This is a genomic window from Paraburkholderia sp. J12 (assembly GCF_905220215.1).
In the GTDB taxonomy this organism is placed as follows: Bacteria; Pseudomonadota; Gammaproteobacteria; order Burkholderiales; family Burkholderiaceae; genus Paraburkholderia.
In genome coordinates this window covers 115344-230686 of sequence record NZ_CAJMZC010000007.1, presented here as the reverse complement: position 1 = coordinate 230686, position 115343 = coordinate 115344, and the positions used below count along the sequence as shown (strand labels likewise).

Here is a 115343-nt window from a genome sequence, read left to right as displayed (position 1 = left end):
TAAGAGAGGAGTGTCAGGCCATCGCCGTACTCGCCGCCGGGCATTGCGTAGTCGGTAATCAGGACATCGCAAGGCTGGCTTCCCAGTATTTTGACTAGCTGACCGGAGTCGGCTGCTTCACCTATGACTTCCAGCGTCGGCACGACAGCCAGATCGTGCTTGATGCCTGAAAGCAACGCCGGATGATCGTCGGCAAGCACAAGACGGATCTTCATTCTACTCATGCCAATCTCCGCGTAGACACGATGGGGCGACGGGCAGCGTCCGACTCAATGTACCAGAAACTGACTCATCCGAATACATCCGGCAACATGACCAGACCTCGGCGGAAAGTCGATGGTTTGCGTTTGACTAGTCTTATATGTGGTGGATTTTTAGCCATATATGTTTGATTTTCAGGGCCTGCTGACCTGGGACCGCCCATGCGTCGCGATAATTGATTCGGTTCGGTGCGCCCACGCAAGCGAGATGCATAAGCGCGTCGTCGATCCATGAAAATCAATCGGTGTCGCCATGTCTTCCAGTACGCAGAATGAGGTCTTGCGCCAGTTACATCGTTACAAGCGATGGCTAATCTTTGGCGGCGGCGTGGTGACCACGCTCATGATGCTCTTCGCGTTTGCGGTCGTGGCATGGTCGACGTTCGTCGAGCACCTGGCCGACGAGCGGCAGGCTTTCCTCGTCGGCCGCAACCTCGTCATGGACGAAATCAATTCGAGCGAACAGCTCTTCCGCTCTGCGCTTGTCGCGGGCCAGCTGGCGTGTCGCGATGAGGATCACGTCGACCCGGCGTTCATCGAACGGTTTGGCAGGAAGGGATACGCGTTCGTGCCTCAGTCGTCGTCCATGTCCGTGCAGCCTTTGTTGTTAGGAATGCATGGCAATCCACCCGCAGACAACCTGCTGCGTCGTTACGTTGGCCTCGCCGCACGCCTGGGAAGTGTAAGCGCGGTCAACACGTTGCTGCGCGGGAAGGCGGCAAACCGCTATTTCATCGGCACGGGGCACGATCTTGCGGGAATCCTGTCTGCGCCGCAGTCCAGTCGCGAGCTGACGACCGGTCCACGTGCCGGGCGTGAGCGCCTGATTGCGACCTTGGGGAGCGGGCTCGACAATCTGAGGGTGCTTTATCCGGGTGAGCGGGCTGACCGGCGCCCACCTGTCACATGGATTCAGCCAACCATGAGTCCACTGACGGGAAAGCCGGCGATTCGCCTCGCCGCGCCGGTCCTGTGTGACGGAGCGCAGGTCGCAACGCTCGTCACCGAATATGCCCCGGAGGTCTTGACCTCGCCTCTGAGCGTCGACAGATTTGACGGCACCTATATGGTCATAACGGGAACAGGAGAAATTGTCGCGAGTACGGCCGGCCAGGCCGTCGATCCCGCGCTCGCGGAACGCATGCAGGTGGCGGCGATAGCGGCGGCAATCAGCAGCCAGCACAGGGTAATCGCGCATGACGGCGCATTCACGATCTCCGATCGGCTTGGCGATACGGGCTGGATCCTTGTCTATGCCATCACGTGGCGCGATGTCATCTCGAGCATCGGTTTTCAGGTGGGCGTTGGCGCGGCGATGACAATCGTGACGGCGACCGTGATGTGGATCTTTCTGATTTACTTCAGGCTACGCATATTCCGCCCCGTGCTTGAGCGATCGCGACGGGTGTTCGAAAGCGAACACCTGAGCCGCACGCTGATCGAGACGGCGCCTGTCGGGCTCGCACTCATCGCTGTGGAGAGCGGCAAGCCGCTGTTACGCAGTCCTGCAATGGTCGATGCGACGACGCGCGTGGACATGTCTGTCCGAACGCTGGCGGAGGAACTGGTGCGTCGCTATCGGCAGCGTCAGGGCACACCGGGCGCAAGCAGCCTCGCGCATGAGGACTGGTCGTTACCCACCCCCGACGGCGGATCGATGGACTTCTCGGTGAGCGTCGTGCCGGCGCGCTATCAGGGACAGGACGTGCTCGTGACGGCGTTCACGGACGTGACGGCGGAAAAGCAGCTCGAGCGTCGACTCCGCGAGGCGAAGCAGATGGCGGACTCGGCCAATGCGGCGAAATCGGCGTTCCTTGCGGCGATGAGCCACGAGATCCGCACGCCACTGAACGCGATCTTGGGGAACCTGGAATTGCTGTCGCATTCGCAGCTTGATGCATTGCAGCGAGACCGGCTGAAGACGGTTCAGACCGCGTCGCAAGGACTGCTTTCGACCGTCAGCGACGTGCTCGATTTTTCGAAGATCGAGGCCGGGGAGATGACGCTGGAGCACATCGCTTTCGACGCGCACGAGGTGGTCGCACGGGCGCTGACGATGTTCGGGCCGGTGGCCCGGGCGAAGGGTATCAGGTTGTCGGGGACGTTCGGGACCGCGCTGACTCAGCCGATGCAGGGCGATCCCACGCGGCTTGGACAGGTGATGAACAATCTGCTTTCGAACGCCATCAAGTTCACGGAGCACGGTGAGGTGAGGCTGCGTTTGTCGGTCGAGGCTGCGGTGTCCGCTGCGGCCGACCAACTTGTCATCGAGGTCCAGGACAGCGGGGTCGGCATGTCGCCGGAGCAGCATGCGTCGCTGTTCCGGGCATTCAGCCAGGCCGATACGACGATCAACCGTCGCTTTGGAGGCACCGGCCTCGGTTTGGCGCTGAGCGCACGGCTGATCGATGCAATGGGCGGCACGATCGCTGTAAGGAGCGCACCGGGTGAAGGGAGCGTGTTCACGGTGTGGGTGCCGCTGGGCAAGACCGCCCGCGGAGTCCGGGTGGACATGCCGCGTTTCGCGGGCGAGCGTGTGCTGCTGCTGGCCCACGCAGACGCGTGGCACGCGTACGCGGTCGCAGCACTCCAGGCATGGGGGCTGACCGTGCGGGCGTATCGACATCCGGCGCAAATCGATCTGGCGACGCTGGAGGGAGCGGACACGTTGATTCTCTGCGGCGAGCGCGATACGTGGCACGAGGATGACGAGCGCCGCCTCGTGGAAGAGGCGGCGTGGACCATCGACTGCAACAGCGAAGGTCCGGCCCGCCCCGTTGCGACGGGCGGCGAGGTGAGTGTGTCCTGCTACGGGCTGAAGGGGCTTGCGACGGCATTACGGTACACGTTGAAAGGCGAACCGCTCGAGACGGGCGAGGAGACCCGGCGAGTGTTCTTGCGCACTCTAAAGGTGCTGGTGGCAGAGGATAACGCGGTAAACCAGCGCCTTTTCAAAGAGCAGTTCAAGGTGCTGGGTTGTGAAACGCATCTGGCAGAAGATGGGCAACGTGCGCTGGAATGTCTCGAGCGCGAGCGCTTCGACGTGCTGGTGACGGATCTGGCGATGCCGCTGATGGACGGCTATGCGCTGGCCAGCGAAGCGCGCTCGCGCTGGCCGGAAATGCCGGTAGTCGCCGCGACCGCCGATGCGACGCCAGGGGAACGCGCGAGGTGCGCGGCCGCGGGCATCATGCGGGTGGTCAACAAGCCGCTGCAGCTCGCCGATCTGGTGGCGACGCTGTCGGCAGTGACCGGCGTACCCGGTGCAGCCGTGGAAACGGGCACGAGCGGGGGACGGCGTACCGGGATGCTGGGTGGCCGGGCACTGCCCGCGCATATGCTGGAGGCATTCCTGAAGTCGCGCGAAGGTTCGCTGGCGGCAATCGATGCCGCCTACGATACCGGTAACGAGGCGGAGGTGCTGGCGCAGCTGCATTCGCTGCGCGGTGCGCTGAACGTGTTCGGATACGAGGAACTGGCCGATCAGCAGGCTGAACTGGAGGCGCGAATCAAGCGGGATGGCCTCGACGCTGTCGCGAAGAGGGAGTTCGTTGCAATTGTTCACGCCGTCGAGCGAGCCGAGACATGGGGCGTCGGTTAGCAAGGGCTTCTGCCGGTAAGCGTGGCGTCGCGCTCGGTGTGTAGACTTTCACGAGCAACGGCAAGTTGATCATCAAGCCTTCGGCCCCGACCACCGCGTCAGGCACGTTTTCTGCAGGCGCGGGCGTCGCGTTTGTTTGCCAGAAAGCCGCTGCGGTTGGCGCTGCCTGCCGCGGGCAATTCCTCTTTCGCTGTTTCGTCATGCAGCGGATAATCAAGCGGCCACCTCGCATGTAAGGCACTTCAAGGACGAGGCGTCCGGTCCAAGCGTCAACGCCTCTGGAGCCTATGACCCGATCCGCGCAAGGCAATGTGCTAGACCGCTTTCGCCACTACCAACACCTGTTGATGTTTGGCGGCGGGGCAGTGATCACGATGGTCGTGCTGGCTGCGTTCGCCATCAACGTGGTGTCCATCCTGAATGCCTATTTCACCCTCCAGCACAGTGAAGTGCTGCTCAATGAGCAGGAAGTTTCAAGCCTGTACTTGCGCTACTTCACGAACATGCAGAACTCCATCCGGCTCCTCGAAATTGCGTGGCGGGCCAATGAGCAAGCCGCGCCGGCCCTTGTTCAGCGATTCAACGAAAACGGTCAGATGCTTCGTGTGCAACAGGCGCCAGATCACGTGCCCGTGATCATTGCCGGCACCTCGCCCGTGAGCCCGCCTGTAGCGATAGTCGGTCGGTACATCAGGCTTGCTGAGCTGACCAGCGATGGATTGATGGTGATGGCGGAGCGAAACGGCGGCGTTTTGAATTCATGGCTGTACAGCCCCGACTATGGTCTCGTGCTGATGGTGGCAACGTCGTCGTCTGGCGATGCGCAATTGGGCACTCTGCTTTCTGATCGCGGTCGGCTTGTCGCCACGCTGACCGGCTCCCGCGGCGATCGTCTGGTGCCGGAAGGTGCACCTTTACGTGATCCGCGTACGGGGGGGCGTGCGCTTCGCTGGTTGCCTCTCTCACAAGGCGCTTTGAGTGGCTTGCCGTCGATTCGAGTTGCAGCGACCGTGTTCGACGGCAGCAAGAAGCCGTTCGGGGTCGTCGTTTCCGAGATTCCCGTTGCCGTTGTGACATCCTCGCTAGGAAAGGTCAGCTTCGATGGCTCGCTGTTGCTTTTCGCGCGCGACGGCCAGGTGATCGCTTCGAGCGGCGAACAGGCGAACGACCCGGCGACCTTACGCGTCTCTCGCTCGCTGGGTATGGAGAACATCGCCCGGGCCACCGGGGCTGTCTATCGAGACGGCCATGTGCTATTTGGCTGGCCACTCTCCGACACGGGCGCAACGCTTGTCTTCGTCGAGTCGTGGCGCGCCGTCGCGAGAGGTATCAGTGGCTCGGTTGCCCAATCGGCAGTGACAACAGGTGCCATCATCCTGGTGGTGTGGACGCTTCTCCTGTTGTTCAATCGGCGCGTTTTCCAGCCGGTTCTGATGCGCTCGAAGCAGGTATTCGAGAGCGAGCAATTGAGCCGTACGCTGGTCGAGACGGCACCGGTCGGGCTGGAGCTGATCGCCGTGGACAGTGGCGAGGCGCTGTTGAGCAGCCCGACAATGATCGATACGGCCTCACAACTGCTCGCGCCGGCGTCGGCCTTGTCGGCGGAACTGGTTCGACGACACCAGGAAGCCGGCGGGCGGGGCGGTGCGAAAAACGTCACGCGGGAGGCGCTGACGTTGCCCACGCGTGAAGGCGGCGAGTTGAATCTCTCGGTGAGTATCGCACCGGCGCGCTACGGCGGGCAGGATGTGCTGGTGACGGCATTCACGGACGTCACGGCGGAAAAAAACCTCGCGCGTCAATTGCAGGAGGCAAAACACGCATCCGACTCGGCGAACGCGGCGAAATCGGCGTTCCTCGCGGCGATGAGCCACGAGATCCGTACGCCGCTGAACGCGATCCTGGGAAATCTGGAGTTGCTGTCGCACTCGCAGCTTGATGCATTGCAGCGTGACCGGCTGAAGACAATCCGCGGCTCGTCGGACGGGCTGCTTGCGATCGTCAGCAACGTGCTGGACTTCTCGAAGATCGAGGCCGGCGAGATGACGCTGGAGCACATCGTGTTCGACGCGCAGGAGGTAGCGTCGCAGGCACTGGCGATATTCGGGCCATTGGCCCGCGCGAAGGGCGTGATGCTGACAGGTGAGTTCGGCACCTCGGCGACGCGGCCGATACGGGGCGATCCGACGCGGCTCGATCAGGTATTGAACAACTTGCTGGCGAATGCCATCAAGTTCACGGAGCAGGGCGAGGTGATGCTGCGGCTGGCAATACAGCCGGACAAGCGCGTTCAACCTGGCCGCGACAGTCAACTGCTGGTGATCGAGGTGGAAGACAGCGGGATTGGCATGTCACCCGAGCAGCAGGTGAACCTGTTCCAGGCGTTCACTCAGGTCGATGCGACGATCAGCCGTCGTTTTGGCGGCACGGGATTGGGGCTTGCATTGTGCGCGCGGCTCGTGCATGCGATGGGCGGGACGATCACGGTGCGTAGTGAGCCTGACGCGGGTAGTGTGTTTACGGTGCTGTTGCCGCTCGGCGACTGCGAAAGCATGCCGGCGCCAGACATGCCTCAGTTCGCAGACGAATTGGTGCTGTTTGTAGCGGATGCCGACGCTTGGCACGCCTACGCGGTCGCGGCGATGGAGGCATGGGGGCTCAAGGTGGAGGCGTACCGGCATCCGGCGCAACTCGATCCGGAGAAGGTGGCGGCGGCGGACACGCTGATTCTATGCGGCGACCGAGGGACCTGGCATGCGGACGAAGAGTGCGAGCTGCTCGAAGAGTCGTCCTGGGTGATCGACTGCAGTCCAGACGGCCCAGCCAGTCCCGTCGCCACGGGACAGGTGGTGAAGGTATCGAGCTACGGCCTGAAGGGACTGGCGGCGGCGCTGCGGTACACGGTACAGGATGAACCACTGGAGGTCGGCACGCAGACGCAGAGGGTGCTGTCGCGTCGGCTGAAAGTGCTGGTTGCGGAAGACAACGCAGTGAACCGGCAGTTGTTTGAAGAGCAGTTACAGTTGCTCGGTTGCGAGCCTCATCTGGCGGAAGATGGACAGCAGGCGCTGGAATGTCTGTCGCGGGGGCGCTTCGACGTGCTCGTGACGGATCTGGCGATGCCCGTGGTGGACGGCTATGAGCTCGCGATCGCGGTGCAGGCGCGCTGGCCTGAGATGCCGATCGTCGCAGCGACGGCGAGCGCGACGCTGGAAGAGCGAGCCCGATGTGAGGCGGTGGGGATAACGCGACTGGTGACCAAACCGTTGCAGCTCGATGTGCTGTCGGCGACGCTCTCGGAGGTCACCGGGGTGCCGGGTATGCCGGTGCAGGCGGGTGGCCGCGAGGGTGAGCGTGATGGCGTGCTGGGTGGGCGGACCGTACCGGATCACGTGCGTTCGACGTTCCTGAGGTCATGTGAGGCGTCGCTGGCCGCGCTCCATGCAGCGTCCGACGCGGGCGACGCCGCCCGGATACTCGCTGAGCTACATTCCCTTCGAGGTGCGCTCAGGGTGTTCGGCTACGACGCGCTTGCAGAGCGGTGCGCCCAGATGCAGGACACGATATCGAAGGAGGGCGTCGCGGCGGCGCTGGCCGCACTCGATGGGCTCGACGATCAATTGCGCGCCCGTGTCCTCGCGGACGGGATCAATTTACGCGACATCCTCGCTCGTATCCTCGAGCTTGCAGAGCGGCCAGAACGCGCCGACGCACTCCTGAAAATCGTTCATCTTATTCGTATGGCCTTGCGGCCCATTGATCTGCACGACGCGGCGGAGGCGACTAGTGACAAGGCTTGAGTGGATAAATATAATTCGTCGAATTATATGGTATGTAGTGCGAATTGAATAAAGTGAAGTGTATCGAGTTCGATCATGCAGATACGGCTCTTAACGGTTGTATTCCTTTTCACAAACGCCATTGCGACCGCACAAACGTTGGGTGGACACCCGTTCGTTCCACCATATCAAAGCGCCGTCACCGCATCGGGATTCTGGTCTTACCGCCCACCAACAAGGAACTTCATCGCGCTCGGACGCGGCGCCCACCGGGATGAGCCGTGTTCAGATCAGAATGTTTATCCGCTGGGCGGCCTCTCCTTTGAAATGACATGCCCGCACTGGGACGCGTTGAACAGTCGGAGATGGCGAACTGGCGATGTCCGCGACATCCACGAAGCCTTTAAGGAGGAATTTCATTCGCAATGAATACGCGGACGTTTGGCTAATGGGAGCGCATCGTTCTTGCAATAAGCATCATTCAACGGTCGCGCTCCAGGTTCGCGACCGTTTCCGCAACCGCAAGAAACGTCTGCACAATACCCCGCTTACGCTGGCTATGAAGGCAAACTACCGAATCGACATTGCAGCCGCGTAGCTCCTCGACCGGGATGGCAACGGTTCGCGTGCCTGCGGGAATCTCGCGCTCAAGCACGAAGCCAATGCCGAGGCCTTGCCTGACCGCTTCCAGCACGGCCTCCCGACTACCCAGTTTCATTGCCGTCGGGAGCGAGACTTTCGCGCGCCGCAAGGCTTCGTCGACCAGCCGCTGGGTATTGGAGCCCGCCTCCCGGCGGATCACGGAATACGCGCGAAGATCGGCAACGCTCACGCTTTTGGCCGCTGCGAGCGGGTGGCGCTTCGGCACGAGCACCCGCATGTCCTGTTGCGCGACGGGAATCGCCATTACCCGGGTATCGCTTTTGACATTGCCGATGACGGCCGCGTCAACGCGATACGCCAGCAGATCGTCCCAGACCTCACGCTGACTTCCGAACGAGACCGATAGTTCGATGTCCGGATACTGCGCACGAAAAGCGGCCACCACTTGCAGGATTACCTGGGGGCCGTCAGCAGCGAGCTTGAGGCTGCCGTGCCGGAACAGAGTCGCCTGGCTCACCATGTCCTCGATCTGCTCTTCCACCGCAAACATCTGCCGGGTCAATTCAAAGAGCGGCTTCGCGGCATCGGTTAGAGAAGCGCCTTCGGCCGTGCGGACAAAGAGAGCCTGCTTGCAATCTTCTTCCAGATTGCGAATCTGCGCTGTGATGGCCGGTTGTGTCAGGCCTAGAAGACTCGCTGCCTTCGAGAAACTCCCTTCCCGGGCGACAGCGTCGAATGCCCTGAGCTGGAAATAGCGCATTGCCATCGCGAACCTCGACCCATCAATTTCAATGCGAAAATATAGCATCCATATTAATTTGACTGGCAGATCGGCTGCACGATACGCTCGGTGTTGTTGCTGCGCGGTTGGATCCGGGCGCGGCTCCCCCTAACACGCACTGTGATTCGTCATGAGCAAAGAAATCGATTACCTCAATCCTGCCCTGCCTCGGGGCCTCCGACGAGTGAGCCTGCCCGTGATCGACGCGACTCCCGGAACGCTGAGTGGCTATGGAGTGCTTGTGAACGACCCGGGCGAATGCGAGGTCGAAATCGTGCAGTGGCCAGCCGTGGGCTCAAGACCCATCGACCCGGGAACCGGTAACGAAGCGGGTACGACCGAAGGCACATTCGTCAGCGAATGGCGCGGCGACATCCTGTACGGTCGAAACGAAGCGGTAGGCGGCAACTATGTCCTCGCGTACGCCACGGAGCCAGACGACGCGCGCGAAGACAGCCTGGTCGCACCGGAGCGCATGTTGCTTTGGCATGCGAACTATCACCCGGACGGCGGTCAGCTCTTCTTCCCGCTTGATCGCCGCCCGTTCTATGTTCCGCTGGCATTGCCCGGCGACGACATTACGCCGGAAAAATTCGTCTGCTTCCGGTTCGACGGTCAACAAGGCCTCTACATTCACCCCAACATCTGGCATGAGGGTGTGTTCACCCTGGAAGGAGCCCAGCGGTTCTTCGACAAACAAGGCGCTGTCCACGCCCGCGTCTCGGTCGAATTTGCGCAGGAGTTTGGTTGCTTGCTGGAAGCCCCCATTCGCCTGTGACGCGCAGCCACGTGTTCCGTGAGCCTGCTTGCGCAGGTGCTGGGTAAGCGCGACAAAAGTGTCTTCGACCCAAGGCTCGTCAAGACCGCCTAACACCCTCATCCAAACCGGACACAATACACCGGCGGCAAATGCGCTGAGATCAGTTGCCAGCTCTCGCCACTGTCCCCGGACGTCCACAACCCGCCCGTGGTGGACCCCATCGCGAGGCGCGTGCCGGATTCGTCGATAGCGAGCCCGTGCCGGTACACGAGATCGTAGGCCGGTGCAGCCGGCAGCCCTTTCGAGAAGCGCTCGAACGTGCGGCCCCCATCGCGTGTACGCGTAACGACGAACTGGCCATCGACCGGAATACGGTACTGGTCTTTGACGGCGGGCACGAACCACGCGGTATCCGGCTCGCGCGGGTGCACGGCAACCGCGAAGCCGAAACTCGATGGCTGCGCTTCGATTCGTTGCCAACGCCCGGAGCCGTTGGTCGAGCGGAAGATTCCGCAGTGATGCTGCGCCCACAGCACCTCAGGATCGGACGGGCATTGCACGATCCGGTGCGGGTCTTGCGCGTTGGGCTCGCCGCGCTGCTCCGGCGGCATATAGTCGGCCTCCATGCCGTCGGCACTCAGGCGCCAGGTCGCGCCGCCATCCGCCGTTTGCCAGACGCCGCCGCACGACACGCCGACTGTCACGTGCCGGCTGTCGCGCGGATCGACCATCACGGAGTGGATACCCGCCGCGTCGTAGCCGCCTCCCATCCATTCGCGGCGCTCCGGACGATCCCAGAGCGCGCGGTTGAGCACCCAGGTGTCGCCGCCATCGCCGGAACGGAAGAGGCCGCCGGGAATCGTGCCGGCCCACAACACGCCCGGTTCGTCCGGGCCGCCGGTTTCGAGCGACCAGATTTGCTGAAGTGTCCACGGCGTGGGATTGGGCGTTTGCGCAGCTTCTGCGCTGTCACCGGCTGGCGGTTCGTCGGCAGGCTGCGGCGGGTAGACGGGAACCGCGCACTCTTCCCAGGCGGTCATGCCCGCGCGCCGGCGATGCAGCTTCACGCCGAAGTGACCGAGGTTGAGCGCGGCATATAGCGATCCGTCGCGCGGATCAGGCAGCACCATGCTCACCGGTTCACCCATGAAATGCGGCTCACCGAGGGTCCAGCCACCCGCGCCGTCGGCCTGCAGAACGAACAATCCCTTGCGGGTCCCAACCAGCAATCGATCGCTCATGTCGCGTGTCTCCTCGTTCGTGTCTGCGGGGGACTTTTATCCGCCCGAGAGCGCCTGGATGACGTGAACCTGGCTGTCCTCACTAAGTGCATCGGACAGATGTTGTCGGTCGCGCACCGGCCGGCCGTCGACGAACACCGCGAGATGTTTGCGCAGTGCGCCCTGATCGTCGAGGATGTAGCCGCGCAACCGGGGTTGCGCGGCAAAGACGGCTTCGAGTGCTTCGCCTAGCGTATGTGCGTCGATCTCGCGCTCGGGCGTCGCGATGTGCCGTTGAATCGAAGCAGCGAAGCGGATGCGCGGCATGGCGGGTTGTCGGGCGCGAGAGCCTTGTTAGTCGATTCTGAAGTGTAGACGATTCGTTGCGGGCTTCACGCGCCTTGCTGCGTATCATCCGACGCCACGCCCAACTCCGCCGCAAGCCGTTCCACGAGCGCGCGCAACCGCGCTACCTCGCCGGCCAGGCGCTCATGATCGCCACGCAACGCCTCGAACTCCGCGAACGACACGCTACTGCCCGCAACGGGCTCGCCACCGCCGGCTGCCACCTCGTCGGCGCTGCTCTCCACCTCGCCGCACAGCAAATGCATCCATCGATTTTCGCGCTCGCCGGGTGCGCGCGGCAGCTTCACGACGAGCGGCGGTTCGCGTTCGGCGAGCTCAGCGAGGAAGGCCTCGACCGAAGACACATCGGCAAAACCATGCAGCCGCGCCGAGTTCAACCGCAGCTCGGCTGCTGTCTGCGCGCCGCGCAGCATGATGACCGTGAGGAGTGCGACCGCCTGGGCCGGAATGCCCAGCACGCGGTTCAGGTTGTGCTCGAAACGCGGCACGCGGCTGCTGCTGCCTTCGAATACGAGACTCAGGTGCTTGAGGTCTTCGATCGCGCCGAGCACCTCGGTTTCGCTCACGTTCATTACCGGCGTGCGCGCGGTCTTCTGGTTGCAGCCCGACGTGAGCGCATTGAGCGAAAGCGGGTAAGTATCGGGCACCGTGTGCTGTTTCTCGACCAGCACGCCCAGGATGCGTGCTTCGAGTTGCGTGAGTGTGCGTAGCGTGCGCGGCGAGGCGCTATCGGCAGAAGAGTTCATGTTCAACCCGGTCGTCGTAGATCGTTCGTGGGGGGAGATCATACGCGCATTGCGTAGCCCGCCGGCGGCAATTTTCTGACCGGGTCGATCGCGTCAAACGCCTTCTCGTTCCTTGAGGCGCTTGCGGTGCGCCGCGACCTTCGCGCGGTTGCCGCACAGCGCCATGCTGCACCAGCGGCGCGCGTGGCCGCGCGTATGGTCGGCGAACAGCAAGGTGCAGCGGTGGCCTTCGCACGCCTTCACATGCGTGAAATCTTCTTCGCAGACCAGTTTGGCCATGGCCTCGGCGATGGGCAGCAGCAATGCGTCCGGCGATTGCCAGCGCCGGAGCGTACGCAGCTGCAGCCCATCGGCGGCATCCGGCGCGCCCGCGACGATGGCGTCATGGCGCGCGTCGCCTTCGAGGATGCGGTTGAGCGGTTCCAGCGCACCCAGGTCGCGTGCGGTGAGCGGCTCGCCTTTGTGCGCCCGCACGAATTCCCGGAACCATTCGCGCAGTTCGCGCGCACGTGCGGCCAACGCGTCGAGTTCGGCCTGGCTGGCCTGCTCGCGCATCTGCGCCAGCACGGCCGCCGGCACGAGATCCGCCTGCGCAAGCCACGCAAGCAATCCCTCTCCATCGCCGAGCCAATCCACAGGTTCGTCCGCGGGCGTTGCCACCGAATTGAGGAAATCGAGGCCCAGCGCGTCGGCCACGAAGATCGCGGGGTTCTGGCGGTAGTCCATTGCGGGCGCCAAATGAAGTGAAGTTGGGATAAATGTAACCGTTAAAAATGCACTTGACAAGTTACTTGCGCAGTTAGTAACCTTTAAAACGTGATTTTAGAGGTTACAAGAGGGTTGCAAGGCCAAGCGGATTTCAGGGCGCCATGCAGCTAGCCACTTTCCCAGGAGGAATCAGAGATGGCTTCGGAAAACGTAAGCGTGGTGCTGGCTCACGGCGCGTGGGCGGACGGTTCGAGCTGGAGCAAGGTGATTGGCCGTTTGCACGCGGCCGGCATCGAGGCTGTTGCGGCGCCGTTGCCGCTCACGTCGCTTGGCGACGATGTCGCGGCGGTCACAAGGGCAATCGCGCGGACGATCGAGCGCGCGCCTGGCCCCGTCGTGCTGGCGGGACATGCCTACGCAGGCGCTGTGATCGGCGCGGTGCGCCATGAGGCGGTCTGCGCGCTGGTCTATGCCGCGGCGCTGGCGCCCGACGAAGGCGAGACCGTGGCCGGCGTGTTCTACCGCGGCGAGACGCATCCGCTGGCGCCGAAGCTCGCACCCGATGACGAGGGCTGGATCTGGCTGCCGCACGAGGCGTTTGCCGCGGCTTTCGCGCAAGACGCGGCACCCGGGGAGCTCGCGGTGCTGGCCGCCGTGCAGCGCCCGATTGCAGCGGCGTGCATCGGCGAGCGGGTGGGGCGGCCGCTGTGGCGCGACTTGCCCGCGTGGTATCTGGTCGCCGGCCGGGACCGCATGATCGACCCGGCCACGCAGCACTTCATGGCGCGCCGCATGAATGCGAACGTGCGCACCTGCGACGCGGATCACACGCCTCTCGTGACGGCCTCCGACGCTGTCGCGCAAGTGATTATCGAAGCGGTGCGGTCGGCCGCTGCCCAGTGAATGAATGTCTGACTGATTCGTCTTTCAAGGAGAGAGAGCATGTCCACCGTTTCGTATCGCCAGGCCGATGTCGATGGTTTCAACGTGTTTTATCGCGAGGCCGGCCATGCCGGTGCGCCGAAGCTGTTGCTGCTGCACGGTTTCCCAAGCTCCGGTCACATGTTTCGCGATCTGATTCCGAAGCTGGCCGACCGTTTTCATATCGTCGCACCGGATCTGCCGGGATTCGGGCAATCGGATATGCCTTCGCGCGATCGTTTTGCATACACGTTCGACAACATCGCGAAGGTGATCGAGCGCTTCACCGAGGTGATCGGTTTCGACCGCTACGCGGTTTATGTGTTCGACTACGGCGCACCCACCGGTTTCCGTCTAGCCGTCAGTCATCCTGAACGTATTACGGCGATCATTTCGCAAAACGGCAACGCTTACGTAGAAGGATTGAGCGACGGTTGGAACCCGATCCGCGCGTACTGGGAAACGCCGAACGAGGCGAACCGCCAGGCGCTGCGCGCCATGCTCACGCCGGAAACGACGAAGTGGCAGTACACGCACGGCGTGCCCGATGTCACGCAAGTCCCGCCGGACGGTTATACGCTCGACGATCATTATCTTTCGCGTCCGGGTGCCGACGAAATCCAGCTCGATCTTTTCGGCGACTATCGTAACAACGTGGCACGGTATCCCGCGTTCCAGCAGTATTTCCGCACGCATCAGCCGCCGTTCCTCGCGGTGTGGGGCAAGAACGATCCGTTCTTCCTGCCCCCGGGCGCAGAGGCTTTCAAGCGCGATCTGCCCCAGGCGGTCGTGCGTTTCTTCGATACCGGCCATTTCGCGCTCGAAACACACGCTGCGGAAATTGCCGAAGCGATTGCGGCATTCCTCGCTCGCTGACCGCGCGAGGCGCGAGCCTGATTCGATTCACGACATGGAGAAAGCGATGTCCACGAAAGTTGCAATCGTCACGGGCGCGAGCCAGGGGATTGGCCGCTCCACGGCCGTCCGGCTCGCGCGCGACTTCGGCGCAATCGCGCTGGTTGCGCGCAACCGCGCGAACCTCGAAGAAACCGCCGGAGAAGTGCAGCGCGCGGGTGCCCAGGCACTCGTGATCGACCTCGATCTGGGTGACCCGGCAGCGGCCCAGCAAGTGGTGGAGCGCACACTCGCGGCGTTCGGCCGGATCGACGCGCTGCTCAACATTGCGGGCGCGGTGCCGCAGATCGACGTGTTCGAGATGAGCGACGACGAGTGGGACCGCGGGCTCGCGTTGAAGCTGCATGGCGCGCGCCGTCTCACGGTGGCCGCATGGCCTTCGCTGAAGGCGGCTTCGGGATCGGTGGTGCTGATGTCCGGCAATTCGGCGCTGTTTCCCAAGGCGCCGTATGCGGCGGTGGGCACGATCAACGCGGCGATCGTAGCGCTTGCCAAAGCGTTCTCCGATCGCGGTATTGCCGATGGCGTGCAGGTCAACAGCGTGTTGCCGGGGCCGGTGATGACAGGCCGGCGGCGCAGCTATCTCGAACACTGGGCGCCGCTGCACGACATGACGGTGGAAGAGGCCACCGCGAAGTTCCCGGCGGAAGCGGGTATTGCGCGCTACGGCACGCCGGAGGAGGTCGCCGAACTGATGGCGTTCGTGGTATCGCCCGCAGCGCACTGGATGACCGGCACCACGCTGCGCATGGATGGCGGAGAAGTGAAGTCGGTGTGAGCGACGAAGCGTGCGCCGGAAGCCCGGCGCACGCGGGTTCACCACGTATCGACGAAAGGCCGCTTTTTGCTGTTGCGTGCGGGCTGATCGGGAGGAACAGCGGGCACCGCATTCAGGCCCCGCATCAACCAGCGGCGCGTTTCGGCGGGATCGATGACCGCGTCGATTTCGAGGAAGCTCGCCATGTTGATGGCCTTGCCGTTGCGATACGCTTCGGCCACCATGCGCTCGAACAATTGCTGTCGCGCGGTCGGATTTTCTACTGCCGCAAGCTCTTTCGCATAGCCCAGCCGCACCGCGCCCTCCAGCCCCATCGCGCCGAATTCGCCGCTTGGCCAGGCGGCGGTGAAGAGCGGCGCGTGAAAGCTGCCCGCCGCCATGGCTTGCGCACCGAGCCCGTAGCCCTTGCGCAGCACCACGGTAAAGAAAGGCACGCTCAGGCTTGCTGCGGCGACGAACATGCGCGAAACATGCCGCACCGTTGCCTGCTTTTCCGATTCCGGCCCGACCATGAAGCCCGGCGTGTCGCACAGCGAAAGCAGCGGGATGTCGAATGCATCGCAGAGCTGCATGAAGCGGGCGGCCTTGTCGCCGGCCTGCGCGTCGATGGCGCCGCCCAGATGCTTGGGATTATTGGCAAGCAATCCGAACGGTTTTCCTTCTATGCGCACGAATGCCGTAATGAGACCCGGCGCGAACTGCCGCCGCAATTCGAGCACGGACCCGCTATCGGCGAGCGTTTCGATCACGCGGCGTATGTCATAGACGCGCAGGCGGTTTTCGGGAATCGCCTCGCGCAGCAGGCGCTGGTCGGCGCAGGACCAGTCGTCGAGCGGGCCCTGGAAGTAGGCGAGGTATTGCTTCGCTACGCGCACGGCCTCGGCTTCGTCTTCCACGAGCACGTCGATCACGCCGTTGGCCGACTGCACGCTCGACGGCCCCACTTCTTCGGGCGCGAACGTGCCGAGTCCGCCGCCTTCGATCATGGCCGGCCCGGCCATGCCGATGCTCGCATTGCGCGTGGCGATGATGACGTCGCAGCAGCCCAGCAACGCGGCATTGCCCGCGAAGCAGCGCCCGGACACCACGCCCACGAGCGGCACGAGCCCCGAGAGCCGCGCCATGGCCGCGAAGGTGTGGCAATCGAGGCCCGCCACGCCCACGTAGTCGGTGTCGCCGGGACGCCCGCCGCCGCCTTCGGCGAACAGCACGAGCGGCACGCGCCACTGCCCGGCGAGTTGCAGCATGCGGTCGGTCTTCTTGTGGCTCATCATGCCTTGCGTGCCAGCGAACACCGTGTAGTCGTAGGCGATTGCCATGCAGCGGGCGGCCTGCGCGCCGAAGCGCTCCGCGTTGACGGTGCCGAGGCCGGCCACGAGGCCGTCGGCCGGGCTCTGTCCGATCAGGTCTTCCAGCGGCCGGCGGCGGCGTTGCGCCGCGAGCGCCAGCGCGCCGTATTCGATGAAGCTGTCCGCGTCGAGCAGATCGTTCAGGTTTTCGCGCGCGGTGCGCTGGCCGGTCTTGCGCCGTTTCGCCACGGCGAGCGGGCGGCGTTCGTCGCGCGTGATCGCGTGACGTTCAAGCACTTCGGCGAGATCGGCGCGGATATGCGTGAGGTCGTGTTCCGCTTCGCTCTGCTCGAGCGTGCCCGTCACCTCGGCGGGTTCGACATAGAGCAACGGTGCGCCTTCGAACACGCTGTCGCCGGGCTCGACCGCCACCGTGCGCACGACTCCGCTTTGCCTTGCCTGCACCACGAATTCCATCTTCATCGCTTCGAGCACGGCCACCTGCTGGCCGGTGGCGACGGTGTCGCCGGGCTGCACGTCGAGGCTCACGAGCACGCCCTGGCTCGGCGCGTTCAGGGGCACGCAACCGGGCGGCGCGTCGGCTTCGTTGCCTTGTGTCGCTTTGTCGGGCGTCGGCGAAGCGTTGCGGAAAAACAGTGGGCGATGCGCATCGGCACTCGGTGCGAGCAGTGCATCGATGTGCGCTTCGATGTAGCGCGTGTTGACGTTGCAGGCCGCGAGATCGGGTAGCTGAAGCAGGTTCTGCAGGAAGTGGATATTGTTGGCCACGCCTTCCAGACGAAACTCGCAGAGCGCGCGCGCGGCGCGGCGCAGGGCGAGCGCGAAGTCGTCGCCGTGGGCGATCACTTTCGCGAGCAGCGAGTCGTAGCTCGGGCTCGTGGTGTAGCCCGCGTAACCGTAGCCGTCCACGCGCACGCCGACGCCGCCCGGCGGTTCGTAGGCGCGCAGCACGCCGCCGGCGGGGCGGGCGCTGCCGTCCGCCTGCATGGTTTCCAGATTCACGCGCAACTGCACGGCGTACCCGCGTGCGGCAGGAGGCTCCTGCAGTTTCAGCGCGGCGAGCGTCGCACCCTGCGCGAGCCGCAACTGCGCGGCGACGAGATCGACACCCGTGATTGCTTCGGTCACGCAGTGCTCGACCTGCACGCGCGGGTTCGCCTCCATGAACACGAAGTCGCCGCGCGCGCGATCGACGAGAAATTCGAACGTGCCGATGCCGCGATAGCCCACGGCGCGCGCCAGCGTGAGCGCCGCGTCGATCACACGCTCGCGCAGCGCGGGATCGAGCCCCGGCGCGGGCGCGATCTCGATCACTTTCTGATGGCGGCGCTGCAGGCTGCAGTCGCGTTCCCAGAGGTGGCTTACGTGCGCACCGTCGCCCACCACCTGGACTTCCACGTGCCGCGCATCGTCGATGAGGCGTTCGACATACAGCGCGCCGTCGCCGAATGCGCTGCGGGCTTCGGACTCGCAGCGCGCCCAGGCGTCGTCCAGTTCCCCCGCGTGACGCACCGCGCGCATGCCGCGTCCGCCGCCGCCCGCGAGCGCTTTCACCATGATCGCGCCGTGCTCGACGAAGAACGCATGCGCCTCGTTGCGCGTGACGGCGCGATTGCTGCCCGCCGCGAGCGGCACGCCGCAGCGCGCGGCAAGTTCGCGGGCACGTGCCTTGTCGCCGAAGGTTTCCAGCACGTCCACGGAAGGGCCGACGAAAGTGAGCCCCGCTTCCTCGCAGCGCCGCGCAAATGCCGCGCTTTCGCTGAGAAAACCGTAGCCGGGATGCACGGCGTCGCAGCCGTTGGCGAGCGCGGCTTCGATCAGCCGCTCGATGTCGAGGTAGGCCGCCGCGCCGCGGGCGCCGAGAGGGACGGCCGCATCGGCCTTGCGCACGTGCAGCGATTGCGCGTCGTCGTCGGCGAATACCGCGACGCTGCGCAGGCCCGCATCGGCGGCGGCGCGGGCAATGCGGATGGCGATCTCGCCGCGATTGGCGATCAGAAGAGTCTTGATGGGCTTCGTCACAGCAGATTTTCCAGTTCCTGTTTTCTGACCTTGCCGGTGGCGGTCATCGGCAGTGCGTCCAGCACGCGGATCTCCGGCACCTTGTAGGGCGCCATCGATTCGCGGCACCACGCCGCGAGTTCTCCGGCTGTCGCCGCGCTGCCGGGCTTGAGCACGATGAAGGCCACCGGGCGCTGGCCGCGCGCCGCATCGGGCTGGCCGATCACGGCGCTGCCGGCAATTGCCGGGTGTTGGCCGAGCAGCGCTTCGAGCTCGCTGGGAAAGACGCTCATGCCGTTCACCTTGAGCATTTCCTTGCGCCGTCCCAGATAGCGGATGAAGCCTTCCTCCGTGATGACGGCAAGATCCCCGGTGTGCAGCCAGCCCTCGCGCAGCGCTTCGGCGCTGGCCTGCGGGCGGCCCCAGTAGCCTTTGAGGAGCGACGGCGAGCGCACGCAGAGTTCGCCTTCCGCACCGGGCGGCAGCAGCGCGCCGCTCGCGAAGTCGCAGACCTTGAATTCGGTGCCGGGCACCGGCAGGCCGACGAAGGTGGGCTGGGCGCGCAGGTCGAGATCGTCGTCCTGCAGGCCGAGCGTGAAGGTGTCGCAGGTGTGCGTCTCGGTCATGCCGTAGCTGAATTCGTAAAGCGTGCAGCCCGTGAGCGCGCGCCAGCGGCGCCGGTAGTCGGGTGTGAGCTTCTTGATGAACGAGATCGCGCCTACGCGTTGCAGCGAGGTGAAATCGAAGCCGGCCGCGCGCGGATGGTCGAGCACTTCCGCCACGCTATCGACGAGCATGCCGCAATGGCTCACGCGGTAATGCTGCACGGCGCTCATCCACGCGAGCGGGTCCCAGCGCGCGAGCAGCACGAGCGCGGCGCCGGTGAATACGGGAAAAAGCAGGCCCGCGTTTTCGCCCGCAATCCAGAACTCGGGCAGGAAGTTCAGGAACACGGCGCGCTCGTCGGCGGCGAGTGCCACGGGCAGGAAGCTCGCGCAGGTGTAGAGCATGTCGCCGTGAGTGTGGATGCAGCCTTTGGGCAGGCCGGTCGTGCCGCCCGTGTAGTTGAGCGCGGCGATGTCGTCGAGCTGCGCGACGTGGGCGGGGGCCGGTGTTTCGATGGCTGCGAGCGCGGGGAGCAGGTCGATGAAGTCGTTGAAGTCGTCGCACGCGACTTTGGGCGCCTCCACCAGGTCTGGCACGGGGATGGGAGACACGGCGCCGCGCATCTCGCCGAGGTTCGTCGCGAGCACCGCGCGCAACCCGCATTCGTCGCGCACCTGGCGCACCACGGGCAGCAGCTGATCGAAGCAGACCAGCACCTGGGCGCCGCTGTCCTTGAGTTGATAGCCGAGTTCGAGTGCCTTCGAAAGCGGGCTCACGGGCGCGTGCACCGCGCCGCACTTGAGGATGCCGTAGAAGACGATGTGCATCTGCGGGCAGTTCGGCATGAAGACCGCTACCCGGTCGCCGGGCTTCACGCCCAGCGAAGCGAGCAGCGCGGCGCAGCGGTCGCTCAGCCGGTCCAGCTCGCCGTAGTTGAGCGTGCGGCCGTAGAAGTGCAGGGCGGGGCGTTCGGGCGCGCGGCAGGCCCATTCGCGCAGATAGTCGGCGATCGGCCGCTGGCCGAGCGGGTAGTGCGGCTCGCGCGGCGTGCCCACGGGCCATGCCTCGTTCCAGAGCCGGTGTAGATGGTCCAGATACTCGCGTTCGTTCATCGGGGCCTCGCGGACCTGCGGGTGACGGTCTGGCCATGTTAGAGGGGCGAACCGAGGGCTGGAACTGATGGTTTTTCATCCCGCGACATGAATAATGTTCATGATTGGCGGCCGGGCGGCTCCGGCACCCACGCGTTATTCGATGATGGTTAGCACCTCGCTGGCACAGCGCACGGACACCCCACACGCACCATGAACGATCAGCATGAATGGCCGGCCACGGGCCGCATCGACCTGAACCTGTTCCGGGTCTTCGAAGTCGTCTATCGCGAGCGCAATCTCACGCGGGCGGCGGCCATCCTGCATCTGAGCCAGTCGGCCATCAGCCATGCGCTGGCGCGGTTGCGCGAGCAACTGGGCGACCCGCTTTTCGTGCGCGAGGGCCGCGGCGTCGCGCCCACGCCCGAGGCGCGGCGGCTCGCGCCCGCCATTGCCCAGGCGCTCGGCATCCTGCAGGACAGCGTGGGGCGCCTGAAGGAGTTCGATCCGGTCCAGGACGCGCGCACCTTTACCCTGAGCATGCCCGAACAGCTCGAGCCGATCCTGCTGCCGGCGATCATCGCCGGGGTTCGCGAGCGCGCGCCCCGCGTGCGGGTGCGCAGCGGCGGGGTGCGCTGGGCCGAGCTGAAGCTGGAAATGGCGGCGGGCCAGATCGACCTCGCCATCGAGATCGCCCGTCCCGCCGACGCCGAACTGCGCCAGTGCCAGCTCATGCGCGAGCCGCTGTGCGTGGTGGCCGGGCCGCAGTTCCAGGGGGCGCTCACGGCGCAGCGTTATCTCGATGCCGAGCACATCGCGGTGACGTCGCGGCGGCGCGGCATTTCGGTGGAGGATCTCGCGCTCGACAGCGTGGGCCTCTCGCGCAACGTGGTGCACCGTTGCCAGCACTATCTGGCGGCGAGCCTCGTAGCCGCGCAAACGCCGTTTCTGCTCACGATGGCGGACCGCTATGCCCGCCTCCTCAACGCGACGCTCGGCAATCGCGTGTTGCCGATGCCGCTCGACCTGCCGCCCGTGGCGCTCAATCTCTACTGGCACGAACGCACCGGCAACGAGCCGGGCAACCGCTGGCTGCGAGAGCGCGTGATCGAGGCCTGCGGCCGGCGCGAGTAAGCTGCGGAACAGGGCGGTCCAGCACAAAAGAGGGCGGCGCGGCGGCGGGTGCGAAGCCGCACGCCGCGCAAACGTTATGCGCCCCGCTATAAAGTTCCGCCGCGCCCTGCCGTTGACATTAAACGGATGCCGAACTCCATCGGCGTTCCCGCGCGTGCCGCTGCAACACGGTCATGGCCGCCCGGACAACAGATGAAAACGCGGCGGGCGAGGGCCTGACCGCGGGAGACGGAAATGCTGAACAAGCTGTCGATACGCGCGAGCCTCACGTTGATGGTCGCGTTCTTCGGTGTCGTGCTGGTAATCGGCGCGGCGCTGGGTCTTTTCTCGATGCGCGAGAGCAACGCGTCGCTGCAGGAGATGTACACCGTCGATACGCCCGCTGTCGCCGACCTCGAAGGCAGCGCGGGCCAGTTGCTGCGTCTGCGACTTGCGCTCGCTACCTATGCGTCGCTTTCCGACCTGGGCGACACGGCGGGCGCGACCGCCGTGCTCGGCCGCTTCGACCAGTATCTGAAGAACTCGAACGACCGCCTCGATCACTACCGCTCGATCATCACGCCCGACGACGAAGATCGCCGCCTCATCCAGGACATGCTGGACAAGCGCGATGCCTTTCTGAACGACGGCGTGAACCCGGCGCTCGCGGCGCTCAAAGGTGGCGACCGCAACGGCTTTCAGGAGCTCCAGGCGCACAAGCTACCCGCGCTCTACAACGGCTACGAAAAGGCGATGCTCACGCTCGAGAAACGCCAGATCGACCACGGCGCCCAACGCTACCAGGTCGCGCGCGAACGCTTCATGGCGATCAGCATTGCCGTGGCGGCGGGCATGGTGTTCGCGCTCCTGCTCGCCACGCTGGCGCGCGTGGCGCTCATGCGCGCGATCGTCCATCCCGTCGATGCCGCGATCGCGCAGTTCCAGCGCATCGCCGGCGGCGACCTGACCGCGAAGGTCGCGGTCACAAGCCAGAACGAAATGGGCAAGCTCTCGGCGGCGCTGCAGCGCATGCAGGAGGCGCTCATCACGATGGTGAGCACGGTGCGCGACGGCATCTCCTCCATCGATACCGGCGTGAGCGAGATTGCCACGGGCAACACCGATCTGTCGCAACGCACCGAGGAGCAGGCGGCTTCGCTCGAAGAAACGGCGGCCAGCATCGAGCAGCTCACGTCGACGGTGAAGCAGACGGCAAGCAACGCTCAGGAAGCCAGTTCGCTGGCGGAGGGCGCTTCGGGGCTCGCCGCCCAGGGCGGGGACCTCGCGCGCGAGGTGGTGGGCACGATGCAGCATATCGTCGGCGACTCGCGGCGGATTGGCGATATCGTCGGCGTGATCGAGGGCATCGCGTTTCAGACCAACATTCTCGCGCTCAATGCCGCCGTGGAAGCGGCGCGCGCCGGCGAAGAGGGGCGCGGGTTTGCCGTGGTCGCGGGCGAAGTCCGCTCGCTCGCGCAGCGTAGCGCTTCGGCCGCCAAGGAGATCAAGGACCTCATCGCCACCTCCACCGCGCGCGTGGAAACGGGCGCGGGTCTCGTGGAGCGTTCGGGATCGAACATGCAGGAGATCGTGGGCGCCATTGCGCGCGTGAGCGCGATCATGGGTGAGATCGCCTCGGCCGCCTCCGAGCAGAGCACCGGCATCGACCAGGTGAATCTGGCCGTCTCGCAGATGGACCAGGTCACGCAGCAGAATGCGGCCCTGGTGGAAGAAGCCGCGGCTGCGGCGGCTTCGCTCGAGGATCAGGCACGCCGCCTCAGTTCGGCGGTTGCGGTTTTCCGCACCTGAACCGCGCGGGCAGGCGGCGCGCGCGATGCGCCGCCGCCGTGTGCGTCGTGCGCTTTATCCGCGCGCCGGAATCTCCAGCCCACGCGCGACGGCCGGACGCGCGACGAACGCGTCCAGCGCGCGCTTCACGTGCGTGAAGTCCTGGAAGCCCACCAGATCCGCCGCCTCGTAGAAGCCCACCAGGTTGCGCACCCACGGGAACGTGACGATATCGGCGATCGTATAGTGCTCGCCCATGATCCACTCGCGGCCCGCAAGCCGTTCGTCGAGCACGTTGAGCAGGCGGCGCGACTCCGCGACATAGCGGTCGCGCGGGCGCTTGTCCTCGTACTCCTTGCCCGCGAAGCGGTGGAAGAAGCCTAGCTGGCCGAACATCGGGCCAATGCCGCCCATCTGGAACATGACCCACTGGATCGTCTCGTAGCGCTCGTTGCCGGCGCTCGCGAGGAACTGACCGCATTTGTCGGCCAGATAGATCAGGATCGCACCCGACTCGAACAACGCGAGCGGACGGCCTTCGGGACCGTTGGGATCGAGGATCGCCGGGATCTTGTTGTTCGGATTCAGCGAGAGGAATTCGGGGGTCATCTGGTCGTTGGTGTCGAATCGCACCAGATGCGGCTCATAAGGCAGGCCCGTTTCCTCCAGCATGATCGAGACCTTCACGCCGTTGGGCGTGGGCAGCGAATATAGCTGGATGCGTTCGGGATGTTGCGCGGGCCACTTGCGCGTGATGGGAAAGGCGGACAGGTCGTTCATGCGGGCGTTCCTTGCGAGCCGGAAAGGGCGAGCCGCCCAGTTTAGAGGAAATGGCGATGGCGCGTTGGGGATGACCCCGGCGACTGCCGTTGCCGCTCGTGAGGTCAGTTCGACGGCATCGACTGCTGCACGAGCAGCAGATTCTGCGGCACCACGCGGATCAGGCCGCCGCGCGGGCTGTCGATATCGGCGATCAATGAAAGCGAGAGCGAGACGGTGATGGGCAGCACGAACAGCAGCACGCGCCGCCCGGTCTCGCCGCGCACGCCGTAGCCTTGCATCAGGTTGCTGAAGAAGGCGATCAGCATCATGAGCCCCCACGCCGAAACCGGAATGCGGTTCAGCCAGGCCGCCTGCGTGTAGCCCTGGGTGTTGAGCACGTCGTTCATGCCCGTTACCACGAGCGCCGTGATGGGCGTCGGTTTTGCCGCGGCTGCGTCGCGCACGCTCGCCCATAGCTGGCTCTCGAGGTCCGAGGTCTTGCGGTTGATGTCGTCGAGTTCGGCGCGATCGCGCGTCGTGTAGTACTCGACGCGCAGTTGCAGATACTGGGCGAGCAGCGCCTTGAGTTTCGCCGCGTCGCTGCCGCCGATCAGATCGGCACGCACGTACTCCGTGCCGATCGCGTTGGCTTCCTCTTCCTCGTAGTTCTTGCGCTGGTCGTAGCGGCCCACCGCCATCGATAGCGTGAAGCCGATCAGCAGCGCCAGCAGCGTGAGCGTGGCGCCTTGCACGACGGTGTAGTTTTCGCGGGCGTCCTCGTGGAGCGGCACGAAGCGGTGCAGCACGACGGCGCCGAGTGCGGCCGCGACGGAGAGCAAGACGATCAGGGTAACGAAGAGACCAGCCGGGTGGTTGACGAGTTGGCTCATTGCGGCTCCTGAGGGCTGATAGCGAAGGGCGCCAGGCGTGGCGAGCGCGGGGATGCCGGGCTTACGAGGCTTCCCAGGTGGGGCCGTCCCACCCGTCGAGATACTTGGGCAGATGGTCCTGAACATCGACCACTCGATGCCGGTAGAACAGATGCATGGACGGTGCGAACGCCGCATCGAGCGTGCCGCCGGTGGTGCGCGCAACCATGCTGTTGGGGACAACGCGCATGCCGAGGCGATTCGTGCCGAATACCACCTCGCCGCAATCGCTGCAGAAGGTCTTCGTGAGTTGCTTGTGCGGATGTTTGAAGACGTGTCCCGTCCCCTCGGTCATGCGGACTGAGTCGGCATTCCAGGCCGTGGCCGACCAGATCGAGGTGCCGTAAAAGTCGCGGCATGATGCGCAGTGGCAGTTCGCCCGCGCGACCGGCGAGCCTTGTACGTCGACCGCGAGTTTCCCGCAAAGACAGGTAATGCGAAGTGACATGGCCGTCGTTTCCGTGAAGTCCGTCGCGCATTGTATAGCGCGATCTCATTGATGGGGATTGAACTGGGCGTTGTGTGGGTTATTCATTTCATGTTGGATCGCGTTGAACAAATTCAGGTGATTGAGTTCGATGGCCACGGGCTTGATATTCGGCTCAAGGTGGTCGTGCGCGATCCGCTGGAATTCGGGCACGAATTCGGGATCGAGAGCGTATGGCTACTCGTGAGCGTCGACGTCTGTACACATGTGGTACTCGGTTATCACCTTGTGTTGGAACGCGAATATAGCTGTATCCCCCAGAACGGGGATTTGTGTCTTTGAGTTTTTATATATCTATTGCGCAACCACTCAGTTGTTGTATGCAGTCTCTCACTCTCTATTTAAACTGATAGTCGTCGCGAGGCTGTAATCGGTCGATATCGCGTTCCACTATTGAGAGTTTACTTGCGGATCGTGCGCATCATTAATGTAGTGTCCTATCTCATGACTCAATATTGCTATAAAATTTGCACTCCTAGGTGTTTAATTTGTGTCGAAGCTATACAATAAAAATGTAATTGATTCGCTATTTTATTCCAGCCAATGCCGGCCGTCTTTGGATTGGATTGAATGGGTTGAAATTTATTTTTAATTGCATCGTTATTATATTGTATGGGTTCATTGACAAGTGTTGAGATCGTGTTTATGAAGGTAATTTCATCGTGTTTCAATTGGACTTTCTTGAAAATTTCTGCATTGCAGGTGATTTTATTCATCATATTTAGTTCCTGTTGGAGTTTTGGGAAAATCCGATACCGGTAAGGCAACCGTTTTTTAAAAATTTGAAAGTTGTGGTGATCTCCGAATTGTTTGGTTTTTTGTAAATATATCCACTAGTGGTAGTGTGAGGGTTAAGATATTTATTTACCGAATGTCCAAAGACATCCATCAAGTCGACGGGCGTGATACAAATTACATCCGTATTAATCAAGAAAGAGATTTGAACTCTTGAAAAATCACGTCCGGTCGGCCTAAATAATCCATAGGAAAAGCTTTGATTTATATTCTCCCTTGGAAGCTGAGTGGGTTTTATTGTCACGGACCATCCATCGATTTTCGGTCCGGCGGCGGGAGTTGTGGAAATGGTTCTCTCGTTTTCTATAGAAAAATCGATTCTTAATATTTTTCCAATCCTTTGAAAGTCTGAAAGATCATCTGAATCAGAAACCCGTTTTATGTCCACCAGGTAATCACGAGATGTTCGGGCGAAAAATTTATTATCACCTTTATTGGCGCATGCCAATAGAAGTGGCGCGACTGAAATCGCTGCGAATATTAGTTTCGTCTTCATTTTCCCACGCTACCCTTTAAAGCAAGGGAGATTGAATTTTGCATTTCAGACAGATCCTGTTGTTGACTTTGCTTGGCGTTGCTGCATAAATCGAACGCAAAGGACGAGGTGATTCCGATGTTTTCGATCTCAGGCAATACGGACGGACTTCGGGCGAGCGAGTGCTGCCATGCGGTTGAGCCCCCCTGCACGAGCCGATAATTCGGTTGCCTGAGAACCGATCTCGCGAGCCCACAGGCAAGAGTCTTTGGGGATCTTGAGTCGGTACATCAGGGGCTCAGCCAGCGAGCGACGGTGGTAGCCACTTGCCTGCTTCCATTCACGTCTGTTTGTGCTATCGAGTCGATGGCGGCATTACGCCAGGCCGCACATGGCATGCCCTGCGGCCGCGGCGTCGCGCCGTCACGCGGCGGAATCGACGGCACAGCTCCGCGCACCGCAATTCGCGCGTGCCACGCCTTGGTGTCGTAGGCGCCGTCCCCACCGATGGTGCCAATTGCCACGTCAGCGGGAATATGGTCGAGCAAATCAGGCAACAATTCGCCATCGCCAGATGAGTGATCAGTGCAGCGCAGATCTGTTCGGTGTTCGCGTCCATCGCCAGACGCACCTTGCGCCGGGTGCGACGCTTGGACCAGCCATGCTTGCGCACCTTCCACTAGCCTTCGCGATAGACCTTCAGTCCGGTGCTGTCGAGCACGAGGTGCAACGGTTCTTTGGGACGTTGCGTCGGCAGCGCGACCCTGAGAGTCTGCGCGCGACGGCTCAACGTTGTGTAGTTCGGCACGGTCAGCCTCGGCAGTCAAGTTTGAGCAGACTCTGGGCGAAGCCTTGCAGTGCACGCAGCGGCAGACGAAAGATCTGCTTGAGTTCGAGCAGCATCTGCACGAGCGCATCCGCAGACGCATGGGCGCCCCCGGGTGCGCACCTCGAATTCCAGCGCTGCAGCGAAAAGGTCGGGGTCAATCCACATCGTTACATCCTGTCGAACGATTATCCCCGCGTTGTATTGCGCCCAGTTCTTGACGCGGCACTTGCCCTTTGGCTGGACTTTCTTGTTGGTGGTGTCTCTGCGCATCTTCCCGGAAAAAATCGAAAATGTCCGTAGGATACCGAATCGTTAACAGAGGTACGGCGCCGATGTTGCACGTATACGTCAGCACATGCACAGTGGCCCGGATTTATGCAACAACGCCTGTCCGCAGCCATGATTCATATCGCGATGGGCAGCCTTCTGCCAGGAAGAATTGCCCATCCCCGATTTTTCAAGCGGGCTCTAAGTATTTATATCTGGAATCCGACAAAACTGAATCCTGCGCTGTAGTAAAGCTGATCATTCCAGAGTGTATTGACATTGCTCATCGACCCGGTAATGCCAATCAACGTTCCGCTGGATGAATACTCCGATTGGGCTGTGGCGTGTCCCGTCGGATCATATTGCGTTGACCAGTAGCTGCCATCGGAGTTATATGAGTATTTCGTAAAGCTCGTCAAATTCCCAAGAGCGTTGAACGCATCGAACTCGGTCTCCTGCAGGATCGAGTTATAAACATACGCGTTGTAACTATTGTCAGCGTGAAATTGATAGACCGTACGACTACCGTCTGCGTTGAAGTTGATCTGCTGCGTTTCTTGGCCCGACGAGTTCCACTGGAAATCCTGGTACAGTCGCCCGCTAGAGTCGAACTTTGCCAGTTCCTGCTCAAGACCATTTGCGCCATAGAGCGTTGAGGTTTGAGAGTTGTCGGAATTTACCATGTGTACAACGATGCTTCCGTTGCTCTGGTAATCGACCTGCTTGTTAAGCGTGCCGCCCGAGAAGAACTGGTCCTGCGTCAACTTGCCATTATTGCCGAAAGACGCATACTCGATCATCTGTCCATTCGGACCGTACAGTGACACGTTTTGCGTACCATCGACATGGAAATCGTACTTGGTGGTGTTGCCACCCTGTACGTAGTCGTAGCGCGTCGTCTCCTGCCCGTTGGTGAAGAAGATGTCCTGCGTCTTGAAGCCGTTGGTGGCGAACGATGCGGTCTCCAGCATCTGGCCATTGGTCCCGTATAGCGACACGGCTTGGGTACCGTCCAGGTGGAAGTCGTACTTGGTGGTGTTACCGCCCTGTACGTAGTCGTAGCGCGTCGTTTCCTGTCCGTTGGTGAAGAAGATGTCCTGCGTCTTGAAGCCGTTGGTGGCGAACGATGCGGTCTCCAGCATCTGACCATTGGTCCCGTACAGCGATACGGCCTGAGTACCGTCCAGATGGAAATCGTACTTGGTGATGTTGCCACCCTGTACGTAATCGTAGCGTGTCGTCTCCTGCCCGTTGGTGAAGAAGATGTCCTGCGTCTTGAAGCCGTTGGTGGCGAACGATGCGGTCTCCAGCATCTGGCCATTGGTTCCGTATAGCGACACGGCCTGGGTACCGTCCAGGTGGAAGTCGTACTGGGTGGTGTTACCGCCCTGTACGTAGTCGTAGCGCGTCGTCTCCTGTCCGTTGGTGAAGAAGATGTCCTGCGTCTTGAAGCCGCTTGCGTTGAATGAAGCGAGTTCCGAAATTACGCCGTTGGGACCATACAGTGTCGAAGTTTGGGATCCGTCCAGGGCCAGGTCGTGTTCGACAATGCTGCCATCCACCCTGAAGTCATATTGCTGGCTCGTCGAACCATCGGCGCGGAAAACGTACTCGGTCGTCTTCGTACCATTTGCGTCGAAGAGGGTATTGGAGACAACTGTCCCGCTCGCATCGTACGCCGTCGCACTCTGTGTCTTGTCGGCGTTGATTGTATGTATAACCGATGTCAGGTCGTTGAAGTAATCATTTTCCTGAGTCAATTTGCCGTTGACGATAACTTTTTCAGAAACACCGTCAGTACCTACGGTGATCTGCGATGTCAGCGAACCATGTGCGTCGTAAACAGAGGTTTGCACATTGCCTGATGCGTCGAGCGACGTGACTTGCATGCCCTGGGTCGTGACGATGACTTGCTTCCCGTCACCAGAAATAATTGCACCTCCCTGGCTTGACACGATAGAAACCTGATCTATCTTCCCGCCAAAGAAAGCATCAAGCGCAGTTTTCAGCGCGAACTGATTTGCAGCCTGTTGCTCTGCCGTGCCGTCCGACGGGCCGGCTACCGGGAGGTCGGGGAATACGGCCTTTGCGATCGCATCCGATGTAGCATTGGCGAAATCCTGCTGATTGCCGATATCGCCGGAATTGATGTTGTAGTTCAACAAGGCACCGGTCGCACTATCGAGCAGCAGCTTTAGTGCCGTTCCTGCAGCTGCACCGACAGCCTGGGGCGACTCGATTCGCATTGCCCAATTGGCAATTTCCGCCACCTTCCCAAAATCGCCAGCTTCAACGTAGGTGATATTGACCTTTGCCACCGCCTCGAAGAGCGAATATGCAGCTTTGACATCACCGATGACACTGCCGTCGGACTTCAGGATTTGTTGCCACAACGTTTCACGGTCGGCATCGTTCAGCACTGAAAATGGCGTGTTCAGCGTCCATACGTCGTCGCTGAGGCCGAGGGATTCGAACACTTGATTGTGGATATCCCACGCTTGCCGGGATGTCAGATCTGTAGTCGCCATCCCATTGGCGGAGTTTGTCGCTTGCACAATCAGCGAGTTAACATATGCCTTGGCTAGATCCAGTTTGATTGTTCCCAGTTCCGCGTCGCTAACTGGGTGGCCAGTCTGCGCTCCAGATAAACCGAGGAATTCGATTGCAGTGGAGCCGCTTACGGTGTTGTCAAGGTCGACGCCTTTGGCAAGACCGGCATACGCGTAACCTTGGGATTGCAGATAGGTATAGACGCCCGCGATGTCTCCAGACGCAAGCTGATCTTTAAGGCTGGTGAGCGTAGATAGGGATATTGCATTCGGCATAAAAATATTTTCCTAAATTTAACTCTGCTTGAATGACAGAACAATTTGTTCGATGTTTTTCTGAATATTTCTCCATTCTTTTAAATTATTTCTTGCATATGTTGCATCAACTATCACACCAAGATCTGGGATAAAGAAAGTCTGATTGCAATACTTCGGGCCACCTGCGCCTGTTCCGCAGACGATATAACTTTTCGATCGGAGTGGATCAAAAAATATATCGATATTGTCAACGCTTATTTTTGAATAGTCCGGGCCAATCAATTTCTCCATGACAAGACCGTCAACCAGATCCGGTTGTTTTTCAAAATACCAGTCGTGCGCGACTCTCCATTCAATCTTCCCCTTCATCTGTCGGGTGATTAAACTGGAAAACCATTCGGCAGAATTTTTTGGAATATCATCGATAGGTTGTATGCCCACATCGGTCCACTCATTCCTCCTCGCATCAGGACCTTTCAACCCAATCCAGCTGTCGCGGTTCCCATCGTTCAGCGGAGCAAAATCTGGAAGATGAAGCAGAATCGAGAAAGAGCGGATTGGCACGTCTGGACCAGGCTGATGGCGCTTGGGCGGCCGAGCCCAGATCTCGTCACCCTCATACTCCACGCCGAAAAATTTGTATTCGGCGGGAATTACCATGCGTATGCCATGAATGGTTCCCATGCCGGGTGCGCTTGCCGTTTTGGGATCGGTCTTTGAACATGCGGTTGTCGCAAGGCAGAGCGCCGCAAGTAGTGGAAGCAGAATTCTCTTCATATGAGGGTTGGGGTAGATTGCGAATCGGTTTACCAAGGTCCGTCGTGAAAATCGTAAATGCCGGTGCATCATGCGACGCACCACACGCTCAGTCCCGCATGGATCGACGGATACCGTCCTTGATGGGCTCCAACAGATAGTCCAGCGCTGACCGCGCATAGGTCTGAATGAAGATCTCGGCGCGCAGACCCGGCCCCAGTGCAACGGTTTGCCTGGAAATGCGGTTCGCCTGCCGGAGTGCATCGGCGGACACCTCGATCCGACTCGTGTAATAGGGCTTGCGCGTGTCCTTGTCGGTCAATGCGTCGGCGGAGATGTAGACGACTCTGCCCTTGAGCGTCGGGGTGACACGCGAGTTGTAGGCGGTGAGTCGAACGTCCGCGACACTTTGCAAGGCGATCTCGCGGATGTCGTCGGGTTTGATCTTCGCTTCGATCACCAGCGCCGTATTCTTGGGCACGATATCCAGTATCGGGTCACGTGGACCGATTACCGCTCCAACGGTGTGCACGTTCAGGCCAACGACGACGCCTGCCACGGGCGCGGTAATCTGTGTGCGTGCACTCACGTCCTTCGCGGGCCGGATCTGGTCGGTTAGCTGGAAGGCCTTGCTGGTGGCCTCCTTGAGCTCATCGCTGGCGGCTTTCGAATAATCGTTCTTCAGACTCGTGATTTTCAACTCGATGTCGGTCTGCTTTTGCTTTGCTCGCATGAGTTCCGCCGAAGCCGACTGTACGCGGGAGAGCGAATCGGCTTCCGAGCGGCGCAGATCGACCACCTTCGTCTGGGCCACGAAGCCCTCCTTCTGCAGTTCCTCGTTGGTCTGCAACTGCTGCTCCGCGAGTGTATGTGCACGATCGGCCGTGCCCACCATCTGCTGGCTGAGCGCGATCTCCTGCCGGGTCTGTCCCAGTTCGGTCTGCAGCATCGACACCTGGTCGAGCAAAGCGCGGCGCCGCGCTGTAAAGAGCGTCAGTTCCCGTTGCAGCAGTTCGGCCACCCGCGGATCGTCGCGCCGGCTCGTCAGTCGCTCCGGAAACTCGGGGGCATCCTTGAGATCCCGTTCCGCCATCAGACGCGCAATCTTTACGTCCTCGGCGTCAAGTTGTATCTGCAGCGCATCTACCGCCGCGGCGGGACGCAAATTGTCGAGGACGAGCAATGTCTGACCCGCTCTCACTGCATCTCCATCCTTGACCAGGATCGCCTTGACGATCCCGCCTTCCTGGTGCTGGACTGTCTTGCGTTCGCCGTCGGACTGGACGACACCTTCGGCGACGACGGCACCGGAAAGCGGCGCCAAAGCCGCCCAGGCGAAAATCGCAACGATCCACACGGCCAAACCCAGTGTGCCACCCAGAATCAGGCGGCGAGGTAACGGTAACCTGTCGTCCACCGCTGCATCGGCGGATGAGCCGAGCCAGCGTACGGCCTTCGCGGTCGCAGCATTAAACCGTTCGCATAGTCTTGTCATCATTCTTGCCCTCCCAGCGCCGGCGCCGTCCGTCTCGCGACCGGCGCCATGGAAGAGTTCGAGGAAGGGGGAGGCGTATGGGGCACAGCGGCTGCCTGCGCGCCTGCTGTCGCGAATGGTCTGCCACGTTCAGCAATCTCATGCCTCGTGCCGAACTGCTCGACCTGACCCGCTCTCATCATCAGGACACGGTCAGCCAGCGAGACGAGGCTCGGCCGGTGAGTGACGGCAAGGATGGTGACTCCGTCTGCCTTGATCTGCTGGATGACGGTATCGAGCATGGCCTCGCCATCGCTGTCCAGGTTAGCGTTCGGTTCATCCAGCAGCAGCACTTTCGGATCGCCATACAGCGCCCGGGCCATCGAGATACGCTGACGCTGCCCGCCAGAAAGCGTTTCGCCTGCCTCGCCAATCTGCGTTTCGTAACCCTCCGGCAAAGCCAGGATCATTTCGTGGACGCCGGCACGCCTGGCTGCCCGCACGATCGCGTCGGAGTCGAGCGGCAGTGGTGTCGCCGAGCGGGCGATGTTCTCGGCCACCGTACCCGCAAAGAGTTCGACATCCTGCGGAACGTAGCCGAGATACCGGCCGAGGTTCGCGCGCGGCCAGCGCGACACGTCGGCGCCGTCGAGCCGTACCGTGCCAATCTGCGGACTCCACAGCCCGGAGATCAGTCGCAGCAGGGTCGACTTTCCCGATGCGCTGTGACCGACGATCACGAGTGTTTCGCCAGCGGCCAGCGAAAAAGTGATGTCGCGCAGCAAGAGGCGTCCCGGTTGCCCCGGAGCGCGAGCGGGTGCGCTGAACGTCACGTGCTCGACCTGTATGGCCCCGGTTGGTGCGGGTAGCGTAATCGCAGTCGGATTGTCTGTCCGGTCCAGCAGGTTCCCCAGCCGCCCCCATGCCTGACATAGCTCGCCGAACTGTTTCCAGCTGCCGATCATCTGTTCGATGGGCGCGAGTGCCTTGCCGAGCAGGATCGTCGTTGCCAGCATCACGCCAGGCGTTGCGAACTCATCGATAACGAGCCATGCACCAGCCGCCATCGTGATGACCTGAATGCCCTGGCGCAATACCCGCGTGATTTCCTTGTACAGTGCGCCGCTCTCGGTTACACGCTGCTGTGCCGTGGTGACCAGGCGCTTGCGGGTATCCCATGCGCCGACCACATTATTTGCCATCCCCAGGACGGTCACGACTTCGGCGTTCCGGACAATCTGGCCGTAAGCCAGATCGGTCTCGCGCTGCCTCGCCATGTAGGACCCGATACTCTTTTCAGTCAGACGGCTATTGAGCAGTGCCAGCGCGAGCAGGACAATCCCGCTGATCGCGGCGATCAGGCAGAGCACCCAGTGAAACAGGCAGATAATCACGAGATAGACAATCAGCCAGGGAGCGTCGAGGAACGCAATAACGCCCGGGCCGGACATGAATCCACGCAGGGCGTTGAGGTCCGCGGGAGTTGCGATATGGTGCTGCGGAAGTTGCCGGGCCTGCGCGTCAAGCCGGGCCTGCAGCGCCAGTCGGTCGAGCCGGTTGCCGAGCTGAACGCCGAGGTCGGAGAGGAGCCGCCCGCGTACGACGTCAACCAGCAGCATCATCCCTAGCGCGATGACCATGAACGCCATCAGCATACCCAGCGTTTCAAGACTGCGACTTGGCAACACACGGTCGTAGACCTGCAGCATGAAGATTGTCGGTGCGAGCACCAGCAGGTTGGAGAAGACCCCGAATCCGGTAACCAGCCAGAGATGACGGCGAATGAGCGGATAAATTTTCAGTCTCCCGACGCGGATTTTTGTTGTTCGTTGATCGCATCCTGAGCGCCGGTCAGTAGCGAGTTCACCGAGTTCAGGTCCGCCACTTCCAGTCGTGCTGCACTGGCCTTAAGGCGTAGTCCCTCCATCAATGTTTCGTAACGGGCCTTCGCCAGATCGCGCCGGGCTCCGAAAAGCTTGTCCTGTGCGGAAAGCACGTCGGCGTTCACGCGCACACCCACGCGGTAGCCGGTCTGGTTCGACTTCAGCGCAACTTCGGCCGACGTCACCGCGGTCTGCAGCGCACTCACTTTGGCCGTGCCGCGTGTAACGCCCAGATAAGCCCGACGGGCGTCCAGTTCAGCGCTGCGCTCTGCGTCATCGAGGTCGTGCTCTGCCTTTTCCTTCAGTGCCAGTGCTTCGCGGATGCGGCTTCGTGTCATGAATCCGTCGGTCAGCGGCAACGTAATCTGGATGCCGATCGCGGTGGAGGTGCCGCGATTGCCGCCGGTATTGAAATTGGATTGACCGTTGATGTAAGCCGCGTTGCCGTTATTCACATTTCCGACGAGTGAGATCGTCGGGTAATCGCCTGCCCGTGCTTTCGAACGCTCGCGTTCGGCGATCTCGACGGAAATCTGTTTCTGCCGGACGTCATAGTTCGCATCTGCCGCAGCGGCAACCCATTGGTCGATATCCGGCGGATCCACCGGTGGCATTGAAAAGCTGGCACGAAATCCGTCAACTGCCAGAACGGGATGTCCGACAATTTTCTGCAGTGCTGCATATTTCTCGTCAAGCGCTTCCTGCGCAGCGATTTCGTCGGCGTTAGCGGAATCAAAGGCGGACTGTGCCTCGCTGATGTCAACAGCCGTTGCATCGCCCAACTCGAAGCGGCGTTTCGTCAGGGCAAGCTGTTCGATAATGGCCTGCCTGTGCTTGCCAGCCAGGGTGAGATCGTCCTGCGCTGCGAGTGCATCGAAATACGCCTGCGAGACCCGGAGCAGGAGGTCCGCCTGCGCCTGTTCCAGAGTCAGCGCCGCCCCGATTACCGAGAGCTTGCCCTGCTGGTATGTTTCCCAGGCGTCCCACTTGAAGATGGGTTGGGATAGAGAAACGGTGAAGCCTACCGTCGGATAACCGGGATAGCGCTCCCCAGGGACCCGGACACCATTGCGGTAGTCCGATTGTTGGGCGCTCACCTGGGGGAGCAAGCCCGCACGTCCTTGCGCTTCTTTCTCAATGTCGGCGCGATACGCGGACTCGGCGCTTTTCAGCTTCGCATCGCTCTCGCGCGCATCGTCGATCAGCGCCATGAGACTCGTTGCATGCGCGGTGTTGAGGAGGCACGGCAACAAAACGCAGAACATCCACTTCATTTAGCTATGCCGGCTCATTTTTGAAGAGGCCGATAATAGGGGCTTGAACGACGCCGATCCATAGGACGGGTATGAGACGGGGCCGGGCTATGCCTCATGGATCAAAATTTCATCCTCAGACAGTCGTGATACCGGCTCCCGTTTGCAGGCGAGTGCGCGCGGCTCTGGCGCGTGTTGCGCCGGTTCTTCGTGACAACCTTATTTCGCGTGCCGTAACCCTTTGAATTTTCCGGCGGTGTTTTGGGTGTGTGATATTTTTACGCCGAATTGACAACTTTATTGACGAAGTGGCAGCGATTTTATTTTGTTTTGCATATCGAAGTTATTTGAATTTTAATATGCAATCCTTTTAATAAAGTAAGGCGGCAAAAACCGCATGGACCTCATGCCCCGGTCATCGACGTCACCAGTTGCTTCCACAAATGATCGGCGGCGGGCGAGAGCCTGCGCCCGCTGCGGGTCGTCAACTGGCAGCGAAAGTCGCGTGCGATCGGGTGATCGAGCGGAACCGCAACCAGTTGTGCCTCGGCAATGCGCCGTCTCGCGGCCGCCGCCGACATGAACGCTACGCCCAACCCCGCAGCGGCCAGCGCCTGAGCCGTCGAAAAGAGGTCGCAACGGTAAGCGGGCACGCAAGCGAGGCCGTCCGCATCGAGCATGGTCTGCAACTGCATCTGCATGCCGAAGTCGTCGGGCATGAAGATGAGCCGGTGCGATACCAACTGCGCGGGCGGTACCTTGTCGCAAGCGGCAAGCGGATGGTTCGGCGTGACTACCGCGCACAGCGGTCCGAGCGGGAACGTGCGCGTCCTGCAACCGGGCTGCCGGCCGGGGCCTGCCACGCAAAGCCCGATATCGGCTTCGTCGTTGCGCAGCATCGTCATGACTTCGGCCGTGGAGCCGGAGCGTATGTCGATGGTGATATGCGGATGCTTGACGCTGAAGCGATGAAGCGCGCCCGTGACGAAGCCCTCGATGAAACCCTCGCCGGATGCAACGGTAATGCGGCCGCGCTCGAGATGCCGGTACTCGTCCAGTTGCGCATGCAACTGCTTCACGGCGCGCTGCTGGTCGCGATGGAACTCCACCAGCATGCGCCCCACCTCGGTGACTCCTACGTTGCGGCCCTGGCGAGTGAGGGGCGGCATGCGCAGCGTGCGTTCGAGGAGTGCGATCTGCCGGCTCACGACGGACGCATTGACGTCCAGCGCCTCCGCAGCGGCGCGCACGCCGCCCTGGCTCGCGACCTCGCAGAGGTACGCCACCGCGCGGGAGTTCAGCGGATCGGGATTCACGGGACTCTCCGGCTAGACTGTTGCCTTGAAGTCAACATTTTCGCATGGGCGGCGTTATTTCCCTGGTAATTTTGCGGTGGAATACTCGCTCCGATACAACCTGGGGAGACATCCTGCCATGACCGACCACAGTGCAACTCACGCCGACATCGAGGACTTCGCCGACGAGCTGAAGACCATTCGCCGCCACATTCACCGCCATCCGGAACTCTCCTATGAGGAGGCGGAAACGGCGGCGCTGGTGGCCGAAAAGCTCGAAACCTGGGGCTACCAGGTAACGCGCGGGGTGGGCGGCCACGGCGTGGTGGGCACCTTGAAGGCCGGCAGCGGCACGCGCTCGATCGGTGTGCGCGCCGATATGGACGCCTTGCCGATCCACGAGCTCACGGGCCTGCCGCACGCCAGCGTGCGCGACGGCAAAATGCACGCGTGCGGCCACGACGGCCATACGACCGTCCTGCTCGGCGCCGCGAAGCAGCTTGCCCGCACCCGGCGCTTCGACGGCACCGTGCATCTGATCTTCCAGCCGGCGGAGGAAGCCGGCTCGGACAGCGGCGCGGAACGCATGATTGCCGACGGCCTCTTCGAACGCTTTCCGTGCGACGCCGTGTTTGGACTCCACAACCACCCGGGCGTGCCGACGGGCACTTTCATGTTCCGCCCCGGTCCCTTCATGGCGGCCTGCGATACCGTCAACATCACGATCACGGGCAAGGGCGGCCATGCGGCCCGCCCGCATCTGAGCGCCGACCCCGTGGTCATGGCCAGCAGCCTCGTCATGGCGTTGCAGACGATCGTCGCGCGCAATATCGACCCCACGCAAACGGCCGTCGTGACGGTCGGCGCGATTCATGCGGGCGATGTGGCGAACGTGATTCCCGAGCGCGCGACGCTGAAGCTGAGCGTGCGCTCGTTCAACGACGAGGTTCGCAGCACGCTCGAAGCGCGCATTCGCGCGCTGGCCGAGGGACACGTCGCGGCCTACGGCGGCCACGCGGAGATCGATTATGTGCGTGGCTATCCAGTGCTCGTGAACAGCGATGCCGAAACGGAGTTCGCGCGCCGGGTGGCTGTCGATCTGGTGGGCGAAGAGCGCGTGATTGCACCGTTCCCGGCGATTGCGGGCAGCGAGGACTTCGCCTACTTCCTTCAGCAGCGCCCCGGATGCTTCCTGCGCATCGGCAACGGCGCCCAGGCCCCGATGCTGCACAACGCCCACTACGACTTCGCCGACGAAAACCTGACCGTCGGCGCCGCCTTCTGGACGCGCCTCGTCGAGCGGTATCTCGATCACGGCGCCTGACGCTGCCGATCCGGCAAACCCGCCCGCCTACGCTGCATTCGCACCCAGGAACGCAGGATGAATCCCCACGCCCACCCTCCGATTGCAGCAATACGAAGCCAAGGCGCACACGGCCGGCCCGCCGGCAGGCGGTGTCGGAATCCCGGCCGCGACCCCGGCCACGAACGACCGGCGGCAGGTTTCGTCGAGGAAGATCGTCGTCGCCGCCGTTATCGGGAATCTGCTCGAATTCTTCGACTTCACCGTCTATAGCTATTTCGCGCTGACCATCGGCAAGCTGTTCTTTCCCGCGCACGATCCGGTCACTTCGACGCTGCTGTCGTTCGCCGTATTCGCCGTGGGGTTCGTGATGCGCCCGCTCGACGGGATCGTGATCGGCCGCTACGCGGATCGCGCCGGCCTATGCGTTGATGCCCGAAAGCTTTCCCAAGGCGATCCGCGCCGGATTCATGGCCAGCGCCTAGGCGGTTTCGGTCTCGCTGTTCGGCGGAACGGCGCAGCTCGTCGCGGGCTGGCTGATCCGCGCGACCGGATGTCCGATGGCGCCCGCGTGGTACATGCTCGGCTGCGTGGTCGTTTCCCTCGTCGCCATTTCGCTCTTCGAGGAGACGGGCGGGAAGGCGCTCGACCAGGCCGGTGCGATCGCGCCGCACCGGGCCCGCGCGCCTCAGAAGCTGTGTCTCACTCCCGCCATGACGCCGACCTGTCCCATGCCCGGGGCTGGAGTCGTCCCCCCGCCGCCCTGGCTGACCGTATAAGCCGCCTTCGCGCTGTTCCACAGATACGCGCCTTGCAGATAAACCGCTGATTGTTTGGAGAGCTGATAAGTCGTGCGCAAGGTGGCGATCGTTCCGCGCGCATCGTCGTGGGCGTTGACGATGTGATACACGCCGCCGTCGACGAAGAAGGCGGGCGTGACCGGATACGAAGCGGTGACGTAGAACTGGTCGGAGTGCACGTTCGGCGTGGCGGGCGCGACCGTGTCGACGCGCCGGCCGAGCCAGCCGCCGCCGAAGCGCAGTGCGCCGACGTGTCCGTAGCCGTTCAACTGCATGCGCACGTCGGTGTCGCCCGGGTTCGCGAGTGCGAAGCTCGGCGTGCCGTCGTAGAGGTTGGCCTGTGCGCCGGGGCCGCCGTGCTGCTCGTCGTAGGCCGCGGCCACGCCGAAGCCCGAGTGGTCGTAGCGCAGCATGGCCGACCACTCGCGGCACGTTTCCGAACTCCCCGGCACCGGACCCACGCACGTGCCCTGGCCTGGCGAGTTGCCGGTGCCGGCCGAATCCCGGCCGAACGACCACGTCGCGCCGAACGTGAAGCCTGCATAGCTGCCCTTGTACACGATCGTATTGTCGCTGCGCGCACTCGGTAGATACTGGTCGAACGAGGCCGTGCCGCCGTAGATGTCGGGGCCGAGCAGGTCGGAGTCGGCGATGGCCCAGTAGGTCATCGTGTACTGGCGGCCGAACGTGAGGCTGCCGTAGGAGCTGGCGAGGCCCACCCACGCTTGGCGCCCGAACAGGCGGCCGCCCTGGTTCAGCGTGCCGCCGCGCATATTGAAGCCGCTTTCGAGGGCGAAAATGGTCGAGAGCCCGCCGCCCAGGTCTTCGTTGCCGCGTACGCCCCAGCGCGAGGGCATCTCTCCCGTGATGCCGGGCATGCGCACCACGCCGTTACCGGCGGCGTCGGCGTGCGAGACATACTCGATGCCGGTATCGACGATGCCGTACAGCGTGACGCTGCTTTGTGCCCATGCCGTGGCGTTCATGCCGGCGAGCGCCAGCCCTGCCGCGATCCGAAGTTTCATGATCTCCGTGTGCTCCTGTTGTGCCGGTTACGATGCGGCGGCATCGTCCGGTTGTGTTGTCAAGCCGCGTTGCGCAGCCGGGTTGTCAAATTTATGTAGCAGTACTTAGATTGAGACGTAGTCGGATCCCAGAGCGAAGATCTGGCAAGCTTGCTGGAACAAGAGGAAGGGCTTGCTCGGCCCTTCCCCTGGCAGAACTACGCGGTCAGCGGCGGTAGCCGTTCATGCGGGCCGGAATATGCCGTCCGACCACGGCAAGCGCAACCAGCACGATCGCCATGGCCGCACCCAGCATCAGCAGATAGCCGGAGGCACCGGCTGCGGTAATCACGAGTGCGCCCGCGAAAGCGCTGAGAATCGCGCCAATCCGGCCGAATGCGAGGGCCGAGGCCGTGCCGGTGGCGCGCACGCTGGTGGGGTAGACATAGGCGCACAGCGCATACATGGTCGATTGCACCGCGTTGACGAAGAGGCCGTGCAGCCCGAGGCCGAGAATGAGCAGCCCCGTGTGCTGCTTCACGCCGAGGCCGAGCATCATCCATGCGCTGATCGCACCGCCCGCGCAGCACAGCAGCAGCGGCCAGCGCGAGCCGCAGCGCGCGATCGCCAGCGCGCAGAGCAGGGCGCCGATCACGCCGCCCAGGTTATAGGCGCTGAGTCCGTAGCCCGCGAGCGAAACGGAAAGCCCCTCGCTCGTGAGCATGGCCGGCAGCCAGCTGAACGCGGCATAGACGGCGAGCAGGCACATGAAGAACGCGCCCCAGATCGCCACCGTGTCGCGCGCGCGGCCGTCGCGAAAGAGTGCGGCGAAGCCCTGGTGCTTTTCGGCGCTTTGCTCGCGCAGGTCGGTGAAGGCGGCATCGGCGGGCACGTTGCGCCCCATGCGGGCGAGCAGGCGTACGAGATCCGGCCAGCGCGTTTCGCGCCGTGCGAGAAAGCGCGGCGATTCGGGTAGCGCTGCGAACAATGCGACGCCGAGCAGCAGCGGCAGTATTCCGCCTGCGAAAAAGAGTCCGCGCCAGCCATACGCCGGCAGCACCTGGCCCGCGAAGAGGCCCGCGAGCATGCCGCCCAGCGGCACGCACACGATGGTCGCCGTAACGGCGAAGGTGCGAAGGCGGGCCGGCGTGAATTCTGCCGTGAGGGTCGTGGACGTGGGCAGCGCCCCGCCGATGCCGAGGCCCGCGAGAAAGCGCAGAGCGGCAATGGTGCCCACATTCGGTGCGAGCGAGATGGCGCAGGTCGCGGCACCGAACACGAGCACGCTGCCGATCACGGCCGGGCGGCGCCCGAAGCGGTCGGCAAAGACCCCGGCGAAAGCGCTGCCGATGCCCATGCCGATCAATCCGGCCGCCACCACGGGCGCAAACGCATTGCGCGTGATGCCCCACTCCTTGATCAGCACTGGAATCGCGAAGCCGATGAGCTGGCTGTCGAAGCCATCGACGACGATGGAGAGCGCCGCAAGCACCACTGCAACGCGTTGCAGCAGGGCATACGGGCCTTCGTCGAGTGCATGGCCGATATCGACGGCCTGGCCGCCGTATGCTACAGGGTGAATGGCCGCCTCATCGAGCGGTGCCGCACCTGCCGCGGGGAAGTGACTCATCGCTTGTCTCCTTGATGCGCTGTTGGCGCGCATGCATTTTTAATCGTCGGGTCAGTATGGGCGGTCGGTCGCGCAAACTGAAATTCCGTTTCGCGCAAAAGCCATGTCGTTTCGGCATGGCGCGCGCGGTGTGCGGCTAACGCGGGCGTGCGTCCACGAGCCGTACGAGATGCAGCAGGCTTTCCGTATAGGGTACGGAAAGTCCGGTCTTTCGCGCAGCTTCCACCACGGCGCCGTTGATCGCTTCGATTTCGGTACGCCGGCCCGCGAGCACGTCCTGCAGCATCGAAGGGCGATGCGCGCGGTGATGCGCGAGCGCATGGCGCACGTTCGCCGCGACATGCGCTGCGTTTGCGTCGACGCCGAGCGCACGCGCCACGGCCACCGTCTCGCCGGCAATCTTCAGGGCGAGCGCTTCGCCATCGGGCGTATTCGTCAGTTCTCCTACGGTACATTGCGTCACCGCGCACAGACCGTTGAGCGCGGCGTTGAACGCGGCTTTTTCCCAAATGGCCGCCCACACGTCGGGGTCGGCCGTGCACGCGAGGCCGGCCGCGTTCAGGGCTTCCACGGTGTGTGCAAGCGCTGGTGTGTGCGAGCCGTCGGCGCCTCTCAGGCGGATCGTGCCGCTGCCGTGCGAACTCACGCGGCCCGGCTCCGCTTTGTCCGCGGGCCAGGTGGTCACGCCCACCAGCACGTGCCCGGGCGCCGCGAAGCGGACGAGCCGTTCGGCATTGCCGAGTCCGTTCTGCAGCGAGAGCAGCGCGGTTTGCGGGCCGAGTGCTCCGCGCGCCGCTTCGAGTGCTGCTGTCGTGTGCAGCGTCTTGGTAAAGACGATCAGCAGGTCGGCGGGCTCGCGGGCGGACTCGGGGCGCCGCGCCCTGAGATTGCGCACCACGCGCTCGCCCGCGTCGGTCGAGAGCCGCAAGCCGTGTTCGCGGATCGCCGCAAGATGCGCGTCGTCGATATCGAGCAGGGTCACGGCATGGCCCGCTTCGGCGAGCCGTCCGCCGAAGAGCGAGCCCATCGCGCCCGCGCCCAGTATGGCGATCTGCCTGGTCTGCATGGTGCGTTCCCTAGAACGGATAGTGACGCGGCGCGGTTTGCAGCGTGATCCAGCGCAGTTCGGTGAATTCGGCGATGCCGGCCTTGCCGCCGAAATGGCCGAAGCCGCTGTCCTTGACGCCGCCGAAGGGCATCTGCGCTTCGTCGTGCACGGTCGGCCCGTTGATGTGGCAGATGCCGGATTCGATCCGCCGCGCGACGTTCAGGGCTCGCGCGCTGTCGCGGCTGAAGACGGCCGAGGAAAGTCCGTACGGATTGTCGTTCGCGCAGGCAATGGCGGCTTCCTCGCCGCGCACGCGCACGATGGGCTTCACGGGGCCGAACGACTCGTCGTGATAGAGGCGCATGGCGGGCGTCACGTGGTCGAGCAGCGTGGCCGGCATGAGCGTGGTTTCGGCCTTGCCGCCGCACAGGAGCGTGGCGCCCTGGGCGAGCGCGTCGTCGATCAGCGCGTTGCAGCGCTCGACCGTGCTCATGTCGACCACCGAGCCGAGTACGACCGGCTCCTTGCGCGGGTCGCCTAGCGGCAGGGCGCGGGCGCGTGCAGCGAGTTTCTCGACGAAGGCGTCGGCAATCTGCTCGTCCACGATGATGCGTTCGGTGGACATGCAGATCTGCCCGGAATTTGCGAACGCGCCGAAGACGGCAGCGTCGACGGCGGCATCGAGGTCGGCGTCGTCGAGCACGACGAAGGGCGCCTTGCCGCCCAGTTCGAGCACGGCGGGCTTCAGGTGGCGCGCGCACTGTTCTGCGATCAGGCGGCCCACGCGCGTCGAGCCGGTGAAGTTCACGCGCCGCACCTTGGGGTGCGCGATCATCGACTCGACGATGCGTGCTGCGTCCGCAGGCGCATTCGTCACGAAGTTCACGGTGCCGCGCGGCAGCCCCGCTTCCTGCATCGCCTCGACGATGAGGCCGTGCGTGGCCGGGCAGATTTCCGATCCCTTCAGCACGACCGTGTTGCCGCAGGCGAGCGGCAGGGCGATCGCGCGTACCGCGAGGATCACCGGCGCGTTCCACGGCGCGATGCCGAGCACCACGCCGGCCGGCTGGCGCACGCCCATGGCGAGACTGCCGGGCACGTCGGAGGGGATCAGTTCGCCGCCGATCTGCGTGGTCATGGCGGCCGCTTCGCGCAGCCCTTCGGCCGCGAGATGCACGTTGAAGCCCGCCCACAGCGCCGAGGCGCCGGTCTCTGCCGCCATGGCGGCGGCGAAGGCATCGGCTTTGGCTTCGAGCGCCTGGGCGGCCTGGGTGAGTCGCGCGCGGCGCTCGCCCGGCCCGAGCGCCGACCACGCCGGGAAGGCGCGCGCGGCGGCGTCCACCGCGGCACGCGCGTCCTCGACGCCGGCGGCCGGCGCTCGCGAAGCCACGGTGCCGTCGAGCGGATTGCGGCGCTCGAAGGTCGCGCCGTCACGTGCCGGCACCCGCTCGCCGTCGATCAGCATCGATACGTCTTTCATCGTTTGTCTCCTCGGTAGTCTCTCAACGCTAAAAGGGGAGGGTGCTTACGCCACAAGCACTTCGACGAGCGCAGGGCCGCTCGCCGCCAGCGCGTTCCTGAGCGCATCGTCCAGTTCGCCGGCCGCGCTCACGCGCACGCCGCTGCAGCCCATGCCGGCAGCGAGCATGACGAAGTCGAGGCCGGGCAGGTCGGTACCCTGCACCGGGTCGCCGGGGCCGAAACCGAACACCGGCGCAAAATCCTGCAGGGCGGCGTAGCGCGTATTGTTCAGGATGACGAAGGTAATGGGCAGGCGCTGCTGCACCGCGCTCCAGATGGCCTGGATCGAATACATGCTGGAGCCGTCGCCGATCAGCGCGATCACGCGTTCGCCGGGTTTCGCGAGCGCCACGCCGACCGCTGCCGGCATGCTGTAGCCGAGGCCGCCGCTGTCCATGGTGAGAAAGCCGCCTGCACGTTCGATCGGCAGGTAGGTTTGCATGACCGGGCGCGCACTCGGGGCTTCTTCGACCACGATGTCGCCGGCGCTGCGCACTTCGCCGAGCGTTTGCAAGGCGTACGCCACCGACATGCGCTCGCCCGCCGCGGGCGGCAGCGCGCGCGGCGGCACCTCGCGCGGCGCGGGCAGCGGGCGCTCGCGCGGAGCGGGGCGATCGAGCAGATCGAGCACACCCAGGCGCACGTTGCCGACGGCGGCCACGCCTTGCGGCGTCCAGGCGGCCGTGCCCGGATCGTCGATCAACTGGCACAGCTCGGCGCCGGGCGGCACGTGCGGGCCCTGGCCTTCGACGTGATAGGTGAATGCGGGCGCGCCGAGCGCGAACACCAGATCGTGGCCGTCCAGGATCTCGACGATGCGCTCGCGCATGGCCGGCAGAAAGCCTGCGAAAAGGCGGTGCGTTTCCGGAAAGCTGCAGCGTCCCGTCATCGGTGCGACGTAGACCTGCGCGCGGTGGCGTTCGGCGAGGCGCACCACGTCCTCCACCGCCCCCGCGCGATCCACCGCGCCGCCCACCACGAAGGCGGGCCGCTCGCATGCGTCGAGCCGCGCGCCGATCTGCGCGAGCGTCTGCGGATCGGGCCGCGTGACATGGGCGAGCGTGCGCTCGGGCACGCGTTCGGCGGGCTGGTCCCAGTCGTCCACGGGAATCGAGACGAACACCGGACCGCGCGGCTCCTGCATGGCGATGGCCCAGGCGCGCGCGATGGCGAGCGGCACGTCCTGCGCGCGGGCGGGCTCGATGCTCCATTTCACATAGGGTTTCGGCAGATCGGCGGCCTGGGTGGCGGCGAGGAACGGGTCGAACGGCAGGATCGAGCGGGCCTGCTGACCGGCCGTGATGACGAGCGGCGTGCGGTTGCGAAACGCCGTGAAGATGTTGCCCATGGCGTTGCCCACGCCGGCCGCCGAATGCAGGTTCACCAGCGTGGCGCGGCCGCTCGCCTGGGCGTAGCCGTCGGCCATGCCGACCACCACGGCTTCCTGCAGGCCGAGCACGTAGCGGAAATCGGCGGGGAAGTCGCGGAACATCGGCAGCTCGGTCGAGCCGGGATTCGCGAAGATCGAGGTCATGCCGACGCGGCGGGCGAAGTCGATCACGGCGTCGCGCACGCTCAGGTGCGGCGCGGCGGCGTTCGGTTGGGTCGATTGATGCGGTTGAGTCGATTGATTCGTGGGATGCGGTTGAGGCGCGCTGACTGCCATTGATCTCTCTCCTGTTACCTGAGCGCGTGATATCGATGGGGCATTATCGCGAGGCCCGGGATAATCCGAAATTGCCTGTTTGCGCCAAAGGCATTACCTTTGGGCATGACTTTCAATCTCCAGCAACTGCACGCCTTCGCCACCATCGTTTCGACCGGCAGCCTCGGGCGCGCGGCCGAAACGCTGCACGTCACGCAGCCCGCGCTCAGCCGGGCGATCCGCCGGCTCGAAGATCAGGTGGGCGCGCCGCTCTTCGAGCGCCACTCGCGCGGCATGCAGCTTACGCCCGTGGGCGAGGCGCTCCTGCCGCACGCCATCCTCCTGCAACGCGAGGCCGAGCAGGCTCGCGAGGAGATCGACGCGATGCGCGGCCTCGCACGCGGCACGATCCGTTGCGGCGCGGTGGGCAGCATTGCGAGCCACGTGCTGCCGCTCGCCGTGAGCGGCGTGTTGCAGAAGTGGCCGAAGCTGCGCGTGGAAATTATCGAAGGGGTGTGGGACCGGCTGGCCGACGCGCTGGTGCGCCGGGACATCGACCTCGCGCTCAGCATGGCCGTGCCCGATACGGACGAGATCGTCGCGATAGGCGACTGCCGCTGGGAGGACCTGAGCTATGTCGTGGCGGCGCTCGATCATCCGTTGCGCAGGAAACGCGGCCTCACGCTGGCCGATACGCTCGACGAGCAATGGGCCATCCCGCCGCGCGGCACGGCCCCGTACGCTCACATGCAGCAGGCGTTCGCCGCGCAAGGGCTGGGCCTGCCGAACGTGGTGGTCGAAACGCGCTCGATCACGGTATTGAAGAGCCTGGTGGGGCGCTCGGGGTTTCTGAGCTGGATGGCCTTGCCGATGTACGCGACGGAGAGCAAGGCGGGCGTGTTCGATACGCTGCCGCTGCCGGGGGTGGAAGGGCGGCGCACGCTGACCGCCTTCCGGCGCCGGCACGGCATCCTGCCGAGCCCGGCGGTGAAGCTGCTCGAGCAACTGCGGCAGTTGACGGCGCTGGAGGCGCAGTAGCGGTCGCGCCTCCAGCGCCTTCCCGTCGAGCCGATACGATCAGCGCGCGGCGCGATGCGGCCGCAGCGTCTGGCCCCAGAACGTGAGCGTGCGGTCCCAGGCCAGTTGCGCCCAGACCGGATCGTATTGCGTGGCGGCGATGCGGCCCGGTCCCACGGCCGTTTCGTTGGCGAACGCGTGATGTGCGAGATAGCGGTGGAAGGTTACATCGACCTTCGCTTCGAGCAGCTTCGCTTCGAGCGCATCGACGATCTCGGCCTTGAAGAAGTGGTCTTGCGTGGCCCAGTGGCCCAGCACGGGTGCGGTGATCTTCGAGGCGTCGATGTATTCCAGCGGGGGGAAGCCGTACCACACCACCACGCCGTCGAGGCCCGAAATCTGGCTCGCGGCCAGCAGCGCCAGCGCGCCGCCCATGCAGTAGCCCGTCACGCCGACACGGTCGGTCAGCGTCTTCAGGTAGTCGACGGCGCCGCGCACGTCCTGCGAGGCGGCGTCCGCGAAGTCGAGCGCGTTCATGAGGTGGCTCGCTTCTTCCTCTTCGACCGTGCTCTTGCCGCGATAGAGATCGGGGACGAGCGCGATGTAGCCCGACTGTGCGAGGCGGTCGGCCACGCCGCGGATCTGGTCGTTCACGCCCCACCATTCCTGGATGACGACGATGGCCGGTGCGCCTTCGGCTTTCTCGGGGCGGGCGAGATAGCCTTGCAGTGTTTTGCCGTCGGGGCGCGTGAAGGTGATCGTGGAACCGGTGGGCTGTTTCATGTTGACATTCCTCTAAAGGGCGGGGCGCCAGGGGCGAAACCGCTAGCATAGCGTCTGCGCCGCGGCTTTGCCGTGTCACGCCCCAGGGCGCCGTGGGCCTCACTGCGGGTTTTCCGTTTTTTGCGCTTGTGCGTGCCTGGTCGCGTTCGTTCGCGGCGCTGCTCCCCGATCAGGTGCACGACGATGCCGCGCACGCGCGCCGGCGGGTGCTGGTAGGATGTCGCGCTCGCCGCCGGACCGGCGGCGCCCGAACCCCCGGAAACGTTCAGGAGAACCTGTTTGAATCTCACCCGCTTTGCAAAGGGCCGTCACTCGACCAAGGCCTTCGATCCTGCCCGCAAGATTCCCGACCCGGTCATCGACGAACTGAAAGAGCTGGTGCGTTTCAGCCCCTCGTCGGTCAACTCGCAGCCGTGGCATTTCGTGGTCGCTTCGAGCGATGCGGCGCGGGCGCGCGTGGCGAAGGCCATGCAGCCCGGCTATGCTTATAACGAACCGAAGGTGCTGCGCGCTTCGCACGTGATGGTGCTGTGCGCACGCACCGATATGGACGAGGCGCACCTGAACGCCGTGCTCGCCCAGGAAGAAGCGGACGGCCGCTTTGCGAGCCCTGAAGCGAAGACGGGTCAGCAGAACACGCGCGCGTTCTATGTGAACCTGCACCGCGACGAGCGCCGCGATTTGCCGGAGTGGATGGAAAAGCAGGCCTATCTGGCGCTCGGCACGCTGTTGATCGGCGCTGCCACGCTCGAGATCGACGCCTGCCCGATGGAAGGCTTCGATGCGGCGGTGCTCGACGCCGAACTCGGTTTGCGCGAGAAAGGCCTCACGTCGCTCGTGGTGGTAAGCCTCGGCTATCGCAGCGGCGAGGACTTCAACGCGAAGCTGCCGAAGTCGCGTCTGCCGGCTGCTGCGGTGTTTACGGAACTCGCGTAAGGCATTAAACGCAGCTCGCTGCTAGGTGGCGTCAGCTATCGGGCGCCGCCTTGCGCGCCTCGCGCATCAGTTCGACGTAACGCCGCGCGGCGAGTCCGAGCGGCCGCTCCGTGGACCAGACCACATCGGCCCACAGGCGAATCTCGTTGCTCATGTTTTCCAGCACGATTTCCACGAGCGCGCCGGTTGCCACGAGCGGCTGCACCAGCGCCCGCGGCAGATAAGCCCAGCCGAGCCCGGCCTGCACGAGGCCGAGCGTGGCGAGGTGGCTGTCCGTGCGCCACGTGGTGCGCGAGACGAGCGTGCGATTGTTGAGCCGGCTGTCCGCATGGCTCGCCACGGCAATCTGCCGGCCGGCAATGAGGTCCTCGTGGCTCACGCAGCTTTGCTCCGGCTGATAGAGCGCGTGATCGGGCGAGACCACCGCCACCAGCAGTTCGCTGCTCACTTCCTGAAAGCCTTCCCGCGCGTCGAGCCCCGGACGCTCGAACACGAGGGCGAGCTGCACGGCGCCCTCGTGGAGCATGCGCATGGCGTGCGCTTGCGGCGCCGAGACGATGTCGACTTCCAGCGCCGGAAACTCCAGTGCGAGCGTTTGCAGCGGCGCGCTCCAGGGCGCGGCCAGCAGCTCCGGCGCGATCGCAATGGCGAGCGTTTTTTCCAGTCCGGCATGGAGGGCGAGCGCATGCACGTCGAGCTGTCGCAGTTGCAGCGCGATCTGTCGCGCGCGCGGCTCCAGTGCGTGCGCGGCGGCGGTAGGCACGGGTTCGCGGCCCGTGCGGTCGAACAGCGCGAGGTCGAGCGCGGCTTCGAGGTTGGCGATCGCCATGCTCACGGCGGAAGGCACTTTGCCGAGCGCCCGGGCGGCCGCCGAAAACGAGCCGTGATCGAGCACGGCGAGGAACACGGCCACGTTGTCCGAACTGAAGCTCATTGCCGACCTTTCAGATTTTTTGACAGAAGCTGACTGGTTGTATCAGATTTCACCCGCTAGGATCAAGACCATTCCCACATCGCCGAGGGCACCATGCAAGGTCTCAAACGCCGCATCGTTTATGTCACCGTGTTCGAGGGCCTGGCCATTCTCGTGACCGGCGCGAGTCTCGCGTCGATTGCCGGCAGCGGCCTGAACCGGGCCGGGGCGGCGGCGATATTGACGTCGGTGGTCGCCACCTCGTGGAACTTCGTCTACAACCTGCTGTTCGAGCGCTGGGAAGCGCGGCAGACGAAGCGCGGGCGCGGCGTCGCGCGGCGCATCGCGCATGCGATGGGGTTCGAAGGCGGCCTCCTGCTGATGCTCGTGCCCATGTTCGCGTGGATGTTGCATATATCGCTCGTCGAGGCTTTCGTGATGGACATCGGCCTGACCGTGTTCTTCCTCGTCTATGCCTACCTCTACAACCTCGGTTTCGACTATCTGTTCGGGTTGCCGGCATCGGCGCTGCCGGCGGTGACGTTACCCGAGACGGCGTGCGAGGTATCGAAGTCATAGACGATGCCGGAATTCACATACGTCCGCGATCAACAACGAAGAACTGCGAATGAAAAAGTCCGCTTCTTCATGGCCTGGCGGCCACGAGGAAGCGGACTTCGCATCTCCGGTCCTGCGCGCGAGGCAAGCCCCGCGCGCGGCGTCGATCAGAACATGTGACGGATGCCGAGGCTCGCGCCGATTGTCGATCCCGCCACTTCGTAGAGCGCGTTGTTGATCGAGAGGCCCGTGTCCATACGGCCGTGGTTGTTCACGTAACCCAGTTGCCCATACAACGTCGTGCGCTTCGAGAGGAAGAACTGCACGCCGCTCGAAGCCATGAGCGAGTGGTTCGTGCCGTCGTTGCCGTCACGCGTGTAGTACACGCCGCCGTTCACGTTGAGGTAGGGCAGCACGAAGTAGCTGAAGCCGCCGGAATACACGCTGTTGTCGAACGAGCCCGACACCTTGTAGAGCGCGTACGAAGCCGAGAGAGTCAGATCGTTCGGGAAGCGATAGCTCGCGCCGATCGTGCGGCCGACGAACTCGACGGTGCTCGGGACGGGCGTCGAGGCGGCGCTGCCGCCCGCGTTGCCGCTATAGAGCGCACCCGTGATCGTGAAGCCGCCCAGGTGATAACGCAGGCTCGCCGAGTACTGGCGTCCGGCCTGGAAGTCGCCTGCCGCGCCGCCCAGCGCGATCATGCCCGCCGCCTGCACGCCGGCGATTTCCGGCGAGGTATAGGTAATCGAATTGCTGTTGAAAAGACCCGTCACATAGACGTTGTCGACGTAGGTCACGAGTCCGCTGCCGAAGTACGACATCGCACGCGGATCCATGTCGTAGATCGAAAGGAAAAACGGTGAGTACTGCAAACCGGCCTTGACGGAGCCGTAGGAGCTGTCGATGCCCACCCAGGCCTGGCGGCCGAACAGGTTGCCGTTCGAATTGTTGAACTGGCCGTTGGCGACGCTCACGCCGCTCTCCAGGGTGAACACGGCGCGCAGGCCGCCGCCCAGGTCTTCCGCGCCGCGCAGGCCGAAGCTCGAACCCGTCATGCCGCTGTCCGTGAACGAGAACTGGTGGCCTTCGTTTTGCCCTGTCGCCATGTTCATCGTGTGGCTCGTATAGAGGATGGAGCCGTCCACGATGCCGTACAGCGTCACGCTGCTTTGCGCGTGCGCGGCGCCCGACGCCCCCAGTAGGCAGGCCACGGTGAACGTGGAAGCCATGAGTTTCCAGTGAACGCCTTTCCGCTTGTTCATTTCGTAATCCTTAATAATGAGGGAGGTCCGGTTACGTGTGGGGGCGTCGTTTCGAAACGACGTCTCGGTGCTTTAAAAAACGGGATTCGGAGCCGCGCTCAGTGCGAGGGCGGGTGTAGCGGGATCGTTTCGGGCGGTAACGGAGGGCGCAGGCGAAGGGCGCGATGCGCTGCCACGAAGCCACGCGGCGGGCGCGGCATGAAGCATGACGCCGGGGCCGGCCCGGCTGGCAGCAGATCGGGGTGCTCGTTCACCGTGCGCGTCTCCACAAACAGGATGTGCTCGAAACGTTGACCGGATTGCTCGCGGAATGGGCTTATTTTTGTCCGCGCGTACATAAACTGTCATCCTGGGAGAAACGATCAGTTTTTTAGCACGGACGTTCGCACCCCAAACCCAAGTGGAATGGGGCTGGTGGCGTTTGAATGGCGCCAAAGCACGTACGACCGTGCTTTCGGGCGGGCAGGGCAGGTTGCGAGCGGGGAGGTGAAGCGGGGAGGCACCCGCGTCGTGGCCGACGCGGGTGTGGCGAATTTGCCGCAACGGGGCTTACTGGACCTTGCTGGCAGCGGCGATGATTGCGTCCGCAACGGCTTTCGGATGACTCACCATGACGACGTGGCTGGCATCGACGTGACTCGTCGTGGCGCCGATGGCCTCGGCCATGGCGGCTTCGGCATGCGGGTCGATCATGCGGTCCTGGTCGGCGACCACGTACCACGAAGGCTTCGTATGCCACGCGGCAACGCTGACCTTGTCGTCCAGCGCGCCCGCGAACCACGGACCCTGGGTGGCGGCCATCGTGCGGGCCTGCGCGGGCGGCAGATCCTGCGCGAAGTCGTGGATCACGGCATTCGTCGAGAGCGTGAGATAGTTGCCCGAGTCCTTGTGCAACTCGCTTGCCCACGCCGGGGCCGGTTTGCCCTTCATCATGTCGTTGACCGAAGCGCCCGCATCGGGCGCCAGCGCCGCGACGTAGACGAGCGCCTTGACCTTGTCGTCGTCGCCGGTCTGCGTGATTACCACGCCGCCCCACGAATGGCCGACGAGCACCACCGGGCCGCTCTGGGCGTCGATGGCGCGCTTCGTGGCAGCGGCGTCGTCGGCGAGCGAGCTGAGCGGGTTCTGGACCGAAACGACGTGCAGCCCCCGCGCTTCGAGCAGCGGAATCACCTTGTTCCAGCTTGAACCGTCGGCGAAGGCGCCGTGCACGAGCACGACGCTCGTGCCCTTCAGGTCTTCGGGCGGCGCGGCATGCGCCGTGGGTAGCGCGAGCGCGCTGCCGGCGAGGACCGCCGATGCGATACTTTTTTTCAACAGACCGTTCATGATGGAGCTTGACCTCGCAGTGTGGAGTGAGCCGCCAGCATCGCAGCCGCCGGGGGCGCGCGGTATCGGTCGAATGACCGACCCCGCTCGCGGCAGGCGGCGCGTATAGTCCCCATCCTGAGAGCGTGCTCTCGAACCCGGGTAACGAGGAGGCGGAGGAGGCGGTGCCGAAGGTGCAGAACATCCAGGCTGGCGGTTTCGCGATTCGCGTGTTCGATGCGGTCAAGGCGCTGGCCTTCATCGGCGATCTCAGCATGGGCCAGCCGACCGACCACTCGCTGCGCACGGCGTGGCTTGCGGCGCGGATCGCCCAGGCGCTGGGGCTGGACGAGCCTTCGCGCGTGGCCGTGGTAGAGGCCTCGTTGTTGCGCTGGTCCGGCTGCACGGCCAATGCGCCGGGCTTCGCCGACGTTCTGGGCGACGACGTGGCGGGCCGCGAAGCCATGCTGGCGCAGCGTCCCGACTGGGCCGAGCCGCTTGAGCCGCTGGGGGGCGCGGGCGTGGCGCTCGCGCCGCTCGCCCGGATTCACTGCGAGGTGTCGAGCGAAGTTGCCCGCATCATCGGTCTCGACGTTGCGACCGAAACGGCGTTGCGGCATATCTTCGAAACATGGGACGGCCGCGGCATTCCCGACCGGCTGGCGGGCGCGGCCGTGCCCGATACGGTGTTCGTGGTGTCGCTCGCCGGCGACGTGGAGATTTTCAGCCGCGTGTATGGGCTGGAGCAGGCGCTCAAGCTGATCGCCCAGCGGGCCGACGCGCGCTATCCGGCGCGTCTCGCGGCGCTCGCCGCGGCCGAGGCGCCGCGTTGGCTGGCGGGACTGGAGGGCGCGGAGGCGCCGCCGTTCGACGACGTACTCATGACGCCGCAGATGGGCAAGACGACCTCGGCCGAACTGATCGCCGACATCATCGATCTGAAGCTGCCGTGGATGACCGGCTTCTCGCGCGCCGTGGCGGCGGCTGCGGCCGCGTGCGGCGCGCGGCTGGGGCTCGACGCGCAGGCGCAGGATCGCCTCTACTGCGCGGGGTTGATCCATGGGATAGGCCGCGCGGCAGTGCCGAATGCGGTGTGGAATACGCGCGGGCGGCTGCCGGCCGCGGCCTGGGAAAAGGTGCGGCTCGTGCCGTACTGGACTTCGCGCGCGGGCAAGCAGGGCGGCGCGCTGGCGCAGATCGCCGAACTGGCTTCGTGGGCCTACGAACGGCTCGACGGGTCGGGCTATTTTCGCGGCGCGGGGCCTGAGGCGTTCGCGCAGGAGGCACGCATACTCGGGGCTTCGGTCGCGTGGGTCGCCCTGCGCTCGGCACGGCCGTGGCGCGAGGCGCTGCCGCTTGCCGAAGCGCAGCAGCTATTGCTGGCGGAGGCGCAGCGCGGGCGGTTCGATGGCGAAGTCGTGCACGCCCTGTTCGATGCCGGCACCGCACCGCACAGGGGCGCGCGGACGCGGCTGCAGGATGAACGGCCCGGCGTGCGCATCTCGGCACGCGAAGCCGATGTGCTGCGCGCGATCAGCCTTGGCGCGAGCAACAAGACCATCGCGCGCGATTTGGGCCTGAGTCCGAGCACCGTGCGCACGCACGTGGAGAGTGTGTTTCGCAAGCTCGACTGCTCGTCGCGCGCGGCGGCGACGCTGAAGGCTTCGACACTCGGCTTGCTGTGAGCGGCGCAAGGACCTGCGTTAGCGCCTGGCAGCCTTTGCGGCCTCCTTGCCGCTCGCGCCGAACTTTTCGGCATAGAGCTTCGCCGCCCATTCGATAAAGACCCGCACGCGCGGCGCCAGTTGACGGTGCTGCGGATAGAGTACGTTCACCGGAAGCCCCGGGCTTTTCCACTGCCGCATCACCTCGACGAGGCGAGCGTTCGCGAGTTCGTCTTCCACATGGAAGCGCGGCAACTGAATGAGTCCCGCGCCGCGCAGCGCGCAGACTACGTAATTCTCCGCGTCGCTCACCGAAATCCAGTTGCGTAGCTTGAACTCCACCACCTTGCGATCGACGTTCAACTCGATTGCATAGGAGGACTGACTGGTATTGGAGAAGAAGCCCACGGCCTCATGGGTGGCGAGATCGTCGGGCGTCCGGGGCGTGCCGGCGCGCTCCAGGTACGCGGGGCTCGCACAGACGATCTGCGGCATCACCGCGAGTGGCCGCGCAATCAGCGAGGAATCGCGCGGGTGCCCCGCTCGTATCACGGCGTCCACGCCTTCGCGCACGAGATCCACCAGTCGGTCGCCGCTGCTCACCACGAGTTCGATGTTCGGATAGCGCGTCCGGAATTCGTCGACGCGCGGCAACACGATACGCGTGGCGTGCGTGCCGTGCAGGTCGATCCGCAGCACGCCGCGCGGATTGGCGCTCTGGTGCGAGAACGAGGATTCGGCGTCGTCGATATCGCCGAGTATGCGCACGCAGCGCTCGTAGAACGCCTGGCCGTCGAGCGTCGGCCGCACGTGCCGCGTCGTGCGTTCGAGCAGGCGGGTGGACAGGCGCGCTTCCAGTTCCTTGATCGCATACGTCGCGGTGGCGCGCGGAATGTCCAGCATGCTCGCGCCCTTCGTGAAACTCCCCTGTTCGACGATCCGGACGAACAACTGCAAGGTGTCAAAACGATCCACGGCGGTGAGCCCCGATGCATACCGGCAGGCGGGTTCCCGCTCCGGATTAGTTATGTGGGTTGAATGGTCATGGCAATTTAGCACCATTTATCCAGGTGGCGTCAACGTGAATAATCCCTCTCAACGCAGTCATCCGGACTGTCACTCTTTGAGGAGCGAAGCATGGAACAGGAATTTGCGCGCGTGGCCATCGTGACGGGAGCCTCGCGCGGCATCGGGCGCGCCATCGCGCTGCGGCTCGCGAAGGACGGCTTTTCCGTGGTCGTGAACTACGCCGGCAATGAAGCGCGTGCAGCGGAAGTCGTGAGCGCCATACGCGCGGCGGGCGGCGCGGCGGTGGCCGTGCGCGCGAACGTGGCCGCGCCCGCCGAAGTGGAGAGCCTGTATGCGCAGGCGCGCCACGCGTTCGGCCGCGTGGACGTGGTGGTGAACAGCGCGGGCGTGATGTCGCTTGCACCGATCGCCGAGGGCGATCTCGATGCGTTCGACCAAACCGTCGCCGTGAATCTGCGCGGCACGTATTTGATGATGCTGCACGCGGCCCAGGTGCTGCCCGAGGGCGGGCGCTTCATCGCGCTTTCGTCGAGCGTCGTTGCCAAAAACTTTCCCGGCTACGGCCCGTACATCGCGAGCAAGGCAGGTGTGGAGGGGCTCGTGCGGACCTTCGCGAACGAGTTGCGTGGGCGCCATGTCACCGTCAACGCGGTGGCGCCGGGGCCGGTGGCCACGGAGCTGTTCCTCGCGGGCAAGTCCGAAGCGCTGATCGATCAGATCGCGAGCCAGTCTCCGCTCGAGCGGCTTGGGGAACCGGAAGACATCGCCGATGCGGTGGCGTTTCTCGCCGGGCCGGACGGCGGCTGGATCAACGGGCAGGTGTTGCGGGCCAACGGCGGGTTTGCTTAAGCGGAACGGCCTTTCGCATTGTCATTCTGGGGAAGACGGGAATACGCCGCGGCTGATACGCGTGCGGTACGCCGGACCGAAGGCCCGGCGCCCCGTCTGCGTCTGCCTTACCGCTTGCGCTTCGACTCCGTGGTCGCTGCCTCGGGTTCCGTCATCGCCATCGCATGCCGCCCGACGGCCTTCGCGATGCGCTCCGAAAGCGCCGGGTCGTGCACGGCGCGCGCCAATGTAACGCCGCCCGAGAGCATGGCGAGCAACGCAATTGCGCGGTCGTCGCGGCCGGCGGCGGGCAGGTCTTCCAGCCCCGCCGAAACCTCGTTGATGAGCCGCAGCAATTCCTCTTCATAGGCGATGCGCGTTTCGTCGTCGGCCCGCATGACCTCCGGCGAGAGACTGGGCAGCGCACAGCTTTCGCCAAGCTTGCAGGTACGCCGCGGCCCCAGGTAGAAGTCGATGAAAAGCTTGCGCCAGTGCGTGCCATGCTCCACCCGCAGCGACCCCACAGCTTCCCGTATCTGCCCGATGCCTGCGAGCACCACGTTGCGGAACGCCTCGCTCTTCGACTTGAAGTGTCCATAAAACGCGCCGTTGGTGACGCCGGCCGCCTTCGTCAGCGGGCCGATGCCCGAGCCCCCGTAGCCTTCCTCGCGGAACAGGCGGGCGGCGGCATCGAGAATGCGCGCACGGGTTTCGTTCTTGTGCTCGGTGGAGTAACGCATGGACGGCCTCTTTCAGAGTAATCGCTCTTTATCTTGCATAAAGAGCGATTGGTATCTATTCTATAGAGAGTGATTAGTATTTATATCACGACCGTTCGAAACTTACCCACCCGCTGAAGAAGGAGGAAGTGCCATGCCGATTACGCTGACCGTAGCCGAGGGCCTGCTCGCGCCCGCCGTGGAAGCTCAGGTGTTTGCCGGTTTGACCGAAGCCTTGCTGGAGATCGAACAACTGGATGGCAATGCGTTCATGGAGCCGAATGTGATCGGCACCGTGAACGTGGTGCCGCCGGGGCGTGTTTACACGGGCGGCAAGCCAGGGGCCGCGGCTTTCGTCGAACTGAAGCTGCCGGGTGTGGCGCTCGCGGCGCCCGAAGCGAAGCGGCGCTTCATCGCGCGGGCGACCGACGTGGTCGAACGGGCAGCAGAAGGACGGCTCGCGCGCGACCATATCTGGGTCAACGTGGTGTATGCGGCGGATGGCGCCTGGGGTATTGCCGGGCGCAGCTACGACAATGACGCGCTCGTGGACGCCATCCGTTCGGCTGCCGTTCAGTAAGCAGTCGTGGCAAGCGGCGTGCCGGGGTTTCGATCCCGGCATGCCGCCTCGCGCATCAAGGCGTCGCCGTCGAAGTCTTCGGTTCGCTCGCGGCGGCATCCGTCGCCGCATTGGCCTTCGCGTCGGGGCGGTCGGGGTGCAGCGTTTCATGCAGCACGCCCGACCAGCCGCCGCCCAGATCGCCGATCAGCGCAGCCGCGTCGAGCAGCCGTTGCTGCTGCACGTTCAGCGCCGATTGCTGGTTGCTCAGCTGCGTGGTCTGCGCCGTGGCCACGGTCGTGTAGTCGACGGTGCCCGCCTGGTATTCGTTCTTCGCGATCTCCGTGCCGTGGGTCGCGTCGCGCACCGCGGCATCCAGTGCTTCGGACTGCTGGGCGAGAATGCGCAGGCCGGAGAGGTCGTTCTCCACGTTTTCGAACGCCGAGAGCACGGTGCCGCGATAGTTGGCCACGGCCGCGTCGTAGGTCGCGCGGGCGGCCGCCACTTCGGCGCTGCGCTCGCCGCCGTCGAAGATCGTTTCGGTGGCGCTCGCGCCCAGCGACCATACATAGTTGCTGATGTGCAGCAGCCCCGAGAGCGGCGCCTGCGTGAAGCCGTCGAGCGCCGAGAGCGAAATGGCCGGATAGTACGCGGCCGTCGCGACGCCGATGGCCGCATTCGCGGAGGCCATCTGCCGCTCGGCCGTGGCGATGTCCGGGCGCCGTTGCAGGATGGTGGAGGGCACGCCGGCCGGGATCGTCGGCAAGGTGGGCAGGCGCTCGCTGTGCGGGATGTCCATGTCCTCGGGGTTGCGCCCCACCAACACCGCGATCGCATGTTCGTATTGCGCGCGCGCGACGCCGAGCGCGATCAGGCTGGCCTGCGCGCTTTCGAGCTGCGTGCGCGCCGAGACGAGATCGGACGGCGCCACCGTGCCCGCCTGGTCCTGGTCGGCCACCACGCGCAGGAAGTCCTTGTCGGCGGCCACCGTCTGCGTGAGCAGGTCGATATCGGCATCCGTCACGCGCAGCTGGATCACGTCGTTGGCGAGCGCGATCTGTTCGGAGAGCGTAGCATTCGCGAGCGTCGCTTCGCTCGCCTGGGCCGTGGCCGAATTCTCTTCGATCTGGCGGCGCACCTGCCCCCAGACGTCGAGCTCCCAGCTCACGTTGGCTTCGAGCGCGCCGGCGTTGACGATGCGCGCGCCGGAGCCGCCCACCGAACTCACGCTGCTCACGCTGCTGATCGTGCCCGAGGCCGAGCGCTCGCGCGTGCTGGACCCGGTGATGCCGACCGTCGGGAAGAGGCTCGCGCGCGCGATGCGCACTTCGGCGAGCGACTCCTGATAGTTCGCGTAGTTCTGCCGCACGGTCTGGTTCGAGACCGCGATGAGCGGCTCCAGTTCGTCGAGCAGCGGATCGTCGAACACGGTCCACCAGTCGCCCTTCGGGCTTTCGGCGGCGGCGGGCGTCGCCTGGGTCCAGCCCGGCAGCTCCTTCCACGTGGCGGGTACGGCCACTTGCGGACGATGGTAGTCGGGGCCGACCATGCAGCCGCTCGCGAGCAACGTGGCGGATACGGCGAGAGCGAGCGGCAGGAGGCGCAGCGCGGTGCGTGCGCGGGGGAAAGCGGGGGTTGTCCGCATGCGGTGTGTCTTCATCATGATGCGCTCTCATCGGCCTGGCGGTTCCAGGGCAGGCGCTGGGCCCAGCGCGCAAGGCGCGCACGCAGGTTGTCGAGGAACAGGTAAATCACGGGCGTGGTGTACAGCGTAAAGACCTGCGAGAGGAGCAGACCGCCCATCACGGTCACGCCGAGCGGCTGGCGCAGCGAGGCACCCTGGCCGAGCGCGAGCACGAGCGGCACGGCGCCGAGCACGGCGGCGAAGGTCGTCATCATGATCGGGCGCAGCCGCACCACGGCCGCTTCGTGAATCGCGCGGCGCGCGTCCATGCCTTCGTGGCGCTGCAGCTGGATCGCGACGTCCACCATCATGATGCCGTTCTTCTTGACGATACCGATCAGCAGGATGATGCCGATCATCGCGATGACCGAGAACGGCGTGCCGAAGATCAGCATGGCGAGCACCGCGCCGATACCCGCCGAAGGCAGCGTGGAGAGAATCGTGAGCGGGTGGATGGTGTTCTCGTAGAGCACGCCCAGCACGATATAGACCACGGCGAGCGCGGCGAGGATCAGAAGCGGCACGGTGCCCATCGACTGCGCATAGGCCTGGGCTGCGCCCGCGAACGAGCCGTGCACCGAAGCCGGCATGCCGATATCCTGCTGGGCCTTCTCGATGGTCGCCGCGGCGGCGGAGAGCGAACCGCCCTGAGGCAGGTTGAACGAAATCGTGCCCGCCACCATGCCGCTCTGGTGGTTCACCTGGGTGGCCGTGTGGCCCGTCGTCCACTTCATGGTGGCGAGCAGCGGCACCAGGGTTTCCGCCGCCGTGCTGTCCGCGCTGCCGCTCGAGCTGCCGCCCTTGCTGTTCGAGATGCTGTTGGTGAGCTGGTTGGCCTCGGCATTCGAATTCTGCGAATTCGTCGTGCCCGACGAACTGGACCCGGCGCTGATCGCGGTGGGCAGCTTGACGCCCGTGACCGTGCTGCCCGACATCTGCGTCTGCGCCGTGCCGGCCGCGTTGCCGGCCGCCGTGGAGAGCCAGATCTGGTCGAACGACTGCGGAAACTGCCAGTATTGCGGCGCGACTTCCATCACCACGAAATACTGGTTGAGCGGGTTGTAGATCGTCGAGACGGTGCGCTGGCCGAAGGCATCGTAAAGCACGCTGTCGACCTGGTTCGGATCGAAGCCGTAGCGCTTGGCCGTCGTGCGGCTCAGCGTGACGTAGGCCTGCAGGCCGTTTTGCTGCAGGTCGGAGTTCACGTCGGTGAGCACGCCGCGGTACTTGTTGAGCTCGTCCACGAGCTTCGGCACCCAGGTGAAGAGCGCGTCCGCGTCCTCGCTCGTGAGCGTGTACTGATACTCCGCCGCCGACTGCCGCCCGCCGATGCGCAAGTCCTGCTGCGCCTGGAGGAAGAGCCGCGCGCCGGAAACGGCGTTGAGCTTGGGCCGCAGGCGGTTGACGACCTCGGTGGCCGAAAGGTGGCGTTCTGCGAGCGGCTTGAGTTCGACGAACACGTTCGCCGTGTTGAGCGCGCGCCCGCCCGTGAAGCCGGCCACCGAGGCGACGGCCGGGTCCGTCTGCACGATCGCCTGCAACTGCGCGAGCTTTTTCTCCATCGCCGTGAAGGAGATGCTCTGGTCGGCGATGATCTGGCCGATCAGAATGCCCGTGTCCTGCTCGGGGAAGAACGTAGCGGGCAGAAAGCGCGCGAGGAACACGTTGCCGAACAGGAGCGCGATCAGCACCACGATCACGAGCACCCTGTGGTTGAGCGCGACGTCGAGCGAACGCGAGTAGGCCTGTTTGAAGCGCTCGAACTGCGCTTCGATCCAGACGGCCCAGCGCGCCTGGCTTTGCTGGCTGTGCTCGCGCGAGAGCACGTAGGCGCACATCGTGGGCGTGATCGTGAGCGAGACCACGAGGGAGATCAGGATCGCGACGGAGAGCGTGACCGCGAATTCGTGGAAGAGCAGGCCGACGACGCCGGGCATGAGCAGGATCGGCAGGAACACGGCGATGAGCGAGAGGCTCATGGAAACCACCGTGAAGCCCACTTCGCGCGCGCCGATCAGCGCGGCTTCCCTCGGCGGGAGTCCGGCTTCCATATGGCGCACGATGTTTTCCAGCACGACCACGGCGTCGTCCACCACGAAACCCGTGCCGATGGTGAGCGCCATCAGCGAGAGATTGTCGATGCTGTAGCCCAGCAGGTACATCGGGCCGAAGGTGCCGATGATCGAGATGGGGAGCGCCACGGCCGGGATCAGCGTGGCGCGCGGCGAGAGCAGGAACACGAACACCACGCCGATCACCAGCAGCACGGCGATGAAGAGCGTGCGCTCGGTGTCGGCCACGGAGGACTGCACCGACTCGGAACGGTCGATCGCCACATGCACCTTGACCGACGAGGGCAGGGCCGCCTCGATGGACGGCAGCCGGTCCCGGATCTGCTTGACCGTCTGCACGATGTTGCTGCTCGGCATGGGATACACGATCACGAGCACGGCCGACTTGCCGTTGTAGAGCCCGGCGTTGCGGATGTTCTCGTTCGAGTCGCGCACCTGGGCCACGTCGCGCAGCATCACGGGCGCGCCGTTGCGGTAGGCCACCACGATGTCGCGGTAGGGCGCGGCCTTGGAGATCTGGTCGTTCGAGATCACCTCGTAGCGCTGATCGCCCTGGTCGATGTGGCCTTTCGCGCTGTCCGCGTTGGCCGCGCCGATCGCCGCGCGCACGTCTTCGAGGCCGATGCCGTAGCTGTTGAGCTTGCCCGGCTCCAGCTCCACGCGCACCGAAGGCAGCGCGCCGCCGCCCAGCGTGATTTCACCCACGCCGTCGACCTGCGAGAGCTGCTGCTGGATCACCGAATCGGCGGAGTCGTAGAGCTGCGCCTTGGTGAGCGTGTCCGAGGTGAGCGCGAGCACCATGATCGGCGCGCTCGCCGGGTTGTACTGGCGGTACGTCGGGTTGCTGCGCAGCGTGGTCGGCAGGTCGGCGCGCGCGGCCTGGATCGCGGCTTCCACGTCGCGCGCGGCGCCGTTGATGTCGCGGTTCAGGCCGAACTGCACCACGATCATCGCCGAGCCCACCGAGTTGACGGAGGTGAGTTCGTTCACGTCCGCGATCGTGCCGAGGCGCCGCTCGAGCGGCTCGGCCACGGTGGACGCCATGATCTCGGGGCTCGCGCCCGCCATGGTGGCCTGCACCACGATCACCGGGAAGGCGATGTTGGGCAGCGGAGCGACCGGCAGGCGGAAGAACGCGAGCGTGCCCGCAATCAGGATCGCGATCGCGAGGAGCGAGGTCGCGACCGGGCGCCGGATGAAGATCGCCGAAAGGTTCACGGCGTGCCCTCGGGTGCGGGCGGGGCGCTGGTGCCAGGACCTGTGCCGGGACCTGCGCCTGGGCCATTGTCGGGACCGTCGGTGCTATCGGCACCGGCATCGGCATCGCCCGGCTGACCGTGGCTCGGCTTGCGGCCGAAACGCTGCGCCAGGCGGTCGAAGAACAGATAGATCACGGGCGTCGTGAAGAGCGTGAGCATCTGGCTGAGCGTGAGGCCGCCGATGATCGCGAGACCGAGCGGGCGGCGCAACTCCGAGCCCGTACCGGTGCCGAGCAGCATCGGCAGCGCGCCGAGCATGGCCGCGAGCGTCGTCATCAGGATCGGGCGGAAGCGCAGGATGGACGCTTCGAAGATCGCCTCGCGCGCCGGCTTGCCGTGCACGCGCTCGGCTTCGAGCGCGAAGTCCACCATCATGATGGCGTTCTTCTTGACGATACCGATCAGGAGCACGATGCCGATGATGCCGATCACGTCCAGGTCGCTGCCCGCGATCATCAGCGCGAGCAGCGCGCCGATGCCCGCCGAGGGCAGCGTGGAGAGAATCGTCACCGGATGCACGTAGCTCTCGTAGAGCACGCCCAGCACGATATACACCGCCACGAGCGCCGCGATCAGCAGATACACCTCGCTCGAAAGCGAGTCTTCGAACGCGGCCGCCGCGCCCTGGAACGACGAGGTGATCGAGGGCGGCAGGTTGATCGCCGCCTCGGCCTTGCGGATCTCGCTCACCGCGGCGGAAAGCGAGGCGTCCTTCGCGAGGTTGAACGAGATCGTGACCGCCGGGAATTGCGCGAGGTGGCTCAGCATGAGCGGCGAATGCGTGATGTGGATCGTCGCAATGCCCTTGAGCGGCACCTGGCCCGAACTGCTGGTCTGGCTCGGCAGATAGATGTCGCCGATCGATTCGACCGTGGGCACGGCCTCGGGCTTGGCGACGAGAATCACGCGGTACTGGTCCGACTGCTGAAAGATCGTCGAGACGATGCGCTGGCCCAGTGCGTCGTAGAGCGCATTGTCGATGGTCGCCGCCGTGATGCCGTAGCGTGCCGCGAGCTGGCGGTTCACTTCGACGTCGACGGAGAGGCCCTCGGAGTTCAGGTCGCTCGTGACGTCGGTGATCGACGGGATCTGCTTCATCTTCGCGATGAGCGCCGGCACGTACTGGTTGAAGGCCTCCTGGTTCGGCCCGCGCAGCACGAAGTTGTACTGGTTGCGCGAGATCGTCGTGTCGAGCGTGAGATCCTGCTCGGGCTGCAGATACAGCCGGATGCCGGAGACCTTCGCCGTTTCCTGCTGGATGCGCCGCGCGATGGCCTCGGCGGTGTCGGAGCGGTCGTCGTGCGGCTTCAGGTTGATCAGGAAGCGGCCGTTGTTGAGCGTGTTGTTGATGCCGTCGATGCCCACGTACGAGGTGAGCGAAACCACGTCGGGATCCTTGAGGATGGCTTCGGCGAGCGCGGACTGGCGCCGCACCATGGCCGAATACGACACGGAATTGTCGGCCACGCTGATGCCCTGGATCACGCCCACATCCTGCACGGGGAAGAGGCCCTTCGGGATCACCACGTAGAGCACGAGCGTGAGCACGATGGTGCCGAGCGCCACGAACAGCGTGAGCGTCTGGTGGTCGAGCACCCACCTGAGGCCGCGCTCGTAGGCGGCGAGCGTCTTGTCGAAGAGCCCTTCGCTGATGCGCTCGAAGCGGCTCGGATGGCGCTCCGCCTGGGCGCGCAGGATGCGCGCGCACATCATCGGCACGACGGTGAGCGAGACGACCGCCGAGAGCACGATGGTCACCGCGAGCGTCACGGCGAATTCGCTGAAGAGCCGGCCGATCACGCCGCCCATGAAGAGCAGGGGAATCAGCACCGCGATGAGCGAGACGGTGAGCGAGAGAATCGTGAAGCCGATCTGGCCTGCGCCCTTCAAGGCGGCCTGCAGCGGCTTGTCGCCTTCCTCCAGATAGCGCACGATGTTCTCGATCATCACGATCGAGTCGTCCACCACGAAGCCCGTGGCGATGATGAGCGCCATGAGCGAGAGGTTGTCGATCGAGTAGTTGAACTCGTACATCAGCGCGAGCGTGCCGATCAGCGAGACCGGCACCGAGATGCTCGGAATGATGGTGGCGGGCACGTTGCGCAGGAACACGAAGATCACGGCCACCACCAGCGCGATGGCGAGAATCAGTTCGAACGCCGCGTCCTTCACCGAAGCCTGGATCACGCCCACGCTGTTCGAGACCACCGTGACCTTCATGCCGGCCGGCAGCGTCGCTTCGAGCTGCGGCAGCTGCTTCATGATCTGGTTGACCGTGGCGATCACGTTGGCGCCCGGCTGGCGCTGCACGTTCAGCACGATCGCCGGTTCCTTGTTGTACCAGGCGCCGCGCTCCACGTCCTGCGCGGCCGAACTCACGCGCGCCACGTCGCGCATGAACACCGGCGCACCGTTCTGGTACGCGATCACGGTGTTCATGTAGTCGTTCGGGTCCGAGATCTGGTCGTTCGAGTTGATCGTGTAGTCGAGATCCGGGCCGTCGAAGTTGCCCTTCGGCTGGCTCACGTTCACGTTGGCGAGCAGCGTGCGCAGGTCGTCGATATTCAGGCCGTAGGCGGCGAGCTTCTGCGGGTCGGCCTCCACGCGCACGGCCGGCACGTTGCCGCCCGCGGTGGTGACGAGACCCACGCCCTGCACTTCCGAAATTTTCGTGGCGAGGCGGTTGTTGGCCGCGTCCTGCAGCTGCGTGAGCGACATCGACTTCGACGTGACCGCGAGCGTGAGGATGGGCTGGTCGGCCGGGTTGACCTTGGCGTAGGTCGGCGGCGCGGGCAGGCCGCTCGGCAGGTAGCTGTTGGCGGCGTTGATGGCCTGCTGGACGTTTTGTTCGGCGACGTCGAGGTTCAGCGACAGGTCGAACTGCAGCGTGATGATCGAAGCCCCTTCGGAGCTGTACGAGACCATCTGCTGCAGCCCCGGGATCTCGCCCAGCTGCACCTCCAGCGGCGCGGTGACGGTGGTGGCCATCACGTCGGGGCTCGCGCCGGGGTAGAAGGTCTGCACCTGGATGGTCGGGTAGTCGACCGAGGGCAGCGACGAGACCGGCAGGAACTTCATCGCCACGAGGCCGACCAGCACCATCGCGATCATCAGCAGCGAAGTCGCGACCGGCCTAAGAATGAACAGGCGGGAAATATTCATCGGCAGCGGATCCGCGGCTTACGAGGCTTGCGAGGCTTCGGGGGCCGAGGCACCGGACGCACCCGAGGCGCCATGGGCGTGATGCCCGTGGTGCGCGTGTGCGCCGCTGGCACCCGTTGCGCCGGCGGCTTCGCTGTCCGCGGTGCTGCCCGCGTTGTCACCCGTGGCAGCTGCGCTGGCCTCGCTTGCGCCGCTTGCTCCGCTGGCCGCGGCCGGACGTGCGGCCGCCGGGCGGATCTTCGCGCCGTCCGAGAGGCGGTCGAGGCCGTCGGTCACGACGCGCTGGCCTGCCGCGAGGCCCGATGCGATGACCGTGTTCTTGCCGTCGCTCGGGCCGAGCGTGACCTTGTGGACGGAGACCGTATTGTTGTCGTTCACGAGATAGACATAGTTGCCGGGCGCGCCCGTCTGCACCGCGGGCGTGGGCACGAGCACCGCGTTCTGCAGCGTATCGACGAGCAGCTTCACGTTGACGAACTCGTTGGGGTAGAGCGCCTCGTCGTCGTTGGGCAGGCTCGCGCGCAGCGTGACCGTACCGGTGGCCGTGGCCATCTGGTTGCTGATCGCGTAGAGCTCGCCGGTCGCGAGCTGCTTCGAGTTGTCGCTGCTATAGACCGTAACCGGCAGCTTCGCCCCCGTGCCGAAACGTTGCAGGACGTTGCCGAGCGTGTCCTGCGGCACCGGGAATTCGACGGTGGTGGGCGTCATCTGCGTGATGACGGCGATGCCGGGCGAGCTCGACGCGGTCACGTAGTTGCCCGGATCGACGAGCTGCAGGCCCACCCGGCCCGAAACCGGCGCCGTGATGTGGCAGTACGCGAGATCGAGGTCGAACTGGGCGATGTTCGCCTTGTCGGCCTTCACGGCGGCTTCGTCCTGCTGGACGAGGAACACCTGGTCGCTATAGGTCTGCTCGGCGATCGACTTGCGCTCGTTCAGGATCGTGAAGCGCGCGAGGTCGGAGCGCGCCTGGGCGAGCGACGCCTGATCCTTGGCAAGCTGGGCCTCGGCTTGCTGCTTGCTGATCTCGTACTGGCGCGGATCGATCTGGGCGAGGAACTGACCTTTCTTCACGTCCTGGCCTTCGTGGTAGCCCACGGCCGTGAGATAGCCGCTCAGTTGCGGCAGTACCGTGACCGTGGCAAGCGGCGTGATCGTGCCGAGCGCGGTAATCGTTTCGGGCATCGGACCGAGCACGGCGGTGGCCACCGTCACGACCTGCGCCGAGGGCGGACGCTCGGGCTTCTTGCCGCGCAGGATGTGCAGGATCACGAGCACGACGAGCACGACCACGATGATCGCGATCACGAGCGGGCCGTGCCGCCTGCGCGGCGGCGTGCCCGGCGGCGGGGTGTTGGGGGCCTTGGGCTGCGGGGTCGTTGCGTCGCTCACGCTTGCCTCCGTGCGTCAACGGTCACTGAAGGGTGTTGGCGCGTTTCGATGCCGTTGCGGAAATTGTCGTATTGCTGCATACGCATTCTCATGGTTGTTGTGCCGGTCAAACGCAGCGAGGCCAGCTGCGCGTTTCGGCCGAGTATGGAAGTCTAACCAGGTCGAACGCCAATTTCGAAACGTCAGTTAAATGAAAGGTTTTGGCGCGTTACAAGGGGGTGTTTTTGACATGTCTTGTTACGAGTCGCGCTGAAGCTGGCGGGAAAATGACGGAGTTGTCAGAAAGCAGAAAGCGATGAGTAAACGGCCGACGCCTGGCGAGGCAATCCGGCAGCCGGATATTGACCGCTAGACAGTCCTGCTGGTTTTCGCTGGACCAGCGATGAACCAGAAACCGTACGGCGGGCCGCTTGCAGGTTGTGGGCGATGCGGCTTCGATCGATCGTATTGCGTGATAGCTTGAATTCGATAACTCGACCGACCTTGCTTCCATGAACGCCAAACGCCTTGTTGCTGCGGTTGTCTTGCTCTGCATGAGTGTCGCGGGACGCGGAACGGAGTCTGCGCCTCCGATCACGCTTGAAGGAACGCTGCTCGTCGGCGATTTTTATGGGCCACCCGGTTATGGCGAGAATCCAGACCAGGACCGCATTGAGCATGCGTTATATCTACAGCTACCGGCTACACCGGAGATGCAGGTAGGGGACTCCGGAGCGTTGGCATCGTTCGACGCAGAAGCTCAGCGGACATACTTCGTTCAGGTCGTTCCTGATGGCCCGGACCGATCCGCGATGGAGAACGCAATCGGCCACAAAGTGGAAGTCAGAGGCGTCCCACTTGTTCCGGTGACAGGCCATCACCGAACCCCTCTGCTAATCGACGTGAAATCGTTCAAGCCGATTGATGCCTGGCATTGGTAGGCCGCGCTGGCGAGAACGTGCGATGCTGCGGGAAAAGGGCTTTCGGTCCATCTTTGATTATTTTTTGTCTATCTGGAAGAGCACTATATATTGGGTTTTCGCTTTGGTTTCGTTTTCGTATTACTGGATGGTCTCCATGGTCCGTCCGGTGATCGACGATTCCCGGCGGGCATTCCGCCGGTAGGTCAATGATGTCTGCCGAAGGTATCCACCATGCTGAATGCCGCTCGCTAAAGAACCCCCCCTGATTGTCGTAATCCAGTCTTTACGGCAATCAGAGTTTTGGAGGCGACGTTGAAACGGCAGTTCTGGATGGGTATGAGTTTAATCTGTCTTGCGCTGAGCGGATGCGCAACCCGGCAACTCGTGGCGACGCCCCTGCCCGAATCGCGGGTTGGTGTGAAGAGTTATGCAGAGATGGCGTATCAGCCGCTGGCACTGAACGACGCAAAGACGATTGACTTCGACACGAACACGTCGCCTGTGGCCCGCTTCCCGGACGGCCTTGGCGTGTATGCCGCCTTCTCGCTGGATCAACAGCCGGTAACGAGTGTCTTGCGCGTCCGCACCTGGTTTTCGAGCGGCTGGTTGCCGCTGGCGACGGTACTCAAGCCGTATGTGATGTTCCTCGACGCCGACAAACATGTGGTCAGCAATGTCGAGTCGTTCGAAGGCACCAACGGCTCGACCTTCGTTGAAGGCGGCTACCGGCAAGCCTATTTCCCCGTTCCTGCGGCGGCGCGATTCTTTATCGTCTATTCGGCCTCGTCGGAATCCGATCGCATGGTGCTCGCGGCACAAACCGGAAAACAGTGGGGCATTCCCAATGCCTATAGCGGCACGGTCGAGGTCAAGCAGGAGCTCGCACACCCATGAAAGCAAAAACACGGATGACGAGCCTGCTGGCTCGCGTAACGATGTTCGGGTGCGCCCTTCTGGCAGCGGGGTGCGTGACGACGAACTACATGCCGCCCCCCGGCGTGCCGACGGCAAACATTCGCTTTCGCGAGATCGGCGAAGGCGGTTTTTTCCTTTATCAACCGCCTCCGTTGCCGGGTTGCTATCTGCCTAGCGATCCGCTGGGCGGAGCGCTGGGCGGCGAGCCTATTGGCGTGGCGGATGTTCCTCCGAAGAACGACCATACGATCATTCTCATTCCGAGCCATCGGCAGCAGCCGCGGCTGGGCATGCCCATCGACGGACCCTACATCGACCGGAGCTACTTCGAACTGCGGATGCAGGCGGATCACCTGCTGACGCTGCGTGTGGTGCTCCCCGGCCGCGACCAGTTCGACAGCGCCTTTCGCTTTACGCCGAAGTCCGGGGAAAACTACGAGGTCACGGTCCGTCCGGGAACGCCGCTCAAGGTCGACGTCTATCATATCGACGCTCACGATGGACACTACTCGGTCGAGCCTGTGAGCGACCTCGAAATCGTTCGGCGATGTTCATGAAGGTCGCGAGCGTGCGCCTGTTGACTCGCGTTCGAGCGATTGATAGGATGGTGGCACTTTCAAAACGCCCTCCCGGTTCGCCGGGAGGGCGTTTCGTTTTGGTTCCCGCAACCCCTATGGAACCTTGAAATGAAAGTACCCTTTGAAACCCGCAAGGGATCGGCAGCCGGCCTCGGATATGTGCGGTATGGCCACGGTCCCGTTCATGTGCTGGTCATGCACGACTGGCTCGGCGACCACTCCAGTTACGACGCTGTTTTGCCTTGGCTCGATGGCCAGGCATTCACGTACGTTTTCGCCGATTTGCGGGGCTACGGGCAATCCATCGAACTAGGCGGCGAGTTCACGGTCGAGGAGATCGCCGCCGATTGCCTCATGCTCGCGGACGAGCTCGGTTGGCGACGCTTCCACCTGATCGGCCACTCGATGACCGGGATGATCACGCAACGCATCGCGGCCGACGTTCCGTCTCGCGTCGCGAGTGCGATTGCCGTGTGTCCCGTTTCCGCGGCGGGAAACCGGTTGAGTCCGGAGGCGCTGGCCTTCTTTGTCAGCACGATAGAAGACGACGATGCCCTGCGGCGGCTATTCCAATTCGTGACCGGCGGTCTTTCCGAAGGGTGGGCCGATCGCAAGGTGCAGCAAAGCCGTGCCACGGTTGCGCCAGCGTGCCGGAGGCAGTACCTCGAAATGCTGGTCACGGCCGATTTCGTCGAGGACGTTCAAGGCCTGGAAACACCGTACCTGATCGTGATCGGCGACAAGGACCCGGGGCTCGATGCGGCAGCAATGAGGCGCACCTTTCTTGCGTGGCATCCCAACGCGGAACTGCACGTTGTGCCCAATTGCGGGCACTATCCGATGCAGGAGTGCCCGCCTTATTTCGCAACGGTGATCGAGGGTTTCCTGAAGCGTGGAGCTTCCTGATCTGAACAGGGGACGCGTATCCCGGCGTTACGGGGCTTCCCGCAGCACCTGACGGTATCGCGTCCGCTTCGCGACTGACCCTGCACAAGACGGCGCCGACATCGGATTCGGGGTTCCGGACCGTCTGCGGAGCGAAATGCTGCATTGGGTCGGCTTGCCGTATCTGTTGAAGGCGCAAATGCAACAATAGCAGGAGCGCGGCACGGCTGGCTTCGCAGGCTGTCGTGCCGCGAATCTGCAATACTCTCGCAGAAAGCGGGCTCCAGACGCGTTGGCGGTTGCGACTTTCACGTCGGCACGTCAACAGATCGTGAGTTCATCCACCGCCGTTGACCTGTTCGAACATGACCGACTCAGCCGATATCCGTTTCCTGCTCGCAATACAAGAAGCGGGCAGCCTCGTGGCGGCAGCGAGAAAGCTTGGGATATCGCCGCCTGCGGTCACGCAGCGTCTGCAACAGATCGAAAAGAAGCTCGATACGCGCCTCGTCGACCGCACGGCCCGCGGCTTGCGATTCACGGAAGAGGGAACCCTGCTGTGCCAGCGTGGCGCGCACCTGGTGCAAGCGTTCGACACGCTGTTCGACGATTTGCGTGCGCGACGAGGGGGGCTCGTCGGCACCGTGAGGATTCGTGCGCCGCTGGGGTTTGGGCGGCGCTATCTGGCGTCTGTCGTATCCGGTTTCCAGCAAGACAATCCCGCCGTCGACATCGAGCTGACGCTCACCGATCAACCTTTGATCGAAACGGCCGACCGTTATGACATCGTGGTGCATATCGGCGAGCTGCCGGCGTCGAATCTGATCGGCTATGCGATCGCGCCGAATGCGCGCTTCGTGTGTGCTTCTCCCGCGTTTCTGAAGCGCTTTCCGAATCCGCAGACTCCCGACGATCTGGCGCATCTGCCGTGTATCGTGCTGCGCGAGAACAATGAAGATGCGTCGCTCTGGCAGTTCCGCAAGGGCCGTACGGCGCGCAGCGTCAGGGTTCCGTCGAAGTTGAGCTGCAACGATGGCGAGGTGATTCGCCAATGGGCGAGCGAGGGCCGCGGCGTTATTCTCCGCTCGGAATGGGATGTCGCGGACGATATCGCGAAGGGCAAGCTCGTGCGGTTGCTGCCCTCATGGAAGACCCGCGACGCCGATGTGATCGCGCTGACCCGCCATCGCGCGGGATTGCCGGCCCGTACCCGGCAATTCATGCAGTATCTGCAGGCGCAATTCAGACCCGCACCGCCGTGGCGAAGTCAGGCGACACCTCGCTAGCGATTCAGTTTTTTTGAATGATTGATTCGATCTGGCTGAATGGCCGGCGTCCGATCGAACTCTATACTGGATGTCATGAACGAACTGCACGCACAGGGAGTCCTCGCTCATGAATCATCTATCCGCTTCGACCGCTTCGACCGCTTATCCGAAGGCGGTTCTCTTCGACCTCCTGACCGCGTTGCTCGATTCGTGGACGATCTGGAATCGCGCCGCGGGCTCGGAACAGGCGGGCCGGGCGTGGCGCGCCGAATACCTGCGTCTGACCTATGGATGCGGCCGCTATGTCGCCTATGAACAGCTGGTTCGCGAAGCGGCGGCGCGCACTGGCCTGCCCGAATCCGCCGCGCTCGCTCTTGAAGCCGACTGGCTGCAACTGAGCCCGTGGAGCGGGGCGGTCGAGGTATTGCAGCAGCTTCAACCGCACTGCAAGCTCGCCATCGTGACCAATTGCTCGATCCGGCTTGGCCGCCAGGCGGCGGGTCTCTTTCCTGTCGAATGGGACGCCGTGGTCACGGCCGAAGAAGCCGGAACCTACAAGCCGAGCCCCGTTCCCTATCGCATGGCGCTCGATGCACTGGGCGTGGCGCCTTCGGAAGCCGCCTTCGTCGCCGGGTCGAGCTACGACATGTTCGGCACCGCGGCGGTCGGCTTGCGGACTTACTGGCACAACCGTATTGGCCTGCCGTTGGCAGAAGGCGCGCCGCCTCCGGAAATCGAAGCGCCCACGCTCGATGGCCTGGTGCCCTGGTGCAGCCGTTTTGGTGCGTCGGCCCATAGCAACCCGTCTGCCTGAAATCATGAAACTCGACACACTCGATACCCCCGCGGCCCTCGTCGATGTCCCGCGGATGAACAGGAACATTGAGCGCATGCAGGCAAGGATGAACGCCCTCGGCGTGAGATTCCGCCCGCATGTAAAAACGACCAAATGCCTGGAGGTTGTGCGCGCGCAATTGGCGGCAGGCGCGAACGGCATTACGGTTTCAACGCTGAAAGAAGCCGAGGTGTTCTTTGCTGCGGGTGTCACCGACATTCTCTATGCGGTCAGTATTGCGCCGTCGAAGCTGCCCAGAGCGCTGGCGCTCAGACAGCGGGGCTGCGATCTGAAGCTGGTGGTCGATAGCGCAGGCGCGGCAGTCGAAGTCGCGAGGTTTTGCGCCGCACAGAGGGCAACGTTCGAAGTCTGGATCGAGGTCGACACGGACGGGCATCGTTCAGGCATCTCGCCGGAGCAGGACGCGTTGCTGGAAGTCGGGCGCATCCTGCACGACGGCGGTGTCGGGCTTGGCGGCGTGATGACGCATGCAGGGTCCAGCTACGAGCTGCATACGCCCGAGGCGCTCGCGGCGCTCGCCGAGCAGGAGCGCGCGGGCTGCGTTCGTGCGGCGCAACGGCTGCGTGACGCAGGCTTTCCCTGCGAAGCGGTGAGCGTTGGTTCGACGCCCACGGCGTTGTCCGCCGGGAAGCTGGATGGGGTGTCCGAGGTGCGGGCCGGCGTCTACGTCTTTTTCGATCTTGTGATGCACAACGTCGGCGTCTGCTCGATCGACGACATCGCCTTGAGCGTGCTCACGACGGTCATCGGCCATCAGCCCGAGAAGGACTGGGTGATTCTGGACGCGGGCTGGATGGCGATGAGCCGCGATCGCGGAACGTCGAAGCAGATGCACGATTTCGGATATGGTCTGCCGTGCGGGCTCGACGGCACGCCTCTGACCGATTGGGTACTGAGCAGCGCAAACCAGGAGCATGGTATTTTGTCGCCCGCGCAGGGAGCGCAGCTGGGCGAGCCACTGGCGACGCGCTTTCCGGTCGGAACGAAGCTGCGCATCCTGCCTAACCACGCTTGCGCAACGGGTGCGCAGTTCCCGGAGTATCACGCGCTATCTGCAGATGGCGAAACTACCGTATGGAGCCGTTTTCATGGCTGGTAACGAATCGGGCGCGCGGTTGCCGCGCAGGGAAAACCCGGCGAATCTCGCGACGCCGGGCGGCCACTATAGCCACGTGGCGATCGCAAACGGGCTGGTGTTCGTGTCCGGACAGTTGCCGATCGATGCGCAGGGCCGCAAGCTCACGGACGCTTCGTTCGAGGTGCAAGCGAGACAGGTGCTGGCGAACGTCGCGGCCGCGCTGGAAGGCGCGGGCAGCAGCATCGCACAACTGGCGCAGGTGCGCGTCTACCTCGCCGACATCGAGCTTTGGCCCAGTTTCAATCAGATCTACGCGGAGTGGGCGGGCGATGCGCGGCCGGCCCGCGCGATCGTGCCGACCGGGCCGCTTCACTTCGGCTTCAAGATCGAGATCGAGGCGACGGCGATGCTGTGAGACAGCTCGCCGGGCGTCGGGACCGGCGAGCAATCCGCGCAACGTTGTGCCGCATGACCTGGTCCGTGGCCGTGAGCGGCGGGCTCAGGCGACGCTGTTGGGCGCACTGTCGCCATGCGTGGCGATCGCGCCATAACACGCGGGCCGGCGGTCGCGGAACACGCCCCACGCGCGCCGCTTCGCCGCGAGCGCGTCGAGGTCGAACTCCGCCGTGATGATCGCGCTTTCCGTGCGGTTGCATTCGGCTATCTTCTCGCCGTCCGGGCCGGCGATGAACGAACTGCCGTAGAACGTGATCGCGCCCGTTTCGCCGGTTTCGATGCCGATGCGGTTGCTCGCCACGAGCGGCATCACGTTGGCGGCGGCGTGACCGCGCTGCACATTTTGCCAGTGCGTGCGCGAGTCGATGGTGGCGTCGTGCGGCTCGCTGCCGATCGCCGTGGGATAGAACAGGATTTCCGCGCCCGCGAGCGCCATGGCCCGCGCGCATTCCGGAAACCACTGGTCCCAGCAGATGCCCACGCCGATCCGCCCGTAAGCCGTGTCCCAAACCTTGAAGCCGGTGTCGCCGGGCGTGAAGTAGTACTTCTCGGTGTAGCCCGGGCCGTCGGGGATATGGGTCTTGCGATACACGCCGAGCGCGCTGCCGTCGGCGTCGAAGATCGCGATCGAGTTGAACTGGGTCTGGCCCGAGCGTTCGAAGAAGCTCACCGGCAGCACGACGGAAAGCTCGCGCGCGAGCGCCGCGAAGCGGCCAAGCCACGGATGATTCTCGTATGGCTGGGCGAGCGCGAGGTGCGCGGGATTCTGGTCGATGCAGAAGTAGGGCGTTTCGAACAACTCCTGCAACAGCACGATCTGTGCGCCGGCGCGGGCCGCCTGGCGCACGGTCTCTTCCGCCTGCGCGAGATTGCCTGCGATATCCCAGCTCGCCGCCATCTGGGTGGCGGCCACCACGACCTTTCTCATTGTCTTTCCTCTCATGCGGCCTGCGCGGCCGCGGTTCTCGTCGCCCGTCTTTGCTGATGCCCGGATGGTCCGGGCAGGTTGGCTGTGATAATAAGTCAATAAAGACGGGCTGTTTTTTGCCTGATTTGCATACCGCTTGTGCGGTGAAGGAAATAATTGAAGGGGAGATTCACATGGCGCGTATCGACTTGCTTGTCGCGATCGAAACCTTTGTCTGCGCCGTCGAAGCGGGCAGCCTCAGCAGCGCGGCGCGGCGGCTCGACAAGACGCCTTCGGCGGTGACGAAGACCATCGCCGGACTCGAGGCCACTCTCGGCGTGCGCCTTTTCGAGCGCACCACGCGCACGCTCGCGCTCACGGAAGGCGGGCGGCTCTATCTCGCGACGGCCACGGAAGTCCTGCAACGGCTGGCAGACGGCGCGCGGCAGCTTTCCGAACACGACGACGAGCCGCGCGGCCCGCTGCGCGTCACGGCGGCGCACTCGTTCGGGCAGGCGGTGCTGGCGCCGCTCGCTACGCCGTTCAGCCGGGCGTTCCCGCGCGTCCAGCTGGAGATCGCGCTGTCCGACCGCTATGTCGATATCGTGGGCGAGGGCTTCGACCTCGCGCTGCGCATGGGCAACTACGACCTGCCGAGCCAGATCGTCAAGCCCATCGGCTCGAACCGCAGCCTGCTCTGCGCGAGTCCGGACTACCTCGCGCGACATGGCATGCCGGCGACGCCGAAGGCGCTGGCGAACCATGCGTGCATTGCCTACCGGCACCCGGCGCTTTCCGGCGTCTGGCGCTTCAGCCGGGACGGCGAGGGGGAGGGCGAAGTGGCGATCGAGCCGCGCGGCTCGATTGCCACCGACAGCTACGAACTCGCGCGCGCTGCGGCAATCGGCGGCGCGGGCATCTTGCCCTGCCTTTACTGGAGCGTCGTGCCGGAGCTCGAGAGCGGCCGACTCGTGCCGCTCCTGACGGACTGGCGCTTCAGTTGTCCGTGCTTTGGCGAGGAATGGGTCTGCGCGGTGTATCCCGTGAGCCGGCGCGGGTCCGCGAAGATCCAGCGGCTGATCGAGATGCTGCAGGCGCGGCTCGCCGACGGCGAAGCGCGCGTGGCCGCCGTGACGGCTGCGCTGGCGCGGCGCTGACCGCGAGAGAGCGGCTGGTCGGGTCGTTCAACGAGCACTTAACTCATACGACAACATATCTCGTAAACCCGAGATATCGGGCTCGAAAAGGAACGGCCAATGTTCAAATGAAAATTTTTGTGTCGCCGCAAATTCTGTTGGACTTCGCTCTGATACCCTGAAGATTCAAGCTGGAAAGCCTTCTGCATAAGGCTTTGCGGCGCGAGCTCTGCCGTCGCTCGCTGGTTTTCCCTGGTTTCGATATGTTCGTTTAGTGATACGATGACTGACGATAAATGCGCTCCGATGTTCGAATTCGAGCATCGGTGAACGTCGATACCGGGTCGAGACCCCGGTCTGAACGTGGAGGGAGACGGACTTTGAGAACAATCATTGGCCTGCGCTGGTGGATCATCGCGCTCGTGTGCTGCGGGACCGTCGTGAACTACCTGTCGCGCAATGCGCTCGGCGTCATGGCGCCCGAGCTGAAAACCCTGCTGCACATGAGCACCCAGCAGTATTCGTACGTGGTGGGGGCGTTCCAGGTGGGCTACACGATCATGCAGCCGGTGTGCGGGCTGGTGGTCGATCTGATCGGCCTGCGCATCGGCTTTGCGCTGTTTGCCTGTCTCTGGTCCGCCACCGGGGTGCTGCACGGTCTGGCCGGCAGCTGGATGTCGCTTGCCGCCTTGCGCGGCCTGATGGGTCTCTCGGAAGCCGTCGCCATTCCCGCCGGCATGAAGGTGGTCGCGGAATGGTTTCCGAATCGCGAGAAGTCGGTGGCGGTCGGCTACTTCAATGCCGGCACGTCGCTCGGTTCGCTGCTCGCGCCGCCGCTCGTCGTGTTTCTCTCGCTGCGCTACGGCTGGCAAAGCGCTTTCGCCGTGACGGGCGCGCTGGGCTTCGTCTGGGCGGGGCTCTGGTACTGGCTCTATCGGCCGCCGGTCGAGCATCACCGCATCGGCCAGAAGGAGCTGGCGAACATCACGGAAGGGCAGACGCCTTACGAGTCCGTTTCCACGGATGGCCGCAAGGTCCGCGCCGTGCTCCGCACGCGGCGCTTCTGGGCGATCGCGCAGGCGCGCTTTTTCGCCGAGCCGGCCTGGCAGACCTTCAGCTTCTGGATTCCCCTGTACCTCGCCACCGAACGTCACATGGACCTGAAGCAGATCGCGCTCTTCGCGTGGCTGCCGTTTCTCGCGGCGGACCTGGGCGGCCTCTTCGGCGGCTATCTTTCGCCGTTCCTGATGAAGCGCCTGCGTGTGCCGTTGATCGCCTCGCGCATTACGGGCGTGGTGCTGGGCGCGTTCATGATGATCGGCCCCGCATGCATCGGCCTCGTTGCTTCGCCCTACCAGGCAATCGCGCTCTTCTGCGTGGGCGGCTTCGCGCATCAGATGATTTCGGCGCTCGTCAACACGCTGGCGGCCGACGTATTCGAGCCGGGCGAAGTCGGCACCGTGGCGGGCTTTGCCGGTATGGCGGCCTGGATTGGCGGCCTGGGCTTTTCGCTGATCGTGGGCGCGCTGGCCGACAAGATCGGCTATACGCCGCTCTTCGGTGCGTTGGGGGCTTTCGACCTGATTGGCGCGACGCTGCTCGTGATCCTCATGCGTGGCGCCACGCGCAGCCGGCGGCCGCGGCCTGTCGATCACGGCGCAGGCCGTGCGGCATGAATCGATGGAAATGGAAACGCAACATGGCTGATTTGAAGAATCGACCGCACTTTCAGGTCTCCGAACGGAATGGCAGCCGGATCGTGCTGGCGTCTGCCGGCAGCGAGCGGATCGAGCTTTATGTGCTCGCGGACGACATCATGCGTGTACTCGTCTTGCCGAAGGGCGAGCTTCAGGGGCCGCGTACCTGGGCGATCGCGCCGGGGCAGGAAGACGTGCCGGTGGAAGGGCGCGAGCGACGCGATCTGAGCGGCTTCGATTCCGTCGAATTCAGCGTGAACGACGACGCGGACCGGCTGGTGGTGCAAACGCGCCTCGTGCGGTTGACGGTGGCGCTCGACGGCGGCTTCTGTTCGTGGGAACTCGCACACGATGGCGAGTGGCACAGCGTCATGAACGACCGCAGGACGCAGGCCTATAACTTCGGCTGGTGGGACGAACGCGTCTATCACTATGTCGAGCGCCAGCGCGGCGAAATGTACGTGGGTCTGGGCGAGCGCGCCGGGTCGCTCGATCGCGCGAACCAGAGCTACGAAATGCGCAATATCGACGCGATGGGTTATAGCGCGCGCACGACCGATCCGCTCTACAAACACATTCCGTTCTACGTCACCTGGCAGCCGCAGACGTCGATGGGCTTCGGGCTCTTCTACGACACGCTGGCCGACTGCCGCTTCGACATGGGCCGCGAACTCGACAACTATCACGGTCACTATCGCCACTTCGTCGCGGAGCACGGCGATCTCGACTATTACTTCATTGCCTCTGCGCAAACGCCGCTGAACGCGGTGCGCCGCTTCACCTGGCTCACGGGCCGGCCGGCTTTCATGCCGAAATGGGGGCTTGGTTATTCCGGCTCGACCATGAGTTATACCGATGCGCCCGATGCCCAGCGCCGCATGGGCGAATTCATCGAACGCTGCCGCGAACACGACGTGCTGTGCGACTCGTTTCATTTGTCGTCGGGTTATACGTCGATTGGGCCGAAGCGCTACGTCTTCAACTGGAACCACGAAAAATTCCCCGACATCGAAGGATTCGTGCACGGCTATCTGCGCGAGGGCGTGCGCCTGTGCGCGAACATCAAGCCCTGCCTGCTGCAGGACCATCCTGCCTTCGACGAGGCCAGATCATCGGGACTGCTGATCGAATCGCGAGAAGGGGATCCCACCTGGGTGCAGTTCTGGGATGAAGTCGGCGCGTATCTGGACTTCACGAACCCGGACACCATTGCGTGGTGGAAGTCGCGCGTGAAGGAGAGTCTGCTGCGTTTCGGCATTGCGTCCACGTGGAACGATAACAACGAATTCGAAATCTGGACACCCAACGCCATGGCCCGGGGTTTCGGCAAACCATTCCCGGCGCATCAGGCCAAGGTGTTGCAGACCCAGCTGATGATGCGCGCTTCGCGCGATGCGCAACGCGAGCATGCGCCCCATAAGCGGCCGTTTCTGGTGTCGCGCTCGGGCGGCGTGGGCATGCATCGCTACGTACAGACCTGGTCCGGCGACAACTACACGTCGTGGGAGACGCTGCGCTACAACCTCAAGATGGGTCTTGGCCTCGCGATGTCGGGTGTGTCGAACAGCGGGCATGACATCGGCGGATTCTCGGGGCCGGCCCCCGGGCCGGAGCTGCTGCTGCGCTGGGTGGCGTTCGGCGTCTTCCTGCCGCGCTTTTCGATTCATTCGTGGAACGACGACGGCACCGTCAACGAGCCGTGGATGTACCCCGAGGCGACGCAGCAGATTGCCGCTCTCATCAAGCTGCGCTACCGGCTCATGCCTTACCTGTACGAACTGCTGTGGCAATCGCACCGTTTATATGAACCCGTGCTGCGGCCGCTGTTCGCCGAATTCCCCGGCGATCCGCGTTGCCTCGCCGACAGCGACGACATGATGCTCGGCTCGGCGCTGCTCGTTGCGCCGGTGGTGGAAGAAGGGCAGCGCGAGCGCGAGGTGTATCTGCCGGCCGGCGCGCGTTGGGCTTCTTGCTGGAGCGGCGAAGTGTACGCAGGCGGCCAGTCCGTCACGCTGCCGGCGCCGTTCGAGGAACCGGTCATGTTGCTGCGCGAAGGATGCGCGATGCCATTGAACGTGGCAGAACAGTATTTTGCGCGGCCCGCCGACGAGCGTGCGTTCATGGCGGTGCCGTACGCGGGCGCAGGTGTGGCGCGGGGCGGCTGCGTGGAGGACGACGGCGAAACCGAAGCCTGGCGCGATGGCGCGCAAGGACGCTGGCAGATCGCCATCGCAAGCGACGCGACCACGCTGCGCATCTCGGTTGAACGCACCGGAACGATGCCGCGCGAGCAAAACCACGTGCAGATCCAGATTCCGGCTTCCGATACCCGCACCGTAATGAGCACGAATGCGGCAGTGACCGACGATTCCCTCACTGACGGCTGGCGCCGTCTGACCTTGCATCTTTCACATTAAAAGCACGGCCGCGTGACCGGAGGGGTCACGCATCCCATCCTGGAGATTCTTCGACAATGAATACGATCAAGCGCACGCGCAGGCGTGCATGGGCCTTCTCGTGCCTGCCGCTGGCGGGTGCGGTGCTCGCGGCCGACGCTTCGGCGCAAAGCAGCGTCACGCTGTACGGCGTGATCGATAATGCTTTTGCCTATTCCAGCAATCAGCACGGGCAGTCCAACTTCTACATGAGCCAGGGCAACCTGCAGGCGAGCAAGTTCGGCCTGCTGGGCGCGGAGGACCTGGGCGGCGGTACGCAGGCGATCTTCCGGCTGGAGAGCGGCTTTAACTCGCTCACGGGCGCGCAGGGCAGCACGGGCTACATGTTCAACCGGCAGGCCTACGTGGGCTTCAGCAATCGCCAGTACGGCACGCTCACGCTTGGCCGGCAGTACACGCCGTACTTCAACATGGTGGGCGCGCTCGGCCCTACGAGCGCGCTTACGGGTGCGACGGGCGCCCACCCCGGCGATCTGGATGCGCTCGACACGACGCTGCGCTTCAATAATTCGATCACCTATACATCGGCGAATTTCGCGGGTCTCGTGTTCGGCGTGCAGTATGGACTGGGCGGCACGCCCGGCAGCGTCGCCAACGGCAGCAACTTCAGCGCGGCCATGCGCTACGACTACCAGGCCTTTTCGGCAGCCGTGGGTTACGTCAAGCTCAAGAACATCACGACGAGCCAGTCGCTCGGCAGCTTCGCGGACAATTCGCCGGTCAACAGCGGCTACGCGAGCGCGAACAGTTCGCAGATGGTGGCCGCGGCCGCGCGCTACAACTTCAGCCAGCTGATGGTGGGGCTGAACTATTCGAACGTTCAGTACGCGCCGGGTGCGCAGTCGCTGTTCGCGAACGAGGCCGTGTTCAATACCTACGGCGCCATTGCGACGTACCAGTTCACGCCGGCCCTGTACGCCGGCATCGGCTACAGCTATACGCGCGCGAGCAAGGCCAACGGCATCGACGATCCAGCCCGGTACCACCAGGTATCGCTGGAACAGACCTACAGCTTGTCGAAGCGGACGACGTTCTATGCGATCGAGGGCTATCAGCATGCGCGCGGCAAATCGCTGATCGCTTCGGGCTCGGGGACGACGATTGCCGACGCCGTGGCCGTGGTCGGCGACTCGCAGAACACCACGCCCTCGTCGGGGCCCTCGCAGTTCGTCGGCATGGTCGGCATCCGTCATACCTTCTGATCGCGGGCGTTAGCGACCTGGCGGCTCAGGCCCCGTACTTGTCGGACGAGTCCCGCCGGGACTCGTCCGACAACGTATAATTGGAGGCTAAACGACTAGCCCGCCAAGGAGGGTTCGATGGCAGAGCCGCTTGCCACGCCCACGTCCAACCCCACGCTCCTACCCAGCCGTACCCGCAATCTCGCCGAACAGGTCGTCGCCTGGGTCAACGAGCAGATCGCCACGCGCTCGCTCAAGCCGGGCGACAAGCTGCCGACGGAAAGCAGCCTGATGTCCCAGCTCGGCGTGAGCCGCACAGTGGTCCGCGAGGCGATTTCGCGCCTGCAGGCCATGTCCGTCATCGAGACGCGTCACGGCATCGGCAGCTTCGTGCTCGAGCCGCGCCGCGAGCCGCTCGACATCGAGGTGGTGCCGGCCAGCACGCTGAGCGACGTGCTTTCGGTGCTCGAACTGCGCATCAGCCTGGAAACGGAGTGTGCGGGCCTCGCGGCCCAGCGCGCGGGCGAGCGTGATCTGGCGAGCATTCGCGGCGCGCTCGAAGCGATCGGCGAGGCGACGCGCACGGGCGGCGACAGCGCCGCCGCCGACCTGCAGTTCCACGTTGCGGTGGCGCGGGCGACGGGCAACCGCTACTTCGTCGATATCCTCACGCAGATGGGCGCGGCGCTGATTCCGCGGCACCGGATCGATTCGGCGGGGATCGCGAAGACGGACCCGCAGGCTTACGCGGAACTCGTGAACCGCGAGCACGAGAGCATCTTCGATGCGATTGCGCGGCACGATCCCGAGGGGGCGCGTGCGGCGATGCGCATGCACCTGTCGAGCAGCCGCGAGCGGTTGAGGCGCGCGGCTGCGGCTGCGGGGGAGCGGGGCGGCGTTTGAGCAAACGCGCGCCGGAATGCAGCCCGTCTTTGATCGAACGATGGCAAACTTGATGGCTCAACGCGTTGCCAGGGGAAAGAACTCATGCGCCCGTCGATTGCCCTTGATTTGAAGCGAAGTGCCGTCCGTGAAGCCACGAGCCGCTTTCGCACGGCAAATCCGCGTATCTTCGGCTCCGTGTTGCGCGGCACGGATCAGGACGGCAGCGACCTCGATTTGCTGGTCGATGCGTTGCCCGGTGCGACGCTGTTCGATCTAGGCGGCCTGCAGGACGAACTGGAGTCGCTGCTCGGTGTGCATGTCGATCTACTAACCCCGGCCGATCTGCCGCCGAAGTTTCGGGCGAGGGTGCTGGCGGAGGCGCAGCCGGTATGAGCGAAAACCGGCTGTCCGATTACCTGGATCATATACAGCAGGCTGCGATGGAGGCATGCAGCTTTGCGGACGGCATGATCAAGGACGATTTCCTGCAAGACAAGCGCACCCAAAGGGCGGTCATCATGAGCCTCCTTATCATTGGCGAGGCGGCTACGAAAGTGATGGACGGTTACGCTGGATTCACCACGAGTCATCCCGAATTGCCTTGGCGCAGCATGCGCGGCATGCGCAATCGTATTGCTCACGGCTACTTCGACATCAATCTCGATGTCGTGTGGGACACCGTGCAAACCGCACTGCCGGTGCTGCTCAAGCAACTCTCCGACGCTCGCCGGGCGACTGGGGCCGAGGGCGGCGACGCGGCGCAGTCGTGACAGAAGGTTTTCTGTTTGTTTTGCTTCTTCTGTTTGCTGGCGCGCTTCGTTGACCCACTGGGAGAGCGCAGGCACCCCAAAAAACGGCCGTTCACACGGCCGCTCTTCACTCACCCCCGCACCATCTCCCCATCGCGACGCCGCCACAGCTCGAGCGGATTACCCTCCGCAAGCGCCTCGGGCAGCAGCCCCGCAGGGAAGTCCTGATAACAGACTGGCCGCAGGAAGCGTTCGATGGCCGCCGTGCCGACCGAAGTCGCACGGCTATCGGAGGTCGCGGGATACGGGCCGCCGTGCACCATCGCGTGGGTGACTTCCACGCCGGTCGGGAAGCCGTTCACGAGCAGGCGCCCCGCCTTGCGCTCCAGGATCGGCACGAGTTTTTTCGCGACCGGCAGATCGTCTCCGTCCATCTGAATCGTTGCCGTGAGCTGTCCCGCGAAATGCGCGGCGACGGCAAGCAACTCGTTTTCGTCGCGGCAGCGCACGATGGTCGAAGCCGGGCCGAATACCTCGTCCTCCAGCGCCGGTTGTGCAAAGAACGCTTGCGCACCCGTTGAGAAGAGCGCGGCGCGCGCCTGGTTCGGACCGCTCGCGGCCTCGCCGTGCGCGAGGGCATCGACGCCCCCGGCGTCGGCCAGTCTTGCCGACCCTTGCTCGTAGGCCGCGTGGATGCCCGCGGTCAGCATCGTTTGCGCGGGCTTGCCGGAGAGTGCCGCCGCGGCCGAATCGGCGAAGCGGGTGAGCGCCACGCTGTCGATGCCGATCACGAGGCCGGGGTTGGTGCAGAACTGCCCGGCGCCCAGCACGAGCGAATCCACGAAACCTTGCGCAATCGATGCGCCGCGCGCCGCGAGCGCTGCCGGCAGCACGAAGACCGGGTTGATGCTGCTCATTTCCGCGTAGACGGGAATCGGTTCGGGCCGGCTCGCGGCGATGCGCATGAGCGCGGTGCCGCCGCCGCGCGAGCCCGTAAAACCGACGGCCTTGATGGCCGGATGGGCGACGAGCGCTTCGCCCACGCTGCGGCCGGCGCCGACCACCAGCGAAAACACGCCTTCCGGCAGTCCCATTTCCCGCGCGGTTTGCTGGATCACGCGGCCGACCATCTCGGACGTGCCGAGGTGCGCGCCATGCGCTTTCACGACCACCGGACAGCCGGCGGCGAGTGCCGCGGCCGTGTCCCCGCCCGCCACGGAAAACGCGAGCGGGAAATTGCTGGCGCCGAACACCGCGACGGGGCCGATGCCAATCTTCTGCATGCGCAAATCGGAGCGGGGCAGGGGCTTGCGCCCGGGCAGCGGCGAATCGAGCGTCGCGGCGAGCCAGAGTCCTTTGCGCACCTCCTCGGCAAAGAGCTTCAACTGGCCGGTCGTGCGGCCGCGCTCGCCTTCGAGGCGCGCTTTCGGCAGGCCGGTTTCCTGATGCGCCCGCTCGATCAGCGCGGCGCCCAGCGCGTGGATGCCTTGCGCGATGCGATCGAGAAATTCGGCCCGCACGGCGAGCGGCAGGGCGCGATAGGTGTCGAAGGCCTGCTCGGCCAGCTCGCACGCGGCGGCGACGTCTTCGGCGGTGCCGCTGTTGAACACCGGGGTGGGAATCTCCGCGCCGGTGGCGGGGTTGAAGGCGCGCAAAGGCGCCTGCGTGCCGCGCACCGCGCGGCCTCCGATCAGCAATTCGCCGCTAATTTCCATGTCTGCTCCGGGGTTCCGTGCCGCGTTAAGTGTAGGTTGTCGTACAACGATTGGGGTCGCGCAGGGATTGTGTCTGCGCGGAGAAGTAGGTTCAGCTTATCACGCTATCGGTAATGTGTTAAGACATCGTATAACCGTGTTATGCGCATAAATTTCTCAATCGTGATAACCAGGGTATCCTGATCACAGCTCGATTTATGGGGTGGACAGGCACTACATAGAGAAAATCAAGGCACTCCTCACGCTATATGTTATATGATGTCATATGAATATTCGCGACCAACTAGCCGCGGGAGCATATTGCGTTTGACCAGTTCAACGAGACACAGGGTAAACGCGATATTGGATCAAGTCATACGACGACGTATGATGTTATCGGACAACGTACCATGTCCAATCGCTTCGCAAGGGCCAGGAGTCGGGCACCAACGCCCAGGCTCCGGCCGAGAATGGAGACACCCTCGATGTCCACTTCCAGCATCCGCAGTGACGACGCGCTCGATTCGGCCAGCGCCAAGGTCATGCGCCACGTGATGCCGCTCTTTCTCATCATGTTCATCGCGAACTACATCGACCGCGTGAACGTGGGTTTCGTCAACACGTACATGCAGACCGATCTGGGGCTCTCCGCCGCGGCATATGGTCTGGGCAGCGGACTCTTCTTCGTCGGCTACGCGATTTTCGAAGTGCCGTCGAATATCCTCATGCAGAAGTACGGCGCGCGCATCTGGCTCACGCGCATCATGGGCACGTGGGGTATCGTCGCGGCCGCCATGGCGTTCGTCCACAACGACACGTCGTTCTACGTGCTGCGCTTTTTGCTCGGCGTTGCGGAAGCCGGTTTCTTTCCGGGCGTGGTGTTCTATTTCGCGCAGTGGCTGCCGCAGAAGGAGCGGGGCAAGGCGGCGGCGATTTTCCTCGCCGGGTCGGCCTTCGCTTCGGTGCTGTCCGGTCCGATTACGGGCGGTCTGCTTTCCGTTCGCGGATTCGGGTTGGCCGGCTGGCAGTGGATGTTCCTGATCGAGGGCGCGTTTTCCATCGTGCTCTGCGGCGTGAGCTGGCTTCTTCTCAAGTCGCGCATTCGCGACGCGCACTGGCTGAACGGCGACGAGCAGACCGCACTCGAAAGCTATCTTGCACGCGAGCAGGCCGAGCGCGAAGCGATCACGGGCCGCCACGTACCGGCCATGCGCCTGCTCAAAGATCCGCAGATCCTGCTGTTCTGCTTCCTGTATTTCGCGATCCAGCTCACGATTTACGCGGCAACGTTCTGGCTGCCGACGATCATCCGCAAGATGGGCGGCCTGAGCGATTTCCAGGTCGGGCTCTACAACACGGTGCCTTGGCTCATTGCGATCGCCGCCATGTATTGCTTCGCACTGCTTTCGGCCCGCTGGCGCTTTCAGCAGGGGTGGCTCGCGCTCTCGCTGGTGATCGCGGCGTGCGGTCTGTTCGCCTCGACGTCGTCCAATCCGGTATTCTCGTTCGTCGCCATCTGCTTCTCCGCCATCGGGTTCAAGGCGGCCTCGTCGCTGTTCTGGCCGCTTCCGCAGGCCTATCTGGATACCCGCGTGGCTGCCGGCGTGATTGCGCTCATCAACTCCATCGGCAACCTGGGCGGCTTCTTTGCCCCGGCGACGTTCGGCTACCTCCAGCAGCATACGGGCTCCATCACGGGCGGCCTGTACGGCCTGGGCGTGACGTCGCTGATCGCGGCTGCCGCAAGTTTCCTGGCGCGCCACCGGCCCACGCGCGGTACCTTCGGCACGGACCCGGTTCACGGTCGCGCACACTGAGATTTCGTCCATCATGAACAGCACGAAGCCATACTGCCTGGTCTACGTATCGAATGCGATCGATGGGGAGATCGCCGTTTTCCACCTCGATGCCGCGAGCGGCAAACTGACGCCGCATGCGCGCTGCCAGGCCGGCGAAAACGTCATGCCGATGGTGCTCGCGCCGGACCGGCAGCACCTTCATGCCGCGACGCGAGGCAAGGCACGCCACATCATGACGTGGTCGATCGACGCCCGCACCGGCGATCTCGTGCCGGCCGGCAGGGCCCCCATCGAATCGAGTCTTGCGTATCTGACTCTCGACCCATCGGGTCGCTTCTTCGTGGGCGCCTCGTATGGCGAGCACCGGGTGAGTCTCTATGCCGCCGATCGCATCGCGGCCGGAGATGGCGAGCCGGTGCAGGTGATCGACGGTATCGAGCATGCGCACGCCGCCGTGATTTCTCCCGATGGGCGCTTCGTTTATGTGACATCGCTCGGCGGCGACACCGTGCATGCATTCGCGCTCCATCACGAGGGGCAAGGTCGGCTCGATGCGATCGACGAAATCCAGCTTGAAGCGGGTTTTGGTCCGCGCCATCTGCGCTTGTCTCCGGCCGGCGACGTGCTCTACGTGCTGAGCGAATTGCGTGCCGTCGTTGCGGTTTTGCGGCGGGACGCTACGACCGGGCGCTTGAGCCTGCAAGCGGTGTCGGCGCCTCCTCCCGTGCTGGCGCATCTGCACGACGGTGTGGTGCGCCCGAACGCGAGCCATCCTGTACAGCCCGATCCGGCGATGCTCGCCACGCTCGTCTGGGCCGCCGATCTCCAGATCACGCCCGACGGCCGCTTCCTCTATTTCTCCGAGCGCACGTCGAGCCGCCTCATCGCCTTGCGCGTGCGCGAGGACGGTTCGCTCGACTACGCTGGGTGTGCCGATACCGAGGCACAGCCGCGCGGTTTTCGCATCGACCCATCGGGCCGATTCCTGGTGGCTTGCGGCGAGAAGTCGCCTTACGTCGGCGTTTATTCGATCGACGCCGGCTCAGGCGCGTTGTCGCCGGTCTCGCGCTGCGAAGGCGGCCGCGGCGCGAACTGGGTTGAAATCGTCACGCCGCGCGATGCCGCGTCGAACGGCACTCCGTCTTAGGCATTCGGGCGCGTCTCGCGCCAACTTTCACAGGTACCCCGCTCATGTCCCATTCCCACGTTCAACCGAACGCCACGCCCACCGTGACCGAACTGCGCGTCGTGCCGGTGGCCGGCCGCGACAGCATGCTGCTGAACCTGAGCGGCGCGCACGGCCCGTTCTTCACGCGCAATGTCGTTCTCCTGCGCGATAGCGCGGGCAACACCGGCATCGGCGAGGTGCCGGGCGGCGAGGCTATCCGCAAGACGATCGACGATGCGCGCGCGTTCGTGGTCGGGCAGTCGATCGGCAATTTGCAGGCAGTCCTGAACACCGTGCGCAAGCAGTTCGCGGATCGCGATTCGGGCGGCCGCGGCCTGCAGACGTTCGATCTGCGCACTACGATCCATGCGGTGACGGCGCTGGAAGCCGCGTTGCTCGACCTGCTGGGGCAGCACCTGGGCGTGCCGGTGGCGGCGCTGCTGGGCGAAGGGCAGCAGCGCGACGAGGTGGAGATGCTGGGCTACCTCTTTTTCATCGGCGACCGCAAGAAAACCGATTTGCCCTACGCGAGCGGCGCCGAAGGCCGCGATGCCTGGGAGCGCCTGCGCACCGAGGAGGCCATGACGCCGGAAGCCGTAGTGCGTCTGGCCGAGGCGGCCCAGGCCCGCTACGGTTTCAACGATTTCAAGCTCAAGGGCGGCGTGCTGGCGGGCGACGCGGAAATGGAAGCGGTCACGGCGCTGGCCGAACGCTTTCCCGAAGCGCGCGTGACGCTGGACCCGAACGGCGCCTGGTCGCTGGCCGAGGCCGTGCGGCTGTGCCGCGACAAGCACGACGTGCTGGCCTACGCGGAAGACCCCTGCGGCGCGGAAAACGGCTACTCGGGCCGCGAGGTGATGGCGGAGTTTCGCCGCGCGACCGGCCTGCCGACGGCCACCAACATGATCGCCACCGACTGGCGCCAGATGGGCCATGCGATCCAGCTGCAATCGGTCGATATTCCGCTGGCCGATCCGCACTTCTGGACCATGCAGGGCTCGGTGCGCGTGGCGCAGATGTGCCACGACTGGGGCCTGACCTGGGGCTCGCATTCGAACAATCACTTCGATATTTCGCTCGCGATGTTCACGCAAGTGGCTGCTGCCGCGCCGGGAAAAATCACGGCCATCGACACGCACTGGATCTGGCAGGACGGTCAGCGCCTCACGCGCGACCCGCTCCAGATCGTGGGCGGCAAGGTCAAGGTGCCGGCCCGCCCCGGCCTTGGCATCGAGATCGACATGGACGAGCTGGAGAAGGCGCACGCGCTCTACCAGCAGCACGGCCTGGGCGCGCGCGACGACGCCGTGGCCATGCAATACCTCATTTCCCACTGGAAATTCGACAACAAGCGCCCGTGCCTCGTGCGCTGAGCGCGGCCGGATTCCCTTATTCATCCATTCAAGACTCCTTAGGAAACCCGACCATGACGACGCCGCAAGAACTCAAATCCATTATTTCCGAAGGTCTGCTGTCCTTCCCCATCACCGACTTCGACGCGCAAGGCGACTTTCGTGCCGACACCTATGCCGCGCGCCTCGAATGGCTCGCGCCGTACGGTGCGAGCGCGCTGTTCGCGGCCGGCGGAACCGGTGAATTCTTCTCGCTCACGAAGAGCGAATACTCGAACGTGATCCAGACGGCCACCGAAACCTGCAAGGGCAAGGTGCCGATTCTCGCTGGCGCAGGCGGCCCGACGCGCGTCGCGATCGAATACGCGCAGGAAGCGGAGCGCAAGGGCGCGCAAGGCATCCTGCTGATGCCGCACTATCTGACCGAAGCCTCTCAGGAAGGCATTGCCGCGCACGCCGAGCAGGTGTGCCGCGCCGTGCCGCGCATGGGCGTAATCATCTATAACCGCGCGAACTCGAAACTCAACGCCGACATGCTGGAGCAACTCGCGGACCGCTGCCCGAACTTGATCGGCTTCAAGGACGGCGTGGGCGAGATCGAAGCGATGGTGACGATCCGCCGGCGCCTGGGCGACCGTTTCGCGTATCTAGGCGGCCTGCCCACGGCGGAAGTGTATGCGGCGGCGTACAAGGCGCTGGGCGTGCCGGTGTATTCGTCCGCGGTGTTCAACTTCATCCCGAAGACGGCGATGGAGTTCTACCGTGCAATCGCCGCCGACGATCACGCGACGGTGGGCCGCCTCATCGACACGTTCTTCCTGCCGTACCTGAAGATCCGCAATCGCCGCCAGGGTTACGCGGTGAGCATCGTGAAGGCGGGGGCAAAGCTCGTGGGCCGCGACGCAGGCCCTGTGCGTGCGCCGCTCACCGACCTCACGGACGAAGAGCTTGTGAAGCTCGACGCGCTCATTCGCGAGCTTGGCGCGCAGTAAGTCTCCGCAGTAAGTCTTTGCTGTAAGTCTTGAGCAGCGCGCGGCGCATGGTCGGGCTGCGCCGCCGCGCGATCATTCGGTCGCGGACGCCGCCGGTTTTGCGTCGTTGCCCGCCTCGCGTTTGATGGTCGACTCGCGCACCACGAGGCGAGGTTCGAGCTGGGCGTAGAGATCGTCCACGAGGGGTTTGCCGCGCAGTTCGTCGATCAGTCGCGTCATGGCGAGCTCGCCCATTTGTTCGCTCTGGAAGTCCACCGAGGTGAGCGCGGGCGACGCGTATTCGCCATAAGGCACGTTGTCGAAGCCGGCCACCGAAACGTCCTGCGGTAGCTGGAAGCCGAGTTCGCGCGCCTCCTTGATGAAGCCGAGCGCCATCAGGTCGTTGTAGCAGATCACGGCGTCCGGGCGATTCGGGCCCAGCATCAGGCTCGAACAGGCGTGCTCGCCCGCCGCTGCGGACGGCCCCTGGGCATCGCGGATCTCGAGCGGCAGGCCGTGTGCATCGAGACAGCTGCGAATGCCGCGGATGCGCTCTTCGTTCCAACGGGACCGGGCAAAGCCCAGGTAGGCGACGCGACGATGCCCGAGCTGAACGAGGTGACTCGCCAGCATGTAGCCCGCGCGCGAGCTGTCGGTGCCCACGCTGGCAATCGGAAAACGCGTGCTGCGCCCGAACAGCACGATAGGCTTGCCGAGGTCGAGCAGCCATTGCACGGAGTCGTCGGGCATGCGCGAACTCACGATCAGGCCGTCCACGCGCTGCGCGAGCGATTCGAGCAGCGGTTTTTCGCGCTCCTGACTTTCCTCCGTATCGACGAGCAGCACCGTGTAGTCGTGTTGCAGGGCGACGCGGTTGGCGCCTTTCACGATGCTCGTGAAATGAGGATTGCGAATGTCGAGAATGGCGAGGCCGATGGTGCCCGTTTGTCCCGTGATCATGGACCGGGCGAGCGGGTTCGAGCGATAGCCCAGTTGCTCGATGGCTTCCTTGAGGCGGGCTTCGACCGGCGCGCTGAACCGCTGTGCGCCGTTCATGTATTTCGACACGGTGGCAACCGATACGCCGGCCGCGGCCGCGACGTCACGAATCGTGGCGCCCTTTTTCATGGTTCGAGGTTAACGTTTTCCAATAATTTTCCCATGGTAACGGCAATCTGTCGGACCGTAAAGGAAAACGCCCGGGCCGCCCCTGTGTGGCGGGCCCGGGCGCGGGAAAACCGGGGAAACGGACGGAGTGGCCAGGCTAGTCCACGCTGTCGCCATTGAGGAGATCGGGGCTCTTCTGGGTCAGGCGCAGCACGCCGCCGCGGTCGAAATAGAAGTTGTACATCTCGTGCCAGACACCGCCTTCAACATAGCGGTAGCTCCACACTTCGCGGTGAGCGAGCGGATACCACGTGGACTCCGCGGGGCGGCCGAAGTGCGCCAGCACGTCCTTCTGCGTCCAGGCGCCCACCTGCGCCTGGTTGAACTCTGCCGGTTGCAGCACCTGGCTCACACGCTGGACCTTGCCGTCGGCCGCGACATCGACGGCCCGCGTCGTGCTGCCGAAAGGTTGCGTGGGCCACAGCAGCCGTTTCCCGCCGTCGGGCAGTGCATACGTTTCGGCGGGCGCGCCATAGTGGGCGACAGCCTGGGCCGCGTCGTCGCCCGGCGCAACGGTGTTCGACTGGGCGAACGAGACAGCCGGTAGCGCCAGCACGGAGGCGGCGAAGAGGGCGGGCAAGAGTGTCTTCACGGTAAGCACCTCGAAACAGATGAATGCGCGACAGCGCACGCGGGCGCTCCGCGGCCCGCCTTACCAGTGTAGTCGGTCCGATCTCGGGGTTGATACCTGAATTGGCAAGAATGACTTACAAGGGACGGAAGAATGCGGTGGCTACACTACGACGCGCGCTGAAGGAGCGCGGCCGTCACGCGAGATCGAGGCGCATGGCGAATTCGACCGGGACGCCCGGCATTGCCACGTTGCGGTCCGGGTCGAGTCGGCCCGCCCGGTGCGAGCAGGGTTCGAGGCAGAGATAGCGCTCGCCCGCGCGGTAGTGCACGACCAGATGGCTGGCATGCGGGCTCGTAAGGGTGACGCGCCGCGCCGTTCCGGGATAGTCGATCAGCGCTCGGGCGGATCCGCCTGTTTCGTAGAACCAGGTGAAGGTGTCGGGTGGGAACGCGTCGCCGCTCAACGTCACGCTCAGGCGGGTGTCGTTTTGTCCAATGCGGGCCGCTGTTTCTACCGTAGCGCGCATGCCGCCCGCGATCGCGAAGTAGGGGTGAAAGCCCAGGCCGAGTGGCATCGGTTCGTCTGAAGTATTCAGCACCACTAGGGTCTGCGTGATGCCGCAAGCGTCCAGATCGAACGCGAGGCGTGCCTGCCAGGACCAAGGCCATTCGGGCATTGCAGCGAAGGTCTGCGTCAGGGTGCAGTGGCGGTCCCGCGCATGCTGGACTTGCCATGCCGAACGCAGTCCCCAGCCATGTAGCCACGCGGGCGCATTGGGTGGCGCGACGCGGACTTTTGCCTTCGGCCACGCGAGGATGTTGTCCGCGAACCGGTCCGTGAACGGCAGCATGGCGAAGCATCCCGCCCGCTGCCAGCGATTCAGGTCGAAGCCTTGCGGCGCGAGCGGCACGAGGTAGTCGAAGGCGCCCCCCGGCCCGCCTGTGTGCCGCAGGCTGCCCAGCCGTCCTCCAAGCGCGGGGTGGACCTGCCCTTCGAGTGCGCCACACCGCAGCGTGACGACGCCCGCCTCGCTGCCCGGCTGGGCAGGCGATGGCGGCATTCAGGCGATGTCCTGGTTAGCCATCAGCTCCAGCGCGCGGATCATCGCCGAATGGTCCCAGCCGCTGCCGCCGTGCGCGGCGCACACGCTAAACAGCTGCTGCGCGCCGGCCGTGTGCGGCAGCGCGATGCCCAGCTTGCGTGCACCGTCCAGCGCGAGCGCGAGGTCTTTCTGATGCAGCGCGATGCGAAAGCCCGGTTCGAAGGTGCGCCGGGTCATGCGTTCGCCATGTACTTCGAGAATGCGCGATGCCGCGAACCCGCCCATCAGCGCGCGGCGCACGCGTTCCGGGTCGGCACCCGAGCGGGCGGCGAAGAGCAGCGCTTCCGCCACGGCCTCGATATTCAGCGCGACGATGATCTGGTTCGCCACCTTGCAGGTCTGACCCGCGCCGTTTTCGCCGATCAGCGAAATGTTCTTGCCCATTCGTTCGAGCAGCGGTTTCGCGCGCTCGAAGACGGCCTCGTCGCCGCCCACCATGATCGTAAGCGTGCCTGCCTTCGCGCCCACCTCGCCGCCGGAAACCGGCGCGTCGAGATAATCGCAGCCCAGCGCGTTGATGCGTTTCGCGAACGCCTGTGTTTCGAGCGGCGAAATCGAGCTCATGTCGATCACGGTCTTGCCCGCACTCAATCCTTCAGCCACGCCGTTTTCGCCGAATAGCACGGCGGCCACGTCCGGGGTGTCGGGCAGCATCGTGATGACGACGTCGGCCTGCTGCGCGACCTCCTTGGGCGAGCCGCAGGCCGTGGCGCCGCCGGCCGCGAGTTCGGGCGGCAGCGCGCCATTGCGCTTGTAGGCGTACAGGGTGTGCCCCGCTGCCTGAAGGTTCTGTGCCATGGGCGCACCCATGATGCCGAGTCCAATGAAGCCGATCCTGGCCATGTTCATTCTCCTGATGTCTTCCGATGCGAAAGGGTGCCGATGCGTGTGCCGGACGGCGTTCAATAGCGCGGTTTGCGCCGTTCCCAGCCGGGGCGGAATTTGCGCATTTGAGCGGCATCGTCGCGCTGGGTAATTCCGCACCGCAGATAGCGCTCGTGCAGCCGCGCGAGGGCTTCCCGATCGAGTTCCACGCCAAGGCCAGGCGCATCGCCTACCGTCACGCAGCCGCCCTCGATCGCAATCTTCCCGCCCCGGATGACCTCGTCGTCCTGCCAGGGGTAGTGCGTATCACAAGCGTAGGTGAGATTCGGCACCACGGCGGCGAGATGCGACATCGCCATCAGGCTGATGCCGAGGTGCGAGTTCGAGTGCATCGAGAGGCCGAGGCCAAAGGTATCGCACATCGCGGCGAGCGTCTGGGTCGCGCGCAGGCCGCCCCAGTAATGGTGATCGGAGAGCACGATCTGCACGCTGTTCAGCGCGATGCCGCGGCGGAACTCGTCGAGGCTCGTGACGACCATGTTGGTTGCGAGCGGCAGGCCCGTTTCCTGGTGAAGCCGTGCCATGCCCTCGAGACCGGGGGTGGGATCCTCGTAGTATTCGAGAATGCCTTCAAGTTGCCTGGCAATCCTGATTGATGTGTCGAGCGACCAGTTGGCATTCGGATCGATGCGCAGCGGATGGTTCGGGAAGGCGTCGTGCAGCGCTTTCAGACACTGGACTTCGAGATCCGGTTCGAGCGCGCCGGCCTTGAGCTTGATGCTGCCGAAGCCGTAGCGATCGATCATCGTGCGGGCCTGCGCGACGATCTGTTCCGGATTGAGCGCCGCACCCCACGCGTCGGGCCGGTACGACGGGTCGATGTCGCTCGCGAACTTGAAGAAGAGATAGGCCGAGAACGGCACCCGGCGCCGGACAGCGCCGCCAAGGAGCTCGTGCAGCGGAATGCCGAGCGAGCGCGCCTGCAAGTCGAGCAGCGCGACTTCGAAGGCGCCGAAGAGTTTCTGCTCGGCCTTGTCCAGTTGCGAGCCCGGCGCGAGGTCGATCTCGACGGCAGCGCTCTGCTGCGGCGCGTCGGCGAGCGCGGCGCGCACCTGTGCCGCGAGGCCGTTCAGGTCGAAGGGGCTCAGCCCGGCCAGCCGGTCTTTCACGCGCAGCAGGCCGTCCAGCACGGGCTTGTCGCCGTAGGTTTCGCCGAGGCCCACGAGGCCGTTGTCCGCTTCGACCTCGATGATCGAACGCAACGCGAAAGGTTCGTGAACACCGCTGGCGTTCAGGAGCGGCGGGTCGCCGATGGCGATGGGGGTGACGCGGACTGCGGCGATCTTCATGGATTCCGGTTCCTTCTCTGATAACGGGGCAAAACGCTTTCGCCGGGGAAAGGATAACGATTTCCTATGTTAGTGAGAAATGACCTCGCAGTAAACGTTATTCATCGACTGGAAGGTGGTGGATCGACCTTTTCATGGTCTTGAGACAGAGCAAGGAAATTTGATAAAAGTGTTTGTAGGCAGCGATTTAATGAGATTTTGATGACTCTGCTGGCCACCCTGTTCACGTGGCATCAGTATTTCTCCTGGAGCGAGTTAACAAGGAAACCGTTTGACTTGAGTGGATTCGGCACGTAAAGTTTGCATGGAAAACGTTTTCCAATAAATGCAACGCCAACTCAGCCTCAGCGTGGGTTATCCGACACAGCTATCTATGCAGACTCATTTCGATTTCAGCGGGAAGGTGGTGGTCGTAACGGGTGCCAGCGGCGCCATCGGCATGGCGGTCGCGCGGCGTTTTCATCGTGCCGGCGCACACGTGATTGCCGCCGGCCGGCGCGAAAACGCGCTTGCCTCGCTCGTCGCAGAACTGGGCGAGCGGTGCGAAACCGTGGCGGGCGATCTTGCCGACGCCGCTCACCGGCGCGATATCGCAGGATGCGCGAAGCGCCGCGGCGGCATCGACATCCTCATCAACAACGCGGGCCTCACGCAGACGAAAGTGCCGTCGCTCGAAACCGGTCTCGACGACTTCGACCGCATCTTCGACGTGAACCTGCGCGCGACCTGGGCGCTCTCGCTCGACGCGATCCGCGACTGGGTGGCGCGCGAGCATCAGGGTGTCATCGTGAACGTGTCGTCGCCGGGCGCCCAGCGCGCGCATCGCAACAACGCCATCTACGACATGACCAAGGGCGGCATCGATGCGCTCACGCGTTGTCTCGCAGCCGATTTCGGGCGCTACGGCATCCGCGTGAATGCCATCGCACCCGCCCAGATTCCCCATTCGCATGTGAAAGAGGTCGATCCCGCGGCCGCCCGCGGCCTGCCGTTGCCGCGGCATGGCGAGCCGGACGAGGCGGCGGGCCCGGTTCTCTTTCTGGCTTCGGACGCAGCGTCTTTCGTCACCGGCCATGTGCTGCCGGTGGATGGCGGACTGCTTGCCCAGTTACGCACCGCCGCGTAAGGCGTCGTGCACCGCGCCGCGAAGATGCGGCAGTTTGTAAAAAAAATATACCTATATTTTGGAGATCTAAATGAGGAAGATGTCGCAGGTCGGTTGCGCCACGGTGGCTCTCTCTGCGTGTGCGATGGCGCATGCGCAAAGCTCGGTGACCCTCTATGGCGTGGCGGACACGACGGTTGAGTGGGTACGGACAACGGGCGCGAACCAGGGGCACGATGTGCCCTCCACGTTTCGCGAGGACAGCAACAGTTCGGCGTGGGGCATGAAGGGCCTGGAGGATCTGGGCGGCGGATGGTCGGCGATTTTCCAGATCGAATACGGCTACAACGTCAACAGCGGCAGCGGACCCAGCGCGCGCGACCAGTTCGTGGGCCTGTCCAGCACGACCTACGGCACGCTGCAGTTCGGCTACCTCACTTCGCCGATGCGCGGGCTGGGCGGCCGGCTGAACTTCATTCCGGGCAGCACGTCGATCGCCAACAACATCGGTGTGATGACCACGCTCAACGGCACGCAGACCAATCTCAATGCGCGCCTCGCGAATTCGATCATGTACACCTCGCCCACGGTCATGCAGGGCCTGAGCGGGCAATTGCTCTATTCGCCGGGCGGCGGCAACGTCTCGCCCACCAATAGCAGCGTGTCCGGCACGGCGGGCACCGCGAACAGCGGCATGTACGCATGGGGTGGCGGTCTCCAGTATGCGCACGGCCCGCTCTATGCCGCGTATGCCTATGAATCGCGCCGCGATCAGGATCTGCTGGGAGCCGGCGCGGGCTTGTCGGGCGCCGCCAGTGCCGGGATGGGCGTGGCCGCGGCCGGTTACTCGAACGACTACGAACATCGCATAGCCGTGCGCTACGAGGCCAACTTCTTCCCGGCGGGCTCGACTACCTTCGCCGTGGGCTGGGACCGCCTCGGCTCCAACGGCACCTTCGGCAGCGGTGCGAAAGCGGGGGGCGGCGAAGTCTATCGCGATGCCTTCGCGTTCAACGTCATGCAGAAAGTCGGGCCGCAGGATTTCATTCTCAGCTACTCGTTCGACCGGCCGCTTTCCTGCTCGGGCGCGGCGACGAACGGCCAGTGCTCGTCGGCCGAGCGGCCCCATACGGGCGCGCAGCAGATGGTCTTCGCCTACCACTACTGGCTCTCGAAACGCACCATGCTGGAGGCCTACGTGAGTCGCATTCACAACAGCTCGTTCGCGACTTACGACTTCGACACGAACCCCGTCGTCAGTTCCGTGGCGGCACGCGCACCCGGCGGCTCGCCGACCGGCGCAGGCTTCGGCATGCGGCATTACTTCTGATTTTCCCGTTTCCGAAAGAGGCGTTCATGCAAACCAACCGCTTCAAGGCGCAGCTATTGGCGCACAAACAGATGCTCGGTATCTGGAGCATGCTGGCATCGAGCAATGTCGTGGAGGTGCTTACCCAGGCCGACTACGACTGGATTCTGCTCGACACGGAGCACGCGGCCAACGAGGTGTTCATGGTGCAGGAGCAACTGCGTGCCGCGGCGCAGGCGTATATGCCTGCTGTGGTGCGCCCGGTCGCGAACGATCCGGTGCAGATCAAGCGGCTTCTCGACATCGGTGCGCAGACGCTGCTCGTGCCGATGGTCAACAGCGCGGAAGAGGCCGGGCGTGCGGCGCGTGCCATGCGCTATCCGCCGACGGGCGTGCGGGGTGTTTCGCTCGCCACGCGCGCGAACCGCTATGGCCGCGACGCGAGCTACCTCGAGCGCGCGAACGACGAAGTGTGCCTGCTCGTGCAACTGGAGACTCCGGAGGCGCTCGCTAATCTGGAGGCCATTGCCGCGGTCGACGGGGTGGATGGGCTCTTCATCGGACCGTCCGACCTGGCCGCGGCCCTCGGCCATCTCGGCGACTTTCGGCATCCGGACGTCCAGGCGGCCATTGTTGATGCCCTCGGCCGCGCGCGACGTTGCGGCAAGCCGATCGGCATCCTCATGGCGGACCCCGTGCTTGGCGCGTCCTATGTGCGCAGCGGCTTCGACTACGTGGCGCTGGCAACCGACATCGGCCTGCTGCGCAGCGGCACCCAGGCCGTATTGCAGCAAGGCCGCACCGAATCCTCGATGACCCCCGGTAAAGAAACAGCATGAATGACATGAATAGCAAGACCGCCACGCGTGCGCGTCCTTTTCGCCGCTTGCTCCTGACCGGCGCCGCCGGCAATCTCGGGCGCCAGATGCGCGGCGCGCTCGCCGCATGGGCCGACGTGGTGCGTGTGAGCGATATTGCGCCGCTGGGCGAAGTGGCGCCGCACGAGGAGGCCGTCGTGGTCGATCTGGCCGATCGCGCGGCGGTGCATGCGTTGCTCGAAGGCGTGGACGCCGTCGTGCACCTGGGCGGCATTTCGGTGGAAGCGCCGTTCGATGCGCTGCTGGAGAGCAATATCCGCGGCCTCTACAACCTGTACTCGGCCGCGCAGCATCACGGCGTGCACCGCGTGATCTATGCCAGCTCCAATCACGCGGTGGGCTTTCATCCGGTGACCTCGGTGCTCGATATCGACGCGCCGCTGCGCCCCGATTGTCTCTACGGCGTGACGAAGTGCTTCGGCGAAGCGCTTTCGCGCTACTACTTCGACCGCTTTGGCCTCGAGACGGTGTGTCTGCGGATCGGCTCTTCGTTCGAGGCGCCGAAGAATGCGCGCATGCTCGTGACCTACCTCAGTTACCGCGATTTCATCGAACTGGTGCGCTGCGCGTTGTTCACGAATCGGGTGGGCCATGCAATCGTCTATGGCGTGTCCAACAACCGCATCAAGTGGGTGGACAACACGAAGGCGGCGTTCCTGGGCTTTCGGCCGCAGGACAGTTCGGCGGAGTTCGAGCCGCTCTTCCCGCCGGGGGCACCGGATCCCGATCTGGACGATCCCGCCCAGCGCTTCCAGGGCGGCCCCTTCGTACTGGCGGGGCCGATGGAGCCATGCGTATGAAGACGCCGGCCGCGCGTAGCGCCGTGCCGCGGCGTCGATTTCTCGGCGCGCTGGCGGCGTCCTGTGCGCTGGCCGCATTCGTGCGGCCCTCTCCCACGCGTGCCCAGGACGAGCGTGAAGACACGACGTATGTGCTCTCGTCGCCCGAGCGCAGGGAGCAGATACGTCGCAGGGTATCCGCGCCGCTCGTTGCCGCGCTGCGGGAGCAGGCCGATGCCGGCCTCGCGCGCCTGCCGCATCCGCGTGCCGTTGTGCATACCCAAGGGTTGCTGCCGCACGAGCAGGATCGCGACGCAAGTGTGCAATCGCAAGAGGACTGGCGCCAGACGCTGCTGCAGGCCATCGCGGGATGTGTAACCGGTAAGGACAACTACACGGCGAAGGCCGTAACGTATATCGAGGCGTGGATACCGGGCTATGTTTCGTCGTCGAATCCGATCGACGAAGCGGATCTCGTCGATCTTTTGCTTGGCTTCGACTTCGTCAAGGCGCGCCTGTCCGAAGCGACGATCGCACATGCGCGTGCCCTAGGCAGCCAGATGGCGCAAGGCTATCTGGGAGAGCGGCGCGTGGGCGACCCCAGCACCGGCTTGAACAACTGGCAGAGCCATCGCGTGAAGCTCGCCACGGCGGGGGCGTTTCTCGCCGGCGATGCCGCACTGATCGCGGCGTCGCGCGAAGCCTTCATGGCGCACGCAATGCGCAATATCGATGCAAATGGCCTGACCTACGACTTCGACCAGCGCGACGCCATCCATTACGTGGTGTACGACCTCGAACCGCTGCTGTTGGCGGCTTCGATGGCGGCGGCGCATGGCGAGAACTGGTATGCAGCGGCGCCGCTTCAGGGGCGGCTGGCTGCGGCGCTGCGCTGGCTCGAACCCTACGCGAGCGGGGCGAGACCGCATGAGGAATTCGTACACAGCACCGTAGGCTTCGACGCACGGCGGGCGGCGGCACACGTCGAGGGCTACTCGGGACTGTGGCGGCGCGAGGAAGCGCGCAATGTGTATGGGATCGCCGCCCACCTGGATCCGCAGTTCACGCCCATTGCCGCTGCGCTCGAACCCCAGCCGGTGGTTCGCGCGCTGTTTGCATGAAGCGATGCGATAAACAGAGACAACAGAGAATCAAGGAGACGACGACATGACTATGAAGGTAAGGGGCCTGCGCTGGTGGATGATCGGGCTGCTCACGCTCGGCACGATCACCAATTATCTCGCGCGCAGTTCGTTGAGCGTGGCGGCGCCCACCGTGCTGCACCATCTGAACATTTCCACGCACGAATACGGCTGGATCACGGGGGCCTTCCTCGTGATGTATCCGATCGGCGCGCCGCTCACGGGCTACCTGATGGACCGTGTGGGCCTGCGGATGGGGTTCTTGCTCTGTGGCGTCGCGTGGTCGCTGATCTGTATGGCGCACGGTTTCGTGCAGGGTTGGGTGGGCCTCTTCGTGCTGCGCGGCGTGCTCGGTCTCGTCGAAGCCTCGTTTATTCCGGGCGGCATGCGCGCGGCGGCTTACTGGTTCCCGCCGCACGAGCGCGGCACCGCAGCGGGCGTCTTCAATCTCGGCACCTCGACGGGCGCGATCCTCGCGCCGCCGCTCATCGCGTGGTCCATCCTGCACTACAGCTGGCAGACGGCTTTCGTGATCGTCGGCTGCATCGGCCTGGTGTGGGCGGGGCTTTGGCTCACGTTCTACCGGCATCCGGACCGGCATCCGGCACTCTCGCAGGAGGAGGCCGGGTACATTGGCGTGACGGGGGAGGCGGCGCGGCACACGAGCGCGGAACCCGGGCCGAAAGTGCTGGAAATCCTCCGGCAGCGTAACTTCTGGGGCATCGCGCTGCCGCGCTTCTTCGCCGATCCGGTGTGGGGCACGCTGGTGTACTGGATGCCGCTTTATCTCTATCAGGCGCGCGGTTTCGACCTCAAGGCGATTGCGCTGACCGCATGGCTGCCGTTCGTGGCCGCGGACCTGGGCTGTATGGTGGGCGGCCCGCTTTCCGCGTGGCTCAAGCGGCATTTCGATTTGCCGATCGTGAACGGCAAGCGCGCGGTGTTCACGATGGCGGCGGTGCTGATGGTCGGCATGACGGGAGTCGGACTCGTAAGCAGTCCTGCCATGGCGGTGTTCCTGCTGTGCCTCGGCGGCTTCGCGCATCAGACGCTTTCCATTACGGTGATTTCGATGTCTGCGGATCTCTTTCCGCGCCGCGAAGTCGGCACCGTAACAGGCCTTGCGGCCTTCGTGGCCGGGCTCGGCAACTTCGCCTTCACGATGACGATGGGCTGGTTCGTGAGCCGCGTGGGCTATACGCCGTTCTTCGTGGCGCTCGGTCTGGGCGATCTGATCGGCGCGACGCTGCTGTGGACGCTCGTCAAACCTTCCGGCACGGTCTCGCCCGGGGTCGCGCGTCAGGAGGCGCGCGCCTGACGCGAAGGGGCGAGAGAGGCGCAACGCCTGGGCTCGCCCTTCTATCGACACTTAATGTGACTTTGGTCAATTGCCAGATTGCCATCCCTCGGTGATTATTTCGTTATCCGAATGTTGTAAAGATCAACCAGCACCATTGAGGAGACAGGATGAACATCAGGAAAACCCTCTGCCTTGGCACGACGCTGCTTGCCGGCTTTCTTTCGGCGTGCGGTGGTGACGGTCCTGCGGGCGCCTCGGCCGCGGCCGTCGCGAAGGCGGCTGCACCTGCGCTCAGCACCGCGAGCCCGCCAGGGACGAACTTCAATCTCGCGCCGTTTTCGCTGCAATTGCCGATCGGGTCGTCGGGCAGCGTCACGACAGTCAGCGGAACGAGCCTTGCCGCGGGCTACACGAACCCGTACTACTTCTATACGAGCAGCACGGACGGCTCGATGGTCATGATGGATCCCACCCAGGGGTGGACCACCTCCGGGTCGCTGCACCCGCGCGTGGAGTTGCGCGAGACGGCAATCTGGACCACGGCGGGCACCAACAAGCTCGATGCGACGGTGGCGGTGACCCAAGTGCCCGATCACACGACGATCGGCCAGATTTTCCAGGGAACCGGCCCGAGCAAACCATTGTGCGAATTGCAGTTCACGGCCGCCGGCGAGGTGCAACTGCTGCTCGAGAACACCAATCAGGGCGGAAGCGCAACGATTTATCCGATCGCCAGCGTGCCGCTCGGCACGACCTTCAACTACGAACTGGCGCTAACGGGGACGACCATTACCGTGACGGTCAACGGCACGGTTCGGACCTTCACCATGGATTCCAGCTTCGAAGGCGAGAGTTTCTATTTCAAGGCGGGGAATTACGATCAGACGGCTGTATCGGGCACACCGCTCACCACGCCTGGCACGGTTGTCCAGTTCTATGCGCTCACGCTGACGCACCAGTAGGGATCCGGCACGCCGGGGGGCGGTAGCTGAAATCTGCCCCCGGCAAATCTGCAAAGCATTGCAGAAAAGCTTGTTTGTGCGCGCGAGGCGCGGCGACTAGATTGAAAGCCGTAGATCGACGCGAAGGAGCAGGCAATGTCGAGTTTCACGGCACTTTCATGGCAGGGGCTGGTGCGTTCGTTCGAAGCGAAGCGGCGGCGCACCTACGATCAGGCATCGGAGCAGCGGGGCGTGCAGAACGAGCCCGAGCAGCTCGAGCGGATTGCCGCGTACGCGCGCGCAGGCTACTTCAACATGGGCTACACGTTCGAGATGTTTCCGCTCGTGGGCGATCTGCCGCCGCACTGAGCTTTCCGCTTAATCCTGTCACCGTGCCTTCACTGCGCTCAGTTCGGCCCGGTTTCCTCGGGCTCCTCTTGCGCACCCGTCTGACCGAGCGTTTCGTCCGCGCGGAACTCGCTGGGCGGCGCGCCCAGTTCACGCCGGAACATGTCGCTGAAGCTGCTGGGCAGATAACCTAGCTGGCGTGCGACGCTACTCACTGCCTGTCCTTCGGCAAGCCGCGACACCGCAATCGCCAGTTGCACCTGGCGGCGCCATTCCGCAAACCCCATTCCCAGTTCGCGCGTGAAAAGACGCGCGAGCGTGCGCACGCTCGCGCCCACATTGGCCGCATGCTGCTCGAAGCCGATATCGACGGAAGGGTTATCGATCACTGCGCGGCACAGCGTGTCGAGCCGCCGATCCGAGGCATCGGGCAGCGGAATGCGCAGCGCGTAGCGCGGCGCATGCGCGAGTTCCATCGCGGCGAGCCGGTAGGCAGTTTCGAGCCAGGCGTCGTCGCTGTCCTCCTCGCGCTCGGCAATGGTCTTGACGAGTTCGCGCAAGAGACCGTTGATCTCGAACACTTCGCACTGCGTACTGAGGTGATTGATGTCCGCGCCGTGCAGATAGAGATTGCGCATTTCGACCGCGCTCATCATATGAATGGCATGCTGCGTGCCCGGCGGCAGCCAGACCGCCCGCTGCGGCGGGACCACCAGCGCCTCGCGTTCCACCTCCACCCACATCACGCCCGCCACCGCGTAGAGCACCTGTGCCCACGTGTGCGAGTGCGGTTCGATATGCAGCCCGCGCGGATAGTGCCGGGCGAGCGAGCGCCCGCGCCCGGGTTCGTCGTCGAGTAGGGGCGGGGCGGCCTGGGTCATGGCTGGGCCTGGGCGGCGCGTTCGGTCGAAGCGAGTTGCAGCACCGCGTCGCGCTTTTCGAGCAGATGGTGCCGCAGGATGGCGGAAAGGCGCTTGCCGTCGCGTGCGTCGAGGGCTTCGAGCATCGCTTCGTGGTCGTCGATCGCGCGGTCCCACTTGGCATGCTGATAGTTCGAGCGAAAGCGCAGCGCCTGGAGCCGCCGGTTGATCGACACATAGACCTGACGCAAGGCCGGGTTGCGCGCCGCTTCGTTGATGCGGTCATGAATGGCCTGATTGCGGCTGTAGTAGCCCGCCAGGTCGTTTTGCGCACGACACGCGAGCATGGCGTAGTGCAGCGACTTGATCTCGGCAATTTCGGCCGGCGTGATGCGCTCGCACGCCAGTTCGCCCGAGAAGGCCTCCAGGCCGCTCATCAGCTCGAACATCTCGCGGATCTCGGCCTCCGACATGGTCGCCACGGTGGCGCCGCGGTTCGGCGAGATCTCGATCAGCCCCTCGTGCGCGAGTACCTTGAACGCCTCGCGCAACGGCGTACGCGAAATGCCGAGCGTCTCGCACAGCTCACGCTCGTTGAGCTTCTTGCCCGGCTCGAGCACGCCTTCCACGATAAAACCACGCAGATGATCGACCACGGTGTCGTGCAGGCGCTGGCGCTCGACCTTGGGGAGGAGCGGGGCTACGGTCTTGCCGTCGTCAAAAGTGGTGTTTTGCATACAAAAGACTCTTGATCGAATTCGCATCATTCTAATCCATGACACGAAAAACCACTAAATACAGGGTTAACGCCATGCAGATTCAACTTGGAGCGACCTCGATTTCCAGTCTATAGTTTTTTGCATGCAAAATTCAAACGGAGAGAAACCGATGCTGAAACTCGACTTTCACCCCGCCGGACGCCACTTCCTGCAGATCCCCGGGCCGAGCCCGGTGCCGGACCGAATCCTGCGCGCCATGAGCTATCCCACCATCGATCATCGCGGTCCGGAGTTCGGCGCGCTGGGGCTGAAGGTGCTGGAGGGCATCAAGCGGATCTTCAAGACCCAGGAGCCCGTGGTGATTTATCCGGCTTCGGGTACGGGCGCCTGGGAAGCGGCGCTGTCCAACACGCTGAGCCCGGGCGACACGGTGCTGATGTACGAAACCGGGCACTTCGCCACGCTCTGGAAGAAAATGGCCGAAAGCCTCGGTCTCAAGCCGGAGTTCCTGGGACTGCCTGGCATCGAGGGCTGGCGGCGCGGGGTGCAGGCCGACCTGATCGAGGCGCGCTTGCGTGCGGACACGCAACACGTCATCAAGGCCGTGTGCGTCGTGCACAACGAAACCTCCACGGGCGTCACCTCCGACATCGCCGCCGTGCGCCGCGCGATCGACGCGGCGGGCCACCCGGCGCTGTTTCTCGTCGATACGATTTCGGGCCTCGCGAGCGCCGATTACCGCCATGACGAATGGGGCGTGGACGTGACGGTGTCCGGTTCGCAGAAGGGCTTGATGCTGCCGCCAGGCATCAGCTTCAATGCGGTCTCGCAGAAGGCGCGCGCCGCGAGCCGGCAGGCAAAGCTGCCGCGCAGCTTCTGGGGCTGGGACGAGATCATCGACATGAACCGCACCGGCTACTGGCCGTACACGCCCAACACGAACCTGCTGTACGGCCTTGCCGAAGCGCTCGACATGATCGAGGGCGAAGGGCTGGAGAACGTGTTCGCGCGTCATCAGCGTCTGGCCGAAGCGTGCCGCCGTGCCGTGCGCGCCTGGGGGCTCGAAATCCAGTGTGCGGACCCGGCCGTCTACAGCCCCGTGCTGACTGGCGTCATGATGCCCGAAGGCGTGGATGCCGACGCGGTGCGCAAGATCATCTACGAGCGCTTCGACATGTCGCTCGGCACGGGGCTCGGCAAGATGAAGGGGCACATGTTCCGCATTGGCCACCTGGGCGACTGCAACGACCTCACGTTGATGGCGACGCTCGCCGGTTGCGAAATGGGCCTGCAACTGGCCGGTGTGCCGATTGCGGCGAGCGGCCTGCCCGAGGCGATGGCGTGGCTCATGGAGCGGTCCCAGGCCACACCGCTGAAGGCGGCGGCATGAGCTGACACGCGCAGGGCGAATACCATCCATGCGCTTCGCGGCTTCGCTGTCCGCAAGAGGCGCACCCCACGCTACGCGGGCGTGCCGCTCTTCGGAAGGCGGGCGACCCGCGGGCATACAGGAAGGAGGCGCGGGCCCGTGCGCGAGGTCCCGCCCGGCGCCGTGCGCTCCGCCTTGCGTGGAGACGTATGCCCCCAATCGGAGAGAGACGATGAAACGGCTTCGACTCACCAGTGCGACGAGCGTCGTGCTGATCATGCTGTGCGTCATGTACTTCATCACCTACCTCGACCGCGTGAACGTCAGCACGGCGGCGGCGGGGTTCGGCAAGGAGTTCGGCCTCTCGAACACGCAGATCGGCCTCGTGTTCTCTGCTTTTGCTTATCCGTATCTCGTGTTTCAGGTGAGCGGCGGCTGGGTGAGCGACCGTTTCGGCGCCAAGCGCACGCTGCTCTTTTGCGGCGGTCTCTGGGCCGTGGCCACGATGCTTACCGGTTTCGCCACGGGCCTTGTTTCGCTGCTCGTCGCGCGGCTGCTGCTGGGGCTGGGCGAGGGCGCGACGTTTCCGGCCGCCACTGCCGCGATGTCGCGCTGGGTCGCGAAAGAGCGGCGCGGCTTCGCGCAGGGCATCACGCATGCCGCGGCGCGCGTGGGCAACGCCGTGGCGCCCGGTGTGATCGTGCTGGCCATGACCGCCTGGGGCTGGCGCGCCTCGTTCTATATTTGCGGGGTTATCAGCCTCGTGTGGGTGGCCGTCTGGCACCTCACGTTCGCCGAGCATCCTCAGGATCATCGCCGCATCACCGAGGCCGAACTCGCCATCCTGCCGCCGCCCAAGCCGAAGGCGGGCAAGGTGCCGTGGGGCCCGCTGCTGCGCCGCATGGCGCCCGTGACGATCGTGTACTTCTGCTACGGCTGGACGCTGTGGCTCTTCCTGAGCTGGATTCCGCAGTACTTTCTGCATAGTCAGCACCTCGATCTGCGCAAGTCGGCGGTGTTCGCTTCGGCCGTGTTCTTCGCCGGCGTGATAGGCGATACGCTCGGCGGCATGGTGACCGACTGGCTCTACGAACGTACCCGCAATCTCAACCGGGCGCGCAGCATCATGGTGTCGGTCTGCATGTTCTTCACGCTGGTCTCGCTCGTGCCGCTCATGTTCACGCACGAACTGTATCTGTGCCTGCTGTGCCTTTCGGCGGGTTTCTTCTTTTCGGAGATGACCATCGGGCCGATGTGGGCGATTCCCATGGACATTGCACCGCAATATTCGGGTACGGCGAGCGGCATCATGAATACCGGTTCCGCGCTGGCGGCGATCATCTCGCCGGTTCTCTCCGGATTCCTGATCGATTCGACCGGTAACTGGCAGTTGCCCTTCGTCGGCAGCATGGTGCTGATGGCGCTGGGCGTGGTACTTGCCTTTCGCATGCGTCCCGGTGTGCGTTTCGAAACGGATGCGCCCCCGGGTGACGTTGGCGCGACGCATCAGCGGGCCTGACGCGGCACGCTATCGGCGCAGCATCGAGAAACGCATTCCTCTGCTTACCCCGTCATGACTCAATCGACCTCCAGTCTGCTCGTCAAGCCGGTTCATCTCGTGCCTTCGGCGGCGCACGGCGGCTCGCCGCTGGCGCGCCGTCTGCGCGAGGCGCTGCGCGGCGACGTGTTGTTCGATGCGGCAAGCCGTGGCCGCTATGCCACCGATGCCTCGATCTACCAGATCATGCCGGTGGGTGTGGTGGTGCCGCGCGACCAGGACGACTTGCGCGCGGCGCTCGACGTGGCGCGCAGCGAACACGCTGCGGTGCTGGCGCGCGGCGCGGGCACGAGCCAGTGCGGCCAGACCGTGGGCGAAGCGCTCGTGATCGACACCAGCCGGTGGCTGAACCGCGTGATCGACTTCGATGCGAACGCGCGCACCGTGACGGTCGAGCCGGGCATGGTGCTCGATCATCTGAATGCATGGCTCAAGCCTCACGGGCTGTGGTTCCCGGTGGACGTTTCCACGGCCGCGCAATGCACGATAGGCGGCATGGCGGGCAACAACTCGTGCGGCTCGCGCTCGATCGAATACGGCAATATGGTGCACAACGTGCACGCCATCGACGCGATTCTCGCGGACGGCACCGACGCGCGTTTCCAGTCGCTCAAGCTCCCGCAGCCAGGCGGCAATGCGCGTCTCGCGCTTATCGTGGAGGGCGTGACGCGCATCGTACACCGCGAACGCGCCGAGATTGCCGAGCGGATGCCGAAGGTGCTGCGGCGCGTAGCCGGCTACAACATCGACCTGTTCGACTGCCAGAATCCGCTGGCCTACACCGACGACGGCTCCGCCAATCTCGCGCATCTGCTGGTGGGTTCGGAGGGCACGCTCGCGTTCAGCCGCCAGATCACGCTCAAGCTGGCGCCGCTGCCGGCCCAGCGTACGCTGGGTGTGATCAGTTTTCCTACGTTTTACCAGGCGATGGATTTTACGCAGCACATCGTCAAGCTTAAGCCTACGGCGGTCGAGCTGGTCGATCGCACGATGATCGAGCTGGCGCTCGGCAACCCGGCGTTTGCGCCCGTCATCGGCAAGGCACTCGTGGGGCGCCCCGACGCGATTCTTCTCGTCGAGTTCGCGGGCGAGGATCGCGGCGAGCAGGTGCGGCGCCTCGCGCAACTGGACGAACTGATGGGCGACCTCGGTTTGCCGGGCGCCGTGGTGAAGATGCCCGACGCGGCTGAACAAAAGGCCCTCTGGGACGTGCGCAAGGCGGGCCTCAACATCATGATGAGCATGAAGGGCGACGGCAAGCCCGTGTCGTTCATCGAAGACTGCGCGGTGCCGCTGGAGCGTCTGGCGGAGTACACGCGGCGCTTGACCGAGGTATTCCATCGTCACGGCACGGAAGGCACGTGGTACGCCCACGCGAGCGTGGGAACGCTGCATGTGCGCCCGATTCTGGACATGCGCCGCAACGGCGCGACGAAGATGCGCGCCATTGCGGAAGAAGCGGCGGCGCTCGTGCGCGAATACAAGGGCGCCTATTCGGGCGAGCACGGCGATGGTTTGTGCCGCGGCGAGTGGGTGGCGTGGCAGTACGGCCCGCGTATCAACGAGGCGTTCCGCGAGATCAAGCGGCTCTTCGACCCGGAAAACCGCTTCAATCCGGACAAGATCGTGAATCCGCCGAAGATGGACGACGCGCGCAACTTCCGCTTCGCGCCCGGCTATCGCGAGCGCGGGATGACACCGGCGCTCGACTGGTCGGCCTGGAACGTGGTGCGCGATCCGCTCACCGGGGCGGAGCAGGCGCCTGGCAGCGGCGGCGATCTGAGCGCAGGCCTCGCGAAAGCCGTGGAGATGTGCAACAACAACGGTCATTGCCGCAAGTTCGACGCGGGCACGATGTGCCCGAGCTACCGCGTGACGAAAGACGAGCAGCATGTCACGCGCGGGCGTTCGAATACCTTGCGCCTGGCGATCTCCGGGCAGTTGGGCGGCGACGAAGGCCTCGCCGGCGACGACGTGAAGGCGACGCTCGACCTGTGCGTCTCGTGCAAGGGCTGCCGGCGCGAATGTCCGACGGGCGTGGACATGGCGAAGTTCAAGATCGAGGCGCGCGCGGCACGGGCAGCGAAGCACGGTGTGAGTCTGCGCGAGAAGCTGATCGCTTTCATGCCGCGTTACGCGGCGCAGGCAGCGCGCTTTGGCGCATTGCTCGCGGCGGCGGAGCGCATGCCGCTACTTGGCACCTGGGGCAAGCGAGCGCTGGGATTCGCGCCGCAACGCTCGATGCCGCGTTTTCATGACGGGTTCCTGCGGAGCGCGTCGAGCGCAGCAGGGCAGGACGGTCGTGAAGTGGTGCTGTTCGTCGATACGTTCAACAACTCCATGGAACCGGAAAACGCGCGCGCCGCACAACGGGTGCTGGAGGCGGCGGGCTACCGTGTCCACTTCAACACGCGCGCGGGCGAGCGTCCGCTTTGTTGTGGTCGCACCTTTCTTGCGGCGGGCCTCGTGGACGAGGCGAAACGCGAGGCACGGCGCCTGCTCGATACGCTTATGCCCTATGTCGAGCGCGGCGTAGCGATCGTAGGCCTCGAGCCTTCCTGCCTGCTGACGATGCGCGACGAATTCCTGCAATACGGCTATGGCGACGAAGCGCGCGCACTGGCGGGATCGGCCCTGCTTTTCGAGGAATTTCTCGTGCGCGAGCAGAAGGCCGGGCGGTTTGCGTTGCCGCTCAAGCCACTCGATGCGAACCGTGCCTGGCTGCATGGTCATTGTCATCAGAAGGCCTTCGATGTGTTGCGTCCTGTGCAGGCGGTGCTTCAGTGGATCCCTGAGCTTGAAGTGAAGACGATCGAATCGTCGTGCTGCGGGATGGCCGGCAGCTTCGGCTATGAAGCGGAGCACTACGACACGTCGCAGGCCATGGCCGAGCTTTCGCTCTTGCCCGCGCTGCGGGAGGCGATGCCAGGCGACCTGATCGTGGCGGATGGCACGAGTTGCCGTCACCAGATTCACGACGGCGTGCAGTTGCAGGCGCTGCATGTGGCGCGTGTGCTGGCGATGTCGCTGGAGGGCAAGCGCGAGGCGTAGTGGACGTAGTGGAGGGCGTTTTGCACCGCACCACACAAGCGGGTAATATGAGGCGATTCTCAGGTCATCGCCGCGCCCCTCATGTCCGCACCCATGAACGCACCCGGCCACGCAGCTCACGACGATAGCCCCGTCGGCATCTATACCCGTTCAGCGGGCAGCGCGCGCGAATGGTGGCGCGTCTCGCTTTCCGAGCGCGCCAATATGTACCGCATCGAGCATGGCCAAGGCGAAGCCGGGCAGGTGGATGTCGATACGGTCGTCGACCTCGACAACCTCGAGGCGAAGCTGCTGAAGTGGCGCCGCGAAGGCTTCGTTTCCGAAACCGGCCGCGAGGACGAAGAACGTGCCGCTCGCGCAGGCAGCGCGTTCGTGACCGAATTGCGTCTCGCCAGTGCGCGGGCGCGTGAGGCGCGCGCGAGTGCAGCACCCGCGCATGACGCGGGCACCCAGACACCGTCGCACACGGTGCGTATCGGTGGCGTTGATATGCCGCTCGGTCATCAGGATGCCTTGGTGCCGCGCCTGAACGAGGCTTACCTCTTCACGGAACGCGAGGACGATATCCTGCAGGACATCGTCGAGAACCGCCGCATCATGCTGATTGGCCACACGGGTTCGGGCAAGACGAGCTTCATCGAACAGGTGGCGGCGCGTACGCGCAATGGCGTGCTGCGCGCGAACATGAACGGGCAGACCACCATCGGCGACTTCGTCGGCTTCTGGACCGTGAAGGGCGGCGAGACCGTGTGGGTGGACGGCGTGTTGCCCACTGCAATGCGCGAGGGCTACTGGCTCATCATCGACGAGCTCGATTTCGCCGAACCGTCGATTCTGGCCGTCCTCACCGCCGTTCTCGAACCTGGCGGGCGCCTTTTGCTCAAGGAGCGCGGTAACGAGATCGTCGAGCCGCATCCGTCCTTCCGGCTCTTTGCCACGGCGAACGCGGCGGGCGCGATGAGCGCTTACCGTCATCTGTATCAGGGCGCCAATCTGCTCAACGAAGCGTTTCTCGATCGCTGGCGTGTCTATCTGGTCGATTACCTCACGCCGGAAGAGGAAACCGAGGTGCTGTTGCGCACGTTGCCGGCGCTCACGCGTCCGCTTGCGCAGACGCTTGCCGCCATCGCCGCCGATTGCCGCGCGGCGTTTGCGCGCGAAGACCTGGCGAGCGCGTTTTCCACGCGACGCCTGCTGGACTGGGCCGAACTGATGCTACGCAATGGCGATCCCGAACGCGCGGCAGGCCCGTCGATCTACGCGAAGGTGAGTGCGGAGGACGCGGCGCTGATCCGCAGCATCGTGCGCCACCACCTGATCTTCGACGCTAACTGAGAGGCCCGACGTGTCGCTCTCCACGGCCGGCGATCTCGAAGCGACGCTCGGCAAAATCGCGCGCGTGCTGACCGGCGAGCCGCGCGTGAGCGTGACGATAGGCCCAGGAGGGCCGCGTATGGAGAAAGCACGCTTCGTGCTGCCCTCGCATGCGAGCGATCACGGCGACGACGAAGACGTGCTGCTGGGTTACCTCGACCTGCTTGCCGCACGCTTTCGCTATAGCGAGGCCGTGCGCCTCGATGATCCGAAAGCGGGTGTGACAGGCCGCATTGCGCAGGTGATCGAAGACCGGCGCGTGCTCGAACGCTTGCTCGGCGACTACCCGGGTGCGCAGCTTTACGTGCAGCGCTGGCGGGTGCAGCAGGCGCAGGACGCCGCGCGGCGCTGGACGGCACTGCCGTGGCGCGAGCGCCTCGTATGGACGATCGAGCGCAGCTTGTGGGGCGAAGCGCCGGCGGCCGTCGAACGCGACGCGGCAACGGTCGCCGCGGCCTTGCGCGCGGTAGACGGTCCGCTTGTGGCAGCGCGTGCGAGCCGCTCGACGCGCGAGAGCGTGCAGGCGGCCGCGGCGATCGTAGCCGGCGTGCGCTCGCTTGCTTCGCGTGGCGCGAACAACATGATGCAGACCGCGCGGCCCGCAGAAGGACTCGACGACGAAGCCATCGCGCGCGAACTGGAAACCTTCGGCGAAGACGACGACCTCAGCGATGCTCTGCTGCTCGCAGCGAGCGACGGCAAGACGGGTGAGCGGGACGATACCGTGACGGGGGCGGCAGGCCAGACACTGGCCGAAGCCCTGGAAGCCGCGAAGCCAACGCAATCGGGCGCGGGCGCCACGCTTTCGGAAGCGGATGCCACTCATGCCGCCCAAGGCGCGGCCCATGCCGATAGTGCGCGCAGCCCCTGGTCGCGCCCGCTCACCACTGCCTTCGACGTGGTAACGGACCTGACCGGCCAGGGCGACGCCACGGCGTGGCGCAAGCTGCGCGCGCTGGCGCGAGCCGAAACGGGATCGCTCAAGACGCACCTGGAGCGCGTGCTCAAGGCCGACGAACTCACGCACTGGAAGCGCGAGCAGGAGCGCGGCGAGATCGACCGCGCCGCATTGGCTCGCCTCGCGGCGTCGCGCGGCTATCGCAGTCCGTTTCGCGTGAGCAGCAAGGCGAGCGGCCGCGACGCCGTCGTGACCTTGCTGCTGGACCTGAGCGGTTCGATGGCCGGCCGCAAGATCGAACTCGCCAGGCTCTGCACCGCGGCGCTCTGCGATGCGCTCGTGCAGCTTGCGTTCGATTGCGAAGTGCTGGGTTATAGCTCGGTCGAATCGCCCGAAATGCGGCAGCAGTATGAGCGCGCGCGGGCGGCGGGCCTCGACCTGCGGCCCTATAACCGCTTCGTCGAACGGCTCGATCTGCGCGTGTTCAAGCGCTTCGGCGCGCGGGACCTGAGCGGGCTCGCAGCCATCGAATGCGGGCACGAAAACCCCGATGGCGAAGCGCTGGCCTGGGCCGCCGAACGGCTCCTGCAACGCAAGGCGAGGCGGCGTTTGCTGTTCGTGCTCTCGGATGGATACCCTTCCACCAGCGACGGCAATCCGGCCGTGCTGCACCGCGACCTGCACGCGCGTATCGAAGCGGTGACGCAAGCGGGCGTCGAACTCGTGGGGATCGGCATTCAGGACGATGCCGTCGAGGCCTTCTATCCGCATGCCGTGGTCGTGCGCAAGCTGCACGAACTGCCGCTCGTGGCGTTCGAGACCTTGAGCCGGCTGTTGACGGGGCGCGTGCGCTGAGCGTTTGTGTTGCCGGCCCGCCTCCTTTAGCGGATCAACTGGGTGATGAGGTGTTGGCCCAGCATGCGATGGCTTTCCCACTGCGCCTCGTCGAAGAACTGCTCGGCGGTCGATTCCTGCGGAAAGTCGCTATCGATCGCGTATTGGCGTACGTCGTACGACGCGTCGGAAGGAATCACCGGCTTGATCCACAGTACGTCGAGAGGGGCGGCTTTGGGGTCGGTGAAGGTCACCTTGAACGCAATCGCGCATTCGTCGCCGAAGCGCGGATCGGTCCGTTTGGCGAATTGACTGAGTTCGCAAAACGATTTGTCGTCCAGACCGCGACCCAGTCGGTGGGCCCACCGTTCTTCCGCTTTAGTCAGGTCGCTGCCGCTCAACTCCGTCATCTGTGCGCCGAAGTCGATGCGGATGCGCCGTTGCAGCAACGCCAGATCCTCGAATTCGTATTGCGGGTCGGCGCCGTTGTCGAACACGATGATCGAGTTCACCCGGCGGCGGATGAGTTCGTAGGCGCCGGTGTTTTCGAAGTGGCCGCCATCCGTGAGATACCAGCGCCGGTCGCGCGGGCCATAAAATACCCCGCTTAGCTCGCGGAACAGCAGCCACTGTGTGCCCACCCAGCGCGCGATCCAGTTGAATCCGTGCGCAATGCCGAACTCCTTGGCCAGGGTAGGCTGCGAGCCGGCGTCCCACCAGTACCCGAGCCGGATGTTTGCCGTGCCGAGCAGGAACGCATACGAGCTGCGCGTGCGATAGCCGAGGCCCGTGCTCACGGCGGCGCCCGAAATTGCGCACCAGTCGCCCACCGGCAGCGATTCCACCGCATTGACCCAGCGCGGAACGGTAGGCGGGACGGGCGGAGGTCCGTCGCTTTCGGGCCGCTTCAGCCAGTCGCCTGTCACCTGCGTAACGGACGTGGCCGAGCCATCCATGGTCCACCGGCAATACAGCGTCAGGAAACCGCCGCTTCGCCGGGTACGACTCAGGATTCCCGGACCTACCTCGATGCCGGCGGGTCCGATACACATGCCGAAGCCGCGGCTGTTGCGTGCGAGGATGCGCGAGCCGTTCCAGGCGACGGTATTGTTCACCGTCATGTTGATCAGGTGGACGGGCGCAAGTGAGTCGCGCGAGTAGTAGGTGCCCAGTTCGATCGCGTCGCCAGGCATGAGACTCGTGACGTCGCGCAGCCCCGGGTTCTGCAGGCGGCAGGGATTGCTTGCGCCGAGAAAGCAGCGCGTGAGCCTCGCGCTATAGAGGCTTTCGAGACTCGAGAGGTTCAGGAAGCCGATGCTGATCCCGCAGCCGATCACAAGCAGGATCAGGACACCCAGCCCCCACCAGAGCGGGTAGAGCGACGCGGCGCACCGCGCGAACGAGAGTTCCCCGGCGGAACACGGCGTCACGCCGGGCTTCGAGAACCATGGGTTGAGCGCGTAATGAACG

Annotated in this window: 92 protein-coding genes and 3 pseudogenes (2 of these 95 cut by a window edge); 50 read left to right on the top strand and 45 right to left on the bottom strand. The window is 64.3% G+C overall.

The annotated features are described in order from the left end of the window. Positions 1-224 carry the 5' end (the start) of a response regulator transcription factor gene (locus U5760_RS17505; protein ID WP_322013504.1) on the bottom strand. It extends 460 nt beyond the left edge of the window, so only the first 224 of its 684 coding nucleotides appear in the window; its start codon is at positions 222-224; its stop codon lies off the left edge, out of view. Between the two features lie 289 nt (positions 225-513). Here U5760_RS17505 and U5760_RS17500 point away from each other — a divergent pair, with 289 nt between their 5' ends. The 3 genes from U5760_RS17500 to U5760_RS17490 all read left to right on the top strand — a co-directional run bounded on the left by U5760_RS17500 (position 514) and on the right by U5760_RS17490 (position 8069). Beyond that, a complete protein-coding gene (locus U5760_RS17500) occupies positions 514-3861 on the top strand; it encodes an ATP-binding protein (RefSeq protein WP_322013503.1) in 3348 nt (1115 codons plus the stop codon). Between the two features lie 287 nt (positions 3862-4148). Next, positions 4149-7661 carry an ATP-binding protein gene (locus U5760_RS17495; protein ID WP_322013502.1) on the top strand — a complete coding sequence of 1171 codons (3513 nt, stop codon included), beginning with the start codon at positions 4149-4151 and terminating at the stop codon, positions 7659-7661. Between the two features lie 75 nt (positions 7662-7736). Next, on the top strand, positions 7737-8069 hold the full coding sequence (locus tag U5760_RS17490; protein ID WP_322013501.1) for a hypothetical protein: 333 nt from the start codon (positions 7737-7739) through the stop codon (positions 8067-8069). A gap of 52 nt (positions 8070-8121) precedes the next feature. Here U5760_RS17490 and U5760_RS17485 read toward each other — a convergent pair whose 3' ends face one another. Further along, entirely contained in the window at positions 8122-9009 is an 888-nt protein-coding gene (locus tag U5760_RS17485; protein WP_322013500.1) for a LysR family transcriptional regulator, read from the bottom strand. A gap of 145 nt (positions 9010-9154) precedes the next feature. Here U5760_RS17485 and U5760_RS17480 point away from each other — a divergent pair, with 145 nt between their 5' ends. Further along, positions 9155-9802 carry an ureidoglycolate lyase gene (locus U5760_RS17480; RefSeq protein WP_322013499.1) on the top strand — a complete coding sequence of 216 codons (648 nt, stop codon included), beginning with the start codon at positions 9155-9157 and terminating at the stop codon, positions 9800-9802. Between the two features lie 98 nt (positions 9803-9900). Here U5760_RS17480 and U5760_RS17475 read toward each other — a convergent pair whose 3' ends face one another. From U5760_RS17475 to U5760_RS17460, 4 genes are all read right to left on the bottom strand, one after another. Beyond that, entirely contained in the window at positions 9901-11025 is a 1125-nt protein-coding gene (locus U5760_RS17475) for an exo-alpha-sialidase (protein WP_322013498.1), read from the bottom strand. Between the two features lie 36 nt (positions 11026-11061). Further along, entirely contained in the window at positions 11062-11331 is a 270-nt protein-coding gene (locus U5760_RS17470; RefSeq protein ID WP_322013497.1) for a MoaD/ThiS family protein, read from the bottom strand. A gap of 65 nt (positions 11332-11396) precedes the next feature. Beyond that, on the bottom strand, positions 11397-12116 hold the full coding sequence (locus U5760_RS17465; RefSeq protein ID WP_322013495.1) for a YceH family protein: 720 nt from the start codon (positions 12114-12116) through the stop codon (positions 11397-11399). A gap of 93 nt (positions 12117-12209) precedes the next feature. Next, positions 12210-12842, bottom strand: a complete 633-nt coding sequence (locus U5760_RS17460) for a CGNR zinc finger domain-containing protein (RefSeq protein ID WP_322013493.1) — start codon at positions 12840-12842, stop codon at positions 12210-12212. A gap of 177 nt (positions 12843-13019) precedes the next feature. Here U5760_RS17460 and U5760_RS17455 point away from each other — a divergent pair, with 177 nt between their 5' ends. Genes U5760_RS17455 through U5760_RS17445 form a run of 3 tightly spaced genes read left to right on the top strand, consistent with a single transcriptional unit; the run spans position 13020 to position 15438 of the window. Beyond that, on the top strand, positions 13020-13727 hold the full coding sequence (locus U5760_RS17455; protein WP_322013492.1) for an alpha/beta hydrolase: 708 nt from the start codon (positions 13020-13022) through the stop codon (positions 13725-13727). Positions 13728-13766: 39 nt separating this feature from the next. Then, positions 13767-14621, top strand: coding sequence for an alpha/beta hydrolase (locus U5760_RS17450; protein ID WP_322013491.1), 855 nt, complete (start codon positions 13767-13769; stop codon positions 14619-14621). A 46-nt stretch (positions 14622-14667) separates the two neighbouring features. Next, positions 14668-15438, top strand: coding sequence for an SDR family oxidoreductase (locus U5760_RS17445; protein WP_322013490.1), 771 nt, complete (start codon positions 14668-14670; stop codon positions 15436-15438). Positions 15439-15476: 38 nt separating this feature from the next. Here the strand turns inward: U5760_RS17445 and U5760_RS17440 are convergent, their stop codons facing one another. After that, the gene (locus U5760_RS17440; RefSeq protein ID WP_322013489.1) at positions 15477-18770 is read right to left on the bottom strand and encodes an acetyl-CoA carboxylase family protein; all 3294 of its coding nucleotides are present in this window, start codon (positions 18768-18770) and stop codon (positions 15477-15479) included. After that, positions 18767-20467: an AMP-binding protein gene (locus U5760_RS17435; protein ID WP_322013488.1), complete on the bottom strand. Its 1701-nt coding sequence runs from the start codon at positions 20465-20467 to the stop codon at positions 18767-18769. The genes U5760_RS17440 and U5760_RS17435 overlap by 4 nt, the downstream gene beginning before the upstream one ends. Positions 20468-20659: 192 nt before the next feature. Between U5760_RS17435 and U5760_RS17430 the strand changes: the two genes are divergently transcribed. Both U5760_RS17430 and U5760_RS17425 read left to right on the top strand, forming a co-directional pair. After that, the gene (locus U5760_RS17430; RefSeq protein ID WP_322013487.1) at positions 20660-21580 is read left to right on the top strand and encodes a LysR family transcriptional regulator; all 921 of its coding nucleotides are present in this window, start codon (positions 20660-20662) and stop codon (positions 21578-21580) included. A gap of 234 nt (positions 21581-21814) precedes the next feature. Beyond that, on the top strand, positions 21815-23368 hold the full coding sequence (locus U5760_RS17425; protein ID WP_322013486.1) for a methyl-accepting chemotaxis protein: 1554 nt from the start codon (positions 21815-21817) through the stop codon (positions 23366-23368). A 54-nt stretch (positions 23369-23422) separates the two neighbouring features. Here the strand turns inward: U5760_RS17425 and U5760_RS17420 are convergent, their stop codons facing one another. The 3 genes from U5760_RS17420 to U5760_RS17410 all read right to left on the bottom strand — a co-directional run bounded on the left by U5760_RS17420 (position 23423) and on the right by U5760_RS17410 (position 25486). Further along, positions 23423-24127 (bottom strand): glutathione S-transferase N-terminal domain-containing protein, encoded by a 705-nt coding sequence (locus tag U5760_RS17420; RefSeq protein ID WP_322013484.1) that lies wholly within the window; start codon positions 24125-24127, stop codon positions 23423-23425. Between the two features lie 104 nt (positions 24128-24231). Beyond that, positions 24232-24999: a hypothetical protein gene (locus U5760_RS17415; protein WP_322013483.1), complete on the bottom strand. Its 768-nt coding sequence runs from the start codon at positions 24997-24999 to the stop codon at positions 24232-24234. 61 nt (positions 25000-25060) lie between these two features. Beyond that, the gene (locus U5760_RS17410) at positions 25061-25486 is read right to left on the bottom strand and encodes a GFA family protein (protein ID WP_322013481.1); all 426 of its coding nucleotides are present in this window, start codon (positions 25484-25486) and stop codon (positions 25061-25063) included. A gap of 114 nt (positions 25487-25600) precedes the next feature. Between U5760_RS17410 and U5760_RS17405 the strand changes: the two are divergent. Next, positions 25601-25774, top strand: a pseudogene (locus U5760_RS17405) (integrase); the annotation flags it as partial. A 472-nt stretch (positions 25775-26246) separates the two neighbouring features. Here U5760_RS17405 and U5760_RS17400 read toward each other — a convergent pair. The 8 genes and pseudogenes from U5760_RS17400 to U5760_RS17365 form a co-directional block, all read right to left on the bottom strand. Then, on the bottom strand, positions 26247-26816 hold the full coding sequence (locus U5760_RS17400) for a hypothetical protein (protein WP_322013480.1): 570 nt from the start codon (positions 26814-26816) through the stop codon (positions 26247-26249). A gap of 129 nt (positions 26817-26945) precedes the next feature. Continuing rightward, a pseudogene (locus U5760_RS17395) lies at positions 26946-27894 on the bottom strand (IS5 family transposase). Positions 27895-28100: 206 nt separating this feature from the next. Further along, positions 28101-30716, bottom strand: coding sequence for a hypothetical protein (locus U5760_RS17390; protein WP_322013479.1), 2616 nt, complete (start codon positions 30714-30716; stop codon positions 28101-28103). A gap of 18 nt (positions 30717-30734) precedes the next feature. After that, positions 30735-31475, bottom strand: a complete 741-nt coding sequence (locus U5760_RS17385; RefSeq protein ID WP_322013478.1) for a hypothetical protein — start codon at positions 31473-31475, stop codon at positions 30735-30737. A gap of 88 nt (positions 31476-31563) precedes the next feature. Then, a complete protein-coding gene (locus tag U5760_RS17380) occupies positions 31564-32952 on the bottom strand; it encodes an HlyD family type I secretion periplasmic adaptor subunit (RefSeq protein WP_322013477.1) in 1389 nt (462 codons plus the stop codon). Further along, positions 32949-34712 (bottom strand): type I secretion system permease/ATPase, encoded by a 1764-nt coding sequence (locus U5760_RS17375; protein ID WP_322013609.1) that lies wholly within the window; start codon positions 34710-34712, stop codon positions 32949-32951. Before U5760_RS17375 ends, U5760_RS17380 begins: the two co-directional genes overlap by 4 nt. Positions 34713-34726: 14 nt before the next feature. Continuing rightward, positions 34727-36076: a TolC family outer membrane protein gene (locus tag U5760_RS17370; protein ID WP_322013607.1), complete on the bottom strand. Its 1350-nt coding sequence runs from the start codon at positions 36074-36076 to the stop codon at positions 34727-34729. A 392-nt stretch (positions 36077-36468) separates the two neighbouring features. Beyond that, positions 36469-37380: a LysR family transcriptional regulator gene (locus U5760_RS17365; protein ID WP_322013476.1), complete on the bottom strand. Its 912-nt coding sequence runs from the start codon at positions 37378-37380 to the stop codon at positions 36469-36471. A 118-nt stretch (positions 37381-37498) separates the two neighbouring features. Between U5760_RS17365 and U5760_RS17360 the strand changes: the two genes are divergently transcribed. Beyond that, positions 37499-38683, top strand: coding sequence for a M20 aminoacylase family protein (locus U5760_RS17360; RefSeq protein ID WP_322013474.1), 1185 nt, complete (start codon positions 37499-37501; stop codon positions 38681-38683). 139 nt (positions 38684-38822) lie between these two features. Then, positions 38823-39083: pseudogene (locus U5760_RS17355) on the top strand (hypothetical protein); the annotation flags it as partial. A gap of 60 nt (positions 39084-39143) precedes the next feature. On the opposite strand, the gene U5760_RS17350 reads toward U5760_RS17355, so the two are convergent. The 6 genes from U5760_RS17350 to mdlC all read right to left on the bottom strand — a co-directional run bounded on the left by U5760_RS17350 (position 39144) and on the right by mdlC (position 46331). Continuing rightward, positions 39144-39275, bottom strand: coding sequence for a hypothetical protein (locus U5760_RS17350; protein ID WP_322013616.1), 132 nt, complete (start codon positions 39273-39275; stop codon positions 39144-39146). A 75-nt stretch (positions 39276-39350) separates the two neighbouring features. Further along, positions 39351-40487 (bottom strand): porin, encoded by a 1137-nt coding sequence (locus U5760_RS17345; protein ID WP_322013473.1) that lies wholly within the window; start codon positions 40485-40487, stop codon positions 39351-39353. A gap of 205 nt (positions 40488-40692) precedes the next feature. After that, positions 40693-42096 (bottom strand): MFS transporter, encoded by a 1404-nt coding sequence (locus U5760_RS17340; protein ID WP_322013472.1) that lies wholly within the window; start codon positions 42094-42096, stop codon positions 40693-40695. 136 nt (positions 42097-42232) lie between these two features. Then, entirely contained in the window at positions 42233-43162 is a 930-nt protein-coding gene (locus tag U5760_RS17335; RefSeq protein ID WP_322013470.1) for a 2-dehydropantoate 2-reductase, read from the bottom strand. A 10-nt stretch (positions 43163-43172) separates the two neighbouring features. After that, on the bottom strand, positions 43173-44624 hold the full coding sequence (locus tag U5760_RS17330; protein WP_322013469.1) for an aldehyde dehydrogenase: 1452 nt from the start codon (positions 44622-44624) through the stop codon (positions 43173-43175). Between the two features lie 45 nt (positions 44625-44669). Further along, a complete protein-coding gene (gene mdlC / locus U5760_RS17325; RefSeq protein ID WP_322013468.1) occupies positions 44670-46331 on the bottom strand; it encodes a benzoylformate decarboxylase in 1662 nt (553 codons plus the stop codon). Between the two features lie 105 nt (positions 46332-46436). On the opposite strand from mdlC, the gene U5760_RS17320 reads away from it, so the two are divergent. Next, entirely contained in the window at positions 46437-47348 is a 912-nt protein-coding gene (locus tag U5760_RS17320) for a LysR family transcriptional regulator (RefSeq protein ID WP_322013467.1), read from the top strand. A 39-nt stretch (positions 47349-47387) separates the two neighbouring features. Here the strand turns inward: U5760_RS17320 and U5760_RS17315 are convergent, their stop codons facing one another. Continuing rightward, the gene (locus U5760_RS17315) at positions 47388-48110 is read right to left on the bottom strand and encodes a dienelactone hydrolase family protein (protein ID WP_322013466.1); all 723 of its coding nucleotides are present in this window, start codon (positions 48108-48110) and stop codon (positions 47388-47390) included. 279 nt (positions 48111-48389) lie between these two features. On the opposite strand from U5760_RS17315, the gene nfsB reads away from it, so the two are divergent. Beyond that, positions 48390-49046: an oxygen-insensitive NAD(P)H nitroreductase gene (gene nfsB / locus U5760_RS17310; RefSeq protein WP_322013465.1), complete on the top strand. Its 657-nt coding sequence runs from the start codon at positions 48390-48392 to the stop codon at positions 49044-49046. Between the two features lie 31 nt (positions 49047-49077). Here nfsB and U5760_RS17305 read toward each other — a convergent pair whose 3' ends face one another. After that, complete coding sequence (locus tag U5760_RS17305; RefSeq protein ID WP_322013464.1) at positions 49078-49980, bottom strand: LysR family transcriptional regulator; 903 nt, start codon at positions 49978-49980, stop codon at positions 49078-49080. A gap of 93 nt (positions 49981-50073) precedes the next feature. Between U5760_RS17305 and U5760_RS17300 the strand changes: the two genes are divergently transcribed. Continuing rightward, positions 50074-50538 (top strand): PACE efflux transporter, encoded by a 465-nt coding sequence (locus U5760_RS17300; RefSeq protein WP_322013463.1) that lies wholly within the window; start codon positions 50074-50076, stop codon positions 50536-50538. A 146-nt stretch (positions 50539-50684) separates the two neighbouring features. Here U5760_RS17300 and U5760_RS17295 read toward each other — a convergent pair whose 3' ends face one another. Both U5760_RS17295 and U5760_RS17290 read right to left on the bottom strand, forming a co-directional pair. Further along, positions 50685-51749 carry a porin gene (locus U5760_RS17295; protein WP_322013606.1) on the bottom strand — a complete coding sequence of 355 codons (1065 nt, stop codon included), beginning with the start codon at positions 51747-51749 and terminating at the stop codon, positions 50685-50687. Between the two features lie 582 nt (positions 51750-52331). Beyond that, entirely contained in the window at positions 52332-53111 is a 780-nt protein-coding gene (locus tag U5760_RS17290) for an alpha/beta hydrolase (RefSeq protein ID WP_322013462.1), read from the bottom strand. 173 nt (positions 53112-53284) lie between these two features. On the opposite strand from U5760_RS17290, the gene U5760_RS17285 reads away from it, so the two are divergent. Beyond that, positions 53285-54775, top strand: coding sequence for an HD domain-containing phosphohydrolase (locus U5760_RS17285; protein WP_415914128.1), 1491 nt, complete (start codon positions 53285-53287; stop codon positions 54773-54775). A gap of 18 nt (positions 54776-54793) precedes the next feature. Here U5760_RS17285 and U5760_RS17280 read toward each other — a convergent pair whose 3' ends face one another. Further along, positions 54794-55729 (bottom strand): LysR family transcriptional regulator, encoded by a 936-nt coding sequence (locus tag U5760_RS17280; RefSeq protein WP_322013460.1) that lies wholly within the window; start codon positions 55727-55729, stop codon positions 54794-54796. Between the two features lie 162 nt (positions 55730-55891). Between U5760_RS17280 and U5760_RS17275 the strand changes: the two genes are divergently transcribed. Further along, positions 55892-56632, top strand: coding sequence for an SDR family oxidoreductase (locus U5760_RS17275; protein WP_322013459.1), 741 nt, complete (start codon positions 55892-55894; stop codon positions 56630-56632). Between the two features lie 107 nt (positions 56633-56739). Here the strand turns inward: U5760_RS17275 and U5760_RS17270 are convergent, their stop codons facing one another. Beyond that, entirely contained in the window at positions 56740-57351 is a 612-nt protein-coding gene (locus tag U5760_RS17270; RefSeq protein WP_322013457.1) for a TetR/AcrR family transcriptional regulator, read from the bottom strand. 133 nt (positions 57352-57484) lie between these two features. Here U5760_RS17270 and U5760_RS17265 point away from each other — a divergent pair, with 133 nt between their 5' ends. Then, positions 57485-57910 carry a Tautomerase enzyme gene (locus tag U5760_RS17265; protein WP_322013456.1) on the top strand — a complete coding sequence of 142 codons (426 nt, stop codon included), beginning with the start codon at positions 57485-57487 and terminating at the stop codon, positions 57908-57910. A gap of 55 nt (positions 57911-57965) precedes the next feature. Here U5760_RS17265 and U5760_RS17260 read toward each other — a convergent pair whose 3' ends face one another. The 4 genes from U5760_RS17260 to U5760_RS17245 are packed head-to-tail and all read right to left on the bottom strand — an operon-like array spanning position 57966 to position 67458. Further along, positions 57966-59534 carry an efflux transporter outer membrane subunit gene (locus U5760_RS17260; RefSeq protein ID WP_322013454.1) on the bottom strand — a complete coding sequence of 523 codons (1569 nt, stop codon included), beginning with the start codon at positions 59532-59534 and terminating at the stop codon, positions 57966-57968. A gap of 14 nt (positions 59535-59548) precedes the next feature. Continuing rightward, positions 59549-62863 (bottom strand): efflux RND transporter permease subunit, encoded by a 3315-nt coding sequence (locus tag U5760_RS17255; RefSeq protein WP_322013452.1) that lies wholly within the window; start codon positions 62861-62863, stop codon positions 59549-59551. Next, on the bottom strand, positions 62860-66066 hold the full coding sequence (locus U5760_RS17250; RefSeq protein ID WP_322013450.1) for an efflux RND transporter permease subunit: 3207 nt from the start codon (positions 66064-66066) through the stop codon (positions 62860-62862). The genes U5760_RS17255 and U5760_RS17250 overlap by 4 nt, the downstream gene beginning before the upstream one ends. A gap of 18 nt (positions 66067-66084) precedes the next feature. Next, a complete protein-coding gene (locus U5760_RS17245; RefSeq protein WP_322013448.1) occupies positions 66085-67458 on the bottom strand; it encodes an efflux RND transporter periplasmic adaptor subunit in 1374 nt (457 codons plus the stop codon). A 491-nt stretch (positions 67459-67949) separates the two neighbouring features. On the opposite strand from U5760_RS17245, the gene U5760_RS17240 reads away from it, so the two are divergent. The 8 genes from U5760_RS17240 (at position 67950) to U5760_RS17205 (ending at position 74355) form a co-directional block, all read left to right on the top strand. Beyond that, a complete protein-coding gene (locus U5760_RS17240; RefSeq protein WP_322013447.1) occupies positions 67950-68378 on the top strand; it encodes a DUF4431 domain-containing protein in 429 nt (142 codons plus the stop codon). 294 nt (positions 68379-68672) lie between these two features. Next, positions 68673-69254 carry a hypothetical protein gene (locus U5760_RS17235; protein ID WP_322013446.1) on the top strand — a complete coding sequence of 194 codons (582 nt, stop codon included), beginning with the start codon at positions 68673-68675 and terminating at the stop codon, positions 69252-69254. 14 nt (positions 69255-69268) lie between these two features. Next, positions 69269-69832: a hypothetical protein gene (locus tag U5760_RS17230; RefSeq protein ID WP_322013444.1), complete on the top strand. Its 564-nt coding sequence runs from the start codon at positions 69269-69271 to the stop codon at positions 69830-69832. Between the two features lie 216 nt (positions 69833-70048). Continuing rightward, positions 70049-70759 (top strand): alpha/beta hydrolase, encoded by a 711-nt coding sequence (locus U5760_RS17225; protein WP_322013443.1) that lies wholly within the window; start codon positions 70049-70051, stop codon positions 70757-70759. A gap of 344 nt (positions 70760-71103) precedes the next feature. Next, positions 71104-72024 carry a LysR family transcriptional regulator gene (locus tag U5760_RS17220; RefSeq protein WP_322013442.1) on the top strand — a complete coding sequence of 307 codons (921 nt, stop codon included), beginning with the start codon at positions 71104-71106 and terminating at the stop codon, positions 72022-72024. Between the two features lie 109 nt (positions 72025-72133). After that, the gene (locus U5760_RS17215) at positions 72134-72820 is read left to right on the top strand and encodes an HAD-IA family hydrolase (RefSeq protein ID WP_322013441.1); all 687 of its coding nucleotides are present in this window, start codon (positions 72134-72136) and stop codon (positions 72818-72820) included. 4 nt (positions 72821-72824) lie between these two features. Further along, positions 72825-73961: a DSD1 family PLP-dependent enzyme gene (locus U5760_RS17210; RefSeq protein ID WP_322013440.1), complete on the top strand. Its 1137-nt coding sequence runs from the start codon at positions 72825-72827 to the stop codon at positions 73959-73961. Further along, complete coding sequence (locus U5760_RS17205) at positions 73951-74355, top strand: RidA family protein (RefSeq protein ID WP_322013439.1); 405 nt, start codon at positions 73951-73953, stop codon at positions 74353-74355. Before U5760_RS17210 ends, U5760_RS17205 begins: the two co-directional genes overlap by 11 nt. An 84-nt stretch (positions 74356-74439) precedes the next feature. Here U5760_RS17205 and aguB read toward each other — a convergent pair whose 3' ends face one another. Further along, positions 74440-75324 (bottom strand): N-carbamoylputrescine amidase, encoded by an 885-nt coding sequence (gene aguB / locus U5760_RS17200; RefSeq protein WP_322013438.1) that lies wholly within the window; start codon positions 75322-75324, stop codon positions 74440-74442. 173 nt (positions 75325-75497) lie between these two features. On the opposite strand from aguB, the gene U5760_RS17195 reads away from it, so the two are divergent. The 7 genes from U5760_RS17195 (at position 75498) to U5760_RS17165 (ending at position 83428) form a co-directional block, all read left to right on the top strand. Further along, the gene (locus tag U5760_RS17195; protein ID WP_322013437.1) at positions 75498-76460 is read left to right on the top strand and encodes a LysR family transcriptional regulator; all 963 of its coding nucleotides are present in this window, start codon (positions 75498-75500) and stop codon (positions 76458-76460) included. Positions 76461-76819: 359 nt separating this feature from the next. Next, a complete protein-coding gene (locus U5760_RS17190) occupies positions 76820-78115 on the top strand; it encodes an MFS transporter (RefSeq protein ID WP_322013436.1) in 1296 nt (431 codons plus the stop codon). 23 nt (positions 78116-78138) lie between these two features. Further along, positions 78139-80553 (top strand): glycoside hydrolase family 31 protein, encoded by a 2415-nt coding sequence (locus tag U5760_RS17185; RefSeq protein WP_322013434.1) that lies wholly within the window; start codon positions 78139-78141, stop codon positions 80551-80553. A gap of 56 nt (positions 80554-80609) precedes the next feature. Then, positions 80610-81794, top strand: a complete 1185-nt coding sequence (locus U5760_RS17180; protein WP_322013433.1) for a porin — start codon at positions 80610-80612, stop codon at positions 81792-81794. A gap of 117 nt (positions 81795-81911) precedes the next feature. Further along, entirely contained in the window at positions 81912-82676 is a 765-nt protein-coding gene (locus U5760_RS17175) for a FadR/GntR family transcriptional regulator (RefSeq protein ID WP_322013431.1), read from the top strand. Between the two features lie 84 nt (positions 82677-82760). Further along, on the top strand, positions 82761-83051 hold the full coding sequence (locus tag U5760_RS17170) for a nucleotidyltransferase family protein (protein ID WP_322013430.1): 291 nt from the start codon (positions 82761-82763) through the stop codon (positions 83049-83051). Then, a complete protein-coding gene (locus tag U5760_RS17165; protein ID WP_322013429.1) occupies positions 83048-83428 on the top strand; it encodes a DUF86 domain-containing protein in 381 nt (126 codons plus the stop codon). The genes U5760_RS17170 and U5760_RS17165 overlap by 4 nt, the downstream gene beginning before the upstream one ends. Positions 83429-83538: 110 nt before the next feature. Here U5760_RS17165 and U5760_RS17160 read toward each other — a convergent pair whose 3' ends face one another. Continuing rightward, entirely contained in the window at positions 83539-85122 is a 1584-nt protein-coding gene (locus tag U5760_RS17160) for an aldehyde dehydrogenase (NADP(+)) (RefSeq protein ID WP_322013428.1), read from the bottom strand. Between the two features lie 464 nt (positions 85123-85586). Between U5760_RS17160 and U5760_RS17155 the strand changes: the two genes are divergently transcribed. From U5760_RS17155 to kdgD, 4 genes are read left to right on the top strand one after another with little or no spacing between them, the layout of a single operon-like run. Continuing rightward, on the top strand, positions 85587-86918 hold the full coding sequence (locus tag U5760_RS17155) for an MFS transporter (protein WP_322013427.1): 1332 nt from the start codon (positions 85587-85589) through the stop codon (positions 86916-86918). A 13-nt stretch (positions 86919-86931) separates the two neighbouring features. Next, positions 86932-88047: a lactonase family protein gene (locus U5760_RS17150; protein WP_322013426.1), complete on the top strand. Its 1116-nt coding sequence runs from the start codon at positions 86932-86934 to the stop codon at positions 88045-88047. Between the two features lie 44 nt (positions 88048-88091). Further along, positions 88092-89441: a glucarate dehydratase gene (gudD, locus tag U5760_RS17145; RefSeq protein ID WP_322013425.1), complete on the top strand. Its 1350-nt coding sequence runs from the start codon at positions 88092-88094 to the stop codon at positions 89439-89441. Positions 89442-89494: 53 nt separating this feature from the next. After that, positions 89495-90412 carry a 5-dehydro-4-deoxyglucarate dehydratase gene (gene kdgD, locus U5760_RS17140; RefSeq protein WP_322013423.1) on the top strand — a complete coding sequence of 306 codons (918 nt, stop codon included), beginning with the start codon at positions 89495-89497 and terminating at the stop codon, positions 90410-90412. Positions 90413-90484: 72 nt separating this feature from the next. Here the strand turns inward: kdgD and U5760_RS17135 are convergent, their stop codons facing one another. The 5 genes from U5760_RS17135 to U5760_RS17115 form a co-directional block, all read right to left on the bottom strand. Continuing rightward, positions 90485-91519 (bottom strand): LacI family DNA-binding transcriptional regulator, encoded by a 1035-nt coding sequence (locus U5760_RS17135; RefSeq protein WP_322013421.1) that lies wholly within the window; start codon positions 91517-91519, stop codon positions 90485-90487. Positions 91520-91655: 136 nt separating this feature from the next. Then, the gene (locus U5760_RS17130) at positions 91656-92150 is read right to left on the bottom strand and encodes a hypothetical protein (RefSeq protein WP_322013419.1); all 495 of its coding nucleotides are present in this window, start codon (positions 92148-92150) and stop codon (positions 91656-91658) included. A gap of 175 nt (positions 92151-92325) precedes the next feature. Continuing rightward, positions 92326-93192 carry a hypothetical protein gene (locus U5760_RS17125; RefSeq protein ID WP_322013418.1) on the bottom strand — a complete coding sequence of 289 codons (867 nt, stop codon included), beginning with the start codon at positions 93190-93192 and terminating at the stop codon, positions 92326-92328. Then, positions 93193-94077: a 2-hydroxy-3-oxopropionate reductase gene (locus tag U5760_RS17120; RefSeq protein WP_415914123.1), complete on the bottom strand. Its 885-nt coding sequence runs from the start codon at positions 94075-94077 to the stop codon at positions 93193-93195. A 59-nt stretch (positions 94078-94136) separates the two neighbouring features. Continuing rightward, positions 94137-95408 (bottom strand): glucarate dehydratase family protein, encoded by a 1272-nt coding sequence (locus tag U5760_RS17115; RefSeq protein ID WP_322013416.1) that lies wholly within the window; start codon positions 95406-95408, stop codon positions 94137-94139. Between the two features lie 373 nt (positions 95409-95781). Between U5760_RS17115 and U5760_RS17110 the strand changes: the two genes are divergently transcribed. From U5760_RS17110 to U5760_RS17075, 8 genes are all read left to right on the top strand, one after another. Beyond that, positions 95782-96534 (top strand): SDR family oxidoreductase, encoded by a 753-nt coding sequence (locus tag U5760_RS17110; RefSeq protein WP_322013414.1) that lies wholly within the window; start codon positions 95782-95784, stop codon positions 96532-96534. A gap of 70 nt (positions 96535-96604) precedes the next feature. After that, positions 96605-97843 carry a porin gene (locus tag U5760_RS17105; RefSeq protein WP_322013413.1) on the top strand — a complete coding sequence of 413 codons (1239 nt, stop codon included), beginning with the start codon at positions 96605-96607 and terminating at the stop codon, positions 97841-97843. A gap of 26 nt (positions 97844-97869) precedes the next feature. Continuing rightward, positions 97870-98661: an HpcH/HpaI aldolase/citrate lyase family protein gene (locus U5760_RS17100; RefSeq protein ID WP_322013411.1), complete on the top strand. Its 792-nt coding sequence runs from the start codon at positions 97870-97872 to the stop codon at positions 98659-98661. Positions 98662-98666: 5 nt separating this feature from the next. After that, positions 98667-99500, top strand: a complete 834-nt coding sequence (locus tag U5760_RS17095; protein ID WP_322013602.1) for an NAD(P)-dependent oxidoreductase — start codon at positions 98667-98669, stop codon at positions 99498-99500. Continuing rightward, positions 99497-100600: an alginate lyase family protein gene (locus U5760_RS17090; RefSeq protein WP_322013409.1), complete on the top strand. Its 1104-nt coding sequence runs from the start codon at positions 99497-99499 to the stop codon at positions 100598-100600. Before U5760_RS17095 ends, U5760_RS17090 begins: the two co-directional genes overlap by 4 nt. Positions 100601-100646: 46 nt before the next feature. Next, on the top strand, positions 100647-101939 hold the full coding sequence (locus U5760_RS17085) for an MFS transporter (RefSeq protein WP_322013407.1): 1293 nt from the start codon (positions 100647-100649) through the stop codon (positions 101937-101939). A 149-nt stretch (positions 101940-102088) separates the two neighbouring features. Next, positions 102089-102883, top strand: coding sequence for a polysaccharide lyase family 7 protein (locus tag U5760_RS17080; RefSeq protein WP_322013406.1), 795 nt, complete (start codon positions 102089-102091; stop codon positions 102881-102883). A gap of 135 nt (positions 102884-103018) precedes the next feature. Next, positions 103019-103231, top strand: a complete 213-nt coding sequence (locus tag U5760_RS17075; protein ID WP_322013405.1) for a hypothetical protein — start codon at positions 103019-103021, stop codon at positions 103229-103231. Positions 103232-103269: 38 nt separating this feature from the next. Here the strand turns inward: U5760_RS17075 and U5760_RS17070 are convergent, their stop codons facing one another. Both U5760_RS17070 and U5760_RS17065 read right to left on the bottom strand, forming a co-directional pair. Further along, positions 103270-104091, bottom strand: a complete 822-nt coding sequence (locus U5760_RS17070; protein ID WP_322013404.1) for a helix-turn-helix transcriptional regulator — start codon at positions 104089-104091, stop codon at positions 103270-103272. Continuing rightward, on the bottom strand, positions 104088-104807 hold the full coding sequence (locus U5760_RS17065; protein ID WP_322013402.1) for a GntR family transcriptional regulator: 720 nt from the start codon (positions 104805-104807) through the stop codon (positions 104088-104090). The genes U5760_RS17070 and U5760_RS17065 overlap by 4 nt, the downstream gene beginning before the upstream one ends. A 151-nt stretch (positions 104808-104958) precedes the next feature. Between U5760_RS17065 and U5760_RS17060 the strand changes: the two genes are divergently transcribed. The 5 genes from U5760_RS17060 to U5760_RS17040 all read left to right on the top strand — a co-directional run bounded on the left by U5760_RS17060 (position 104959) and on the right by U5760_RS17040 (position 113894). After that, positions 104959-106179 (top strand): pyridoxal-phosphate-dependent aminotransferase family protein, encoded by a 1221-nt coding sequence (locus tag U5760_RS17060; RefSeq protein WP_322013400.1) that lies wholly within the window; start codon positions 104959-104961, stop codon positions 106177-106179. A 211-nt stretch (positions 106180-106390) separates the two neighbouring features. Beyond that, positions 106391-107677, top strand: a complete 1287-nt coding sequence (locus tag U5760_RS17055) for an MFS transporter (protein ID WP_322013398.1) — start codon at positions 106391-106393, stop codon at positions 107675-107677. 54 nt (positions 107678-107731) lie between these two features. Then, positions 107732-110767 (top strand): FAD-binding and (Fe-S)-binding domain-containing protein, encoded by a 3036-nt coding sequence (locus U5760_RS17050; RefSeq protein ID WP_322013396.1) that lies wholly within the window; start codon positions 107732-107734, stop codon positions 110765-110767. Between the two features lie 81 nt (positions 110768-110848). Continuing rightward, the gene (locus tag U5760_RS17045) at positions 110849-112102 is read left to right on the top strand and encodes an AAA family ATPase (RefSeq protein WP_415914122.1); all 1254 of its coding nucleotides are present in this window, start codon (positions 110849-110851) and stop codon (positions 112100-112102) included. 10 nt (positions 112103-112112) lie between these two features. Continuing rightward, on the top strand, positions 112113-113894 hold the full coding sequence (locus tag U5760_RS17040; protein WP_322013395.1) for a cobaltochelatase CobT-related protein: 1782 nt from the start codon (positions 112113-112115) through the stop codon (positions 113892-113894). A 26-nt stretch (positions 113895-113920) separates the two neighbouring features. Here U5760_RS17040 and U5760_RS17035 read toward each other — a convergent pair whose 3' ends face one another. Next, positions 113921-115343, bottom strand: the 3' portion of a protein-coding gene (locus tag U5760_RS17035; protein WP_322013393.1) for a patatin-like phospholipase family protein. It continues 1412 nt past the right edge of the window; only the last 1423 of its 2835 coding nucleotides appear in the window; the start codon falls outside the window, past its right edge; the stop codon is at positions 113921-113923.

Excerpts from the sequence above, each read along its gene's own strand:
- U5760_RS17135 (WP_322013421.1), bottom strand. The coding sequence starts at position 91,519 with ATGAAAAAGGGCGCCACGATTCGTGACGTCGCGGCCGCGGCCGGCGTA.
- U5760_RS17450 (WP_322013491.1), top strand. The coding sequence starts at position 13,767 with ATGTCCACCGTTTCGTATCGCCAGGCCGATGTCGATGGTTTCAACGTG.
- U5760_RS17380 (WP_322013477.1), bottom strand. The coding sequence starts at position 32,952 with ATGATGACAAGACTATGCGAACGGTTTAATGCTGCGACCGCGAAGGCC.
- U5760_RS17465 (WP_322013495.1), bottom strand. The coding sequence starts at position 12,116 with ATGAACTCTTCTGCCGATAGCGCCTCGCCGCGCACGCTACGCACACTC.
- U5760_RS17360 (WP_322013474.1), top strand. The coding sequence starts at position 37,499 with ATGACCGACCACAGTGCAACTCACGCCGACATCGAGGACTTCGCCGAC.
- U5760_RS17115 (WP_322013416.1), bottom strand. The coding sequence starts at position 95,408 with ATGAAGATCGCCGCAGTCCGCGTCACCCCCATCGCCATCGGCGACCCG.
- U5760_RS17315 (WP_322013466.1), bottom strand. The coding sequence starts at position 48,110 with ATGAAACAGCCCACCGGTTCCACGATCACCTTCACGCGCCCCGACGGC.
- U5760_RS17290 (WP_322013462.1), bottom strand. The coding sequence starts at position 53,111 with ATGAACGGTCTGTTGAAAAAAAGTATCGCATCGGCGGTCCTCGCCGGC.
- U5760_RS17150 (WP_322013426.1), top strand. The coding sequence starts at position 86,932 with ATGAACAGCACGAAGCCATACTGCCTGGTCTACGTATCGAATGCGATC.
- U5760_RS17225 (WP_322013443.1), top strand. The coding sequence starts at position 70,049 with ATGCACGACTGGCTCGGCGACCACTCCAGTTACGACGCTGTTTTGCCT.
- U5760_RS17110 (WP_322013414.1), top strand. The coding sequence starts at position 95,782 with ATGCAGACTCATTTCGATTTCAGCGGGAAGGTGGTGGTCGTAACGGGT.
- U5760_RS17185 (WP_322013434.1), top strand. The coding sequence starts at position 78,139 with ATGGCTGATTTGAAGAATCGACCGCACTTTCAGGTCTCCGAACGGAAT.
- U5760_RS17445 (WP_322013490.1), top strand. The coding sequence starts at position 14,668 with ATGTCCACGAAAGTTGCAATCGTCACGGGCGCGAGCCAGGGGATTGGC.
- U5760_RS17195 (WP_322013437.1), top strand. The coding sequence starts at position 75,498 with ATGGCGCGTATCGACTTGCTTGTCGCGATCGAAACCTTTGTCTGCGCC.
- U5760_RS17435 (WP_322013488.1), bottom strand. The coding sequence starts at position 20,467 with ATGAACGAACGCGAGTATCTGGACCATCTACACCGGCTCTGGAACGAG.
- U5760_RS17060 (WP_322013400.1), top strand. The coding sequence starts at position 104,959 with ATGCTGAAACTCGACTTTCACCCCGCCGGACGCCACTTCCTGCAGATC.
- U5760_RS17175 (WP_322013431.1), top strand. The coding sequence starts at position 81,912 with ATGGCAGAGCCGCTTGCCACGCCCACGTCCAACCCCACGCTCCTACCC.
- U5760_RS17050 (WP_322013396.1), top strand. The coding sequence starts at position 107,732 with ATGACTCAATCGACCTCCAGTCTGCTCGTCAAGCCGGTTCATCTCGTG.
- U5760_RS17055 (WP_322013398.1), top strand. The coding sequence starts at position 106,391 with ATGAAACGGCTTCGACTCACCAGTGCGACGAGCGTCGTGCTGATCATG.
- U5760_RS17340 (WP_322013472.1), bottom strand. The coding sequence starts at position 42,096 with ATGAGTCACTTCCCCGCGGCAGGTGCGGCACCGCTCGATGAGGCGGCC.
- U5760_RS17070 (WP_322013404.1), bottom strand. The coding sequence starts at position 104,091 with ATGACCCAGGCCGCCCCGCCCCTACTCGACGACGAACCCGGGCGCGGG.
- U5760_RS17495 (WP_322013502.1), top strand. The coding sequence starts at position 4,149 with ATGACCCGATCCGCGCAAGGCAATGTGCTAGACCGCTTTCGCCACTAC.
- U5760_RS17155 (WP_322013427.1), top strand. The coding sequence starts at position 85,587 with ATGTCCACTTCCAGCATCCGCAGTGACGACGCGCTCGATTCGGCCAGC.
- U5760_RS17430 (WP_322013487.1), top strand. The coding sequence starts at position 20,660 with ATGAACGATCAGCATGAATGGCCGGCCACGGGCCGCATCGACCTGAAC.
- U5760_RS17350 (WP_322013616.1), bottom strand. The coding sequence starts at position 39,275 with ATGGCGACGAGGGAAACGACCACGCAGCCGAGCATGTACCACGCGGGC.
- U5760_RS17165 (WP_322013429.1), top strand. The coding sequence starts at position 83,048 with ATGAGCGAAAACCGGCTGTCCGATTACCTGGATCATATACAGCAGGCT.
- U5760_RS17500 (WP_322013503.1), top strand. The coding sequence starts at position 514 with ATGTCTTCCAGTACGCAGAATGAGGTCTTGCGCCAGTTACATCGTTAC.
- U5760_RS17460 (WP_322013493.1), bottom strand. The coding sequence starts at position 12,842 with ATGGACTACCGCCAGAACCCCGCGATCTTCGTGGCCGACGCGCTGGGC.
- U5760_RS17065 (WP_322013402.1), bottom strand. The coding sequence starts at position 104,807 with ATGCAAAACACCACTTTTGACGACGGCAAGACCGTAGCCCCGCTCCTC.
- U5760_RS17385 (WP_322013478.1), bottom strand. The coding sequence starts at position 31,475 with ATGAAGAGAATTCTGCTTCCACTACTTGCGGCGCTCTGCCTTGCGACA.
- U5760_RS17160 (WP_322013428.1), bottom strand. The coding sequence starts at position 85,122 with ATGGAAATTAGCGGCGAATTGCTGATCGGAGGCCGCGCGGTGCGCGGC.
- U5760_RS17230 (WP_322013444.1), top strand. The coding sequence starts at position 69,269 with ATGACGAGCCTGCTGGCTCGCGTAACGATGTTCGGGTGCGCCCTTCTG.
- U5760_RS17085 (WP_322013407.1), top strand. The coding sequence starts at position 100,647 with ATGACTATGAAGGTAAGGGGCCTGCGCTGGTGGATGATCGGGCTGCTC.
- U5760_RS17125 (WP_322013418.1), bottom strand. The coding sequence starts at position 93,192 with ATGCCGCCATCGCCTGCCCAGCCGGGCAGCGAGGCGGGCGTCGTCACG.
- U5760_RS17455 (WP_322013492.1), top strand. The coding sequence starts at position 13,020 with ATGGCTTCGGAAAACGTAAGCGTGGTGCTGGCTCACGGCGCGTGGGCG.
- U5760_RS17210 (WP_322013440.1), top strand. The coding sequence starts at position 72,825 with ATGAAACTCGACACACTCGATACCCCCGCGGCCCTCGTCGATGTCCCG.
- U5760_RS17260 (WP_322013454.1), bottom strand. The coding sequence starts at position 59,534 with ATGCGGACAACCCCCGCTTTCCCCCGCGCACGCACCGCGCTGCGCCTC.
- U5760_RS17485 (WP_322013500.1), bottom strand. The coding sequence starts at position 9,009 with ATGGCAATGCGCTATTTCCAGCTCAGGGCATTCGACGCTGTCGCCCGG.
- kdgD (WP_322013423.1), top strand. The coding sequence starts at position 89,495 with ATGACGACGCCGCAAGAACTCAAATCCATTATTTCCGAAGGTCTGCTG.
- U5760_RS17370 (WP_322013607.1), bottom strand. The coding sequence starts at position 36,076 with ATGTTCTGCGTTTTGTTGCCGTGCCTCCTCAACACCGCGCATGCAACG.
- U5760_RS17300 (WP_322013463.1), top strand. The coding sequence starts at position 50,074 with ATGCAAGGTCTCAAACGCCGCATCGTTTATGTCACCGTGTTCGAGGGC.
- U5760_RS17320 (WP_322013467.1), top strand. The coding sequence starts at position 46,437 with ATGACTTTCAATCTCCAGCAACTGCACGCCTTCGCCACCATCGTTTCG.
- U5760_RS17270 (WP_322013457.1), bottom strand. The coding sequence starts at position 57,351 with ATGCGTTACTCCACCGAGCACAAGAACGAAACCCGTGCGCGCATTCTC.
- U5760_RS17400 (WP_322013480.1), bottom strand. The coding sequence starts at position 26,816 with ATGAAGACGAAACTAATATTCGCAGCGATTTCAGTCGCGCCACTTCTA.
- U5760_RS17425 (WP_322013486.1), top strand. The coding sequence starts at position 21,815 with ATGCTGAACAAGCTGTCGATACGCGCGAGCCTCACGTTGATGGTCGCG.
- U5760_RS17480 (WP_322013499.1), top strand. The coding sequence starts at position 9,155 with ATGAGCAAAGAAATCGATTACCTCAATCCTGCCCTGCCTCGGGGCCTC.
- U5760_RS17390 (WP_322013479.1), bottom strand. The coding sequence starts at position 30,716 with ATGCCGAATGCAATATCCCTATCTACGCTCACCAGCCTTAAAGATCAG.
- U5760_RS17250 (WP_322013450.1), bottom strand. The coding sequence starts at position 66,066 with ATGAATATTTCCCGCCTGTTCATTCTTAGGCCGGTCGCGACTTCGCTG.
- U5760_RS17335 (WP_322013470.1), bottom strand. The coding sequence starts at position 43,162 with ATGCAGACCAGGCAGATCGCCATACTGGGCGCGGGCGCGATGGGCTCG.
- U5760_RS17215 (WP_322013441.1), top strand. The coding sequence starts at position 72,134 with ATGAATCATCTATCCGCTTCGACCGCTTCGACCGCTTATCCGAAGGCG.
- U5760_RS17490 (WP_322013501.1), top strand. The coding sequence starts at position 7,737 with ATGCAGATACGGCTCTTAACGGTTGTATTCCTTTTCACAAACGCCATT.
- U5760_RS17080 (WP_322013406.1), top strand. The coding sequence starts at position 102,089 with ATGAACATCAGGAAAACCCTCTGCCTTGGCACGACGCTGCTTGCCGGC.
- U5760_RS17305 (WP_322013464.1), bottom strand. The coding sequence starts at position 49,980 with ATGAGCTTCAGTTCGGACAACGTGGCCGTGTTCCTCGCCGTGCTCGAT.
- gudD (WP_322013425.1), top strand. The coding sequence starts at position 88,092 with ATGTCCCATTCCCACGTTCAACCGAACGCCACGCCCACCGTGACCGAA.
- U5760_RS17420 (WP_322013484.1), bottom strand. The coding sequence starts at position 24,127 with ATGAACGACCTGTCCGCCTTTCCCATCACGCGCAAGTGGCCCGCGCAA.
- U5760_RS17120 (WP_415914123.1), bottom strand. The coding sequence starts at position 94,077 with ATGGCCAGGATCGGCTTCATTGGACTCGGCATCATGGGTGCGCCCATG.
- U5760_RS17100 (WP_322013411.1), top strand. The coding sequence starts at position 97,870 with ATGCAAACCAACCGCTTCAAGGCGCAGCTATTGGCGCACAAACAGATG.
- U5760_RS17295 (WP_322013606.1), bottom strand. The coding sequence starts at position 51,749 with ATGGCTTCCACGTTCACCGTGGCCTGCCTACTGGGGGCGTCGGGCGCC.
- U5760_RS17180 (WP_322013433.1), top strand. The coding sequence starts at position 80,610 with ATGAATACGATCAAGCGCACGCGCAGGCGTGCATGGGCCTTCTCGTGC.
- U5760_RS17345 (WP_322013473.1), bottom strand. The coding sequence starts at position 40,487 with ATGAAACTTCGGATCGCGGCAGGGCTGGCGCTCGCCGGCATGAACGCC.
- U5760_RS17470 (WP_322013497.1), bottom strand. The coding sequence starts at position 11,331 with ATGCCGCGCATCCGCTTCGCTGCTTCGATTCAACGGCACATCGCGACG.
- U5760_RS17105 (WP_322013413.1), top strand. The coding sequence starts at position 96,605 with ATGAGGAAGATGTCGCAGGTCGGTTGCGCCACGGTGGCTCTCTCTGCG.
- U5760_RS17090 (WP_322013409.1), top strand. The coding sequence starts at position 99,497 with ATGAAGACGCCGGCCGCGCGTAGCGCCGTGCCGCGGCGTCGATTTCTC.
- U5760_RS17410 (WP_322013481.1), bottom strand. The coding sequence starts at position 25,486 with ATGTCACTTCGCATTACCTGTCTTTGCGGGAAACTCGCGGTCGACGTA.
- U5760_RS17170 (WP_322013430.1), top strand. The coding sequence starts at position 82,761 with ATGCGCCCGTCGATTGCCCTTGATTTGAAGCGAAGTGCCGTCCGTGAA.
- U5760_RS17205 (WP_322013439.1), top strand. The coding sequence starts at position 73,951 with ATGGCTGGTAACGAATCGGGCGCGCGGTTGCCGCGCAGGGAAAACCCG.
- aguB (WP_322013438.1), bottom strand. The coding sequence starts at position 75,324 with ATGAGAAAGGTCGTGGTGGCCGCCACCCAGATGGCGGCGAGCTGGGAT.
- U5760_RS17330 (WP_322013469.1), bottom strand. The coding sequence starts at position 44,624 with ATGAAAGACGTATCGATGCTGATCGACGGCGAGCGGGTGCCGGCACGT.
- U5760_RS17045 (WP_415914122.1), top strand. The coding sequence starts at position 110,849 with ATGTCCGCACCCATGAACGCACCCGGCCACGCAGCTCACGACGATAGC.
- mdlC (WP_322013468.1), bottom strand. The coding sequence starts at position 46,331 with ATGGCAGTCAGCGCGCCTCAACCGCATCCCACGAATCAATCGACTCAA.
- U5760_RS17240 (WP_322013447.1), top strand. The coding sequence starts at position 67,950 with ATGAACGCCAAACGCCTTGTTGCTGCGGTTGTCTTGCTCTGCATGAGT.
- U5760_RS17095 (WP_322013602.1), top strand. The coding sequence starts at position 98,667 with ATGAATAGCAAGACCGCCACGCGTGCGCGTCCTTTTCGCCGCTTGCTC.
- U5760_RS17075 (WP_322013405.1), top strand. The coding sequence starts at position 103,019 with ATGTCGAGTTTCACGGCACTTTCATGGCAGGGGCTGGTGCGTTCGTTC.
- U5760_RS17475 (WP_322013498.1), bottom strand. The coding sequence starts at position 11,025 with ATGAGCGATCGATTGCTGGTTGGGACCCGCAAGGGATTGTTCGTTCTG.
- U5760_RS17265 (WP_322013456.1), top strand. The coding sequence starts at position 57,485 with ATGCCGATTACGCTGACCGTAGCCGAGGGCCTGCTCGCGCCCGCCGTG.
- U5760_RS17415 (WP_322013483.1), bottom strand. The coding sequence starts at position 24,999 with ATGAGCCAACTCGTCAACCACCCGGCTGGTCTCTTCGTTACCCTGATC.
- U5760_RS17220 (WP_322013442.1), top strand. The coding sequence starts at position 71,104 with ATGACCGACTCAGCCGATATCCGTTTCCTGCTCGCAATACAAGAAGCG.
- U5760_RS17275 (WP_322013459.1), top strand. The coding sequence starts at position 55,892 with ATGGAACAGGAATTTGCGCGCGTGGCCATCGTGACGGGAGCCTCGCGC.